This is a genomic window from Metabacillus sp. 113a, from assembly GCF_050107635.1.
In the GTDB taxonomy this organism is placed as follows: Bacteria; Bacillota; Bacilli; order Bacillales; family Bacillaceae; genus Metabacillus_B.
In genome coordinates this window covers 56,071-171,413 of record NZ_JBNILJ010000001.1, presented here as the reverse complement: position 1 = coordinate 171,413, position 115,343 = coordinate 56,071, and the positions used below count along the sequence as shown (strand labels likewise).

Genomic DNA, 115,343 nt, shown 5'->3' with positions numbered 1-115,343 from the left:
TTTTTCCCGGCACTACGGTATCCATATGAGAAGTAAAGTAAATCGGATCCGCCCCTTCTTTTGTTCCTTCAAGGGTGCAAATCAAATTTCCTGCTCCATGACCTGTCTTTCCGGCCGTATCGTCTTCCTTAACTTTCAAGCCAAGACTTGAAAATTTTTCCTTTAAAACACTGGAAATCTCTGCTTCGAATTTTGTTTCAGAATCTACTTTTACCAGTTCCAGAAATTCGTCGACGAGTCTTTGTTCGTTTACCATAAGGTTCCCTCCGTTTTCTGCTCAGTTAAAGCGGAATATTCCCATGCTTTTTATAGGGACGCGTTACATTTTTCCCTGAAAGCATATCCAGGGCCTGTATCAGTTTGATTCTTGTTTCGCGCGGATCGATGACATCATCGACCATACCCTGGCTTGCCGCTACATAAGGATTGGCAAATTTTTCGCGGTATTCTTCGATTTTCCTGGCTCTTTCCGCCTCCGGGTCATCACTGTTCTGGATATCCCTGGCGAAAATAATGTTCGCAGCCCCTTGAGGCCCCATCACAGCAATTTCTGCATTCGGCCAAGCATAGACCAGATCTGCCCCGATGGATTTGCTGTTCAGTGCGACGTAGGCTCCTCCGTAGGCTTTCCTTAAAATAACCGTTATTTTCGGAACGACCGCTTCTGAATAGGCATACAGTATTTTTGCCCCGTGGCGGATGATCCCGCCATGCTCCTGTTTTACGCCGGGGAAGAATCCCGTAACATCCTCAAAGGTAATCAGAGGGATGTTAAAGGAATCACAAAAACGGATAAACCGTGCAGCTTTGTCGGAGGAGTCGATGTCAAGCCCTCCAGCCATATATTTAGGCTGATTGCATACTAGCCCGACTGTTTTGCCTTTGATTCTTGCAAAACCGACGACCATATTTTTAGCAAACCCTTCATGAACCTCCATAAACGAATCAGGATCCATTATGGAATGAATCACCGTTCTCACATCATAGGGTCTGATCGCATCAAATGGGATCAGATCCGTCAGATCAGGGCGGTAATCGCTTCCTTCCGGTTCCTGCCCGCCAGGCGGCTTTTCCTCATTATTCTGAGGAAGATAGCTTAAAAGATGCCGTACCTTACCCAAAACGGCTTCTTCCGTTTCTCCGGAAAAGTGAGCATTTCCGCTGACTGTATTATGTACGTGCGCCCCTCCGAGATCTTCAGAGCTGATTTTTTCACCGGTTACCGTTTCGATGACCTTCGGACCTGTAATAAACATTTGGCTTGTTTTCTCGACCATAAAAACAAAGTCTGTAATCGCAGGAGAATATACAGCACCGCCGGCACAAGGTCCCAATACGACAGATATCTGCGGGATCACCCCGGAATATATGCTGTTCCTGTAGAAAATGTGTCCGTAACCATCTAAGGATACCACACCCTCCTGAATTCTCGCACCTCCGGAGTCGTTCAGGCCAATGAATGGTGTTTTATTCTGAGCTGCCAAATCCATAACAGCTGCAATTTTTTTGGCATGCATTTCCCCCAGGGCTCCTCCAAATACCGTGAAATCCTGGGAAAATAAATAAACCGGCCTTCCATGGACCTTTGCATAACCCGTCACTACGCCATCGCCCGGCCCTTTTTTCCCCTGCAGCCCAAAATCATTGCAGCGATGCTCGATAAACGCATTCAGCTCCACAAATGTGCCTTCATCCACAAAAAGATCAATTCTCTCCCTTGCCGTAAGCTTGCCTTTTTCATGCTGCTTTTCAATTTTATCGTCCCCGCCGCCTCTCTCAATTTCACGCCGGCGGTCATATAATTCGTTAATTTTGTCGTAAATATCCATACTCATCTGCGATCCATCCCCTTTTTTTCGCATAGCTCTGTCAGCGTTCCCCCGGTTGATTTAGGATGAAGAAAAGCGATATGAGCTCCTCCTGCACCGAGTCGGGGCTGATGATCAATCATGGAAACCCCCTGGTGTTTCAGTTCTTCAATCCGCTCTTCAATGCTTTCAACTTTATACGCTATATGGTGAATGCCCTCACCCCGTTTTTCCAAAAACCTTGCTACCGGGCTGTCAGCTGAAGTCGGTTCGAGCAGTTCAACCTTAATATTCCCCGCATCCAGAAAGGCCACTTTTACGAGCTGAGAAGCCACTTCCTCTTCTCCCAAAACCTTCATGCCAAGAGTTTTCGCGTAAAATGGCACAGAATCCTTGATTGATTTTACTGCAATCCCTATGTGATCTACTTTGTTCATCACGCTCCATCTCCCCCATTCTGTAAACGGATACACTCATACATTCTCCAAAATCCGCCGCAATTCCTTCTTATTCGAGTGATTCTCTTAACAGAACTGTTGATGGAACATTCTGGAAGAAGGAGTTAGAAAGCAAGGTTTATCACCAGCCGGCTGGTTTAAAAAACCTGATCAGCCACTCCTCTAATTAATTGGAATATACTTGTTCGCTAAAGGATTTCACGGTAAAATAAAACTATTGATTTTTAGGAGTGAATATATTGTCTAATAAAAAAGTACAAAAAGTCGTCGTTTACGTCATGCTCGGGGTTATGCTTTTAACTACCCTTCTTGCAGGCCTTTCATCTTTTATCGGTTTTTAAATGCTTTCCCACCCGGAGGGAGAGCCCGGCTTTGACCACCTTCAGCATATAAGCAGACCTGTGGTTACAGCCTTCTGCGTTACGACATGGTACCTTGAATTGGATGTACGGGATGCGAACAGTGTTCCGTCTCTTTTTTTTCAAATCGAACCACTCCCCTTTCAGCCAAACTCTTCTTTCTGGCCGAACCATTCTCCTTTCAAAATAAAACATGCCTTTTTCCGGCCAAATCTGCCGCTGCAATACGCAGGCGGGCGCACAAAAAAATTGCTTAGAATCTCTAAGCAATTTTTGAATGATCATTGAGTTCTTGAAGATGAAGCCGGACAGGGATCATAGTTCTGAATCCTTGGAGATGGCTCCTTTTTCCTGAGCAAGTGTCCTGAAGGAACGGTCTGAGTCGGTAATCCACAGCTTTGTTCCGATTGGAATTTGTGAAAACAGCTGTTTCACTTCTTCATTGTGCATCCTGACACATCCTTGAGTGACAAAGAAACCGATGGAGGTTTCGGCATTTGTCCCATGGATTCCATAAATCCTCCCATCTGTCCCTTTTGCGTCAAATCCAATCCAGCGCGGTCCAAGGGGATTATTCGGATCGCCGCCCGCAATGTTCTTTTTCCTGTAATAGGGGTTGACTGCCTTGACTACAATGGAAAACTCCCCCTCCGGAGTGAGCTCTGAATTTTTGCCGCTCGCTACAGAATATACCTTTTGGATGGCTCCATCATCAATAAAAGCAAGCTCGTTTGTCTGTTTGTTCATGATTAGATAAGGATCGCCGGCTATTGGATTTTGTCCAAGCGGCCAGACCGGGGAGGCCATAAGGATGGAAAGAACGATCAGCCATTTCATTTGCGGCACCTTCTTTTTCCCTTATTATGCGGAATCTGAGGGCCTTCCATCCTTACTTAATCCTTTAAAATAGCTTTTCATCACCAAATATTGCTCCAGCTCCCGAACGAGGTGAAGCAGAGCTGCCCTTGTTTCGAACTCTTCTCTTGTTTGCGGCAGCGGCATTTCCTGAAAGGTTGTTTTCATATGATGAAGCTTTCTTAAAAAGATATGGGCTGTATTTCCAGGATGAATGTGTTCTCTCAGATCTTTAATAAAGTCTGCGATCATTTCACCCTGCTCTACAGTAACGGACAGATTGGATATGAGCGGGAGGAGCCTTTCAATTAATTCAAATTGCTTTTCCCTCATTTTAAAATAGTGATAGTAAAGATTTTCATTGCGGAGAAAATGATTTTCGACGTCACGGAAGGCAAGGGTTTTTGCCTCATGAAGGAGGCGGGCGGTGTCGGTAATTTCTTTTCCGTCCCATTCATTATCCCCTTCAAGCAGATACAATTCCATTTGCCGGAAAATAGCCGCAAAACTCCCTTCAATTTTAATCTGATACTCCCCAAGCCTTCTGTCTACACTTGGCATGTATAGATTCATAATGAGAGCAACTCCGATTCCGATGGCAATAAGCGCCAGCTCATTCAGGACCAGTTCAAACGTAATATGATTGGATGCATACAAATGCAGGATGATCACCGAGCTCGTTACAATCCCTTCTTTTGCTTGCGCGAGAACGGCTGTGGGTATAAACAAGAGGAGCATCATCCCGATGACGAGCGGTGAGTAGCCAAACAGTTCAAAAAAAACAAACGAGAACAAAATGGCGATGGAGCAGGCTAAAAACCTTGCCCAAGAGCTTTGCAATGATTTTTTCTTCGTGACCTGAATACATAAAATCGCAATGATTCCTGCGGAAGGAAAGTTTTCGAGGCCGGCCATCTGGGCTATGCTGATGGCTGCCGCCGTCCCCAGTGCTGTTTTGATGGTTCTGTACCCAATTCGAAATCGATTCATTCAAAAACTCCTATTTCATTGTTCCTTTATTTTAACCTAAAAAAGAACCGGTTCAAACGGAAATGTCCTTCCCCTCAGCCAGGCTGAAAGGAATCCGCCACCGTTTGGCCAGCTCCTCGAGTCCTTTACCAGTTTATAATATTTTGCTTAAAAAGTCTTGTGCCCTTTTTGTTTTTGGCTGGGCAAAAAATTCAGCCGGCGGGGCGTCCTCTACTAGAGATCCTCCATCCAGAAACAGCACCCGGTCTGCTGCTTCTCTCGCAAATCCCATTTCATGCGTAACGATGATCATGGTCATTCCGGTATGGGCCAGATCCTTCATAACATCCAGCACTTCCTTCACCATTTCCGGATCAAGAGCTGAAGTGGGCTCGTCAAACAGCATCACATCCGGGTTCATGGCGAGAGCTCTGGCGATGGCCACCCTTTGCTTCTGGCCTCCGGAAAGCCGGCTTGGATATTCGAAAGCCTTTTCGCTTAATCCCACTTTCTTCAGCAGCTCCTGCGCTTTCTCTTCCGCCTCAGCCTTTGGTACCTTTCGAACCGTCATAGGGGCGTACATTAAGTTTTGAAGAACGGTTTTGTGCGGGAATAAATAAAAATGCTGGAATACCATACCTACGTTTTGGCGGATTGTGTTTATTTTTGCTTTTGGATCCGTTACAGTATAGCCATCAATTTCTATCTGGCCGCTGGTTGGAACCTCCAGCAGGTTTAAACATCTCAGGAAAGTTGATTTTCCTGAGCCTGACGGACCAATCACCGCCACAACCTGCCCCTTTGGTATCGAGACAGAAATGTTATGCAGAACTTCGTTTTTGCCAAAAGATTTATGCAGCATGTCCACGTTAATCACTTTGTCTCAATCTCCTTTCAACCAGCTTCCCGATTAAGGTCAATATCATCACCAGTATGTAATAGATGAGTCCGGCTATAAGGAGGGGCTCAAAAAACTTGTAGGTGTTTCCTCCTACCTGCTGGGCTCTCCTCATCACATCTCCCAATCCGATTACGGTGACAATGGCTGACTCTTTTGTAAGAGTAATAAATTCATTGACTAAAGCCGGCAGGATATTTTTAAACGCCTGCGGCAGGATGATATCTTTCATCGTCTGATTGTAGGGTACCCCAAGCGCCATAGCGGCTTCTCTTTGCCCTTTATCAACGGCCATAATCCCGGCACGAATTACTTCTGAAATATAAGCGGCCGAATTTAATGAGAATGCCGCTACAGCTGCCCAGTACTGATCAATCGGTCCTATAAACTGGGGGAGTCCGAAGTAAATAATAACGAGCTGAAGAACGAGCGGAGTCCCGCGGAATATGGACGTATAAAAATCTGCAAACCAGTTTAGAGGCTTGATGCGGCTGATTTTTAAGAGAGCGAGAATAATGGCCAATGCGAAGCCGAACAGGGCAGAGAGAGCCACTACCTTGAATGTGATGCCAAGTCCTTGAATGATAAAAGGGATGGAATCAGAAATTGCGCCAAAATCGATAACCATGCTGCAGCTCCTTTCTAAAAGTGAATAAGAAACGTTCAACCTTCATCCAGTTGAACGTTCTTCTTCCATGTTTATTTCTGATCCTGGCCGAACCATTCAACCACTAATTTTTCCAGCTCGCCGTTCTCTTTCATTTTATTTAATGCTTTATTAAATTCTTCCGTATATTCGCTGCCTTTTTGGAAGGCAATAGCAGAGCCGGCCTCTTCTTCATTCGTATCCATCGTAAAGCCTTCAAGTTCTTTATCTTTCTCAAAGAAGCCTTTTGCTACGGTATCTTCAATAATGGCGGCATCAAAACGCCCAGCTTTGATCTCCTGGATAAGCTCCGGAATCTTATTGCGGTTTTCAACCTTGATTTCCGTTTTTTCTGCAATCTTTTCCGCTTCGCCCTCCTGTATGGATCCAAGCTGCACCCCTACGGTTTTGCCTTCCAGATCCTCAATGGATTCAATTCCGCTTCCTTTCTTGGAGACAATCATATGCTTAGCTACGTAATATACATCCGTAAAATCTACATTTTTTTTGCGTTCTTCTGTAGGAGTCATACCGGCTAACACCATATCTACCTGCTTAGCCTGCAAGGCAGCGACGAGTCCGTTGAAATCCATATCCTGAATTTCCACTTTGTACCCGAGCTCATCAGCCAGAGCATTGACCAAATCCACATCAAAGCCGATGATCTCGTCGCCTTTAGCCGTATCCTTGTATTCAAACGGCGGATAATCCGCAGATGTTGCCATTTTGAGTACTTTTTCTTCTTTTCCGCCATCTCCTGATGCATTTTCTGCAGTGCCGCAGGCAGCAAGAGCAAACATCATCACCAGACCAATTACCATCATAAACCACTTTTTCATCATTTGTTTCCCCCTATAGTTTTTAAAAAATTAAAATATTCTAAATTTAATAAAATTATGTCTTAAATAGTGGAACTAATCAAGAAATTTTTAACTTATATTTATACGATATTCTGTATTTTAACACGTATACATATTTATGCAATATCTCTATTAAAAATAAATTTTATTTTTTATTTTATTATTTTCATAAAACACTATAAACCCAGCTATAGTAACATTTTAAATTAAAATGCAAAAAGAGACCTTTTTCCCAAAAGGTCTCTTCCACTTAATATTTATACAAAATCATGATTAAACTTCTTTACAGTGCTGCTCGAAAGCTTCCTGCAGTTTTGATACAACGGCCATTGGCTCATGTCCTTCAATTTCATGACGCTCGACCATAGCAACAAGCTCACCGTCCTTCAGCAAGGCAAATGACGGGGAAGATGGCGGATAGCCTGTAAAGTGCTCACGGGCTCTCGCCGTTGCTTCTTTGTCCTGGCCGGCAAAAACCGTAACAAGCCGGTCCGGCCGTTTATCATAATGGACAGAATGGGCAGCAGCAGGTCTTGCAATTCCCCCTGCACAGCCGCAAACGGAGTTAACCATCACAAGCGTGGTGCCTTCTTGTTTGAATACATCCTCTACATCTGCAGATGTCGTCAGCTCTGTATAGCCTGCAGCCGTAATTTCCTGGCGTGCCTGCCTGACCACATCGTTCATAAACAGGTTAAAATCAATGTTCATTCTAATTTCTCCTTTCCTCTGCAGCATCGGTCTGCTGGATGAAACCGTATAAGTGCGCTACTTTTTCCATTTTACCAATTGTAAGGCCGTTTCCGCAAACAGACCGTTCAGCTTTTTTTATCAAGAAATCCGGAAACGAGCTTGTGTACAATGGATGAAACGGCCGCTTTCTCCTCCATCGTGTCCTGCTCTGCCCCAGGAAGGAGCATACTTACTGCAGAATCCTGATAAAAAGCCTGAAGAAGCTCGCTTTTAATGCTTTCATGCAGCCAGTCCTTCCGCTGTGCCCGTCTGCGGGAGCCGAATATACCCGATGCTTTCGTCTCCGTCCGGAAAGTCTGAATGGAATTCCAGATTTCCTGGATTCCGGTTTCTTTTAGCGCGCTCGCAGGCATTGCTTCTGCCGTCCAGCCTTCTGTATAAGGCTTAAGAAAGTGCAGCATGGAGTTGTATTCTTGAACCGCCTTTTTGGCAAGGGGCAGATTATCCCCATCTGCCTTATTTACAACGACAAGGTCCGGGAGTTCCATAATCCCTTTTTTCATTGTCTGAAGTTCATCTCCTGCACCTGTAAGAACGAGAAGCAGAAAGAAATCCACCATGCCGCGTACGAGAAATTCCCCCTGACCCACACCCATCGTTTCTACCAGGATGACGTCAAAGCCCGCCGCTTCACAAAGCAGGATGGTTTCCCTCGTCTTCCGGCTCACCCCGCCGAGCGTCCCTCCCGATGGGGTAGGGCGGATAAAAGCATCCGGATTAATGGAGAGTCTTTCCATTCTCGTTTTATCCCCGAGGATACTCCCCTTAGAAACGTGGCTGGACGGATCGACTGCCAGGACGGCTACTTTATGCCCTTGCTGGCACAGGTACGTACCGAATGCATCAATAAACGTGCTTTTTCCGGCCCCGGGGACACCTGTGATCCCAATCCTGATGGACTCGGTCCGTTTTGCCAGTACTTTTTCAAGCAGGCTTTGAGCAGCCTCGAAATGGCGCCATGCCCCGCTCTCGACCAGCGTGATGGATTGGGCCAGAATATGGCGGTCCCCTCTCAGAAGGCCTTCTGCCAGCTGCTCTGTATTTACCGGCTCATGATTATGCTTTCTTCTTTTCATGCCTCGTCCTTCACGTCCTCATACCCAAGAACATCATAGAGCTTGTTCAGCACCTTCATGGCTGCTGCAGGAATTACCGTACCAGGTCCAAAGATTTCGGCCGCTCCATTTTCTTTTAAAAATTCATAGTCGCCAAACGGGATGACCCCCCCGATAATAACCAGAATATCTTCCCGCCCCAATTTTTTCAGCTCAGCTTTAAGCTGGGGCAATAAGGTTTTGTGACCGGCTGCAAGCGAACTCATGCCGACAACATGGACGTCATTTTCAGCTGCCTGGGCAGCTGTCTCTGCAGGTGTCTGGAAAAGCGGACCAATGTCAACATCAAAGCCTAAATCCGCAAACGCCGTAGCGATGACCTTTGCTCCCCTGTCATGTCCATCCTGGCCCATCTTGGCAATGAGGATTCTCGGTCTCCTCCCTTCAAGCTCCTGAAATTCATCCGCGGCCCTTCTGACCCCCCGGATTTCTTCGTCGTTTGAGTATTCTGAACTATACACTCCGCTCACAGATCGAATCACCGCCTGATGACGTTTTGACACACGTTCAATGGCATAGGAAATATCGCCAAGTGTTGCTCTGTTCCTCGCGGCTGCCACGGCTAGTTCGAGCAGATTGCCTTCGCCCGTCTCCGCTGCCTGCGTAAGGGCTCTAAGCGATTCCCCAGTCTTCGCATCGTCCCTATCAGCCTTCAAGCGTTCAAGGCGCAGGATTTGCTTGCTTCGGACCTCGCTGTTATCGATAGTCAGGACATCGAGTTCATCTTCCTTCTCAAGCCTGAAACGATTCACACCGACGATGGTTTCCTTCCCCGAGTCAATCCTTGCCTGTCTCCTGGCTGCAGCCTCTTCAATCCGCATCTTGGGAAGACCCGTTTCAATGGCTTTGGCCATTCCGCCAAGCTCCTCGACCTCTGTAATTAATGTCCGGGCCCGTTCGATTAGATCATGTGTCAGCGATTCGACATAATAGGAACCGCCCCAAGGATCAATCACATCGCAAATTCCGGTTTCCTCCTGAAGATAGAGCTGCGTATTCCTGGCAATCCTTGCACTGAAGTCCGTCGGAAGAGCAATGGCTTCATCCAGCGCATTCGTATGCAGCGACTGGGTATGGCCCATGGCCGCAGCATGAGCTTCCATGCAGGTTCTTGCCACATTGTTAAATGGGTCCTGCTCGGTTAGGCTCCAGCCGGATGTTTGCGAATGCGTTCTGAGTGCCAGTGATTTAGGATTTGCAGGATGGAACGGTGCAATCAGCTCCGCCCACAATTTTCTCGCCGCTCTCATTTTAGCCACTTCCATAAAATAGTTCATCCCGATGGCCCAGAAAAAGGAGAGTCTTGGAGCAAATGTGTCAATGTCCATCCCGGCCTTCAGCCCGGTCCTTACATATTCCAGCCCATCGGCGAGAGTATAGGCAAGCTCTATATCATTCGGGGCTCCCGCTTCCTGCATATGATAGCCGGATATGCTGATGCTGTTGAATTTCGGCATATGCTCAGATGTGTATTTAAAAATATCACCGATTATTCTCATCGACATTTCAGGCGGATAAATGTACGTGTTCCGTACCATATACTCTTTTAAAATATCATTTTGAATGGTTCCGGTAAGCTTATCCTTTGAAACTCCCTGCTCCTCAGCCGATACAATATAAAAGGCCATGATTGGCAGAACGGCCCCGTTCATCGTCATCGAGACACTCATCTCATCGAGCGGAATTCCATCAAACAGAATGTTCATATCCAAGATCGAATCAATGGCCACCCCGGCTTTGCCAACGTCCCCTTCTACCCGTGGGTGATCGGAATCATAGCCCCTGTGGGTTGCAAGATCGAAGGCGACAGAGAGCCCTTTTTGACCCATAGCCAAATTGCGTCTGTAAAACGCGTTGCTCTCTTCCGCCGTTGAAAAACCGGCATATTGGCGGATCGTCCATGGACGGTTAACGTACATCGCCGCATATGGACCTCTCGTAAACGGAGGCAGACCGGGAAAGGTATTTTCAGTTTGACCATCTGATTCGCTGTACCACTGCTTCAAAGTTATTTTTTCATTCGTCTCAAATACAGGCTCTGCACAGTTTCCCGACTCTGACCAATCGGTTTTTAGATGGCCGGCTTTAAGATGCACTCTTTCCATCAGCATTTCACCCCCAATGCTCTCTGCAATTCTTCTAAAAATTCGAGCCGGTTCATTCCAGAAGCCACTTCCTTCATTTTAGGAAAGGTTTCCTTCCAGTTTTCCGGTTTTTCTCCTGCAATGAATACATTGTTCCGGCAATAAAACAGAACGTGCTTAATGTCAGCCTCATTTTCAATATAGCTCCGTCCAGTTCCGCACAAGAAGACCGGTCGGCTGAAATCAAGCATATCGAGTGCCGTCACTGCCCCCCCTATTCCGCCTGAAGCAAGCAAGCCCTTAAGGAAGTCCAGACGCGGCTTGTATTCTTTCAGCGTTCCAAAAACGGCAATCTGGACAGCAGGTACCCCTCCCTCATACTCCTGGGCGGATTCTCTTAATCTTTCAAATGGAACAGCCAGTCTTTCCGGAGCAGCCCACGGGCTGTCCATATCCGGGGCGGAAAATTCGGGGTGTTGACCGTTTGCTAAAGCAGACCGCACATGGCGGAACGATTCTTTAGGCCACATACCGCGGAGTTCTTTTTTTTCCCGGGCACCTATCCGATCTTCCGGATTCGCATAATCATTAACGCCAATCATTTTTTTTCTATGCAAATGAAGGGCTTCGGCCTGGTATTGATAACTCCCGCTTATTTCAGACTGCAATTCTCCGCTCGATAAGAATGGTACGAACCCCCCTTTAGCCTCAATCTTCATAATTTTTTCCCATGCCTTTTCTGAAATTTCTTTCGTAAGGGCTTCTAAATACCATGAACCCCCACCGGGATCGCTGACTTTTTCCAGAAGACTTTCTTCACTCAGCAAGTAATGAATATTACCCGCAATCCGCTCGGACATGACAGAACCTCCGATCACCTCATCAAACGGAAGAACTGTAATCGCATCCGCATTTCCGATCACGGCCGAAAACGCTTCGGTTGTGGTACGCAGAAGATTCACATGCACATCAAGCTTTGATTTATTTAAAGACGAAGTAAGAACATGAGTATACATTTTTTGAGCTTCCCCAGTTTCTCCGAAGGCAGAAAGAATCGAACTCCAAATCAGTCTTGCTGCACGCAGCTTTGCCGTTTCCATAAAAAAATGGGAACCGGCAGAAAACTGAAAAGCTGTTTTTCCGGCAAGCAGCTGAATAGGCTTGCCGTTCTGCCTGCACCAATTCAGAAAATCAAGAGCTTTTGCAAATGTGCAGGCAAGCTCCTGAACAGCGTCTGCCCCCGCTTCATGGAGACAGCCGCTTTTAAACCAGATCGTTTTCTGATCAGGACGGGACCCGCAAGCATCCGTATAATCAGCCATCCAGTTCAATGCAGACCCGAGGCCCGGTTCATCTATGTATCCTTTCATCAATGCTTCATAAGGATCACAGCCTGCTCCCCCTTCTCCAAGTTCAGGAACCCTGCCTGAAAAAACCGTCATCCAATGGGGAGCTTCCTCAAAATCAATCATAAAATGAAGAGTATATTTTTTTATTGCATCCGCCAGTACCATCACATCCTGAGACGATGACAAGGCTTTAAAATCCGATAAATAAAAAGAATTGTGCCCCAGTCCTGCTGCCTTCTTTATTCCCAGCACCAATTCATCTAGCGTCTGGTGGTGATTCAGCGATTGAGACGCTTTCCACATCCCTCTTTGTTCAGCGGTGCCGCGTATATACGGAAAAACCCCAGGCTCTGGAACGGCAGTCGAATCTTCCTTCAAATAAAGCGGTTTCAAAATAATGTTTTCTTTTGTTTTCGTTTTAAGCGTCTCAGCCGATTCCCCTTTAAGTGCTTTTTCAACAGCATTCAGCCAGGCTTGTTCTGTACCGTTTTGATAATGAATCTGCGTTTCCTGCTTCTTATCCATCTTGTGCTTCCAACAGGAAGCCCACCCCCTAAGAATGCGTTTTCATTTTATAAGAAAAACAAAACCGTCCCTGCCTTCATTGTATTATAACTATCCACATCCAGCAATTGTCCGCCCTGGTTTCTCCGGTCTCTCCAAGTGGTATACTAACCATAATAATAAACTCTGTTTGAAAAGGACGATTGAAGATGGAAAAAGCCATGCTGATTATAAACGGCAATGCCGGACAAAAGAATATTGATAAAAACCTTCAAATGATCGTCCCCGTACTCGCTGAGGGCCATCCGCATCTTTTAATCCTTCAGACACAACGGCGTTTCGATGCAAAGAGATATTGTGAAATTTACGGGGAAGAAATGGATTTTGTTTATATATTGGGGGGAGACGGCACGGTCCACGAGTGCATCAATGGCCTTGCCAAGCTAAAGAAAAGACCGGCAGTGGGAATACTTCCCGGCGGAACGTGCAACGATTTCGCCAGAACACTCGGCATTCCGCAAAACCTGAAAGAGGCCGTCCAAGTTATTTCAAGCGGATCCAGACAGCCAATTGATGTGATTCAGACAAGTGAACATTTTCTTCTAAACTTCTGGGGAATCGGACTGGTCACCGAAACCTCTGAAAATATCGTTGATTCAGAAAAAGCAATGCTCGGTAAAATCAGCTACTTCCTAAGCGCATTCCGCACCGTACAGAAAATGGATCCATTCCCAGTCAGAATCCAGGCTGATCAGGACCACTTTGAAGGCGAAGCCGTGATGGTGCTCGTCGCAAACGGAAAATTCATCGGAACAAATGCCCTCCCTTACCCGGGGATCTCCCCTGAAGACGGGAAAGCCGATGTATTTATACTAAAAAACACCAACCTTGCAGCAATCCGGGACATGCTCACGATGAAAGACGCTTCCAAGTGGGATAACAACGAATCCGATCTTCTGCATTTTACAGGAAAAAGAATTGAAATCACAACAGAACATCCGATGAAAGCCGATACCGACGGTGAGGTATACTCCGGCACACCGGAGGAAATCACAGTATTGAAGCAGCATATTGAATTTCTGGTTCCTGAGGTGGAATAAGCGGGGCGCGATCAAACTTTAGTTTAGGAGGTTATTTTCCGTGGTTACCGTGGGGAATGCTGGTGGCTGCGGGTTGCCTGCCTCCGACCCTCACTCTGCTAAAGGATTAAAGCTCCGGCACCATCTCTCTGAACCGTTGTACCGCAAGGCTTTGAAAGAACAAGTCTCCGTACCGCTTTGCATTAAAGCAGCAGGGGCCAGGCACAGTGCCTGGCCCCACTTTCGCTGCCGTACTAAAGCTCCGGCACCTGATCCGCCAATCCTTGCTGCGCAAGGGCTGGCAGTTCCACGTCTCTGTCCCCCGCCCCTTTACAGCAGTAAAGCTCCGGCACCGTTATAACCGGAAAACCACGGTGGCTTTGGGTGGGGCATACCATGGTGCCTGCGGGTTGGCTGCCTCCGACCCTCACTCTGCTAAAGGATTAAAGCTCCGGCACCACTTTGCCTCACACCTTGGAGGTCATGGGAACGCAAGGTTGATGCTCCGTCCCCATATCAGCGAAAAACAGAGGTCGGAGGATGCCTCCGACCCCAGTTATGTCTACTGGTCTGCCTTTGTCCCCTAAGCTTATAAAGTGTTGGGAGAGTAAGGATAGGGGAATTCTGTCTCTGTCCCTCTATCCTTCACCGCAGCGGGGGACGGAGGTACAGCACAAAAGAGCAAAAGAGCACAATAGCACAAGAGCCCAAATCCACAAGTCCATACAACACCAGACTAAGCATACTGAACATACTGAGCAGACCGTATACAATACGCTCTGCTCCAGCTTTAAATCTCCTTCATGCCTTAGTAAACCGAAGTATTTTCCTTTGAAATCGTTTCAAGTATTTCTTTTACTCTTGCCAGGAAACGTCCGCAGACTAATCCATCCAGGACGCGATGGTCGAGGGAGAGACAGAGGTTGACCATGTCCCTGACAGCAATCATGCCGTTATTCATGACTACGGGACGTTTGACGATGGATTCAACCTGCAGGATGGCAGCCTGCGGGTAATTGATGATGCCCATCGATTGGACAGAGCCGAAAGAGCCGGTGTTGTTCACTGTAAAGGTGCCGCCTTTCATGTCTTCGGCACCAAGTTTGCCGGTACGGACTTTGCCAGCAAGCTGGGTGATTTCACGGGCGATGCCTTTGATTGTTTTTTCATCTGCCTGTTTGATGACAGGCACGAACAGGGCGTCGTCAGTGGCGACGGCAATCGAGATATTGATGTCTTTCTTTTGGATGATTTTATCGCCGGCCCACATGGAATTCATTTGCGGGAATTCTTTTAGGGCCTGAGAAACGGCTTTTACAAAGAAGGCGAAGAAGGTAAGGTTAAAGCCCTCTTTTTTCTTGAATTCATCTTTGATGGATCCGCGGTACTCTACGAGATTTGTGACGTCTACTTCCACCATTGTCCATGCATGCGGAGCTTCGTGCTTGCTCTTCAGCATGTTGGCTGCTATTGCTTTTCTAATGCCGGTAAGGGGGATTTCAATGTCCCCGGGAGCTGCAGACACCGGCTGAGCTGTTCCTTGCGCCTTCGGCTGTACAGACGCTTCGGCCGGACTCTTCTCTTTTTCGGTTACGGACGGTTCTGGCTGCTTGCCGGAGGCGGCCTGGGAACCGGCTTTAGGAGCTGTGCCGCTATCAATCAGCTGCTGCAGATCCTTTCTGGTGATTCTTCCTCCTGCACCGCTTCCGTTAACCTGCTCAAGGTCGATTCCATTATCCTGGGCAAGACGCAGCACGGCAGGCGAATACCGTTTCTTATTTGGCTGGGCATCGTCGCTTTCCTGAGCTTGAGCGGTCTCCTCTGGAGGCGCCTCAGCAGCAGCTGGTTCCTTGGCCGGGCTGCCTTCTACCTCAACTTTACAGATGACTTGTCCGACTTCAAGCGTATCTCCTTCAGCTGCAGTAAGCTCTTTAATTACACCTGTAAAGGATGATGGAACTTCTGCGTTTACCTTATCCGTCATTACTTCAGCGATTGGATCGTACTTGTTTACCTGATCACCAACCGAAACAAGCCATTTGCTGATTGTACCTTCTGTAACACTCTCCCCCAGCTGGGGCATGGTCATCTGTTCCATTCCCATTGTTCGGCACTCCTTTTTTTGAAAGATTGGCTTTGTAAATCCCTGCTTTTCATGGCACAAAAATTGCTCCGAGCCACCATTTCAATCCCATTCAGATTAAAATTCAGCGAGTTTTCTCATGGCCTCTTCGACTTTATCCGGGTTTACCATAAAGTATTTTTCCATTGTAGGAGCGTATGGCATTGCTGGAACGTCCGGACCTGCGAGACGCATAATTGGAGCATCCAGGTCAAACAGGCAGTTTTCCGCGATGATGGCTGAAACCTCGCTCATGATGCTTCCTTCCTTATTGTCTTCCGTCAGCAGCAGGACTTTTCCTGTCTTCGAAGCGGCTTCTATGATGGCGTCTTTATCCAGCGGATAAACTGTTCTTAGGTCAAGAATGTGTGCTGATATTCCATCCTGTGCAAGTCTTTCAGCTGCCTGAAGAGCGAAGTGGACACATAGGCCGTATGTAATGACCGTGAGATCCTCTCCCTTGCGTTTTACGTCCGCTTTGCCGATAGGGAGAACGTAATCATCTGCTGGAACTTCCCCTTTTATTAAACGGTAGGCACGTTTGTGCTCGAAGAACAGCACGGGGTCTTCATCGCGGATTGCCGCCTTCAGCAGCCCTTTTACATCGTATGGGGTAGAAGGCATGACAATTTTCAGTCCAGGGGTATTGGCAAACAGCGCTTCGACTGATTGTGAATGATAAAGGGCTCCGTGCACTCCACCGCCGTAAGGGGCGCGAATGACCATGGGACAGCTCCAGTCGCTGTTCGACCGGTAGCGGATTTTGGCTGCTTCTGAAACAATCTGATTGACAGCCGGCATAATGAAATCTGCAAACTGCATTTCAGCAATCGGCCGCATTCCATACATGGCTGCACCGATGCCAACACCGGCAATCGCAGATTCAGCGAGAGGTGTATCGATTACACGCTCTTCCCCGAATTGGTCGTACAGTCCATGGGTCGCTTTAAAAACGCCGCCTTTTTTTCCGACATCCTCCCCAAGTACAAATACTTTATCGTCACGTTCCATCTCCTCGCGGATGGCCATTGTGACAGCATCGATATAAGATATAACTGCCATTTTTTCTCCTCCTTACTCCGCGTATACGTGCTTTAATGCAGATTCAGGATCTGCATAAGGAGCATGTTCTGCGTAATCGGTCGCTTCATTTACTTCCTTCATGATTTCATCTAAGATCGATTTTTCGATTTCATCGGTCAAGATGCCGGCTTCTCTCAGGTAAGCAGCAAATTTTGCATTGGGGTCATTCTTTTTCGCTTCTGCCACTTCCTCCTGTTCCCGGTAGCTGCGGTCATCATCATCACTGGAGTGCGGAGTGAGCCTGTAGGAAATGGTTTCGATTAATGTTGGCCCTTCTCCTCGGCGTCCCCGGTCAGCCGCTTCCTTCACTGCTTTATACACTTCCAGAGGATCGTTTCCGTCAATAGTAAAGCCCGGCATGCCGTATCCGATCGCACGGTCGGAAACATTTTTGGCAGCGACCTGTTTTTCGTAAGGAACGGATATTGCGTATTTATTATTTTCACACATAAAAATGACCGGCAGTTTATGTACTCCTGCAAAGTTCGCGCCTTCGTGGAAATCCCCTTGATTTGACGATCCTTCACCAAAGGTCACAAATGTTACAAGGTCCTTTTTCTCCATTTTTCCTGCAAGGGCAATTCCCACTGCATGCGGCACCTGGGTTGTTACAGGGGATGAGCCCGTTACGATACGGTTCACCTTTTGTCCAAAGTGACCAGGCATCTGCCGTCCGCCGGAATTCGGGTCCTCTGCCTTAGCAAATCCGGATAGCATTAAATCCTTTGCCGTCATCCCAAAGGCAAGCACCACGCCCATGTCGCGGTAATAAGGGAGCGCATAATCCTTTTGGCGGTCAAGTGCAAAAGCAGCTCCGACCTGAGCCGCTTCCTGTCCCTGGCAGGAAATAACAAATGGTATTTTTCCAGAACGGTTCAAAAGCCACATCCGCTCGTCAATTTTTCTGGCCATAACCATAGTTTTATACATTTCCAGCACTTGTTCATCGGTTAAACCGAGTGCTGCATGACGATTTTCAGCCATGGAAATCCCTCCTAAATGAATGGCATCAGCCATGAATTGCTTTCCCATCTACTGCAAGCGCCGCCTCGCCAATCGCTTCTGAGAGCGTCGGGTGGGGATGGATTGTATGACCAATCTCCCAAGGGGTCGCATCAAGCACCTTGGCAAGTCCGGCTTCAGATATCATGTCTGTCACATGCGGACCGATCATATGAATGCCAAGAATATCATCTGTATCTTTGTCAGCTACGATTTTAACAAAGCCATCAGCTTCTCCGAAAACAAGTGCTTTTCCGATAGCCCGGAATGGGAATTTGCCGGTCTTGACATGAAATCCTTTATCTTTCGCTTCCTCTTCTGTATAGCCAACACTGGCCGCCTCCGGAGAGGAGTAGATACATTTGGAGACAAGGGAATAGTCAAGCGGATGTGGCTGTTCGTTAGCGATATGCTCAGCTGCTAGGATTCCCTCGTGGGAGGCAACATGAGCAAGCTGAAGCCCCCCGTTCACATCTCCAATCGCATAAATATGCGATTCCTTTGTCTGCATATAAGGATTGACTTTGATGAATCCTTTATCTAAAGCGATATCTGTATTTTCGAGCCCGATCCCTTCGACATTAGCCTGGCGTCCGACAGATACAAGCATTTTCTCTGCTTCAAAGGTCTGGCTGCTGCCGTTCATTTCGGCTTCAATGAAAACACCATTCTCTATTTTCATTGTTTCAGGCAATACTTTTGCTCCAGTGACAACCGTGATTCCTTTTTTCTTCAAAAGCCTTTGCATTTCCTTAGAGATTTCAGCATCCTCTAAAGGAAGAATCCGGTCTGCATATTCAATAACCGTAACTTTCACTCCAAAATCACAAAGCATGGAAGCCCACTCAATTCCAATGACTCCGCCTCCCACAATCACGATGGATTCTGGCAGACGTTCAAGGGTTAATGCATCATCTGAAGACAAGACCGTTTCTCCATCCAATTCGAGTCCAGGCAATGTACGCGGTCTCGAACCGGTAGCAATAATGACGTTTTTTGGGATTAGCATTTCGTTTTCGGTCCCGTCGTTCATTTCTACAGAAATCGTTCCTGGCATCGGAGAAAATATTGAAGGACCCAGGATTCGCCCAATTCCTTCATACACATCAATTTTCCCTTGTTTCATTAAGTGCTGGACGCCTTTATGGAGCTGATCCACTATTTTTTGTTTTCGTTCCTGCACTTTTAAAAAGTTCAGCTCCACACCCGCTGTTTCAACGCCGAATTCCGCAGCGTTTTTCGTCTGTGCATACACTTCGGCACTGCGGAGAAGCGCTTTACTTGGGATGCATCCTGCATGGAGACATGTGCCTCCAATCTTGCCCTTTTCAACAATTGCTGTTTTAAGTCCAAGCTGGGAAGCGCGGATGGCGGCTACATATCCGCCGGTACCGCCGCCAACAATGACTAAATCATATTCTGTGGCCATGAAAATGCTCCTTTCTGCTCGTTAAAAGATTCGCACAGTCTTTTTGTTTCCTGGATATTCTTTCGCCTGTTCTTCTTTTCTAAGGACCCTTAGAGCACCTTCGGCTAACGATTGAAGTTCATTTTCACCGGGAAACACGATGACATCCGCAATCCAATCCACATGGCTTGAGATCAGAGACGTAAACCGTTTTCCATAAGCAAGGCCGCCGGTAAGTATAATGGCGTCCACTTTTCCTTTTAACACAGCACTTGCGGATCCAATTTCCTTGCCGACCTGGTAGGCCATCGCGTCCATTACAAGTTTTGCCTTTTCATCTCCGGCTTCAACCATTTTTTCTGCTTGAATCGCGTCGCTGGTTCCCAAGTACCCGACCATACCGCCTTGTCCTACAAGCTTCTTCATGACTTCCTCACGGTAGTAGTCACCGGAGTAGCACATGGAAATCAGGTCGCCTGCCGGAACCGTTCCTGCCCGTTCGGGACTGAACGGCCCATCTCCGTGAAGCCCGTTGTTTACATCAATGACCTTCCCGTTTTTATGAACACCGACCGTGATTCCTCCGCCCATATGCGTCACGATCAGGTTTAAATCTTCATAGTTCCTTCCATACTGCGCGGCTGCTTTCCTGGCCATTGCTTTTTGATTCAGCGCATGGAAGATGCTTTTGCGTTCAATAGATGGCATTCCGGATAGTTTAGCAATCGGGGCCATTTCGTCCACCACAACAGGATCCACAATATAGGCCGGGATGTTCAGTCCGGCAGCTATTTCCCGGGCGATGATACCGCCGAGATTTGAAGCGTGCTGACCGGAGTACCCTTTTTCAAGGTCCTCCAGCATTTGGCTGTTCACCTCATACGTCCCCCCTTCAATGGGACGCAGAAGCCCTCCTCTTCCACACACAGCAGAGAGCCTGGATATGTTGATTCCTTCCTCATCCATCGCTTCCAAAACCGCATCTTTCCTGAACTGGTATTGGCTAATCACTGTTTGGAAAGAACTAAGCTCTTCTGTACTATGCCTGATGGTTTTTTCTAAAATAGGCCGATCTGAATCAAAAACACCGATTTTCGTTGATGTGGACCCCGGGTTGATAACCAAAATCCGATACTCTGTCTCCTGCAAAAGTGAATCCTCCGTTTCTAAACTGATGCGCATTTCCGGCTGCCTTTCCGTTTACCGGCGGCTTAGGATATGATGGCCGTTTTGAAGAAATTGACTTCTTGAATTTCTCATCCGCTCAATTCTTTCCTCTGCAAGACGGTCAGCTGCTTTATATGTCGGAATACTGTCACGCTTAGCAATTTCAAGGACACTCTCAATGTTGCTGTAGATTCCTTCTACTTTTTTTAGAGCACGGTCACGGTTATAGCCGTAAAGCTCGTCTGCTACGTTAATGACACCACCCGCGTTGATTACATAGTCCGGAGCGTAGATGATGCCCATCTCATGTATGGTGTCTCCATGACGGGTTTCTTTCAGCTGATTGTTTGCTGCGCCGGCAATTACACGTGCTTTCAGCTGTGGAATCGTATCATCATTAATTGTTGCTCCCAATGCACAAGGTGCATAAATATCGCAGTTTACGCTATAGATTTCATTTGGATCCACAGCTTTTGCACCAAATTCATCGACAGCTTTTTGAACCGCTTCTTTATTGATATCCGTCACAATCAGCTGTGCACCTTCTTCATGGAGGTAGCGGCAAAGGTTAAACGCTACATTGCCAATCCCCTGTACCGCGATTACTTTGCCTTCCAGCGAATCTGTTCCGAACGCTTCTTTAGCAGCTGCCTTCATGCCTCTGTATACACCGAATGCCGTTACAGGAGATGGATTGCCGGAAGAGCCGAATGCAGGGGAAATTCCGGTTACATAGCTTGTCTCCTCGTGGATGATGTCCATGTCCGCTACCGTTGTCCCCACATCTTCAGCAGTTATGTATCTTCCGTTCAAGCCTTGAATGTAGCGTCCAAATGCACGGAACATTTCTTCATTTTTGTCTTTCCGGGGATCACCGATGATTACGGTCTTCCCGCCGCCGAGGTTTAAGCCGGCCGCTGCATTCTTATACGTCATTCCCCGCGCAAGCCTCAGCGCGTCCTCTACTGCTGCTTCCTCTGATTCATAGGTCCACATACGCGTTCCGCCAAGTGCAGGTCCAAGTGTTGTATCATGTATGGCGATGATTGCCTTTAGCCCTGACTGTTGATCCTGGCAGAAAAGTACTTGCTCGTAATCATAGTGCTCCATATATTTAAAAAGTTCCATTTTGAGTTCCTCCCTGGTTTTCTTTGTTTTTTTGGCTCGGTTAAACGTAATGGCTGATGTACAAAGATGAAGAGTTTACGATTCAGACGTGCAAATCGCTGTTGCGAGGGAATACAGCTTGCTTTCAGCAGAATCTGAACGGCTTGTCAATACGATTGGAGCTTTTGCTCCGGCTATCAGGCCGCCCACCTTCCCTTGGGCAAAATAAACCAGCGATTTATAAAATACATTTCCAGCTTCCATATTTGGCATTAACAAAATGTCCGCTTTACCGGCTACCTCTCCGCTAACACCTTTATGACGGGCCGCCTCCTCTGACACAGCTACATCGAGCGCCATCGGGCCGTCAATGAGGCAATTTAGGATTTGGCCTCTTCTGTTCATCTGTGTAAGAGCGGCAGCATCCAGTGTAGCCTGCATCGAAGGATTTACCAGTTCAACTGCCGCAATCGGTACAGCTTTTGGCAGCGGAAGCCCGAGCCGGTTTGCTGTATGTACCGCATTCTGAAGGATCTGTACTTTTTGCTGCAAATCAGGATCCACGTTCATGGCGACATCCGTTAAGAATAAAAGCCGGTCACAGGCAGGAACCTCAAACACCGCCACGTGGGAAAGTACTTTTCCCGTTCTGAGACCATACTCCTTATGTAATACTTCCTTCATGAGGACGCCTGTAGGCAATCCGCCTTTCATTAACACGTCTGCTTCACCGCTGCTGACGGCTTTGACCGCAAGCTCTGCTGCCTCTTTATGCGATGAGGCATGGACAACCTTAATATGTCCCATCACAGCGTTTTTCTCCTGAAGCAAGGAGTGGATTCCTTCTTCATCCCCAAATAAAATGAATTCGGCCATGCTGAGGTTTTGGGCCATCAGGATCATGTTGATGATTTCGATATCCTCTGCAGAAGCGACGGCCACCTTTTTACCGGAAGTCCGGGCTGCATTTTCGAGAATTGTTTGTAATTTCAAGTAAGAATCACCCTCTCATGTAAATTCGCACCCAAACTATATACTGCAAGAAGCGTGCCAAACTGAAAAGGCATACAGTGGCAGGCGTTAGCCTTTTAAAAGAATGCAAAAACCTGCACTTTATGCAATTTATTGCGTGCTAATGTTTGCAATTTCGTATTTTTCCATTTTATAATACAGTGTTCTGAGAGAGATGCCTAAAGATTTTGCAGTTCGGGTCCGATTATACCCGAATTTTTGAAGAGCCGCAGTTATTACGTCTTTTTCGGTTTTTTCCACTGCTTCTGAAAGCGATGGCAGATTCTCCTCAGGATTTATTCCTATTTGATGGACAGCTTGTCTTTTGGCTACAAAATCCGGCAAATGCGAGGAATGAATGCACCTCTCTGAAGGGTGCATAAAAATCATCGCCCTCCCCAAAATATTTTCAAGCTCACGCACGTTCCCCGGCCAATCATGGCTGAAAAGGATATCCGCTGCTTCAGAAGAAATTTCTTCAATGTACTTCCCGTAATCCTGGTTGATTTTCCGGATCAAATGGGCGCTCAACGCTGGAATATCCCCTTTTCTTTGTCTAAGAGGCGGAATGGAGATCGGGTATCTGTTCAGCCGGTAATAAAGGTCTTCACGAAAAGCTCCTTCCGTCATAGCCTTTTCAATTTTCAGATTGGTTGCCGCAATAACCCTGACGTTCACCGGAATCGCTTTTGTTCCGCCAACACGGACGATTTCCTTTTCCTGAAGAACCCTTAAAAGCTTGGCCTGCATTTGCGGAGACAGCTCTCCAATTTCATCGAGAAAGATACTCCCATTATTCGCTTCCTCAAAAAACCCTTTCTTGCCGCCCCTTTTTGCCCCCGAGAAAGCCCCCTCCTCGTAGCCGAACAATTCGCTTTCCAAAAGATTCTCTGCGATGGCGGCACAATTCACACGGATGAATGTATTGTACTTTCGGTCGCTTTCATTATGTATCGCGTGGGCAAACAGCTCTTTTCCCGTACCCGATTCTCCCCTTAACAGAACTGTGGCGGGAGTTTTCGCACCAAGCTTCGCCTGCTCAATCGCAAGCTTCATTTCCTCGCTTTCGCCGATGATGTCCTGGAACGTATATTTCGCTTCAAGTGTACGGATAATCTGCCTGGCACGGTTCAATTCTGCTGTTAACGTCTTAATTTCGGAAACATCGTGAATGACTCCGACGCTCCCCTTCAGCTTCCCGTCCACTATGACAGGAGCGACATTGACAAGCACATCTTTCCGGCTGCTGCCAACCTTCATCCTCACTCCCCGGACCGGACGCCTCGTCTGCAGGACACGCAAATGCATGCTTTCCCCTTCTGAAATATCCGCGGTAGCCGGGAGACCGATGATGTCTTCTTCCCTTAACCCCGTCATTCTTGTGTAGGCAGGGTTAACAAGAATCCCCCTGCCATGTTCATCAACCACAGATATCGCTTCATCGGAGCATTGAATGATCGCTGTCAGCATCGTTTCAATTTCGCGCAGATTGGTTAGCTCCTCAGCAAGCTGAACCGCCTCTGTAATATCCTTAAACAGGGAGAGGGCCCCTCTAAGCGATCCATCTGGATTCAAAATCGGAATCCTGGTTGTGATGATTTTGAGCCCATTATCCAAAATCTGCTCCTGATTGTATTCAGGCTTTTGGCTGTAAAGGACTTCCGGAAGTCTTGAATTCGGAATGACCTCTCTTATTTTGCGGCCAAGAACATTTTTTCTCATGTTTCCTGTCACATTTTCTGCCACCCGATTAATAAAGATGATATCTTCACTTGCATCTATTACAATCATCCCGTCATTGGTGGCATCCAGGATGGTTGAATACTTATTAGTCTGTTCCTTCAGCCTGTTAATCAATTGTTCTTTTTCACTCGTAAGACTCGATATGATGAGTGCGACTGAGGATGGGACAACAATGGTGTGGCTCTTTTTTTCTTTTAGCAATGCCTCCAGAACTTCAGGTTTTCCAGTAGCTTCCATAACCACATCAATGTCATTGGTCAGAAGCATCCTCCAATCCGAATGAACAGGGATGCCCGCCTCCTTTGCGTAAAGAATGCCGGGAGCCTGGCTGTTTATGTCCGCTACTGCTGCCGTTTTCATCACTTGAGTCTCAACCAGCATTTTCAATAAGGCTGTTCCGCCCTTTCCCGCGCCGACAAGCAACACATTTTGCATACAGATCCCCTTTGATTATGAAAAATTTTTCATATCCACCTTTATTTTTTGCAAATTATTGCATTAATCAATTTTATCATAGAAATCCTGCTTGACAAATCTTTTTAAAAAGCAAAGAATAAAGCTAAATTGCGCAATTGGAAAGGGTTACAATAATGTCGAGAATAATCGCATTGATCATTGTCCTCATACCGGGAATGATGGCTGCCTATGGAATAAAACTGATTCGGGACCTTTTTTTCGGAATCCTTCAGCCGCCCATCCCTTCCCTGCTGATTCAATTTTTGATTGGTCTGACTTTGTTTATTGCAGGCCTTGGATTTACTGCAGGATTTATTTTTTACCGCGACCGCAAACACAATAAGGTGCAGAAAAGATTCAGCCGGAGGTAATGGATTCTTTTAATACAGGGAATGCGATGCGCCCACTCTGCCTGAGACAGCACGCGATTCTTCCAAAAGATAAAAGGGCTGACACCCAGGTCAGGTTTAATCTGCCTGGGTGCAGCCTTTTTTCATGTAATCGATTCTCTTATGCGGACCGCCTTTTCCGGATAATCGGTGAAAAAGGCGGATGCTCCCCATTCAAACAGCGTTCTCATTTCCTCTTCGTCATTTACGGTAAAAGGTCTGACGGCCACACTGTTTTCCCGTGCCTGATTGATTAATTCGTTTTTTACCGTTCGCATCAGCGGATGGATGGCCCTTGCACCGGCCCTCCTCGCGTAGTCATAAGGTTTATAAATACCATCTGAATACAGCAGTGCCGTTTCAATAACCGGATCCGTTTTAAGCGCCTGGACCATACTGGAATGATTGAAGGATGACAAAATAATCCGCTCGGATAACTTGTGTTCCTTTACGAGCTGGATCACAATTTCTTCAATATTTGAGTATTCAATCATGTTATTTTTAAGCTCAATGTTGATAATAAACGGCTTTTCACTTTCACAAGCCCATTTTAGTACGTCTTTTAGCAACGGTATAGGAGCCTCTTCATTAAATAACCGGCCGGCATTCAGACGAATTAACTCTTCAGCAAGATGGTCCTTTACATAACCGGTTCCATTCGTAGTCCGATTCACCGTTTCATCGTGAATGACAACCGGAATTTGATCCTTGCTTAAATGGACATCCAGCTCGATTCCGTCCGCTCCGGCATGAATGGCTTCTTTAAAAGAAATCATTGTATTTTCCGGGCTCGTTCCCGCTGCCCCTCTATGTCCGAAAATCATCGTCATGACGTCACCTGCTTTCGAATTAGTCTAATCCTTATTCTATACCACATATTCCTTAATTAAAAAACGCCGGACTTGTCCATTAAAATGAATGGACTGCCCAGCTCGTACTTCAGTTTTTCGTATAGCTTACTTTGCTTTTGTCATTCTGGAGCATGTACCCTCCACCCAGGTTCAGCAATCTTCCTTCTGTGCCGAAGACGCGGTAGCGCTGACCTTTATTCAGCATGATGGAGGGGCTGTCTTTCTTCGCATCTTAAGGTCGGTTTTTAATGTGACCATTCCTTCATAATACCGGGTACTGGAGGCCGTCTTTATATAGTAGCGTTCTTCCACTCTGTATCCTTTATTGTCTTTTCCGTACACTTTTATTAATTCTCCTCTTTTCAATGTCCGGAAAACGATCCGTTGGGAGCATACATCTTCACGTCGCCTTTTATTAGCAGTTTGCCATTGTAAATAAAAATCCTTCTTTCGACCCTCGCAAAATAAGGACCACCTGTGTTAACCCACTCTGTATTTCTTCAAATCTCAGTTATCTAAGAGGATTGAGTTTTTGGCTTCACTTCTCATTTCATTAATCAGGCTTGCGGTTTTTCGTTAGTCTGCTTGAATGAGTCGGAGTAATAGTCATAATCCATAATAAAGGTATGTATATCCGTCGTTTCCATGAGGCGCATTTTGACGATGGATTCTGCCGTTTCAGACTGGGCAGCTGCAGGAAAGGCAGAAGGGATAGCAATCGCACTTAGGACTACAGCAGAAGCGAGAGACAAGTTAAGCCAGTTTCCAGGGACTTTCGATTTTTTCATGGGTACTCTTCCGAAAAGTTTTTTATGCTGCTGACGGTGAGCCTGGTGATGTTCCCTTCTGATGCCCTTTGAATGCAAGGGCTGCTTTTTTCAGTCTCTGCTGGATCGAACGCCTGATTCTTCTGCTCATGGCCCGCACCTTCCTATGTTTGATGATTGGTGACACGTTACTCCATATACTAAATTGGAATTGTAAAGCTGTTCATCCCTTTTTGTTTATTTTTTGTAAATTATGTAAAACAGGAAGGAAGCAGCGGGTATTTTGCGGGAGAAAAAGTGGTTTTCTTAAAATTCCTTGGTCAATATTAATGAAATGCTGTCAGGTGGATAGGCTTCTGCCGGATAGAGAGAGACCTGATACACTGCTTCATCTGAGCGGGTGAGCCGAGGCTGGTGCCGGAGAAGAAACGGTCCATAAAAAAACACCCGCAGCAACGGGCGTTCTTCTCACCTATTCTAACCCTTTCAGCTGGCCATATGCTCCAAACGAAGCTTATCGGCAACCATGGCGATAAATTCGGAATTCGTCGGTTTTGCTTTTGTCATGCTGACGGTGTAGCCGAACAGCGAAGAGATGGATTCAATGTTCCCGCGGCTCCAGGCTACTTCAATCGCATGGCGGATCGCTCGCTCTACACGGCTTGCGGTCGTGTTGTACTTCTTAGCAATGTCCGGGTATAGAACCTTCGTAATGGACCCGAGCAGCTCAATGTCATTATAGACCATTGAAATAGCCTCACGCAGGTAAAGATATCCCTTAATGTGGGCAGGCACTCCAATTTCATGGATAATGCTTGTAATGTTGGCGTCAAGGTTTCTGGATTTATTTTCAGGTTTAGAGCTGAGGATGGAGTTGGATGACCTTTTCATGACCGGTGATGCATTCCCGCTGACCTGACGGATGTGGCTCGCGAGGTTTTCCATATCGAACGGCTTGAGAATAAAATAAGAGGCACCAAGATCTACAGCTTTCTTTGTTACATCTTCCTGCCCGAATGCCGTCAGCATGATAACGTTTGGCTGCTTTTCCAGGTTCAGATCTCTAAGCTTTTCCAGCACAGCAAGCCCGTCGAGATGAGGCATGATGATATCAAGCACCAATACGTCTGGTTTCTTTTCTTCCAGCATTTGCAGACATTCCTGGCCATTATACGCCACACCCTGCACTTCCATATCATTCTGGCTTGAAATGTATTCCTCAAGAAGCCCCACTAACTCACGATTATCATCTACGATACACACTTTGATTTTATTCACCAGTTTTCCTCCTCAGTCTTCAATCACCAAAATAGTGTTGGTCATGTAAAAGAAGTTTTCGACAATCGTGAATAAAACCCTCTAAATTTTTGAAAAAAATTCAAAATTTAAATATATCTCTGTTTTTCTTCATTTTACTCACAATTTCGACTATAAATGCAATTTGACATTTAAATTTTCTGACAATGATGTCGAAAAATCTTTCTATGGATATTGTAACCAATATTCAGGGATAAATAAAGGGAATTTTACATCATTGGCTAAGGTTTGTCTGAAAGAATGATTTAATAATGCGGCCCAGCGCGGATTGGGACTCATTCTTATGAGGAGAGCCGCTTTAAACAGCCTTCACTGACCCTCACTCTATAAACGACTGCTCCGGTACCTGCCCAGCTGTTCACGGTCAGGCAAGGCTTAAATGCGTCAAGTCTCTGTAACCGGCTCCTTTATAGCAGAAAAGCACCGGCACCGCTTGCTGCAAATCAAACAAAAACCGCCGGCTTAACCGGCGGTTCTTAACTCGCTGCTCTTTTCTGCTCTTTATCATACAATTCAATTCCCGCTTCGTTCAGCATCCACTCAATATGGACCCCGTAGCCTGAAGTTGGGTCATTGACAAATACGTGAGTGACGGCTCCGATGACCTTTCCATTTTGAATGATCGGGCTTCCGCTCATTCCCTGGACTATACCGCCGGTTTTATCCAGGAGCCTTTTATCTGTCACTTTAATGACGAGTCCTTTTGTTGCAGGAAATTTTTGTGGAATCGTGCTGACAATGTTCACATCAAATTCCTCTACCTTGTCATCCTCTACAACCGTTAGAATTTTTGCCGGCCCTTCTTTTACTTCATAGGACAGAGCGACAGGCAAAGGCTGGTCAGATACGCCATTCGCCATGCCCTGATTGAGCTTTCCAAAGATGCCAAACGGGCTGTTCCGTGAAATATCTCCCACAATCACCCGGTCATTTGAGAATCGTGCCAGTTTTTCTCCAGGGTTGCCGTTGCTTCCTTTTTCAATCGATGTGACCGTAGATCTCATGACTTCGCCATCATGGACGACGATTGGCTTTTTCGTATCCATATCCGATATAACGTGGCCAAGAGCCCCGTATTTTTTGGAATTCGGTTCAATAAATGTCATCGTTCCTATGCCGGCAGCCGAGTCGCGGATGTATAATCCAATCCTGTATGCCTCGTCATTAACATCTTTTAACGGATACAGCTTTGCTTTATGGGAACGGCCGTTTCTGAAAATGACAAGGTCCAGGGGCTTCCCGGTCTTTCCGGAAGATTGAATAAACGGGGTTACATCATTCATTTTTTCTATTTTCGTTCCGTCGATTTCCGTTATGATATCTCCTACTTCAATACCTGCCAGTTCTCCAGGTGACTGTTTCCCTTTTTGAGTATTAACTTGATGATGTCCGACGACCAGCACTCCAAGGGTGTTAAGCTTTACACCAATGGACTGTCCCCCCGGAATCACTTTTAAATCAGGGATCACGCGCACTTCGGTTTTTTTCAGCGGCAGTCCGCCCCATTCAAATACAACATTTGATTCCCCTGCTTTTTTACCTTCCAGGTTAATTTCAGAATCCGTTTGCTCTATACTGAATGCTTCTGTATGAGAATCAGCTGACGCTGGTATCGCTGAAGCAAGGCTTGCTGTTTGAGATTCAAAAATCGTAACGGTTTTAGGGAGCTGAATGTATTCTTTCACAGGTTTGAGAAACCCTATGCTTATCAAAGATACAAGGAGAATTACACCAATTATTTTTCTTGCTTTTTCTAATAACACACTTCCACTCTCCTCGCTCCTTACCCACACCACAGGTGGCTACACTCATTACTTTTGCCTTCATAGAGCTTGTTTATAACTTGCGAAGCGAGAAAAAATTGATTAAAACGAGGGTTTTATGGGAATTATATGGATTTTTAGAAGGAGAATAAATCGCTTAAGCTGAATGAAGGCCTCCGCGCCGATGGCAAAAAAAATGCCATGGATTAACCGGCCATGGCATTTTGAATTATTTTCGCTCTTTTAGGCAATTGCAGCAGACAGGCGGTGAGCGAGCTTCCTGCTTCGCCACTGGGGCTCTCCCCTGTCCCGCTGTACTTAGCTCAGGGTCTCATGCTTCCACTCCAACCAAAGGGCGTAAAATGTAACCAAGCCTTACTTTTTGGAGGAGCTTGCAAGGGAGAGCAGTTCTTTAGCATGCTCTTTTGTTAAGTTTGTTACCTCTACACCGGCAATCATGCGGCCGATTTCTTTAATTTTCTCCTCTTCTGTAAGCGGCTTGACGCTTGTTTTGGTCCGACCTTTCTTCGTTTCCTTGGAAATGAAGAGATGGGTATCTGCCATTGCCGCTACTTGCGGGAGATGTGTGATGCACAATACTTGGGATCCTGCGGACACGCGGTAGATTTTTTCGGCAATGGACTGGGCAACGCGTCCGCTTACTCCCGTATCCACTTCATCGAAAATGATGGACGTGACGCCTTGATGTCTGGAAAAAATGCTTTTCATCGCCAGCATAATCCGTGACAATTCACCGCCGGAGGCTGTCTTGGAGAGGGGCTTGAGCGGTTCTCCCGGATTGGTGGAGATGTAAAACTCAGTAAAGTCCGCTCCATCCAAAGTGAATTTAACGGTCTCACCATCCAGTTCGGGGTCATCCTTCCCCCCTTGTCTTCGGCTGAATATAACATCAAACGAGGACTTATCCATATACAGCTCCTTCAGTTCCCGGCGTATATCTGAAGAAAGCTTCTTAGCGGCCTGCTTCCGGACAGCGGTCAAATTCTCCGCCTCAACCTTCATATCCATGAACAATGAAGACAGTTCAGACTTCATTTTATCCACATGGCTATCCCTGTTTTGGAGCGTTTCGATTTCTTCTTCAATTTTCGCAGAATACGTCAGAATTTCCTCTACCGAGCTGCCGTATTTTCTTTTCAGGTGGCTGATTTCATTTAACCGGCCCTCTATAAAATTGAGACGCTCCGGATCGTATTCAAGTTCATCAAGATGTGAACGGAGCTGATAGGAAAGGTCCTCTAAAATATAAAAACTGTTGGACATGCTCTCAGACATATTCTTGAGATCTTCATTAATGGCTGCAACCTCTTCCAGACTGCTCATGGCAAGGCCCGTCCAATCCAATCCCTTTTGTTCCCCATTCAGCGCATTGTAGGCATTTTGCAGAGCCTCAAATATTTTTTCGAAATTGGCAATTTCACTGCGTTCTTCCTGGAGCTTAACGTCTTCATCCGGCGTCAGTCCTGCCTCCTCAATTTCATTCAGCTGAAATTGGATAAGATCAAGGCGGTGGGCAATTTCCTGTTCATTGTTGCTGAGCTGCTTGATTTTTTTCTTTAAAGCCGAATAGTTTACAAACAGCTCCCGATACGCTTCAAGTGCCGGGATGATTTTTTCGGAGCCAAACTGATCCAGGAGAGGCTGATGATGCTCTTCATTCATCAGCTCCTGATTATCATGCTGCCCGTGAATATCAATCAGCATTCTGCCTACTTCTCTTAAGATGGCTATGGTTACAAGCTTCCCATTGATCCGGCATACGCTTTTGCCGGTTGAGGAAATGTCCCGGCGCAGCACGACCATCCCATCAGAGACGTCTATTCCAAATTCAGTGCACTTCTCATAGCAGGCATGCTGATCGTTATCCAGCAGAAATAAGCCTTCCAGCTCTGCTTTGTTTTCTCCGTACCGGACAAACTCAGAGGAACCGCGTCCTCCAGCGAGCAAATGGATGGCATCAATAATAATGGATTTACCGGCTCCTGTTTCTCCGGTTAAAACGGTCAATCCTTTTTCAAAAGATATGGTGATGGACTCAATTATGGCAAAGTTTTTAATCGTCAATTCCGCTAGCAAGACAGAATTCACCTCGACTTTTTATTTGGCTCAATTGCCTTTAGATCAAGCATCATTCTATGGACAGCATGACGCAGCTCCATTTTTTCTGCTGTTAATGGTTACAGCATATCAAGGAACCGGTTGGTGATTTCTTCTGTGACTTCCGGTGACCTGCAGATGATGAGGATGGTGTCATCCCCGCAAATAGTCCCCAGAATATCATCCCAATCCAGGTTATCAATGAGGGCGCCGATCGCATTGGCATTCCCAGGCAATGTTTTTATAACAATCATGTGACCGGCGGAATTAACCTTTACGAAAGCATCGATTAGCGCACGCTTCAGCTTAGCCAGAGGATTAAAGCGCTGATCAGCAGGCAGGCTGTATTTGTAGCGGCCATCAATCATCGGCACTTTAACAAGATGCAGCTCTTTGATATCTCTTGAAACTGTGGCCTGTGTGACGTTATAGCCTGCGCTTTTCAAATGGTCCACCAGATCATCCTGAGTTTCAATCTCATCATGTGTTATGATTTCTCGGATTTTTATGTGTCTCTGCCCTTTATTCATGCGGCACCCCTTACTGTCTTTATCGCCATCTTGTGTTTATACCCTACATGTTAAATGAAAGGATAATAAAAGTACATCCTTTTGCCAAACGAAGCAGTCAGGCATGTTTCTATGTATGTTTTTTCCATTTCGGTTTTTCTTATCCGCCAGCTTGCGGCAGAATTTATGTAAAAACGGAATGAAACAACGTTTCATTCCGCTTCCGGCAAGGCCTTGGATTTTAATCCTTCATGAGCCTTTTTAACAACTTCTGCTGTCAGGACCGGAAGAATCACCTTTCCCTGATTATCATTCCCAGTCCAGCGGAGGTGCAATAGAAACTCGATGTTTCCATCTCCTCCGGTTATAGGCGAGAAAGAAAGATTCAAGCAATCGAAGCCTTCTTTTACTGCAAAATCAATCATTCCGGAAACGACCCGTTCATGCACGGCCGGGTCCCTGACGATGCCTTTTTTGCCTACCTGGTCCCTGCCGGCTTCAAATTGCGGCTTCACAAGCGCCAGGCAGTCTCCGCCAGGAACAAGAATCTTTTTTAATGCCGGCAAGATAAGCTTGAGGGAAATAAATGAAACATCAATTGTTGCAAGCTCCGGCAACCCTTCCTGAAAATCAGCCGGCTCTGAGTAGCGGAAATTTGTCCGCTCCATAACAATGACTCTTGGGTCCTGTCTCAGCTTCCAGGCAAGCTGATTATAGCCGACATCCACAGCATAGGATTTTATTGCCCCGTTTTGAAGCGCGCAATCGGTGAATCCCCCTGTGGATGATCCTATATCAATCAGAATTTTGCCCTCAGCTTCTACATCAAATTCCCTGAGGGCCTTCTCAAGCTTGAGTCCGCCACGGCTGACGTATGGAAGTACATTTCCTTTTATCGTGAGCGGCAAATCCCTATCCACTTTTTCACCGGGTTTATCCAATCTCATTTCATTGGCAAAAACAATCCCGGCCATGACCGCTCTTTTTGCTTTTTCCCTCGTCTCAATCAAGCCTTTTTCGACGAGGAGTATATCCAATCGTTCTTTTTTGCTCATTATTAGGCCCTTTTTTCTTTAAGTGGTGTAATTTTCTTAATAGCAGCAATCGTGTGCTCGGTTGTCATGCCGATTTCATTCAAGAGCTTAGATACGCTTCCGTGCTCGATAAAGCGGTCTGGAATTCCCATTCTTTCAATAACTGCATGGTGGTAATGCTGCTCATGCGCATATTCCAGCACAGCACTTCCAAATCCGCCTTGCAGAACAGCCTCTTCTATTGTAAGAATCGGAATGTCTTTTCGGAGGAGTCCGCTCAGCATATTATCATCCAGCGGCTTGATAAACCGGGCATTGACTACTTTCACTGAAATGTCTTGCTTTTCCAGAACTTCAGCAGCCTCCAGAGCCATTCCAATGGTAGTGCCGAACGTCAGGATGGCAGCATCGGTACCTTCTCTGAGAACTTCCCAGGAACCGATCGGAATCTGTTTCAATTCTTCATCCATCTTAACACCCAGACCGTTGCCGCGGGGGTAGCGCATAGCAATTGGACCATCATCATACTTCAGCGCTGTATGAACCATGTGCTGGCCTTCATTTTCATCTTTAGGCATCATGAGCACCATATTTGGCAGATGTCTCATGAAGGCGATGTCAAACACGCCCTGGTGCGTTTCTCCATCGGCACCGACCAGACCCGCCCTGTCAATTCCGAAAAAGACGTTTAAGTTCTGACGGCACACATCATGCACAACCTGATCATACGCCCGCTGCAGGAATGTAGAATAAATCGCCAGGAAAGGCTTCATGTTCTGAGTTGCAAGACCGGCAGCCATTGTCGTGGCATGCTGTTCTGCAATTCCAACATCATACATGCGTTCCGGAAATTCTTCTGCAAATCCGAGCAGCTTGGAGCCAACAGGCATAGCTGGGGTCACGGCAACGACGCGGCTGTCCTCTCTTGCGATTTTGCGGACCGTTTCACTCACAAGCCCGCTCCAGGACGGAGCAGAGATTACAGGTTTGACAAAGTCGCCTGTTTCAATTTTATAAGCAGGGGTTCCGTGCCAATTGCCCAGTTTATCGGCTTCTGCTGGTTCATAGCCTTTCCCTTTCTTCGTAATCACGTGCATGAGAACCGGACCTTTTGTTTTTTTGGCATAACGCAGATTTTCCAGCAAATCCTCATAATTATGGCCGTCGATTGGCCCAAGGTACGTAAACCCAAGCTCCTCGAAAAACACACCGGATACAAGTAAATACTTCAGGGAATCTTTAATCCGTTCAGCTGTTGAAGCAAGTGCTCCCCCAACGGCAGGAATCCGCTTAAGCAAAAGCTCAAGCTCATCTTTCGCCCATTGGTACTTGCCGGCTGTCCGCAGTCTGCCAAGTACGTTATGAAGCGCTCCAACGTTCGGGGCGATGGACATTTCATTATCATTCAGGATGACAATCATATCTTTCTGCTCATGCCCGATGTGATTTAGTGCTTCAAGCGCCATACCGCCTGTTAGTGCACCGTCCCCTATAATCGGGATGATGACATCGTCTGTCTTTTTCAGATCCCTGGCAAGCACCATTCCCATCGCTGCGGAGAGTGAAGTTGAGCTGTGCCCTGTTTCCCAGACGTCATGCTCGCTTTCGCTTCTTTTCGGAAAACCGCAAAGCCCCTGATACTGGCGCAGCGTGTCAAACTCCCCTGCACGCCCGGTTAATATTTTATGAACATAGGATTGATGGCCGACATCCCATAGAAATTTATCCTTGGGACTGTCAAACACTTTATGCAAGGCAACTGTCAGTTCTACAACCCCAAGGTTGGGACCGATATGGCCTCCTGTAGCGGCCAATTTCTCAATTAGAAATTCTCTGATCTCCCCGCTTAATTTCTCAAGCTCGTTTGTTGAAAGCTTTTTCAGGAACCTTGGATTTTTAATGGATAATAGATCCAATTGGATCACTCACTTTCGGTGGTTTCTATATGGATGCGTATTTTAATTCTTTATCCTATTTTCTCCATGTTAAACTACTTTTACCGGATTGAACATGTTTTGCAGCCATGAACCATTTTACCAATGTGCAGGCTGGAATCAATGGTTCATCCATCCAAGAGGGCTGCAGGAAAACAAAAACCGCTAGCACTATTGTGGTAACGGCTGCTGAGGATCATTATGAAGTCCCAAACAACCCGATTAGTTTAGGACATTATAGCACAAAATTTACTAGCAGGCTCATTTTCCTATTTCTCAGGAATCTCTAAGCGCGACAAGATCGGTTAGATCCTGCAGAAAAGTCCCGTGCAGATCAAGCTCCTGCAGAGCATTTTTTGCCAGAGCAATATGGCTGTCCAATTTATCCTTGGCGCCATCAAGAGTCAGCAGGGAAGGATACGTCGTCTTTTGATTTTCCGTATCAGATCCGACTGGCTTGCCTATTTTTTCCACTGTTCCTTCAATATCCAGAATATCATCTCTGATTTGAAAAGCGATGCCGATATGCTGCCCAAAACCCCGTATTTTTTCTATTTTTTCTTTGTCCGCTCTGGCGATTATGGCTCCGGCTACAAGACTGAACGTCAGCAGCTTCGCGGTTTTATGTGTATGTATGTACTCGAGCTCGCTTAAGGAAAGAGATTTTGCTTCACCTTCCATATCCGCAGCCTGTCCGCCTGCCATACCCTCGGCGCCGGACGCATGAACAAGCTCGGCTACAAGCAGGATTTTTTGTTCGGGGCTGATTGAATCCCCTGCGATTAATGCCTGAAAGCTATGGGTAAGCAGGCCGTCCCCCGCCAGTACCGCCATAGCTTCTCCAAACATTTTATGATTGGTCGGCTTTCCGCGTCTAAGGTCATCGTCGTCCATGCATGGAAGGTCATCATGGATGAGAGAATACGTATGAATCATCTCCACTGCACAGGCAGCAGGCATACCTGGATCCTCTTCTTTTCCAAACGCATGGAGAGTGGCTAACACAAGAATCGGCCGCAGCCTCTTCCCCCCCGCATTCAAGGAATAAAGCATGGACTCTTTAAGATGAGAAGGAGCTTCCAGACTTCCAATCAGAACCGGAAGCTCCTTTTCAATCCGTTCTTTTCTGCTTTTCATAAAATCCTTAAACAATTCCGGCAAGTTATTCTTCCTCCTGAATTTCGAAAGGCTCCAATTCTCCGCCTTCACGAAGGATATAATCCATCTGTTTTTCTACACGCTGAAGCTTGTCATGGCACAGCTTGGACAATTTCATTCCATCCTGAAAAAAATTGATCGCCTGCTCTAAGGGAACATCTCCCTGTTCAAGCTTTCCCACTATTTCTTCAAGCTGTTCCATCGCTTCTTCAAATGTCACTTCTTCCTGATTCCTTTGTTGGCTCATTTGTTTCCTCCACCTTCTCTATGACTTCGCAAAATAGGGTACCATCCTGAAGTCTGACCGTTACTTTTTCTCCTTCGGCTGTTCCGCTAATCGATTTAACGAGCTGATCTTCCTTATAAACGAGACTATACCCGCGCTCCATAATACTCAAGGGATTAAGAGCATTAAGTTTTTCAAGGGCATGCTGAAACTCCCGCTGTTTTTCAGTCAGGGACTGTGTCATTTCTCTCGTCAATGCTTTTACTGCCTGTTCGTGCCTCCGCATGGCAGCGGTAGCCTGGGTTTTAGGATGAACTCTCAGCAAGCGGTTTTCCTTATTCCGGAAAAGATCCTTCTTATAGGTTAAGGCCCGCAGCATTTCCCGCTGAAGGTCCTCAACTAAATCGTCAAGCTGCTGTTCTTTTTGCTCATACAGCTGCTTTGGGTAGCGGAAGGCATATGATCTTTTAAAAGCTTTCAGCCGTTCTTTGTCCCTCGTAACTCTCTCCTGCATCGCTCTCATCAGCCGGGCTTTCCGTTCCGCTGCTCTCTCCAGCAAATCGGCGAAATGGGGTACGGCGAGCTCTGCTGCGCCAGTTGGGGTAGGAGCCCTGAGGTCTGCTGCAAAGTCCGAAATGGTATAATCTGTTTCATGGCCTACAGCAGAAATGATAGGAACCTCTGAATCAAAAATGGCTCTGGCAACCACTTCTTCATTGAATGCCCATAGTTCTTCGATGGATCCGCCGCCCCGCCCTACTATAAGCGTATCGAGAACACCTAGGCGGTTTGCTTTACCGATTGAGCTAGCGACAGATTCCCCTGCACTCAGGCCCTGAACAAGGGCAGGGATAATAATGACTTTGGCGAGCGGGTACCTTCTTTTGATTGTAATGAGGATATCCCGAACAGCCGCTCCTGTAGGGGATGTCACGACTCCGATTGTTTGAGGGAAAGCCGGGATGGGCTTTTTGTATTTTTCGTCAAAAAGCCCTTCCTTTTGAAGCTTTTTCTTAAGTTCCTCATAGGTGAGATACAGGCTGCCGATTCCGTCAGGCTGCATTTCCTTCGCGTAAATCTGATACTGGCCGCTTTGTTCATAAACGCTGATTTCACCGCGGAGAAGCACCTTCATCCCATTTTCAGGACGGAATTTCAAGGCTTTATTTTGACTGGAGAACATTACTCCTAAAATACGGGATTGTTCGTCCTTCAGCGTGAAATACAAATGGCCTCTTGAATGGATCTTCACATTCGAAAGCTCGCCCTTCACCCAAATATCCCTTAAATGCGGGTCCACATCAAACTTCCGTTTAATGTACTTTGTTAAGGCTGTAACGGTTACGTGCCTGATATCACTCAAATCCGCCGCTCCTTTCTTCCGTTCCCGGAGGCATGACGGGTTACGAACGTGTATTTTTTGCTGCTTCAACTGTATTATAGGCAAGCATCGTGATGGTCATAGGACCAACTCCGCCCGGCACCGGGGTAATAAGAGACGCAACTTCCTTCGCCTCATCAAACGCTACATCACCGCATAGCTTGCCATGCTCATTCCTGTTCATACCCACATCAATTACAACCGCACCCGGTTTGATATCGTTCCCAGTTATTAAATTCGCCTTGCCCGCAGCTACTACAAGGATATCTGCCTGCTTCGTAATTGAGGACAAATCTCTTGTTCTGGAGTGGCAATAGGAAACCGTGGCATTTTCCTTCAATAAAAGCTGACCGACTGGTTTCCCGACAATGTTGCTTCTTCCAACGACTACTGCATGCTTTCCTGCAGGATCTACCCCTTTTATGCGAAGCATTTCCATAATGCCTGCAGGTGTGCATGAAAGGAAGCATTTCTGCCCTGTCAGCATTCTCCCCAAATTGACCGGGTGGAATCCATCCACATCTTTTTCTGGAGAAATCTTTTCAATGACAGCAATTTCATCAATATGCTTCGGAAGAGGAAGCTGAACAAGGATTCCATGAAAGCGGCTGTCCTCGTTGTAGCTGTCTATAACTCGCAGAAGGTCCTCTTCAGAAAGGGATTCAGGAAACTGCTCCAGCTTGAAGTCAATTCCTATTTCCTCGGAAGCCTTCCTTTTTCCCTTTATGTAGGATAGGGAGGCAGGGTTGTCCCCGACTAGAATGATTACAAGGCCAGGGGCTACTCCCTCCTCCCTCAATTGTGCCACCTCTTTTGCAAGCTGACTTCTAGTTTGCTTGGCGATCTCTGTTCCGCTGATAATGGAAGCGGTCATCGTACATTCCTCCAGACTGATTACTTAGATTCGATATCTTTTCTGATGTTAGAAAGTACTCCGTTTACAAAGCGGCTTGACTGATCATCACCGAATGCTTTAGCAAGTTCAATTGCCTCATCAATTGAGACTGAGGCCGGAATCTCTTCTTCAAATTTCATCTCATAGACAGCGAGGCGCAAAATGCCCCGATCCACATTAGCCAATCGTTCCAGCTTCCATTTAACCAAATGAGGTCTGATTAATCCGTCGATTTCCTCCAAGTGTCCGACCGTTCCCGTTACAAGATCGCGCGTGAAAGAGTTGACCTCTTCTTCATCAAATGCATGCTGCAGTGCTTCTGCCGGGTCAATCTGGCTGACGTCTATTTGAAATAATGCCTGCAAAGCTTTTTCTCGGGCTGCTCTTCTGTTCATTCTGTTTCTGCTCCTTTTACCATCCGTTTATGTACATTCAGTTATTCCATGTCCATGTCTAGCCAAATCATATCATAATTCTGAACGTGAATCACTTCCAAAATACGTACAAAAGCACAATATCCGAATAAAATCTTTTGTAATCGGTTAAACATTCGGCATTTTACCAGCTGAGGAACAATGAAGGCTGCATTCTCCATCCTCTGTTACTGCGCATAAAAAAAGGAGCCGGCCCTAAGGCCAGCCTCCCGCTGCTTTTCTTTCAGCTTACATTTCCTGATCAATTTCCACTTCAGGTGTTTTTGAGTCGAAAAGAATTCCGACAACATGGACATTGATTTCTGTAATATCAAGGGCCGTCATGGTAATCAGCGCCTGACGGATGTTGTCCTGAATAGACTGTGCAACATTCGGAATAGACACTCCAAATGCCATTGTGCAGTAGATATCGATCGAGATCCCCTCTTCAGAAAGATCCACTTTCACACCTTTGCCGTGATTTTTCTTGCCAAGGCGCTCAGCTACACCGGATGCAAAATTCCCGCGCATATTTCCAACACCTTCTACTTCAGATGCTGCAATGCCGGCAATCACTTCGATAACCTCCGGAGCAATTTCCACTTTTCCAAGGGTACTGTCTTCCTGGTTCATTTCTAACAAGCGATTTTCTTTCATTTCCCGCACCTCCATCAAATTAAGTTTCCATGACCGGATACAATTCAAGAAACTTTGTGTTAAAGTTTCCGCTTTTAAAGGTTTCATGATCGAGCAATTTCAGATGGAAGGGAATCGTTGTTGAAATCCCTTCGATGACAAATTCCGAAAGAGCGCGCTTCATTCGTGCAATTGCTTCTTCCCTTGTTTCCCCATATGTAATCAGCTTGGCAATCATAGAGTCGTAGTATGGAGGAATGGAATAGCCGGGATAAACTGCAGAGTCCACACGAACTCCAAGCCCGCCCGGAGGGAGATACATCTCAATTTTACCAGGTGAAGGCATGAAATTTTTGGCTGGATTCTCCGCATTTATGCGGCACTCGATTGACCATCCATTAAATTCAACGTCTTCCTGTTTCGTACTGAGTTTTTCTCCGGAAGCGACTTTGATCTGCTCTTTGATCAAATCCATTCCGGTCACCATCTCAGTAACTGGATGCTCTACCTGTATTCTTGTGTTCATTTCCATGAAATAATACTTTTGCTCACGGTAATCGTAAATGAACTCAACCGTGCCGGCCCCTGTATAGCGGACTGCCTCTGCCGCTCTCACCGCTGCCTGTCCCATTGCTTCACGGACTTCAGGAGTTAACGCGGGGGAAGGAGATTCCTCGACAAGCTTTTGAAGACGGCGCTGGATGGTGCAGTCCCGTTCTCCAAGGTGAATCGTATTGCCATGGGTATCGGCCATGACCTGAATTTCAACATGGCGGAAGTCTTCGATGAATTTTTCAATGTATACGCCCGGGTTTCCAAAGGCTGTTTCTGCCTCCTGCTGCGTAATCCGAATCCCTTTCTCAAGGTCCTTCTGATCTCTGGCAACACGGATTCCTTTCCCGCCTCCGCCTGCGGTGGCCTTTATAATTACGGGATACCCAATTTCCTCTGCCAGGGAAACCGCTTCTTCCGGATTTTTAATAATACCTTTAGATCCGGGAACGATTGGCACATTCGCCTCCCGCATCGTTTCTCTTGCTACATCCTTCGTTCCCATTTTGGAAATGGCTTCCGGGCTTGGGCCGACAAATGTTACATTGCACTCTCTGCAAAGCTCAGCGAAGTCGGAGTTTTCAGCGAGAAACCCGTAGCCTGGGTGAATCGCATCGGATCCGGTTAAATTGGCAACACTGATGATGTTTGTAAAATTTAAGTAACTGTCTTTTGAAGAAGTCGGTCCGATGCAATACGCTTCATCTGCCAGCTGGACATGCAGGGCATCTCTGTCTGCCTCTGAAAATACCGCAACTGTCTCAATTTCAAGCTCCTTGCACGCTCGGATAATTCTGACAGCGATTTCTCCCCGATTCGCAATGAGTAGCTTCTTAATCATAACGTTCGCTCCTTATTCAGGCTTTACGAGGAAGAGGGGCTGGCCGTACTCTACAAGCTGACCGTTTTCCGCCAGAATTTCCACGATTTCTCCTTTAGTTTCTGCTTCAATTTCGTTAAACAGCTTCATCGCTTCAACAATACATACAACTGTATCGTCTTTTACCTTGGAACCAATTTCAACATAGTTCCCTGTTTCAGGTGAAGAGGCGGCATAGAAGGTTCCGACCATCGGTGAAGTGATCTTCACGAGGCTTTCATCCTGTGCCGGCTCTCCAGCCGGTTTGCTGTCTGTCTTTGGAACTGCCTGCTCTGCTTGCTGCTGTGGTGCAGCCGGTGCAGTCTGCTGCGCCTCTGCGGGAGCTTGAGCATGACTGCTGTAAACCACTTCAGGAGCCGACTTTTTCAATAAAAGCTTGGCCCCTTCATTTTCGTATGTAAATTCGTCAATTGAAGATTGGTCGATTAGCTTGATCAGTTCCCGAATCTCCTGGATTTTCAACATAAACTGGCACCCCTTAATGGAAAGTTACGTGATGATGGCACGTGCATTATCATCTAGTACTAAAAGTAAGTCTCATAAACATCTTACGATACTATGCAAGCTTAATTCAACTATAATTGATTCGCTATACGACTTTGGAAGGATTCATAAAGGAATAACCCTGTACCTATTATAGTCGAACTTACCTGTTTTTGAAACGCTGTCATCATTTGTAATCAGGCTGTCATAATGGCTTTTGATTGGCTGGAAGAGCAAAAATGTGTAAAAACCGCAAGGATTTTCTCCTACAGCACATTTCAGCAGCATCCGTGAGCTGGCCTCCAGCTGCAGGTACACAGGGGCAGTTATCTTAAGCAGAAATATACTTATCTGATTCCAGGCCTTATAAACACGCTAATTTACACCCCTCCCGCTTTCAAACGATGCCCATATTTTCCAAAATGTATGCAGATGGTCACCCTGTCATCCCATGCAGAAAATGAAATCAGCCTGCAGCCGCTCTAATAGGCGGTTGCAGGCTGATGCGGGCTGGTAAACATTACTTGGCCGGTTCAAAGGAAACGGCTACATTTTCCATACCGGCGATTTCGCTTCTTACAAGAGCGATAATATCATTCGCATTTGCTGCACTATGCTCTTTTGCTTTAACGGTGATCAGCACTTGGTTGTCCTCTACTCTTACCAGTGCATCATCGTAATCCTCTGATTTGATCAGGGTTTCAAGAATCGCCTCCTTGCCAGCTGTATCTGAAAGCTCCTTCATTTGCTCATAGGCTTTGCTTTTCTCTTCCGCTGAAGCATCTTTACTGGACACGATTCCCTCTAATTCGCTTTTCAGCTGGCTTCGCTGATCTTCAAGCTCCATGCGCAGAGATGTAAACAGCTCATCGCTTTCAACGGTGGACACGACCGTTCCCCCCTCACCTTCTGCCGATTTTGCTTCTTCCTTCGTCTGGGCAGCTTCTTTTGATTCCTGAGCTGACGTTTCTTTCCCCTGTTCCTTTTCTTCCTGCTTTTGATCCGGGCTGACACCTGCCATATTGGTTCCGCCCTCTGGAGAGGTAATGTAGTAAACAGACAGAACTACGACTAAGCTAAGCATGGTAAGCAGCCAAACGGTTTGTTTTTTGAGCATCATATTATGAGCCCTCCTTTATTTTTTTCGGAGCTACTGCAACTTTGAAGCTTTCTACACCAAGCACCCGTGTTACAGAGTCCACGATCAGTTTTTTTATTTGAACGTTGTCCGCCCCTTTGGCTACAACGAGAACACCCCTGATAGAAGGTTTTGTATATTGAAGAACGATCGGTGTTTCTTTATCGCCCTGCTTGATGATGACGACCTGTTCATCAACCGTCCGGTCATCCACCTTGCGTTCGCCTCCGTCCCGATCGGTTTCATTGGTGACCTGGCTTTGCGAATTGCGGTTTTTTTCCAATATCTTTAAGGAGGTCGCATCTACATTCACTACAACTGATACATCATCAATCCCACTGATGGTCTCCAGGGCTTCTTTTAGCTGGTTCTCATATTCCTGTTCATATCCTGCAATCAAGTCCTTTTCAGTATCGCCGGACTGCTTGAACACTTCCTGATCTTCAGCTGTCCCGCTGCTGCCTGTAACGGCTGCAGACCGTGGGGATTCCGGTTTGGCTCCTCCACTTGTCAGATTGCTCAGAAGCATTAAGCCGATTCCCGCTGCCAGCAGGATAAGCAATGTCTTAGGGTTTAGCTTAGACTGTCCGCCGTGCTGATTGAAAAACTTCTTCACCTTTTCCATGACCGTCGTTTTGTCACTCATGAACCTGACCCTCCCCTCCTTCCGCACGGATTAGAATTTGCTTCTGATCCAACTCCCAAATTTGCGCGAGCAAAGAGGCCATACTCCGAAGCTGATGATCAGCCTCGTGCTCCCCTTCCGGAACGATTTCTTCTGATGCATCAATCTCGATGGGCTCAATGGCCTCAATGGCGTTCGCTCTTTTTTCTGAGGGGGCGCGAACCAATACTTCGACTGTGCTTACATCTTTGCTGCTTTCAATCGCTTCCTGCTCCTCAGAGACGTGAATCGCAATATCCTGTATTTCCATCTGATATTCTTTCTTCAGTTCCTCCCCGGCATCATTTTTCATTTGGACAGCCATTTGTTCTAAAATATATGCACGGTGGGAGGCTTGTATTTCTTTTTTTTGAGATTCTATCAATTTATTTGATTCTTCATCCTGCTGCCCCTGAGTCAACTGAAATTTTTCGATCAGCTCATTGATATCCACCGAAAACAGCTGGAAGACAGGGTTTAAAATGACCGCAATCAGCATTAGTCCGATGACAATCTTGGCATATTTCTGCATGGAGGAGTTCGGAAGCAGCATATCAATGACGATGGCAAGAAGAATAAACAATATGATATTCGTAATCCAGCTTGTTAAAAATGCCATATTCGCCCTCCTATCGAACCATTAAAGTTAAGTTGCCCGCAGCGATGATGACGGTCAGGCTCAGAAAAAACATGAAAGAAACGATTGCCAGAGCCGCGAAAATATAGATGACACTTTTGCTGATAATATCCAGGCATTTAATAACCGGTCCGCCGCCAACAGGCTGCAGGATCGCTGCTGCAAATTTATAGATAAACGCGAGAGAGAGCACCTTCAGAGCAGGAAAGGCCGCAATGGCGAGAAGAATGGCTACTCCTGCTATCCCTACCGTATTTTTCAGAAGAACAGACGCACTGATCACCGTATCGGTCGCATCTGTGAACATGCGCCCAAGGACCGGAATGAAATTTCCCGTTAAAAATTTGGCCGTCCGGATGGTGATGCCGTCGGTTACAGCAGCGGATGCGCCCTGAACAGATATGACACCGAGAAAAATCGTCAAAAAGGTTCCAAGGAGCCCGATCCCGGCCTGTCTCATCAGCTGAGCCAGCTGGGTGACTTTATACTGATCGGTCAGCGTGCTGACAATACTTAAAAGTGCCGATAAAAAAAGGAGCGGCAGGACAATGTTTTGAATCAGCACCCCGCTTGTGTTCATAAGGAAGAGAATCACAGGATGAAAGAAGGCGGCGGATACAAGTCCGCCGGAAGAGGCCATCAGGGCCAGGAGCAATGGAATGAGAGCCATGATAAAGTTGGTCATCGAACGGATGGCATCACTTGTATATTGGATGGCGATGTGAAAACTGTTCAGGGCAATAATGATCAGCACCATGTAAACAAGGGCATACGCGACTTTGCTGACGGTGCTTTGCTGAAAAGCGTTTTGCAGAAGCTGAAGCAGCATGCTGAAGATGGTAAGAAGTATCAGTGTACCAAGCAGTTTGCCATTTGCGAGAATTTCATGGAATAAGTATTTCAGCAGCGCCTGAAACCATTCTGTCATGGAAAAGTGCTTTTCTCCGGTCACAAAATCATATAGACTTCCTTTTTGGCTTTCAGGCAAAAACCCTCCATACTCGGTCAAGAGCTCGTCCCAAAACGATTTGACCCGCTCCAGATCCAGCCTGTCTGCTTGCTCTTTCACAACGGCTTCCGGTACGGCGGGGTGTGCGGATACAGGTGAAATCTCTCCTTCAGGTGTGCTTTCGTCCTGACTTTCAGTATAGGAACCGGACTCAGCCTGTCCAATCGCCGGCCAAAAAAGAATCAAATAAAAAACAAGTGCGGCCAGTCTGTTCATTTCCCTCCCTCATTTCGGTTAAAATTCAGGAATCATTTGAATAACGGTTTCAATAATGACGGTTAGGATTGGGATCGCCATCGTCAAAATGAGAATTTTTCCGCCAAGCTCGATTTTTGAAGCGATGGCCCCCTGTCCGGCATCTTTTGTTAATTGGCCTCCAAATTCAGCAATGTAGGCAATGCCGATGATTTTCATGATTGTTTCAACATAAATGAGATTCACATTCGCGTTGACCGCGATTTTTTCAATCATCCGGATGATTTCATACACCTGATCTACCAGATAAAGGAAGATGACACAGCCGGTAAACACAACAAGCAGGAACGCGAACGTGGGCTTTTGCTCTTTCAATACAAGCGCCAAAAACGTAGCAACGAGGCCAAGACCAACAATATGAATGATTTGGATTGTGCCCGCCTCCCTATCCCTGGAACAGAAAGACCGCTTTAATTTTCTTGAAAAGATCGTCCACAATGGAGGCAACCATAAACAAGATATAAATAAACCCAAGAAGCGTAACCCACTGTGCATATTCCTTCTTCCCCATCTGATCAAGAATGGTATGAAGGAAAGCAACCACAATCCCGATTCCGGCAATTTGAAAGATGATATTGATATCGACGCCCATTAAAAAGCTCCTTCCTTTCGCTGCTACAGCAGTACGATCACGAGCAGCAGCCCGCTTAAAAATCCGATGCTTTTGATCATCCGTTCATACCGGTTCTGCCTGTCTGCCGCCTCGGTTTCTTCCCGTTCCAAATGGACCATGGCCAATTTAATATGCTTTTGCTGGGAAATGAGATCGTGCCTGCCCAGGGTCTCCCCAAACTGCCGCATGACCTCAAGCTCGTTTTTCTGCAAGGTGCTCGAAGCGGCCAGCTGCTCAAGGCTCTCCTCCCAGGCAGCTTTTGTGTTTTTTCCGCCTCCTGAAAGGATGGAGGAGAATTGGGAAAAGAAATGGGAAAGCGGCTGTTCAAGCTGTCCTGCTAAATCCGATGCGGCTGCTTTTATTGGCTTTTGGCTGAACACGATCTCTGCCTCCAGTGATTGAAGAGCTACCTTTAACTCCCGCAGCAGCCTCGTGCGTTTCCCGAATCTGCCGGCAATCTCAAACCCAATCCAAGTTGAAGCAAACAGGATCATGACCGCTCCGATCAGCTTGACCATATCCGTTCCTCCCCGCTGACTAAATTCAGATCTGCATCCAGAATGCGCAGACTCCTGACTCCATTCTTCCGGCTCAGCTCGATAACCCTCTCAAAGACACGGTTTTCAAACAGCGGCAAAATAGATGGACGCTTCGCTGCATCCTCAGCATCGAATCCGTGGGCACTGACTATAATTCGCACGCCTGCGTGGACAGCTTCCATAATGGCCCCGCAATCCTCGCTTGAACCGATTTCATCTGCGATCATGACGTCCGGACTGAGAGACCGGATCATCATCATCATTCCTTCAGCTTTTGGACAGGAGTCCAGCACGTCCACTCTATGGCCTAACTCATGCTGCGGGATCCCGTTTACACAGCCTGCAATTTCAGATCGTTCATCTACAATTCCGACCTTCCTGCTCTTTTCACTGTCTGTCCCTGAACTGATGATTCTCGCCAAGTCCCGCAGCAAGGTCGTTTTTCCGGTTTGAGGAGGGCCAACTATAAGCGTGTTCATCCAGTATCCATTAAATAAAACAGGATGCAGCGGATCGGCTGCCCCAATCTTCTGCTTAGCAACCCTTATATTAAAAGAGGTTACATCCCGGATCATTTTCACGCGTCCTCCAGCCGTAATGACTTTTCCGGCAAGTCCGATCCGGTGTCCTCCTGAAATGGTAATGTACCCCCTTCGAAGCTCCTCTTCCAGGGTATAAATTGAGAATCCGCTTATTTCATTCAGAAGCACTTGTCCATCATCAGGACTCGCAGCATAAGGCAAGAACAGGTGACCGCCGCCTAATAGAATCTCTACTGGCCTGAAAATACGAATCCGTATTTCTTCAAGCTGGCTGCGCTCTGATTCAGAAAGCTCCTGCAAATGCCTTCTGATCGAATCAGGAAGGACCCGCATAATCTCATCCATTGAGGACTCCTCCTTATACCGCCTGTTATAAAAAATGTATGCACGCCTGTCCGCTTTATGCTACTGCTTACTTGTAAATCCCCACTAAAATAAAAACCACTCCGAGTGCAATAAACACCATCTTCCCATATGAAACATCGCCAGCAATCTGGTAAATCCCGATCGCCATCGTCCCGATAAAAATGGCCGGTCCAACAATCGCCAGGACAGAATTAATCGCAATCGCCTTTCGAACGTCATTGACCAAAAGCATACAAATGGCTGCCGTCAGCTCAATGCTTGCAGACAGCAGTCTAAGGCCGGCCATCGCAAGCACAGTCTGATCCAGTCCGCCCCACCAATTTCTCATACCCTCACCTCAAATCCGTTTTGTACAGCCTATGCGGAATGGACAAGAAATAGAAAGAAAACTCTTTAAGATCCGCTGAATATCAGGGTTGGAGATAACGGCAGCCTTATTCCCGTCAATGGTTTTATACTAAAGAGGCTGTTCGTTCAGTCCGTTTTAAAGCTCTGCGGCCGCGGGCGGGGCAGTGAAAACCCGCTTCTGATCGGCTGCGCGATCTCATCTGTCCCGCTGCTTTTCGCTCCTTCCGCCTTATAACCAATACTTTTAGATCGAAACGGTACCCACAAAGAAAACCTCCGGTATCCGGAGGCTTTGCATTCCACTATTTTCTATTGCGATTTTTTTTCACATTAAAGTCTGACTTGCTCTCATTGCCTCTCCAGGATGTATTTCAGTTTTGTTATTGGCTCACTCAGCTGTTGATTGCAGTTAGCAGACATTCGCTTATCCAAGGGCGGTGAGCCTCCCCGCCGCTTTGAGCCTTTGTGGTTCCACCTTTACCGCTTCTCTTTTTACGGAGCAGTCTCATGGCTTCCACTCCAATCAACAGCTGTTAATAAATCAGCATCATGCATGAACAAAGCCAAATAAAAAAAAAACCGGTTCACGTTTGAACCGGGTTTATCTGATTATCCATTTTTTCTGCACGCAACCGGGAGCCGCTCGGTTCTTTTCAGGATTAGCTTTTTATGTGATACCCTCCGGCCGGCTTTTCCCTGTTTCCAGGATTTAAAAAAGGTTTCAATAATTTCTTCGTCAGAATGCGGAATGGCTTCTCCCTTAACGATTTGGGCCCCATTGATGCACCCGCTTGTAAGCAGAACAATATCGTTGCTCTGACTAAGTTCTAAAGACTTTAAAACCCCATCTTTCCTCGTCAGTCCCTGATGAATGGAGGACAGGTGCGGCTTGCGAAAGCCCTTCATTACCTGGTTCACAATGATCTGCGGGTCATGTTCTCCGGGGTGGTCTACCGTAACGATGATCTCGTCCGCTTTGTTTTCAGCAACAGCCGCCATTTTGGGCATTTTTGCAAAATCCCTGATGCCGATTCCTGCAATCATGACAATTAATCGGCTGTGCGGAAGCTTCCTTACTTCTTCTAAAAGCCGGGTCAGCGCAACAGGCGTATGAGCATAGTCAAGAATGATTTTGCGGCTGCCGGGTCCATTGATGATCTGAAAACGGCCTTCAGGGCTCTCCAGACTGGAAAGCACTTTAATAATGTCCTCTATGTGGTACCCGAATAACAGAGCCGCCCCGATTGCCGACAGGACATTTGCGATGTTGTATTCTCCAAATACAGGAACTTCCACCCTGTAGTCGCTGCCTGCATAACGCAGTTCGAAGGCAGTGCCTGTATGCAAGATCTCAATATTCGATGCGTAAAGATCGGCCTGCTTGTCCTCTGACATGCTGTAGGTGAAATGCAGCCCGGAGAACGTGCCTGCGAGCTCCTTCCCCATCCCGTTGTCATCAATATTGATAACGGCATACTTAGCCTGCCTGAACAGACGCAGCTTGCATTCTTTGTAATGCTCAAATGTACCATGATATTCCAAATGTTCCTCTGAAAGATTCGTATGAATGGCTACATCAAATAAAATGTCATCTACCCGGTGCTGGTCCAGAGCGATGGATGAAACCTCCATCGCCACAGCTTCCTCTCCCAGATCAGCCAGATCCCGGAATATTCGCTGCAGATCCAGGGACTCAGGAGTGGTCGGCGTACTTTTTTTGTAGGAAAGCTTCTTTCGTGAAGACCATATGCCCGTTGTTCCGATAGATCCCGTAGACATTCCAAGCAAAGTCAGCAGCGAACGGACATATGCGGCGACTGTCGTTTTTCCGTTTGTTCCTGTAATGCCTATCGTTTTCAGTTGTTCATCTGCATGATGGTAATAGTGTTTAGAGAATTTCGCCATCGCTTCCCGTACGTTATCCACAGTGAGGAAGGTGCAGGCCGGGTATTTTACACTTAATTGCTGAAGCTGCACATAATCTGAACCGAAGACGGCAACCGTTCCTTTCTTCAATGCGTCTTCTATATATTGATGCCCGTCGTGATTTTCCCCTCTCATGCTGAAAAATACAGAGTTATCGTTTGCTTGGCGGGAATCAAACGTTAAATGATGGATTTGCTGTGAAGGCGGACCGAATATTTTTTTTACTGGGACTTCTGATAAGTGATTAAAATGAATGCGCATATATGACCTCACAGATATTTAGAGTAACTGCCAATGAAGCAATGAATGATAATGGAAAAGAACCGGTTTGAGCTGACTTTGAAGAGGAATGAGCGGCAGCAGTCATGAAAAACCAGTTGCAGCAATGCCTGTTAAAAAATCAATCGTTTAATAAATAAACCGTATTGTCTTCTTCATTTTTGGGGGTAACCACTGTTTTACACAGATGGTTTTCATATATTACCCTCTGACAGGAAGGTCGAAACAAGGGAAAATCTGGATGCATTAAAAGAGGGGAAGAGAGTGATTTTCTGCTGGTTATTCTTTTATTCGGTCTTACAGCTGCTAAACACAAAAACCCGCCGGAACGGCGGGTTTTCTGTTATTTAAGCTCTTGAGACGTAGGATGCTTCTGTTGTATTAATAATCAAAACATCCCCTTCATTGATGAAGAACGGAACGTTAACGGTCAGGCCGGTTTCAAGTGTAGCCGGCTTCGTGCCGCCTGATGCTGTATCGCCTTTAATGCCTGGCTCCGTTTCGGTAACTTTCAGCTCAACGGTGTTCGGCAGTTCCACTCCGAGTGTTTCCGTCTGGTACATCATGATTTGAACTTCCATATTTTCCTTTAGGAATTTCAATTCGTATTCGATGGATCCTCCGGGAAGCTCAATCTGCTCGTAGGATTCGTTGTCCATAAAAACATGCATATCGCCGTTTGCATAAAGGTATTGCATTCTGCGGGTATCAATTTGGGCTTTGCCCACTTTTTCACCTGCACGGAACGTTTTTTCCTGAATCGCACCTGTACGAAGGTTGCGAAGCTTGGAGCGTACAAATGCCGCTCCTTTTCCAGGTTTTACGTGCTGGAAATCAATAACGCGCCAAATGCCGTTGTCCACTTCTATTGTTAAACCTGTACGAAAATCGTTAACTGAAATCATAAATGTGTTCCTCCTAGCAATCTTTTGCTCCGGGAAGGTCCCGGATAGCTTATGTAAAAAAGCGATAGCGCCTTTTTTTACAGGATAATCAGTTCTTTTGGGGAAGAAGTCAGGGATTCATTTCCTGTTTCAGTTACCACTGTGTCATCTTCGATCCTGACGCCGCCAAGGCCTGCAATATAAATCCCTGGCTCAACGGTAACAACCATTCCAGGCTCCAAAATGGTTTCAGACCTCATGGATAAAGCCGGTCCTTCATGAACTTCCATTCCGAGGCCATGGCCTGTAGAGTGACCGAAGTATTCACCGTACCCTTTTTCCGTAATGAGATCCCTGGTCAATGCATCGGCTTCTTTGCCTGTCATTCCTGCTTTTATCCCGTTCATGCCCCGCAGCTGTGCTTCAAGGACAACGGAATAAATCTCTTTTAACTTATCGGTGGGCTCTCCGACTGCAAAGGTTCTTGTGATATCAGAGCAATACCCTTTATAATAAGCGCCAAAGTCAAGTGTCACCAAGTCACCGGACTCAATTACTTTATCACTCGCTGCTCCGTGGGGAAGCGCTGACCGGAAACCGGAGGCTACAATAATATCAAATGAAGATGAAGCCGCCCCGTTTTTTCTCATAAAAAATTCGAGTTCGTTTGACACATCGATCTCCTTTAAGCCCGGTCGGACGAAGTGAAGGATATGAGAGTATGCGGCATCTGCAATCTGCGCCGCTTCCTTTAATATCTTAATCTCTGAAGGGGACTTAATCAAGCGTAACTTTTCCACCGCTCCTGACACCGGTACCAGTTCAATTCCTGCCATTGCTTTTTTAAATCCTTCGTAAGAAGCGAAGGTCACGTGGTCCTGTTCAAACCCGAGCTTGACGATCCCCAATTTCTTCGCCTGAACAGCCGCTTCTTCGGCAATCGAACCGGTGTGCTGGATAATTTCGAAGCCCTGCGCCTGCTTAGCAGCCTGCTCGGTGTAGCGGAAATCTGTAATTAAAACAGCCTTCGATTCTGAAATGATGGCAAGCCCTGCAGATCCGGTAAAGCCTGTTGCATATTTGCGGTTGTACTCACTTGTCAGGAGCAAGCCGTCAATCCCTGAATCTTTAAATGAATGTCTTAATTTTTCAAGCATGTTCATTTCCCCCTTTTTGATTCATTAAAGCCATAAGCGCCAGTTTGTACCCGTAAAATCCAACACCCGCAATTTGTCCCGCTGCTGCCGGTGCTATTACTGAATGATGACGGAATTCTTCCCGCGCATAAACGTTTGATATATGTACTTCCATAACGGGAACAGATACTCCTGCAACCGCATCGCGAATTGCGTAGCTGTAATGGGTAAAAGCCCCTGGATTCAGGACAATTCCCTCATACTGGTCTTCCGATTCATGAATGGCATCGATTAAATCCCCTTCATGATTTGACTGGAAGCATACCACTTCTATTCCGGATTCCCCCCCAAAATGAAGCAGCTCCCGTTCCAGCTCCGTCAGCGTTTTCATACCGTAAACTCCCGGTTCCCGTTTTCCAAGGAGATTCAGATTGGGTCCATTTAAAACGAGATACCTCTTCATTCTCTCTCCCCCATCTCAGAAAAAATAAGCTCTGTTAAACGTGGCTGTGCAGCTGGCAGGCGTCCGCTTCTCCTCAGTTCCGCTCCAATCAACAGGTGCTTAAATTAACACCGAAGCCAAAAAATAAAGAAAGCTTGGAAAAACCAAGCTGCAGCAAGCCAAAATGCTATGTATCCTTCTTTATATTACCATAATCAGCTATTTTCCTCTAATGGTTTAGAGTTCTTGGACTCTGTTTCTTTTTGCACCTCGCTGTAGTCATAGGAGATTGAGTAGCCTATAAACATTCCATAAAGAATGTAGATGCAGAGCGTTGTGACGATCGTATCGGAGCTAAGCTGGGTTGCTGTCTTAAGAACCGGGAACAATGGAAGAACAAGAAAAAAGACTAACCCCCACAAGCCGATTCCAAAACCGATCCCCCCCCAGATGGAATGGATTTTCCGAAACATCAGGTAATAAATAAAAGCGATCCCGATCGAGATCACGCTCAGCAGGCAAATACTGACGATATTCCCTGCCGCGCCGTCTTTCCAGGCTCCTGCCGATATGGGCTGCAGAATCATATTGGGACTGACTTCAGCAAGCTTAAAAAATGCAGCAATAAAGCCCCCCGCTGACCATAGCAGTCCTCCTGCAAACCCCGTTGACGCCACTCTTCCTAAAATCGAAACAGCTGTTGGACCTGCTTTTCCCCCGCCGGTATTTTGACTGTTCATATGCATTCACCTCGGCATAAGTATGCCCGGTTTTGCTTCAGCCCATGACAGTCAGAATAAATGTGTAAGAAAAAAATGGACGGGTATACTATTTCTAGAAGACTGGACCCGCACATTAAAGTAAAAACAATGAAAGATCAGCCTAGTGGTTTGCCTGTTTTTTAGGTAAAATAGAATCATAACACTTTTGGCTGTTTCGCTTTTCAGAAGTGACCCTTTTAGATAGGTTGGTGTTTCATGTCTACAGAGAAAAAGCCCGCATACGGCGGGCAGGCAGTGGTTGAAGGTGTGATGTTCGGCGGGAAGCATCACTACGTTACAGCCATTCGGAGGAAGGATCAGTCCATCGAGTTTTTCCATTTACCAAGAAAGACCCATCCCACACTTGCAAAACTAAAAAAGATCCCATTTATCAGGGGCATTGTAGCTATATTGGAAGCAAGTGCAAACGGAACGAAGCATTTGAATTTTTCAACTGAACGGTTTGATGTAGCTCCGGAAGATGACGGAAAAGCAGCTGAGGAGAGAAAAGAGTCAAAGCTGTCCATGATTCTCGGGGTCGCGGCAGTCGGAATCCTGTCGTTCCTGTTCGGAAAGTTCATTTTCACTCTAGTTCCGGTTTTCCTTGCAGAATCGACACGCTTTATTTTCAGCAGCGATTTTTCCCAAATCATGGCTGAAGGAGCTTTCAAGCTGATTCTGCTGCTCGCATACATCTATTTTATTTCGCTTACACCTTTGATCAAACGAGTGTTTCAGTATCATGGAGCTGAACATAAAGTCATTAACTGCTACGAGAACGAATTGCCGCTGACGGTCGAAAACGTTCAAAAGCAATCGAGGCTTCATTACCGCTGCGGAAGCAGTTTCATCCTGTTTACCGTCATCGTCGGGGTTTTCGTTTATCTGCTTGTTCCGACCGATCCATTGTGGGTCAGGGTCGCTAACCGGATTGCGTTGATTCCAGTTGTGCTGGGCATTTCATTTGAGGTTCTGCAGCTGACGAACTCGCTTCGAAACGTTCCGGTTTTAAAAGCCCTCGGTCTTCCCGGTTTGTGGCTGCAGCTGTTAACGACAAAAGAACCTGACAATCAGCAGGTTGAAGTAGCGATTACAAGCTTTGAGGAATTGCTGAAAATGGAGAAAGAAACCCAGCTTTCAAACGAACAAATCGTTTAGCACTCTTTTTACTAACCTGGGAGGTGGATTCATGAAACGCGGATCAAACTGGTTTTTTCTGGCTATTGTCGGTCTTGCAGGATTGTACTTGATTACGGCATTAATCACGGACCCGGCCGGCTTGCTCAGGCAGGCGGCGATAATCGCAATCACCATCGCCATTGTTTATCTTGTGTTCCGTTATTTTATGAAAAAGAGAATGGGAGCTGAGCATTCATCGTATTCAAAAGCGGTAAAGCAGCAAAAACGGCCTGCGCGTGAAAAGACTTATTCCGCATCCCCTTCCAAGACGGTAACACCGATTAAAAAGTATACGAAAAGCAAACCGCTGAAAAAGAAAAGCAAGAGCTCAAGCCACCTGACAGTGATTGAAGGAAAAAAAGGGAAAAAGAAAAACAGGGCCCTTTATTAATAGGCCCATGTTCGGAGGAAAAGCTCCGTTTGACTTCTGCCTAGCTCAATGAGAGCTAGCTTTTTTTCTTCTGTCAGATCAAACTCTGTACTTAAAATGTGATCTACCGGGAGAAAAATGATATTCCGCTCATGCCTCCGTGAAATATGACGGGCATCATGAGCATCCTTCATGGTTTCAAACAATGCTCCGTAAAGCTCAAACGCATTGGTAATTTTATTTTTGGGCCGTTCCTGTTCGTTCGGAGTCAGCCGGATGCCGAGGACCGGCCTTTTGCGAAATTGTTCCTCTCCAAAGAGCCAAATAGGAAAATTGCTTAGCACCCCGCCGTCCACAACAACACAATTCCCCTGCCGTGATGTCAGCTTTACCGGTTCAAAAAAGTAGGGCAGGCTGCAGCTCATGCGCACCGCACGCGCAACTGAAAAGTTTTCAGGATTGATTCCGTAGTAGGGCAGATCGTCCGGCAGCACGGCAATCTTCCCGTTGGTCAGGTCCGACGCAACAACCCTCAAAGCCCCAGGCTGGAAATCACCGAAAGTCGAAATTCCCTTCGCTTTTAAATTTGAGGCAATCCAATTTTCAAGCTTATCCCCTTTATACAAACCAAGCCTCCAGTAAATGGAGATCCACTTTAAGAACCGGAGAGGAAAAAAAGAAATCCGCTCATCCATAAAATCCTTTAAATTTACATCCTCAAGCAAGCGGATGATTTCTTCACTTTTATATCCTGCTGCGATATAAGCCGCTACGATGGATCCCGCACTCGTTCCTGCGAGACTCGTAAACTCAAGACCCTTTTTCTCAATAGCCTGGTAAGCCCCGGCCATTGCAAGGCCTTTTATTCCTCCACCGGAAAAAACACCATCTATATACACAGGATTCCCCCTCTGTCCGCTGTTATGTTTATTCTACTTCACCAGGCTGGCGGTTTAGAACTGGCGGAAAGAATGTGGGGCGCGTGCAGGAGAGCGATTCAGGAAACGGGGTCTTCAAAGAAGGGAATGAAAGAGCAGGCTTGGCAGGCTGCTAAACTAAGAAGGGTCCTGCTCACTGCGTTTCCGGACGGTTTTTAAATCCTCGGCCCTTTTAGGGTCCTCCTCAAAGTACTGGACAAGGTCTCCAATCCGGTCAATTGCATTCCAGCTCAGATGATGTTCAATACCTTCCACATCATCATAAATGATTTCTTCATCGACTCCGATCATTCTCATGAATTGCTCAAGCAATTCGTGACGGAAAACGAGACGCTTGCCGATTTTTTTCCCCTTTAGAGTCAGAATGAGACCTCTATATTTTTCATACACTAAATATTCGTCTTTATCCAGTTTCTGCACCATTTTCGTCACAGAGGAGGGATGGACACCAAGTGCTTCTGCTATGTCTGAGACTCTGGCATATCCTTTTTCTTCTATAAGATTGTAAATTTGTTCAATGTAATCTTCCATGCTGGGTGTTGGCATAATTCAAAGTCCCTCCATTGCTTGCTAACCGTACCTATCATATTTAATGAAATCATAACAAGTGTACACTTTTTTTCATGTGGTGACAAGGAAACTTCGCGGTGTGTAAGGCTTTTGGAGGGGGGCACAGTGATGTGAATCACTCTGGGCAGCCGGCAAAGGCGGTACGGTTTACGGTTAGGCAGACCTTCCATAATTTCCATTTTATTGAAAAAATCCGCTCAACTTCATAAAAAAACCAGGCTGCCTGATTTCGCAGCCTGGCATAAACATTTATAATCCGCACTTCAACTGAGCGCCGCAGCTTGTACATGTGTTGCAGCCGCCCAGATCTTCCACCGTGCCTTCACGGCAGACCGGACATTTGTTGCCTACTTCATTCCCAATCGTTACATCAGTAGACTGAAGAGCATTGATGGTATCAACAAGAACGACTTTGCCTTTTTCCTTTGGCGCTTCATCTGTTTCCTCATCAAATGTGTTTTCTTCCGCTTTAAGGGTCAGCACCTGAGTGTCACGGCTTCCATCCACGTAAACTGTGCCGCCTTTTGCACCGCCCTTATAAAGGCGCTCATACACACCCTGAACCTGCTCAACCGAATAGCCTTTTGGAGCATTGACCGTTTTGCTGATGGAGCTGTCGATCCAGCGCTGAATGACACACTGTGCATCCGCATGTGCTTCAGGAGAAAGTTCCATCGCGGAAATAAACCAGTGCGGCAGATTGTGAGGATCTGCTTCAGGATGGCGGTCTAAATATTCCTGAACAATGTCTGCTTTCACTTCAATAAACTTACCTAATCTTCCGCTTCGGAAATAAGAGAAGGAAAAGTATGGTTCAAGACCGGTCGAAACCCCTGCCATCGTACCGGTTGACCCCGTCGGAGCCACAGTCAGCAGGTGAGAGTTGCGGATTCCATATTTCACGATTTCCTCACGCAGACCGTCAGGCATTTTCTTCATGTAGCCGGTTCTCGTAAAACGTTCACGGAGCTCAACCGTTTCAGCCTCTCTTGAACCGGTCAGGAATGGGAAGCTTCCTTTTTCTTTCGCAAGCTCCACAGATGCCTGGTAAGCTGTTACTGCAATCGTTTCAAATACTTTGTCAGTCAGCTCATTGCCCTCTTCTGTTCCATACTCAGTCTCACAGTATATGAGCAAATCGTGAAGACCCATGACACCCAGTCCAACACGGCGTTCACCGAGCGCCTGTTTCTTATTTTCTTCAAGGAAATAAGGGGTCGCGTCGATGACGTTATCCTGCATCCGTACACCCGTCTCCACCGTTTTGCGGAGCTTATCAAAATTAACCGTTTTTGTTTCTTTGTCCGCCATTTCAGCCAGGTTTACAGCGGCAAGATTGCATACAGAGAATGGCGCCAGAGGCTGCTCTCCGCATGGGTTCGTCGCTACAACCTTCTGGCCATAGGCCTGTGCGTTGGTCATGTCATTCGCGTTATCGATGAAGAAAATTCCGGGCTCTGCAGAGTAGGTTGCACAGATATTTACAAGGTTCCAGAGCTCTTTCGCTTTGATCTTGCGGTACGTGCGGACTTTGAAGCCTTTAGCTTCCCATTCGCGGACGTCTCCGGATTTGTGCCACTCTTCATTATAGGCCTTCATTTCTTCTTTACTGTAGCTCTCAACATCAGGGAATCTCAAGGAGTAGTCCATGTCCTGTTCTACAGCGTTCATGAAGTCATTCGTCAGGCAAATTGAGATGTTTGCTCCAGTAAGAAACTCAGAGTTGTGTACGCTGTAATGCCCGCCGGTTTTAAGCTTTAATTCGGCATCCTTCATAACTTTATCAGAGAAACCGCCATTGCCGGGAATGGCTTTGTAGTTAACGATGCCCTGGTACATATCCTGCTCAGCCTGGGTGAAAGGAGTAAATTTCAGCTTCTCCTTCGCTGCCCGTTTGATGGACTCATCCTTTGTGTTTTCAATCAGAAAACGAAGTATGCGCGGATTCTGCATCTTGGAGATGATGAATTCCACAATATCCGGATGCCAGTCGGCAAGCATAATCATTTGTGCTCCCAAATTGTTACTCCGCTTTTAAAAGCGGGGCCGGGTCATTTCTGCCAGGCTCTCATGCTTTCACATGAGATCAGACTATATCATCTAAGAAGGAATCCTTCCATGTCTCGCGCCCCGCAGCACCGTCTCCGGCTGCTGCGGTTTACTTCTTCCGTTCGTATTAAAGAAAAAATTCAGGAAGTTTCAATAGTCGTTGAACGTTCATCTTCGTTTCCAAAGATGCTTCGCTGCTGATTTTCCATTGTCGTATCCCAATCATTTTCAAGCGTTCACGTTTGCCGTTGCCGGCTGCGTTGTAGCTGATTGAGCTTTAGGAGGTTCCAGCAATTCGCGAGATTACGTCGCCGAGTTTGTTAACGACGTGACCCACCCTGCTCTACAAGATGCGTCAATTTGGCAATGTCATCGAGCCATGAAACCGAACCAGAGGATTTACCGTTTACTCCCCGGGCTAGGGTGTTTCTCGGACGAAGAGTAGACCCGTTCGTTCCGACTCCCCCTCCGCGGCTCATGATCTCCATTACTTGTTTGCGGTGCTCAGAAATGCCTTCACGGGAATCCTGGACAAATGGCATTACATAGCAGTTAAAGTACGTTACGTCAGTGCCTGCTCCCGCTCCGTATAAAACGCGGCCTGCAGGAACAAAATTCATGGTCACCAGCTCGTGGTAAAACCTTTCAAACCATTCCTGGCGTTTTTCTTCCGTTTGCTCCACGGAAGCAAGGCCTGTCGCATTCCGTTTAGCGATTTGCTCGTAATATACTTCAAGAGGCTTTTCAATTACGTCAAGAGAACGGACAATCAATCCGCTTTCCACTTCTTCCGGATGATCTAATGAATGCCGGTATTCTTCATCCACAAGAACCGTGGCAGTTTTGGCCGGCCAATCAAGTTCTACGATGTAGCCGAGTCCCCGGGCAGGAAATTTAGGATCCTCTTTAATGGTCAGGACGACAAAGTCACCTTTTGCCAAAGTCACTTTTTCAGTATCCTTAAACGTATATCTGTCCAGCATGACGAGGCGGGAAACTCCTTTATGCGTAATGTGCATATCCTCTGTCACCGGATGGACCTGCGGAAACAAGGAAATATCCTTATTCAGCTTGTCGGCATCCACACTCATCTTCTCCTTTAATGAAACGGGCATTCTAACAACTCCTCATTCTTAGTACTTAGTAAAAATATCATAGATCCTACCAAAGAATCAACATATAGTGCATACATTATTAAGAACAATACTAGATATTGATTATAGCTGGCTTTTTCCCCATTTTGTCAAATTGAAAACTAAATAAAAAAAGGAGCAAATCAGAGCAAACAGAAGCTAGTCTGCTATCATCTCTTTAAATTAAACCATTTTGTCGTTTGCAAAACCCCAAGGTATTTTACCTTCTGATAAAATAAGGAAAAGCTAGCATTTTTTTCTTATATGCTTAAAAAATTTAACCTGCAATCATTATAGAACACTTGTTCTATCTTAACCAGACGTAATATCTTCCAAAATGAAAAAGCGGCTGGAACGCCGCTTTTTGCATGCTTACCTTCTGTAATTCCAATCATCGCTTTCATATTTCCTTTTGGCCAGATCCCTGACATAGGCTTCTTCCGGTTCGGACAATTCATACGGTTCAAGCTCAATATCCAGACCGGCTTCAAAGCCCTTCTTGAATGCGGTTCGTGCCTCCGTCACCGTCACAGGCTGAGCTCTTAGTGTATTGGCCGCTACGGCCTTGCTGCTGAAGCTTCTCCGCATCCGCTCCTTAACCCGCTCACTCGGATACTTGAACAAATCAAACAGCTTATCCTCATCCAAGTCCAAAAGAATGGATCCATGCTGAAGGATAACCCCTTTTTGGCGGGTCTGTGCACTTCCTGCTACTTTACGTCCCTCTACAACAAGCTCGTACCAGGACGGGGCATCGAAGCAAACAGAGGATCGCGGATTTTTAAGGCCCTCTTTTTCTTCCTCCGTCCTTGGTACCGCAAAATAGGCATCCAGCCCAAGGTTCCGGAAGCCTTCCAATATCCCCTCTGAAATAACCCTGTATGCCTCCGTAACCGAATGAGGCATTTCCGGATGCTCTTCCGTTACAATGACGCTGTATGTAAGTTCCTGGTCGTGAAGGACCCCTCTGCCTCCCGTAGGCCGTCTTACAAATCCCAGACCGTAGCGCGCAACCGCTTCAAAATCAATTTCTTTCTCTGCTTTTTGAAAATATCCGATCGACAGAGTCGCCGGATTCCATCCGTAAAAACGAATGACCGGAGGAATTTTCCCTTCACTGTGCCAATCAAGCAGCGCCTCATCCAACGCCATATTGAATGAAGGCGAGCAGCTGCCCGAATCTATAAATCTCCATTTTTCTTTGGTCATGTACTTCCCTCTTTCAGCCATTTAATCATTGCCTCAAAAGATTCTTTTTAAGTCTATCAAATCAAAGCCCGATTGAAAACAAATCCGGCCTTTTTTGAAGTGACATTTAAGACAGCCTCTTATATAATTAAAAGTATCGTTTAAAGAATCATTTTCTTTAAGAAAGAAGGAGTCGAGTTTCATTGGAATGGATTATACTGATTGTGCTTCTGGCAGGAGTCGCAGCCTATGGGTTATTCACCTTTTTTTATCAGCGAAAAATTCTTAAATCTCTTTCGGAAGAAGAATTCCGTGCAGGCTACCGCAAAGCGCAGCTGATTGATGTAAGAGAGCCGAAGGAGTTTGAAGGCGGCCACATCTGGGGAGCACGAAATATTCCCCTTTCACAAATGCGCCACCGCCATAAAGAGATCCGTGCAGACCAGCCGGTTTATCTATATTGCCAAAATACGTCCAGAAGCGGCCGCGCTGCCCAGCAGCTGAAGAAAAAAGGCCACACGGAGCTTTACACGCTAAAAGGCGGATTCCGTACATGGACTGGAAAAATTAAAAAGAAATAACTCACAGGGGCTGGCGCCGGAAATGGTGCCAGCCCCTTATTCGATTCCTTTTGTATCGGGTTTCTGGGGGAGTGGGCGGGGGTGGGTGGTGGGTGCTTTGCCCGGGTTTGGACCTTATACCTGAAACTGATTTTACGGGAGGTGCCTCCGTTCCTTGCTTCGATGCACGGTGATAGCGGTGGCACCGCTTTACCTGAGCGGGGGCTTGCCTCCGACCCCCGCTCTGGTAAAGCATTAAACCTCCGTCCCCATTGTGATCAAAACCTTGCAGCACAAGGAATGGCGAAGTCTCAGCTCCGACCCCGAACAAACCGAAAAATGGGGTCGGAGGCTGCCTCCGTCCCCGATTATGTCACCTGGTCTTCCTCTGTCCCCGTAGCATCAAAAGCGCTGGCGGAGTAAGAAGGAGAGCTTTCGGCCTCTGTCCCTTTGTGCTGTGACGCAACGGGGGCCGGAGGAATCACACGCAGCCTTGTACAGGTCCTAATGCCAGAGGCAGCTGGCGCTCAATCGGAACAATGAAATTTAGCAATTTTTGTCGAAAAGTCGATATCTTCGATCAATCGGCTGATAAACGAAATTTTCGGTCGATATAGGATAAGATACGGTCGATTTACAAAAAGTAAGGTCGATATAATAAAATTTCGGTCGATATCCATATCATTCCCGTCCCGGAAACGCTTAAATCTATAAGAAACAGTCTTCTATTCCGCTGCAATTCATTCTGACGGGCCCCCCGAGAGGAAATCGTGTACCAAAAAGACGTGAAAACCAATAAAACGACCTTTATCCAGACTTCATCTATTAAATGAACAGCAAAGGTCAGCCTTTTCCTGTTTCCTCCCCTGCCCTGCCTCCACATTGCACACCTACCAGTTTTCTGCCTCTCTCAAAAGGGTAAAATTCCAGAAAAGGAGGCATCCGCTATGGCTTTTGATTACGACATGGATTTTGAGCACACCGATTTTAGAAAGAATCCGGAAAAATACCGGGTCGGCCGAGGCGAGCAGGGCGTCCTGATGGTCGAACCGTATAAAAGTGAGATTCTTCCGCATTGGCGCTTTAAAACCCCTGAGATTGCCAAGGAATCATCGGAGAAAATTTATGAGCTTTATCTTCAATACAAAAAGAAGGGCGATTTCCCCGGGATGGACATGGCCCGGAAATTCCTCCAGATGGGCTATACACGCTCCCGGAGATACGCAAATTATAAAGGCGGCCGGAAGTATGATAAGGACGGGAACATACACGATCGGAAAATTGACGAGACGAAGGCTGAGTCTGCCGCCATCTTTGAAAAAAAGTGGAAGCAGGTGCGAGCCGATGAAGAGTACCTTAAAATGAAAAAAGAGCATCAGGAGAAGTTTGGCTGAACTCCTGATGCTCCTTTTTTATACCGTCAATCTGGAACGGTTTCTTTTTTTTCGTATTTAAGGACGGGCTTTCTCGCTGCAAGCGTCTCGTCCAGTCTCTTAATTACGGTTGTGTGAGGGGCTTCCTGCACCAATTCGGGATTTTCTTCTGCTTCCTTTGCAATTTGAATCATCGCATCAATAAACGCATCCAGCGTTTCCTTTGATTCCGTTTCGGTCGGCTCAATCATGATGCATTCTTCTACATTCAAAGGGAAATAGATGGTCGGCGGATGGTAGCCGAAATCCAGCAGCCGTTTGGCTATATCCAGAGTACGTACTCCAAGCTTCTTCTGGCGCTTTCCTGACAGTACAAATTCATGCTTGCAGTGCTTGTCAAAGGGCAAGTCGAAGTGTGGAGCCAGCCTTCTCATCATGTAGTTGGCATTTAAAACCGCATACTCTGTCACTGCCTTTAATCCGTCGGGTCCCATTGTTCGGATATACGTATAGGCGCGGACATTGATGCCGAAGTTTCCATAGAACGGTTTTACCCGGCCAATCGATTCAGGCCGGCTGTAATCGAAATGAAAGGCCCCATCTTTTTTTACAAGCACCGGTTTAGGAAGAAATCGGATTAAATCCTGCTTTACTCCTACCGGTCCTGATCCCGGACCTCCGCCCCCATGAGGGCCGGTAAAGGTTTTATGAAGGTTCAAATGGACGACATCAAAGCCCATATCCCCTGGTCTTGCCTTGCTTAACACGGCGTTCAGGTTCGCCCCGTCGTAGTAAAGCTTTCCGCCTGCCGAATGGACAATCCCGGCCATTTCCTGAATGTTTTCTTCAAACAGCCCGAGTGTATTCGGGTTTGTCAGCATTAACGCAGCGGTGTCATCTCCCACTACTCTTCGCAAATCTTCAAGATCCACTAAGCCCGTTTCATCGGACTTGACGGTTACCGTTTCAAACCCGGCGACTGTGGCAGATGCGGGATTCGTCCCATGAGCAGAGTCAGGAACAATCACTTTCGTCCGGTTATGGTCCCCATTCGCTTCATGGTAGGCGCGGATCATCATCAGACCCGTCCATTCTCCATGAGCCCCGGCAGCAGGCTGAAGTGTTACTTCATCCATTCCGGTGATTTCTTTAAGATGCTCCTGCAAGTCATACAGCAGCTCCATCGCACCCTGCACCGTTCCCTCTTCCTGAAGCGGGTGGATATGGGCGAAACCAGCCATTCTGGCGACGTTCTCATTAATTTTAGGATTGTATTTCATCGTGCAGGATCCGAGCGGATAGAAGCCTGAGTCCACTCCATGGTTCCGTTTCGATAATGCGGTGTAATGGCGCATGATATCAAGCTCTGACACTTCAGGCAGCTCAGGCTCTGTTTGCCTGATATACTCACCCGGAAGCAGTTCGCTCAGATCCTCTGCAGGAATGTCCATTTCCGGAAGACTGTATCCGACTCTTCCGGACTTGCTTAGTTCAAAAATGAGTGCTTGATCCTGTTTATTCATGGCGATCCCCCAATTCCTTTACGAGCTGGTCGATTTCAGTCTTTGTTCTAAGCTCTGTAACCGCAACAAGCATGTGCCCCTCCAGGCTTGGATTTGTTAATCCCAAGTCATAGCCTCCGATGATCCCTGACTGAATCAGGTGGGCGTTGGCCTCTTTAACAGGGATATCCAGTTTGACCGCAAATTCATTAAAAATGGCCCCTTCAAACGGAAGTGTAAATCCGGCCTCTTTAAACCGTCTTTTTGCATAATTCGCTTTCTGCAAATTCTGAACGGCCATTTCACGCACGCCTTTTTTCCCAAGCGCTGTCATCGCGACAGAGGCTGCAAGGGCGTTTAACGCCTGATTGGAGCAAATGTTGGATGTCGCTTTATCGCGGCGGATGTGCTGTTCGCGCGCCTGCAATGTGAGAACGAATCCACGCTGTCCTTCTTCATCTACTGTCTGCCCGACAAGCCTTCCCGGCACCTTGCGCATCAGCTTATTCTTTACGGCAAAATATCCGCAATGCGGTCCCCCAAAGGCAGATGGGATTCCAAATACTTGGGCATCTCCTACCACGATGTCCGCGCCTAGCTCGCCGGGAGGAGTCAGAACTCCCAAAGCAAGAGGGTTGGAAGAAACGATCATCATGCTCTTTCCTTGATGGGCAATCTGCTCGAGATCTTTCAAAGGTTCAATTTGACCGTAGAAGTTCGGATATTGAAAGAGCACCGCTGCCACATCCTCACCCATTTGTTTCTCAAGCTCGGATGCGTCTGTTACGCCTGCAGGAGCAGGAATTTCAACGACTTCAATATATTGTCCCTTCGCATAGGTGCGGAGAACATCCTTTGATTCCGGGTTTACGGCTTCTGATACGAGAATTTTCTTCTTTTTCGTCTGTCCTGCGGCGAGCATGGCGGCTTCTGCCAGCGCGGTCCCTCCGTCATACATAGAGGAATTGGCCACATCCATCCCGGTAAGCTCACAGATCATCGTTTGGTATTCAAAGATTGCCTGAAGCTCTCCCTGGGATATTTCAGGCTGATACGGAGTGTAGGCCGTATAAAACTCCGAACGCGAAATGACATGATCCACGACAATTGGCATGTAATGGTCATAGACACCTGCACCTAAGAAGGAAGCGTTTTGGCGGAGGTCTTTATTTTTATCAGCAAGTCCGCTCAGCTCCCTAAGAAGCTCGGTTTCGGACTTTGCAGGCTTGATCGCATACTCCCGGCTGAAACGGACCTGTTCCGGGATATCTTCGAACAGTTCATCAATCGTCTGGACGCCAATAGCACCCAGCATCTCTTTCTCATCTTGTAACGTCATCGGCAAATAACGGTGCTTCATAGCATGATCCCCTCTCTTTATCCTCTAGGACGCTTATAAAATGGTGTAGAAACAACTTTTGCTCTCAGGTGCCTGCCGCGGATTTCCACTTCTACTTCTGTTTCAAGTCCGGTGAACTCAGCTTTAAGAAGGGCAAGGCCTACATTCTTCTTTAAGGTAGGAGACTGGGTGCCGGTCGTAACTTCCCCGATCCTTTCTCCATTTTTGAAAACAGGGTATCCATGCCTCGGGATGCCTTTATCCAGCATTTCAAGCCCTGCCATTTTTCTTGGCGCCCCATTCTCCTTTTGGTTTTTCAGCACTTCCTTGCCGAAAAAATCCGCTTCCTTGCCCGGTTTAACGGCAAAGCCAATTCCAGCCTCAATCGGAGTGATATCCTTTGAAAGCTCCTGGCCGTACAGTGGCAGATTGGATTCAAACCGAAGGGTGTCCCTTGCACCGAGTCCGCATGGAAGTACTCCGTCCTCTTTCCCTGCTTTAAGAATTGCTGACCATAAAACGGGGGCATCCTCTGACCTGCAGTAGAGCTCAAAGCCATCCTCGCCAGTGTAGCCGGTTCTTGATACGAGGGCATTAACCCCGGCAACCGGAACATCCTCTCTGAATTTAAAAAACTTGATATCCCTTAATTTTTCTTCTGTTAAAGTCTGCAGCACCTGTTCGGCAAGCGGTCCCTGTAAAGCAAGCAGAGCGGTGGCATCGGAAAGATTTACAAGCTCTACATCCCCTGATTGGTGCTGCAGCATCCACTCAAGATCCTTCTCGATATTGGATGCATTGATGACGGCCAAATAATCATCTTCTGCTTTTTTGTATACAAGCAAATCATCCACTGTCCCGCCGTTTTCATAGCACATTGCGGTATACTGTGCTCCGCCCGGTTTTAAGGCAGAGACATCGTTGGTCATTAATTTTTGCAGAAAGGCAAGGCTGTCCTTTCCTTTAATGGATACTTCGCCCATGTGAGAAACATCAAACAGCCCCGCTTTCGTCCTGACCGCCTGATGCTCCTCTTTAATAGAAGAAAACTGAACGGGCAGCTCCCAGCCTCCGAAATCAATCGTTTTTCCTCCGGACTCTTTATACCATTCAAATAAAGGTGTTCTTTTCAGCTGTGTCAATGCATTCCCTCCCCTGTGATGAAAAACGGCAAAAAAGGACAGACCTCTCCTGAAATGATTCAGAAGGGCTCTGTCCTTGGCACCTGAAAGTTTACCCTGATCGGCAGGGCTTTCCCCTTTGGCGGTTTACGGGCTGTAAACTCTCTCCAGAGCTGCGTCAAATAAGAGTCTTTTTGCCTGAGAGATTCACAGTTGTTTGCTCCTTCGGCGCCGCACACGGCACTGGCCGCTGCGGTCTCTCCCCTTATTCTCATCCGCACATATTAATCCAAATAATGGGCAAGCTAGTAGTCAGCATAGTATGGCTGCTCGTTTGCACGGACATGGACATCGGAGCAGACAACGGATTAACAGAAAATGAAGCATTTTGTAAACTTTCTAACTACTTAACATCCTACCATCATCTTAAAAGGAGAGCAATCTAATTTTTTCTGAATGTTCCAGTTATAAAACATTAAATCATTCGGTTATAACCCGTTTCTTGTGATTAAACTATCTATAAACCATGAAAATGTCACAAAAAGTGAACATTAATGAAAGCTGGTGAGAATATGATGAGAAGGTTTTCAACCTTCAATGTGCCAATCCATTACGACAGCGGCTGGCAGGAGGAAATGATGGATCGGATGGAGTCGGACGGGCCGTGGGCCAACTGGGAGCTTTTTAAGCTATCCTCCGAAATCCAGCAGCATACCGCCGTCCCGGATTTCGAGGGACTGCAGGCCCCGAAGCATCTTCCTGACTTCCAGCCGCTGCCCCACCAGCTGGAAGTGGCCAAGACAGTCGTCGAAAAGATGAACGGCAAAGCCATTCTGGCAGATGAAGTAGGCCTCGGCAAAACCATTGAAGCCGGTCTGATATTAAAAGAGTACATGATCAGGGGACTCGTCAAAAAAGTACTGATCCTTGTCCCTGCCTCCCTCGTGTCACAATGGGCCAGGGAATTGAACCAGAAGTTCTACATTCCGGCCATCGAACAAAAGAAGAGCTATGTATGGGAGCAGTGTGATGTTGTCGTCTCTTCCATCGACACAGCGAAGCGCAGCCCGCATCGTGAGATCGTTTTAAGCCAGCTGTATGACCTGGTGATTATCGATGAAGCTCATAAACTGAAAAACAGCAAAACCAAAAACTATGACTTCGTCCTGAATTTAAAGAAGAAATATTGTCTTTTGCTGACAGCTACCCCAATCCAAAACCGGATTGAGGAAATTTTCAACCTGGTTTCTCTTTTAAAACCCGGTCATCTCGGAAATGAAGCCTATTTTACGGAAGTCTTTTCAGCTAAAAACCGGTCTGTCGAGCATCATGAGCATCTTAAGGAGCTTATAAACAAGGTTATGCTGCGCAACAGGCGCGGTGATACAGGGATTGACTGGCCGAAGCGGATTGTCGAAACCATCTCCATACAGTTTTCAGAAACAGAACAGCAGCTGTATGATCAGCTATCATCCGTTAAAACCGCTATGGCAGGAGCCGTCAACACGTTTTCGATCATGACACTTCAGCGCGAGGCCTGCAGCAGCCGGGAAGCCGTTTATATGACCCTGAAAAAAATGCTCGAGCGCCGCGAAGATGAAGGGTCTCCTATACCTGCCCCGATGATCCACGATCTTCTTCAAGCGGTGGATGCGGTATCTAAAAACAGCAAAGCTGAAAAAGTTCTGGAGCTCATCCAGCAAATCAATGATAAGGTTATTATCTTTACAGAGTACAGAGCAACTCAATTGTACCTTCAATGGTTTTTAAAGCAGCATGGCATTTCCTCTGTTCCATTCAGAGGGGGGTTTAAGCGGGGGAAAAAAGATTGGATGAAGGACCTGTTCAGAGGAAATATTCAAGTTTTGATTGCAACGGAAGCAGGCGGCGAAGGAATCAATCTGCAGTTTTGCAACCAGATCATTAATTATGACCTGCCATGGAACCCGATGAGACTTGAACAGCGGATCGGCCGTATTCACCGGCTCGGCCAGGAACGGGATGTTCATATATACAACCTGTCTACCAAAAACACCGTGGAAGAGCATATTCTAAAGCTGCTGTATGAAAAGATTGATTTGTTTGAAAAGGTTATAGGACAGCTGGATGAAATTCTGGCTAAATTGGAAATCACAAATTTTGAAGAACACCTTCAGGATATCCTCTTTCACTCATCAACGGAAGGCGAGATGAAAATCAAAATGGAAAACCTGACCTCAATCCTTGATTTCGGCAAGCAGGAAACAGAGGAACAAAAAGCATCCGGCGGTATTTAAAAAGGAGGGAACTGCATGAACCAGCAGCAAATTTATGGATTGCTAGAGAGATTTTTCAAAGCGAATTATTGTGACGTCTCCGGTAATGGTGCCGGGTCTCTGGCCATTCAGCTGACACCGGACATGGATAAAGAGCTGATGAACCGCCCTTTTTACTGGCATTACCTGGAGAAAACCGGCGGAGAGCCCAACCCGATGAAACTTCATTTGCTCACAGACCGGGACGCTGAAACGGAAAGTGAAAAACCTGAATTTATTCACTTCGGCTCTCCAAGGCTGCATCAGATTTTTCGTTCTGCACAAAAGCTCGGCTCTTTCGCTCGTATGTATGAAAAATCGGCTGCAATCCAAGGCCAGCAGCCTCTTCATCCGTGGCTTGGGATAAATATTACAGTCTCTTATCAATGTGACATGAAAAAGGACGTTGTCTATTCCATCGGGCTGCACTTAATCAGCGGAACCATGGTGGAGGGTTTTCAGGACCGGCTGAACGAGCTCGTTCTGACACCGACCATCCCCGATTTCAGCTTCACCCTCTCCCCTCTGATCCTGCCTAAAAGCGGGATGCAAAGGATCAGGACACATATAGAGCAAAGAATTTCAGAGGATGACCATACATGGGCAGAAGAAGCGAAGCAGCGCTGGAATGCTGATTTAATGCTCCTGCACCATTTTTATGAGGACATGGAGGAAAAGCCGGAAGTGTACGAGCTGGAGAAAGGTGCGTTGAAAGACTTATATGAACCAAGAATACATATTTCTGTCAATAACGGGGGTATTTTTTACCTGAACGAAAAAACAATTTTTTAATAATATCGGCTGAAAAAACAAGAATATTAAATTATTTTTCAATTTCGACAGCTTTCGGCAACTTTTTTCCATCCTGCTATTTATAATCATAGTACAAAGGTTACCTTCCCAGCCATGGACCAAAGTATTAGCTCAGACGGAATGATAGCTTTCACCAGTCAGACAAAGGCAAACCTGCTGAAAGGCAGCGACGCAAAATCACGGGTCTAAGGTTGCCGGAGGCAATGATGATCGCCGGATTGCCTGAAATACATACGTATTTTAGGAGGAAAAGGGATGGAAAATGTTATGGTCAAAGAAGAAATGGATTTGGACTTGGAATGGAAGGATTTAATCAAAGCAGCATTGGAAATGGGACTAAGCAAAGAAGACATCCGCACCTTCCTTCAAACGAATCAGGATGAAAGAAACAGCTGACAGTTTGTCGAAAAAATTTTGTCGATTTTGTTCGATTTACCGAAGAAAACCCTTCGTTATATGCTATAATGACTAAGGGAAGGTGATGTTATGATCGGAGAACGCATTCGCAAATACCGCAAAGAAAAAAACCTATCACTATCTGAACTAGCAGACCGAGCAGGCGTTGCAAAATCTTATCTGAGTTCGATCGAACGTAATCTCCAATCCAATCCATCGGTACAATTTTTGGAGAAGGTTTCAGCTGTGCTTGGTATTTCTGTAAACACCCTGTTGAACGGAAATACGGACGATGCATATGCGAGCCAGCTTGATCAGGACTGGGCATCACTTGTTAAAGAAGCTATGCAATCAGGAGTTACAAAAGATCAGTTTCGTGAATTTCTGGAATTTAATAAATGGCGGATTAATCAGCCAAAAAAATAAACGGTCAGGACACTTGTCCAGGCCGTTTATTTTATGTACTGTCTGATTTTTGCTGGTGAAGTTCTTCAATTTTCAGGATTGCCTGCCAAATGGTTGATATCGAATAAATAATCAAAAGAATCCCCGGTATGATCGCAAGGAGGGCTCTCCCCTCTTTTGACCGTACATAGCTGCTGATGTATCCTGCATAAGGAATGGTCGACCCCGTGTATTCAGCCACTACATTTTGCGCCAGAACCGGGTCTGAGTCCTCAGATTGATTGTGATCCCCTTTGGTTCGGTACACAGCTTGACCGCCGCTCATTGTTTTTCCGGTAATTCTATGGGTTGCCAGATCCTTTTCATTCATCCAGTATGTGATGACATTCCCCACTTCAAAGCGATTCATATCACCGCCCGTTTTCACCGCGATGACAGACCCTGTTTGAATTCCCGGTTCCATCGATCCTGAAAGAACAGTTTTCAGCTGATATCCAAAAACTTCAGGCTCCCCTCCCGATGCTTTCGATGAAAAAACGGCTATCGCAAGTCCGGCAATGATTAGAAACAGCAGCATGGAAAATGCCCGGCCGGCAAGCTTCATCGAATGGCCTCTTCTTCATCCTCTGCCTGTTCTTCTAGAAGTATATCTCTGTTATCTTCATGTTCCGGACTTTCGGTTGTACCCTTTTCGCCCTTTGGCTGCAATGTTTTAGCCATTTCTTCTTGTTTCTCCTGTGTCTCAGGATCTTCAGACTTTGCCCGCTGGTCATCCTGCGGCTCAGGATTTACTCGCTTTGCTTTCTTTTCATCCTGCGCCTCTGGATTTACTCGCATTGCTTTCTTTTCATCTTTCGTCTCAGGCTTTGCTTCTTGTTCATCCTCAATTTCCGGATTCCCGCATGCAGCTGCCGTTATTTTCCCGCTGCTCGTCCAAACCGTTTTATCTTCTTCTCCCTCATAGCCAGGGCGCTGGGCAATTTTTGCGTAATAGGTGCCTGGCTCCTCTGTGCTAACCATAATTTGCGCGGACCTGTCTTCTCCGATTTCCTCCAACGAACCTTCCTCGATCACTTCGTCATTCAGGTAGATGCGGTAATCAGTGCCGCCAGTCATGGCAAACCCGTTATTTTTTACGGAGAAAATCACTTGCTTTGTTTCGCATACCAAATTCTCTGTCTGTTCATAGCGGAGCTTGCTGCCATCCCACCATGATCCCATTTGAATTCCGATCGTCTGCTGACTGTCCTTGCTGAAGTAGGCCTGGACAGGGGATGAAAAGACGCCTGCTGCAAGAAAAGCGGCGCATACGAATCCGGCCGTTTTTACAGCGCCCCTCTTTTTCTTGTGTTCTTTGTCCACCGGTATCACCTTCCATGTAGGTTAAGTGCTTCCTCTGTCCGCTAATCAAAAACAGAACGGGAGAGGGGCTGCCTCATCCCGCTTATGTAAAATCGTCCTGAATCCATTCAGCGCTTATAGCTCTTGTCCTTTTCCCTGCCGGCCGTCAAATGTCCATTTAAGCTGAAGAGAATCGCCTTGGAACTGATTTTGATCCTCATCATTATCAACGAATTCAAACTGGACGAACAAGTCATCGGTCGTTCCTGCTTTCAGTCCTTTTTTCTTTTCAAAAAGAGGTGTGAAAACATTGCTGGAAACAGCGTTAGGATCCATTTCCTTTAATTCTTCCAAGGTTGTGCTGTAAATGACATCATTCAGCTTGTCTGCATTATAAAGGAAGTTTACCTTAATATGGCTGCCTAGGTCCTCCGTGTTAGCTTCTTCGCCTTCTTTGTTCACAACTGTATAATCTGTAGTCAAAAGTACCTTCTTAATGTCGACCGTTCCATCGTTTTGCAGCTTGAATGTACGGGTTACATAATCTCCCGGAGCCATGTCCTTCACATTCACAACTTCAGTCGGAACCGCATTTAAGTCAAGTGTGCCGGCAGCAAATGAGCTCGTTGCCTCTGCTCTGTCATTGAAATAAGCATATGTACCCCCGCCGACCAACGATAGTCCCAATGCTGCTGAAGCAATACCTAACCCTAATTTCGTCTTGATCCCCATTTTACATTCCTCCTGTTTCCTGTGTATGTGATCTCTTATACCTAAGCCCTGTCACGCCTTCGTCCATTCTTTTGGACCAAACATGAAACCAGCCTTTGCAAAGAGGCTCAACCGGTGGTGCAGCTTTTAATTTTCACCTATTTTGTTTAAATATTCCGACAAATATTACTGCGAGGAATTCATCTCATCTGTTATGACAAATTATTTATGATTTGGGATAAAATTCTTCCTTCTTTCCTCCTTAAGTGTAGCAGTCGCCTAAATTCGGCAAAAGGTTCTTTATACCAATAAATCACCTCATCCATTTGTATGATTTTTGAAGTCCCCGGTTTAATGAAAAGCATGAAATCAATGTTTTCCACTGAAATTTTTACCCCATGAACCAATGGGTCCGGTTCTTTCGGCATTGAAATGGAATGAATCTACTAAATAAAAAGAACCCGGATTCTTTTCCAGGTTCTTCTTTATGCATATAGAGAAATGACAGGCTGATCTGAGTCAGATTGTGCGTATTTTTCTTTAACCGGTGCGATTTTACGCTGGCCGCTTACTTTCAGAACCCGCTGGAAGGTAAGATCATTCGAACAGGAAGGGCATATCCATTCCCCGCCGCTGTAGCTGCTGTAAGAAGACTTGGCACAGCGGGGGCACACTTTTTTAAACATTTCCATCTCTCCTAAACTGTGACATGAAGAATCCAAGTAGAATGAAGGACCAGTACAAAGGAATAGAGGATACACGCTCCGTACGTAACCCCCTTTAGGAGGGTCGTCGTTTTAATTGGGAGGAGAAAGACCATGAAAAAGAGGAGAAAGGAAAACAGAAGCTTGACCCCTATAAAAGCGGCCGGACTCCATTCATACAGCCCTCTCATGATAGGATTGGCTTCCTGGATAAAGCCCAGCTCCAGCCCGGCTAAAGTGATGAAAAGATCTGCGGCATTGACAACAGCCAGATAAATGAAAGCAACCTTCAATGGGAGCAGCTCCTTCTGAAAGGCATATTAGTTATGCTGAAGCTTATGCATTCTTAGGTTCCTCAAGCCTTGCCACAGCTTTCCATATAGTTAATATGGAGTACCCGATCAGCAGCAATCCGGGAACAATGAACAAGAGTGCGTTTCCTTCTTTAGACTTAGCATATTCAATTAAATAGCCGATATACGGAACTGTGAAACCTGTATAAGAGGCTGAAACATTTTCTGAGAGCACCGGTGATGAATCCGCTGATTGGTTATTGTCCCCCTTCGTTGTATACATCACATGCTCTCCGCTCGTTTTCCGTTCGATCACGCGGTGGGTAACAAGAGTCTGTTCATCCATCTTAAATGTAATCACATCTCCCTGCTCAAACCGTGTCATATCGCCGCCTGGCTGAACCGCAATAACCGATCCTGTCTGAATTCCCGGCTCCATCGAACCGGACAAAACGGTTTTAAATTGATATCCGAAAATTTCAGGATCCCCTCCTGAAACATTTGTTGAAACCACTAACAGAATCATGCCTGTAAGCAAAAGAAACAGAAAGGCGGACATAAGCTGGCTAACGATTCGTTTCACTGCTTTCATCTGCAATCTCTCCTTCGTGATCCGTGATTACTTCAGATTCAGAACGGGCAGCAGGTTCTCGTCCAGCGGATAAATCTGCAGAAGCTGGCTCATGCGTCTGCTTCAATCCCGACTCATCGTCGAATGGCTCCGTACCTTCTTCCGCTGTCACAGAACATCCTTTTACTTCTACTGGATGGCTGCTTATAGAGGCAGTCTCTTTGTCATTGCCTCCGTAGCCCGGCCGTTGATCCACTTCGAATCTGTATGTGCCGGCCTCACCCGCTTTGATTGAAAGAGGAGCCGTTTCTCCCGTTTTTACTGCCGGAAGGTTTCCATCCTCAATCATTTTTTCGTTCTTATATATTCTGTAGGACGTACCATCAAGCATCGTAAATCCCTTATTTTGGATAAGCGCCTTAATCTCAGCAGGCTCTCCGCAAACCGTTAACGCATCATTTACCGGAATGTCCATAAAGCTTAATTCACTTTTATCCCACCAGGAACCCATCTTGATTTGAATGGACTGCTCATTCCCGTCAGTAAAGTAAGCACTTGTTGGGGAGGTTATGTAAGTGAGGAATAATATCAGAAAATAGGCAATGAACGAGCATTTTAACAGATGATTCACCTTTCGCCGAATGGTCTCCAGCCCCTGTTCTTCTATGGGAATAATTGAAGAAAGGAGAACAGGAAGATCCTGCCCTCCTATCCCTGCTTGTTACAGTTCTTCACCTTTACCGTGCTGTGCTTCAAACGTCCATTTAAGCTCCAGCGCATCACCCTGGAATTCATTTTGGTCTTTGTCGTTCTCCACAAACTCAAATTGAACGAAAAGGTCGTCTGTCGTTCCGGCAGCCAGGCCTTTCTTTTCCATCATTGGAGTAAAGACGTTTTGATCGATAGCATTTGGATCCATTTTTTTCAGTTCACTCAGCGTTGTGCTGTAGATGACATCATTTAGCTTGTCTGCATTATAAAGGAAGTTAACTTGGATGTGCTTGCCAAGGTCCTGAACGTTCGGATCAGCACCGTCCTTATTCATGACCGTATAATCTGTCATCAAGAAGACTTTTTTGATATCCAATGTCCCTTTGTTTTCAAGCTTAAATGCTCTGGTGGCCCAGTCACCGGGCTTCATGTTCTCCAGTTCAATAACCATTTCCTCAGGGCCCACAGCCAAATCTAAAGTCCCTGCTGCAAACGTGCCTTTAGCATCTGCTTTATCACTGAAGTAAGCATATGTACCGCCGCCAACCAATGTCAGACCAAGTGCTGCAGAAGCAAGACCCAATCCCAATTTCTTCTTCATGCTCATTGTAAAGTCCCCCTAAAAATTGATTTATATTGAACTTCCAATACTTCAGGAAGAGTCAATCACTGCCAGTCTATCTTTCTCCCGCGCCTGCTGAACAGCAGCCTAAAGGAGATGTAAAGCAAAGCGGTGCCAGGTAGAATCATCAGAAAGATGCCGGCTGCCCTGGATTGAATGGCTGCGAACAAAAAGCCTGCATAGGGGATCGTGATTCCTGTGTACACCCCTGAAATGTCTTGAGCAAGCACCGGTTCACGGTCCGCACCATCGTTGGCATCCCCTTTTGTAACATAGGAATCTCCCTCAAGCACCTTATCAATGCGATGAGTAATGAGGATTTCTTCCTTCGTTCTAAAGGTAATGACTTCCCCTTTATTAAATGTTTCTTCCCGATCCGGTTTTCTGATTAAAATCATGGATCCTGTCTGAAAAACGGGTTCCATCGAACCAGATAAAACATTCTTTAGCTGAAAAGGAAGGAATTGGTGCGTGTTCCCAAGAAGTAATAAGTAAAACACAATGCCTAATACGAATGTGAATCTTACAGCATAAAAAATGACTCTTTTTTTCATTCTGGCAGCACACCACTGTTCTTAATTAAGAATTTCTTACTATGATTATATCTTATGGCCTATTTAAAAGAAAAATCTCGAAAAATGCCATTTAATTCATTTTAACGAACGTTTTCGTTCGTTTTCTCGAATATCCTCTCTTTTTCTAACAATTTCTTAATTTTATTAAGAACAATTTGTTTTATATAATGAACGAAAGCGTTGCATTTATTGTTAAGAAGGAGTTCATTATATGGAAGCTGTCGGAAAAAGAATTCGCGAAATCAGGCGTCAAAAAGGCTATTCACTCAGTGAGCTTGCCGAACAGGCAGGTGTATCAAAATCGTATTTAAGCTACATAGAACGAAATGTTCAAAAGAACCCCAGTCTTCAGTTTTTAACCAAAATATCGGACACGCTGGATGTCGAAGTAAATGAACTGCTGGGGGACCCTGAGCCAAAGGGCCAGCTCGATGAAGAATGGAAGGCATTGATTGAGAGAGCCATTAATGAAGGCATGAGCAAGGAAGAGTTTGAAACGTTCAGAAATTATGTCAGATTCAATAAATGGAAAGAATCCAAGGGGGAAAAAAATGATGACTGAACAAAGACTTGTTTCAGAAAAAGAATGGGTTGAACTGTTAACGGAAGCCAAAAACTTGGGACTGACACCCGAGGAAGTACGAAGCTTCCTATTCAGCAAAGAACCAGCAGCAGCACATTAAACGATTCGTTCTCTTTTGGAAGCAGGTGGTATTATGGTAAAAATCCTGGCTGCGGCCATCCCGGTCCTGTACATTGCCGTGATATGGATTCAATCCAGCTATTCAACGGAAGCCATCAATCTTTTTCTTACAAAAGGGATTGACCGGGTGGCCGTGATTGAAGAACCGGCATTGCCTATTATTCTATTAGGCACCCTCTTTGAACTGCTTCATCTAATTGAATTCGGGATCTTGTTCTTTCTGTCCGTTCTTGCCCTGCAGGCTTTCGGCCTCTCCTCTAAAAGGGCAATCCCGATCGCCCTCTTCATTGCCGCCGGCTACAGCGTCATTGACGAGTGGCACCAATACTTTACAGCAGGCCGTTCCGCCTCATGGACAGATCTTCTGAAGGACTGGGCCGGCATTGTCATCGTCTGGTTACTCATGATCCGGCATGAGCGGAAGAAAAGACAGAGAAGAAGGGCTGAATGGAATACAAGGCTCAGGAAAAGGGCATAGCAAAAACAGCCGGTACCGCTAAACGAAATGCGGCACCGGCTGTTTGCTGTCTGTATATCTTTAATCATTCTTAACGGCTAACCTGAACCGCCTCTACCTGATTCCCAAGCAGCCGCCCAAACTGGCCCGAACGCTGGCTGGCGAGCTCCTGAAAGCCACCAGCCTGCACAATCCGCCCTTCCTCCAATACAATCACCTGATCCGCGTTCCGGATCGTAGAAAGCCTATGCGCAATGACAATAATCGTCATCTTTCCCTTCAGACCCTCCAGAGCCTCCTGAATCTTTCTCTCATTTTCGCTGTCTAAAGCACTCGTAGCCTCATCCAGCACCAAAATTGAAGGCTTCCGCAAGATTGCCCTGGCAAGCACCAGTCTCTGCCGTTCCCCGCCTGACAGCCGGACGCCCCGGTCTCCAATAGGCGTATCGAGACCATCAGGAAGCCTGCGGACGAATTCGGCAGCGGAGGAGAATTCCAGGGCTTGCCAGATCTCTTTTTCAGAAGCATGGTTTTCAATCATCAGAAGATTATCCCTTATGCTCCCATTAAAAAGAAAAGGATCCTGTGATACATAACTTATAGATTTCCTTAAAGAATACAAATTATCATCTGTAATTGGTGATTCATCAACGTATATTTTGCCATTAGTCGGCTTATTAAGGCCCATAATTAAATCTACTAAAGTACTCTTTCCAGCTCCTGAACGCCCGACTATAGCTGTTGTTCTATTTGTAGATATTTCTAAATTGATATTAGTTAGTGTCCACTTTTCCTGATTATCACTATATTTAAAATCTACTTCTTCACAAGCAATACCATCTGCAAGCAGAAGAGGTTCACCTTGCATTTTATTATTTTTTTCCCCCTCCTTTGAAGCATCAGATTCTTCTTGCAGTTTAATTAGGGACTGAAGAGCAGGCAAAGTTGATGCAATTTGTTCAGCATTCGATTGTATACTTGTGAATCTTGGCCATAGTCTTGTAAATATGAGTATAATCAATAATAATTGTGCAGACTGAGCCTGAAACAAAGTAATGGATATATAAATCAATAGAGCAATAATAACTGCTGAAGACACTTTATAGAATAGCTGGGACCTGTTTCTAAGATGTACAATTGCTAACTGTTCTTTTTCTACTGTGTTACACCAATGCTGCAGCCATGTAATTCTGGAATTTTCTAAAGTATTCGTTTTAATATCTTTCATTCCATTAAAGTGGTCTGTGATCCCCCCTAAATAACTCCTTGCTACTTCTGATGTTTGGTTTCCAATTTCTTTGGATTTCTTAATAAAATGCCTTGAACATAGTGCAAGCATCACTCCAGATAATAGAACGAATAAAGTAATCTGCGGGGATAGCCAAAATGCAATAGCAATTTGTATAAAAGTAAATACAATAGAAGTTGATAATTGGAGAAAAAGCTGAGTTCCAGCAACTACTCTGCTTAACTCATCAGTTAGAGCGTTAACAAAATCAGATTTTCTTCTCTTAATGAAAAAACTCCAGTTTGCATACGTTAATTTCGAAAAAATTTCTAAACGCAAGTGATTTGTAAACCTTACTAAAATTTTCGTATTACGGAGAGCTAATTTTTGATGAAGTAAGGTTTGAAAAACTACTATACCTAAATAAATGGATAAAATAACCGGGAGAAGAAATAAATCGGGGATACTTGAAAATAACTTAACAATTCCAGAGAAATGACTGCTGTTAGATGAGTCATCCAAAATTCCGCTAATATTAAGCATAGGAATAAGCATTAGTATACCGATTCCTTCAAGCAGACTTACAAGACCCATAGCAAAAAAATTCACATAAAGGATTCTACCTGAGAACTTATGCAGTTTTTTTGCAAAAAAAATTAGTGACTCCATCGATCACGTCCCCCAATTATTATAAATAGCTTTTGATTTTCTCCAAGTCCAAAGGAAAGGACGCAGAGGCACATACAGAAAATGGAGATTTTTCGGCAGCGGCATTGTCTCAGAATCAACTGGATACGGATGAAGCAAGCTCAGAGCAAACAAGCATTTCTGTTTAGCTGACATTAGGTCAAATAGATGTCTTTGATGATATTTAGATACATGTATAGGCACAGGTTCAGTATGTAAATTGATCATCTCTTCAAGGTAAAAAATTGCTTTATGAGCAAGCTGATTAGCTCGTTTTCTTTGAAATAACGGCTCCATATCACTGGATATAGGAGTCTTAAATAAACGATTTGTTAAAATCAATGCTTGACCTCCAATATCTAAATAACCATAGGACCTTAGCACCTTCATAACTTTGTTCCAGTCCAAATCCTGCTGAACTAACTGATGGATATCCATTACCCATCGTATTCTAGACCATCCATGCCTTGCTCCATGGGTTACTAGGAAAAAAAACAAATCTTCTTTACTCAGGTAAAAAATAGGTGATTGCGAAAAAGTGCTTACTCTCCTCCGTTCCCATAATTCTTTAAAAGCAGGCTGTTTTGCAGGCCCAGGGTTCAGTCTCCAGTGAATCTCTACCTTCATCTTTGTTTCCGGATGATTAAAAGTCACGTGGTGGTGTCTCCATTTCCAGTCATTAAGAACAGATGAAAAATAGTCATCTTTTATGTAACCCTTTACTTTCATCATCTGTTCAACCTTATTTAGGTCTTTTATAGAGACAAGTACGTCAATATCACTTGAAGTTCTAAGTGATAAGCTTCCATACAATTCTGCCCCTAATATAGGACCTTTTAAGAATAAAGCAGGGATACTATGTTGATTAAAAAGGGTTCCTAACTTACCCATTTCACCACTCAAAGAAAGCATATTCATTGTGTTTATTTTTACATATTGGGATAATAGAGCCATTGTCTGTTGAGGGATAAAACCCCATTTTTCTTCCTTGATTTTTAAAAAAAGACTTGGAAATAAACGGTGATGAATAGACATTTCAACAAATTCATTCCAGTTGACATTTTTGAAAAAATCTTGATTGTTTTTATTCAGATTTTCTGATTTTTTACATGATAACATTTCCAATATTAAGATCAGTTCGTCTGGTACTTTCCTTAAGCATAGTTGATAAGATACCATGGTATAAATCTCCTTAAATGTTCACGAAATGTTTTTTTTAGCAAATGTGCTTACAACCGTATAATCCTGCATTTCTGCTGCGCCAGATATATAATAGGGGCCGCTCCTCAGCCATGCATGGGCAATCATTTTACCATTCGTACTTCTTGCTGAACCTAAGTATAGAGTACTTTCTATATTTCTTCTTTCAAGCATTTTCATCCCTGCTATCGCTTTTACCAAACACTTACTTTCCCAAAAAGTGTATTTACTCATTACGTGAATAGCTATAGCAATTTCTTTTAATTGCTTTCTATTTTGTGTCATAAGTTCTGTAGATGTTTCCTGCATATGATACCCTAATAAATGCTTAATTTTATAAAAAGGGAAAGCTTTTAGTATTCTGGCCCACCCAAGAAATAGGAAGGCTTCTATATACAGACTCAACGTTTTATGGTCCAAAGAGATGAATGTTTTGAATTTTTTTAACGCTCCCACTCTCACATTCCTCATTTTATCTTTTAATTATGTTTATTAAGTAATTCTTCTGAATCAAGCATGGTTAAGAATCTAATGACTTCGTCTTCACATACATCTCTACTCACCTCAAATTTTTCTATGAGGATGTCGATTAAATTAGAGACGCGAATGGGATCCTTTAATTCCCCCCAGATTTCACCACCTATGGAACCTAAATTATAATATTTCCCCTTGTCAACATTAAACAACACTTTTTCGCCAGCCATGTCACTGGTAACGTTCCCTTCTCTTTGGGAAACAGTAGAATAAACGGTGATTTCTTCACACTTAATCACAAACATTCTCCTTTCCTATGATGTTTAATATATTCATAGCCAATTCTGGTGCAGTATATCGAGAAATGGGCCTATTCAAAGAATACACTCCAACTTGATTCAAAATAGCAGCAGAGTATGAAAAATGCCAGCTAGTTAAATTTAATGAGGGAATTAAAAAGTTGCGGTAGGTATGGTTAAGCAGAACTTTGAACCTATTAAATCCTTCCATGCTTTCAATACTCAGATGGTTATCTGTTTTTACAAGTTCAATAATTCCACCTAATGGCAACGGCTGAGTAATAAAATTAGATGAAACTGGCACACTGAATTTATCCGTTCGTCCAAAAATTGATTTGTACTCTTCCTTTTTCATTCCAAAATAATTAAGGCTCTCCTGCCAAAGCTTTTGCTGAGGATAGGATGGGGTCACATACGGATAACCATTCTGCATTGTTATTGGAATGACATCATCACTTAGAAGTTTATATCCTGATTTTAAAAAATAAGAAGCTAAAGTAGATTTTCCCGCGCCGGACTCACCAACAATGCAATAGGCTTTCCCCTCAATTTCAATGGCGCTTCCATGAAGAGGAAGGATTTTTTTTTGCATTAGTATTACACCCATGCATGTACCAAGAACAAAAAGCCTAATCATATCAAAATCTGTTTCCCTGATTGGAGAATATTGAATTTCATGCCCATTTAAAATTCCAAATATAGCTAGGTCGGGAATTTTAAAGTAAACATCCTTGTTATCAAAAGTAAAACCAAACTCATTATCAGAGAGTTCTCTCCAAAGATAAGTCAAGTCTTTTTCATATATATTTATATCGATTGGTAAATTCCGATTTGCTGAGGAAGAAAGTTCTGGCAGTAATAGGTCACTCTGTATAGTAAAACCAAAGCCTGTATATATAAGCTTTTCTTTGACTTTAAGCATCTCTCTTCACTCCATGAAGTAGCCCTACCCTATAGGATAGGGCTCAATAAAATGTGTACTAAGTATCCTCTATCATTCAAAAAACATATGGAGTGATATTAGCTGAAAGTCAATTTTCCTTTTGGAGTATTAGGGTCAAATGCAGCATCTGTAAAATCACCATCTCTTCCAAGAAGAGTTTCGTTTACATCCAAAACTTCTAAAGTTGGTTTTTCCCATACCTTTTTCATATTTTCACCTCCCTTCAATTGAATTTTTTTAAAAACCTATATAAAATAACCGTTCTTACAAGAATCTTAAAATAAGGGTTGATGGCATGGTGTGATTCGACCCCTTGATCCATAATGGAGAGAGCATTCATAATCGTATCCCTATTTAAGTAATACATAACCTGATCATCTTTAACTAAATGATCCAATTCATGTCTAAACTCATTCCACTGAGGAATCATTCTATAAACCCAATCTGCACCTTGCACACCAAAGGTACGTTGATTCAACCTTACTTCATCTGGCAAATAATTCTTTGTTGCTCTTCTTATCAATGCACGGTCTAGACCATTTTGCACATATTGACTATTGGGAACAGATAGGCAGAAACGAATTACACGAAGGTCATTAGTTGGATCACGTTTCCACAAAGAATATTTCAGCGATAGTTTCGTTGATAGAGTGTTGCTGGCATTCCAATGGAAACCATCTTCAAAATGTTTAATTCTTTCTTCTTCTAAGGAAGAATTCAGATACCAGCCTCTATGATTTATTCCTTGCTTTGCAAGTTTTTGATTTACCATTATTTCCTCTGCAAAACTTTCATTGATTATTGACGGCATTCTGTTCTCTGTTTTTCTAATGAACATACCAGGAAAAGCAATTTTTGCAATGTCAGGCAATTGACCCAGTCTGGCTCCACCTGTATTACGACTGTATTGATTCAGTTCCTTATACAACTTCACCCATTTTAATTTCTTTAATAGTTCTGAATAATAATGAACAGCGGAGCCCCATGAGATAGAAAAATTTCCTCTATCCCCATTTAAAAGTACACCTGCGCCTTCTGAATGAGCTGCTTCAAAAAGTCCTTTAAGCCAAAATGAATTTTCAAAAAATTTATAGGGCATCTCCATTATGCTTAAGAAGTCATCTATTTCATCATAAGAATTTTTTTTATCAAAGCTTAATAAATGAGCATGAATACCATTAACATGCTGAACGGTTTTTTTAATCAAAGGTGTCTCATTTGTTAGCAAATGCGTAGCGGTAAAATCTTCAAAATCGTTGGGAGGAATATAGCTAAAAGTATGCAGGATCTCCCTTTTTTCTTTTAATGAATTGACTGCATAGCTTACGACAGAGCCTGAGTCTAATCCTCCACTTAACTGCGCACCAATTTTCTTATAGGTTCTTAGTCTAGCAGTTACTGCCTGTTGAAATTCACTTTGAAAGGCTTCTACATATTCTGAATCATTTTTGAATTTAAATGGATGAATATTGCTGAAAGAGTGGTACCTACGGATTGTGATTTTATCGTTTTTTAAAGTTAGGCTATGAGCCGGGGGAATTTGGTATATATCCATATAAGGAGTAATGGCAGGGTCCACGCTATCCATCATTCCTGACACAGCTAAGTAATCGGCTAGCCAACATTTATTCAGCTTTTTATCAATAAAGGATAGAGAAAGCAATGGTTTAATGGTTGTACTAAAAGCAAAGTTGGATCCTGATTTACTATAATAGAGTGTCCTGGACCCAGAAAAATCTCTAGCTCCAAAAAGGAGATTTTGTTTTTCGTCCCAGATCATAAAGGCGAAATCACCAATTAAATATTTGGGTGATTCTTGACCCCATTTTAGATAAGCCAGCATAATCAATTGACTGTCCGTGATGTTTTTTTGGTCTCTCAAGGGAACTTGCAGGTGTTCGAATAATTCAAGGCGGTTATCTATAATGGCATCTGCTGTGATTGCAATTTGCCTTTGCGGATCATAAAATGGCAACTTCTCTCCTAGAGATTCTTTTGTAATCCATTGTGAATGGCAGCCAAGATAAATATGATTTTTATGAAAGCAGCCTATGTGATTTACAGGAAACTCAGCAAGTGAATCCATAATATTTGTTCTATTTCGAATAGAAACATCATTCTGGTTAAATTGTAAGATCCCTGTAATAGCGCTCATGTTTCCTCCATCGTATATTCTTTATAAAGAACGAAAAGATTAAAAAAAGAGGCAATTATTATCACAATTACTTTCTTTATAAAGAACATTATATAGGTGTAGATTACCATTTATCTATTAACCTGTCAATTCCAAACAGTACTGTAGACTTATAATATTCTTTTTTTAACAAAATCCTTCAAATACTTATATATTGTGCAATTTAGCTTGAAATCAATCCAAACGGCTTAAACACTGCAAGAGCTCCTACATACTCCCAGGTAATACTGCCGTCCTGAGCAGTGCCATTAGTGTTAGATGGTGCAGATGCCCCACTGGATCCCGCAGCTATACATCTGTATACTTTTCCGTTTGCATTGACTAAGCTATTAATGGTATAGGATTTATTTGGACTCCATGGATTTTTGTTTGCAATTCCAGAAGCAACGCAAATCCAGCCAACATATCCCCCCGCTACCGGGGTGACATTATAGATTATTTGTCCAACCATATATGTGCCAGTACTAGGTTCTGAATCTGCTGCTGCAGGGAGAGGAATATTACCCACTATATTTTTTTCTAATTGTAAATCTAAATTCTTCGTAAAAACAATTTCAGAATTTATACTATTATTGTTTTGTGCAACAATTATTGTTCTAGGTTTTGGAAGGGATGAGCCGGATTTTCTATAAGCACTCTCAATCGTGATCGTCCCTTTGGTACTAATACCAATATCATTTTTGGTTACAATTGTATTATTAGAAAGAACTAAATAGTTTTCAGCAAAAACCCTTAACGAGTGCATCGCACCTAGAGAAACATTTTTTCCTACAACTCTAAGATTATTATCTGTAACTTCGAGTCTGGGGATATAAAGAAACGCAACTCCAGGTCCTCGAGCTTCATGAACAGCAGTTCCGTATGAAGCGTCCCAGATGATCGTATTGTTACTAAATTTATGTGTAACATACCCTGTTTCTTCAGCTAATATCTCACTGCCGTAGATATCGCCTCCATCAAACCTGAATGACTGGTTCCTAAAGGTTGAGTTTTGAACCCTCATTGATCTAGATGCCATCATACGGCTATAGTTCACTTTGTTTCCGCTGTGAATAAATTCACAGTCTTCAACAATTAGGTTTTTTGCACCTACATAATGTCCGCCGCTTGTCTCATTTGTTAGAAATTTAACATTTTTAAACAAAGCGCTTTCTGTTTGATTGTAACTAGCCGTAACGAGGCCTCCGGCTCTTCTTACATCAAATAATGAATCATAAATCTCAATATTCTTGCTGGCAAAGCGAAGTCCCGCATCTTTATCTGGGTCATCAAAAGTCAATTTACAATTATATATTTTCAAGGTTTCACCAAAGAGGTTTAAGCTGCTTTTTGTAAAAACACAGTTTTCTAACGTCGTATTTCCGGCATTAATTGAACAGGAGGCGTCAAAAATAGAATCATTTCTAAATGTAACAAATGTTCCATCTGCCTCATTACCGCTCGTAATTGACCTGCCTGTAATCGGACCATAATATATATTATTATGCGATAAATAATCATCTCCACTGCCGCTTAAATTAACGGCACCCTTAAATTTATTATTTTCGAGATACACTCCTCTGGTACTGATACAAATAAACGCTCCAGCTCGATTATCGTAGAAGTTACAATTTTTCACGGTGATTTTTTGATTCGTCATATATCCATCTTCTATGTCGATACCATAGCCTGGATTACACCCTTGAGAGTTGCTCATAGGGTTACTGTTGTTATATAATTCACACCTGTCATATGTGATAAATCTGCCCCCATTAACAGACGCACCAAGCCTTCTATTTCTATGGGCTTTACAATTTATATAAGTGATATACTGAGGTATTCTGGCACATAGTACGTAATGCAAATTTCCATTCATTAAGTCGAAATTTTGCAAGTAGGAAAATCTCACTTTTGCAGTACCCTCAGGTAAAGAAGATAGATAGATCAATTCATACGTTCTGGTATTTCTAAATCCTAAATAAGAACCATCTGATTTATAGAAATGCACCTTTATTACTGTTTTGTTTAAGTTACTTCCGGTACCATATCCACCATACCCATCACCCGAGTAATAAAAGTATCCAACTGATTTTACTGTAGATCCCGTCACGTCAAAGAATCTTGAGACTGTAGTATAATTGGACTTTGAAACATCTATATTACCTTGCGCATTAATATCCCCTTTAGCGAAATGTGCTGGGTGCTGGATACCGCCTATTGCTGAAAAGTCCATAGCTGTGGTAAAACCATCTCCAGTGCATTCACTTACCTCACAGTTATTCAAAACAATGTTGTAACAGGAATTTTTACACTCTATGCCATGTCCCCATTCATGTGTACCACCGCTAGAATAGTCGTGAGTCTCCCTATCTCCAATTACAGTAGCACCTTCTATAGTAACGTTTTTGACATTATTACACGAGAGAACAGTGTAGCCTGTAAAGTTGTTTGATTCTTTTACAAATACACAATCATAAAGCTTGTACGTTGTATTGCTATTTAAATTTACTGATGCATTTTTATCTATAAGATATCTGCCCTTTGGTAAAACAACCAAGTTATAATCATTTTCCCTTGCCCATAAAAACGCTTGGTTAATCCCAAGAGTAGTGTTTGCTGCATCTGTTTCATTATCTTTAATTCCCCACCGCTCCAGTTCAACAGTGTAAGAGAAATCACTCATTCCATTCACCTGCAGCTGCTTTGGTGTTCTCATGTGTTATAAATAAACCAACTCTTAATTCACGAATACATTTCATATCTATATATATTCCTCCACTTCTTCTTCTTAGAGGTAATATATTCATATGTACTCTTTTCGTGTGGGTTTATAATTAGATCTGAACTTTTTAACTTGCTGCGGGGTTTAAATAAATTCTTATAACCTGCCGAACATTCAACCCATTAATTTATGATTTCAACCAATTAATTTACCTTCTTTTAAATTAGACTCTATACTCTTTTTCATGATCATTCTATCTACCATTTTTCCTATTGGATAAAATATAAAGTTGATCAAATAAGAAGAAAGGAGACAGAGGGCGATTAGCCAAATGAAAACCAATATCCAATATCTTGGAGCAAATGTAAGCTCCGGGAAAATGGACATATAAAAGAACATATGGGTTAGCCATATGTTCGTAGAATGATCACCAAAAAAGAGTAACACCTTTTTTACTGTTTTTCCTTTACTCATGAGATTAAACAAGCAGACAAAAGCAATGGCAGTCAGAGGGGCAACAATCATAGACTCATACACAGAATGTAATACCAACAATCCAAATATGGCGCAGCCACTTATTAAATTGCGATAAGGGTTGGCAGAGAACTTTCTTGATATTTTTGAATTAACTTTTTCCTTTGCAAATATACAACCAACAATAAATGGAAAAAGAGAAGTACCCACTAAAACTAGAGAATTAATTAAAGAGGTATAAAAGGCTTGATCCAGATCTATAATTTCCTTAATACGCTGGATATAACTTATTAAATAAATAACTACCGAAACAACTAATACATTTCTGGTACTATGAGCTTTCACTTTCTTTACAATATATGGGGTTAATAGGATGAGTATTATATAAGTTTGCAAAAACCACCATGCTCCATTATATGAGTTGGACAGCACGAAAAAGTTAAGAAGAAAGCTGCCAAGTCCACCTTGAAACGCCCCTGATTTTCCGGCCAGGAACCCAATTAACATAAATAATAGCAGAATTATCCAGAAATTGATAAGTAGTTTTAAGATTCTTATGGAGTTTTTTTTCAAAAATGTGTGTTTATGATATGAAATATAGAGACCGTAACCACTTGCAAAACAATATATTGGAACACATGCATCCCCAAATAAACCAATATAATAGGCTAGTGGAATTCCATTAAAAGAAACCAAGGTTTCATATAATCCATTTACATCTTTTCTGCAAAATAAATGAAGGAGCAGCATAAATAAAATGGCTACTCCTTTTAACATTTTCATATTATTTTTTGAAATTTCCATTAGATTCTTCCTAACTCCAATAGCATTTGCTTGGGTCTTTGCTTTAAATATGCTTTTTTTCCAAATTGATATAAATATTTTTCATCATTATTTTTAATCGCTTGTAAGTATTCGTTAGAAAAATATTTTTTTGCGCCCTCGTTGTTGATAGCCTCGGTAATACAAGCATTGGATAAGTAAGTCTTTATTAAATCTCTTTTTTCAATTCCGTTGTATTCACTATAAAACAAGTTGGAAAGACAGGTTTTGAAAGTATTTAACAACATGATGCTGATTCCGTTTAACATGTTTTGTTTAGTATTATAATAATACTTATTAATAACTCCTTGTTGGATTAGGTATCCATTTACAATATCATCGAAAAAATACGGCATATATTTACTTGTAGTTCCACCAGCTCTATAAAAATATAAAGCTTTATTTATTACTTTTATTTTGTTAGCTTTAAGGAATATTTCCAAATTATAATAAAGATCTTCTCCAAAAAATTTAATAGCATCAAGATACTTCCCTGAACTTACAAGTAGCTCTCTTTTATATAACTTAGCACATAATGATGAAGGGAAAGGATGGCCATGAAAATATGCTACAATTAACTCGTTTCTAATTCCTTCTTTATTATAGACTTTAACCCCATTAAAATAAGTACTTTTATTCTCTTTCTTTATCGATAATTTATCCCCAATTACTTTATACATATTACACACTGTAACATCTGAATTACTTTCGTAAGCTTCTTTATATAACAATTCTATTGTCTTGGTATCAATCCAATCATCAGCGTCAACAAACATAATATATTTAGATTTAGCTAGTTCCACACCTTTTCTTCTGGTTGCAATACAACCTTCATTTTCCTTATTTATTACTTTTATTCTAGTATCGATTTTCTCATACCTTTTACATATTTCTAAACTGTTATCAGTAGATCCATCATTTAACAAAATTAATTCGAAGTCTTTAAAGGTTTGATTAACAATAGAATCAATACATTTATTTAGTCTTTTCTTGGCATTATAAATAGGAACTATCACACTTACTTTCTTCAAAATATCACTTCTTCCATTAGTGATTTACAAACTCAAATAAAATTAATTTAGATTAAAATTGGATACTATCTTAGTCAAAACTTGTTTAGGTTTTCGTCTCTTATACGTCTTTTCACCCAAAAGATAGAGATACTGAATATCTTTGTTCCTTATAGCATTTAAATAATCAGGAGAAAGACATCTAATAACTCCCTCATTGTCTAAGCACTCAATAATACTTTCTTTAACCACATTATTTAATATCTTTTCTTTTATTTCAGATTCACTAAACTTCCCCATAAACAAATTAAGCAATCCACTTCTAAACATGTTTAGTAATACTATACTAATTCCATTGATCTCATTCTGTCGGGTCTGTGTATAATACTTATTTATAATTTCTTTTTGAATTTCGTAGCCATTAATAACATCTTCAAAAAAATAAGGCATAAATTTATGGCTGCCTCCACCATATCTATAATAATAAAATGGTTTATTAATGACTTTGACTTTATTAGTTTTTAAGAGCATTTCAAGGTTATAAAAAAGGTCTTCCCCTAAAAATCGTATTCTGTCTAAATAATTACCACTATTCACAAGAAGTTCTCTTTTGTATAATTTCCCCCAGAGCGACGAGGGGAAGGGATGTCCATGAAAATATGCTGTAGCTAACATCTTAACTTCTTCATGATAATATGTTTTTTCCCTTTCAAAATATACACTCTTATTTAGCTGTTTAATAAACCCATACACTCTGTACATATTACATACGATTATCTCAGCTTTACAGTCCATTAATTCATTATAAAGAACCTCTATCATCTTACTACTAATCCAATCATCTGCATCAACAAACATAATATATGGGCCACTTGAAGCTTCTATGCCCTTCTTTCTAGTAGCAGAATGCCCCTCATTTTTCTTGTCTATCAGTATTATTCTTTTGTCATTTTCTGTATATTTCTGACAGATTTCCAAACTATTATCAGTAGAACCATCGTTTACTAGTACTAATTCTAATTCTTTGAAAGATTGATTAATTATAGATTTTATACACTTATGGAGTTTTTCTCCTGCATTGTATATGGGGACAACCACACTTACTTTGCTCATATATTTTACAAATCCTTTCAGATTCAAGAATATTATCAATTGCTAACAAACCAAAGGAGTTAATTTAATGTTTACATTACTAATTGTTTTCGTTTATTTTCAATGTTAACAAGCTGCCCCTTACTAAGTTTAAAAACAATATCACAATTTTCTATCGTGCTAAGCCTATGAGCTATCATGATTAACGTTTTCTCACCTTTTAATCCATTAATAGACTTCATGATTTCTTTTTCTGTTTCATTATCTAATGCTGAAGTTGCCTCATCCATAAATAGTATCTCTGGATCATGGTATAGGGCTCTAGCGATACCTATACGTTGACGCTGTCCTCCTGAGAGCCTTACACCTCGTTCACCTACAGCCGTCTCTAACTGATTAGGTAATGATTTAACAAATTCTGTTAGTTGAGCTTGTTTTAACGCTCTCCAAACTTCTTTATCATCAATAAGATGACTATCTACTCCAAAAGCTATGTTATTACGAATAGAATCATCTGATAAATAAATAGATTGAGGAATGTAGCCAATTTTTTTTTGCCATGTTGATTTTATAGTAAATAAATTTTCTCCATCCACTAAAACATTTCCTTTTTCTGGTTTCAACAACCCAAGTATAATATCCACTACGGTAGTCTTTCCTGCCCCCGATTCTCCTATAAATGCAACAGAGTGTTTAATTGGAATAGTTAATGAAATGTTTTTTAATGAATAGTCTATTTGATTTGGATAGCGAAATGAAACATCATTTAATTCGATTGAATCTAATAACCGGTTTTCTCCACTATTTACATCAAATATACTATCCTCAATAGTATTTGATGTTGCTTCTTCTCTATTATTAAACAAGTCTTCGTAAACTACTGATAAAGCAGGCTGATTATACTTAATAGATGTAATTAAACCTACTACTCGGGTAATAGAGGGCATTAATCGAAAAGCAGCCATAGCAAAAAGTGCCATTGTAGAAATCAACTGGTTAGTATTCAAACCTTGGAAAACGATTATTAATATTGTAATTAGTACTATTGAAATTAGAAGCGTCTCTATAAAAAGTCTTGGTACATGATCTAATATCCTCATGTATCGGCTATTATTCGCATTAATTTGGCTTTGAGTAGTGTATGCATTAATAAAATATTTCTCTTTTCCAGATACTTTTACTTCTTTAGCTGCTCCTAGCCCCTGATTCACCCATTTGATCATCATAGCAAATACCTTTTGTTGCTCTAACCCTAATATACTAATTTTCTTCCGAAATAATTTAAAAAATAAAAAAACGCTTCCCCCTAGTAGAATAGAAGCTGTAATTGTTGCTATTGGAGTTGTTATAAGGAGTAATGTTAAAATACATACAATAACTAAAAGTTCTGTAATTAACTGAAACCCTGATATAAGAATTCCTTGAAACACTCTAGGTACCTCACTATTAACATTTCGAAGAAGATCGGCGGTATTTCGCTGCAAATGAAATGTATATGGTTTTGTTAAATATTCTTTAAACAATCTTCTAGATAGTTTAACTTGGTGATTAAGTATTACTTTCAATTGTATATAATTAAAAAAAAGCAGGTACACATTTTTAAATAAAAATACTGCAAACAATACTATTACTGAAAAAGTAATGAACGCTACCAATGAATTGAAGTTTAAAATCTCATAAATGTACTTTAAGACGCCTTCCTCTTGTATTATATTGGGGTTTGTTACTATTCCCACGAAGGGGACAATTAAACCTATTCCTATAGTTTCAAAGAAAGCTGCAAAAATCATCATAATAAATAAAAGCAAGAATTTTTTCTTCTCTTTTTTATTGAAAAGTCTAAATAATTTATATATATCATCCTTCAATTTAGCCACTCCTCTTCTTTTATCCTAGCCGAGATACCCCTCCATTTTCCTTATGCACTACAATAACTCGGCTGTCAGCTTTAGCGTATAGTTCACAAATTTCTCCGCAATTATCGGGTGAACCATCATTAACTATTCAAAATTTGTAAAAGTTTGCGCAAGGATCGAATCAATACATTCATTTAAAAATTTTTCAGTTTTATAAATCGGGACAATTATACTTATTTCGGGAGTCATCATAGCCCCTCCAAATTTTCTTTATTGTTTTAATACCTTTAACAAATTTTCTACATTAGTTTTATTACTTAAGTCATTTTGTTTTAAGTTACACTGCAATTGTTGTTTAAATGAAGTGTTTTTTAATAATAAGGATATTTGTTCAAATATTTGACGATTGTCAAAATCTACAATGATCCCAGTTTCACCATCTATAATCTGTTCTCTCGCACCTACAAAATCAGTTGTAATGATAGGTTTATTAAATGCTCTGGCTTCGGCTAGAGTTATACAATATCCCTCATGTCTTGATGGCTGAACATAAATATCACACTGCTTCATATAGGGATAAGGATTATTTAGATTACCTAATAAAATAAGGTGTTCTTCTAGTTGGTTCTTCTTAATGAGATTCTCCAGCTCTGCTCGGCCTTCACCTTCACCGATACAGTACCATCTAATCTTAAATCCCGCTAAAGTCAATAGCTTTAAAATACTAGGTATTAAATCTTGACCCTTTTGGGATGTTAACCTACCTACTGTAAGGATTTTAGTACCGTTAAATCTATCTTCAAATCCTTTTTCCATTGATAGCTTATCCATTTTTATACAATCAATTATATTGTAGAAAACTGCCGTTCTTTTTTTAAGATCGGGATACATATCAGTAAACTTATCCATAGCGTATTTAGAAACACAAAATACTTTATCAAATTTGGAGTAGTATTCTTTATATGGTTGAAGCTCACGTTCATATTGAGTAACATCGCTATGGATCCAGGCAACTTTCTTGTTGGCAATAATATTATCTATTACATAAACTACTGGAAAAGACGCTGGAGTATGAAAAGCAATTGCCATGTCGTACCTTTCTTTACCTTTCGGTAACATTTTAGAATGGTAAAATTCTTGTTCAAACACCGTTTTTGCTTTTCTAGCTAGGAGGCTATAGTAACCAGTTTTAAAAGCAGCGGCAAATTTGCCTTTTTTGAAATCATTAATTACCCTTTCTCGCGTAGATTGTTCATCACCAAAAAGGCATTTCACTTTAACGTAATCTGGAAGATCATCAACAAGCTCTCCTCCATTTGCCATAACTAAAATTGTGATATCAAATTCATCTTTAGGTATTGTTTCGAGCATAGAAATTAGTGCTTTTTCTATTCCTCCCATTACCATTTGTCTAGTAACAAATATAATTTTTTTCATGCCATACCTCTAACCGATTTGACTTTGAAAATCCATTATTCTATTCACTTCAAAAGAAGGATCAATTATTTCTTCAGATAGTTTCCTTGAAAATGCTTCTCGTAATCTATGATTATTTAATAAATTTACTACAGCTTTGAATATATCGTTTTCGTTACAGCTTACTATCAGACCAGTTTCTCCGTTTTTTAACTGTTCACTTGCACCAGTAAAATTTGTAGTAATAATCGGTTTAGCCAGACATTTTGCTTCAGCGAGTGTAATACAATATCCTTCATGTCTCGATGGCTGAACATAAATGTCACACTGTGCTATATAAGGATAAGGATTAGGATCTGAGCCAAGAAATATAAAACTCTCATTTAAATTAAACTCTTTTACCATTCTTTCATATCTATTCCTTGAATTCCCATCCCCCACACAATACCATCTAACCTTATACCCTTGATTAATTAACATTGCTAGCACTTTTATAGCGAGATCTTGTCCTTTTTCATTCGTTAATCTACCAACGGTTAAGATTCTTATTCCGTTAAAATTATCGCTAAAACCTATACCTTTTCTAGCCTGATGATGAATCAGGTCACTAGACACTAAATTAGTAAACACTTCGGTTTTATCCTTTATAGCAGGAACTCTATCAACAAGCTTCTCTTTGCCTTCTTTAGATACAACAAATATTTTTTCGTATTTTCTATATACCTTAGATGCAAAATACCTATCGAAGCCTACTTTAGTTACATCAAAATGAATCCATTGGATTTTCTTATCTGCCTTTATTTTATTAATGACAAAATAGCTTATAAAATCCATAGGGCCTGCATAAGCTACTGCCAAGTCATATTCACCTTCGTATGATTGAAAATTTCTCATAGCGTATTTAAAAAAGATGCCTCGATCTTTTCTGATCTTCGATAATAAATGGATAAATAAAATACTAGAAGCAGCAAATATATTGCCTTTTTTAAAGTAATTTATAGAAGTTAATTGGGGTGGTTGATTTATTAGGTCTTTAATATCTTTATATTTCTTTAAATACATCTTACTAACATGCCCAGGAACTGAATCTAAGAATCCACCATACTCTTCTAACATTAAGATCGTTATCTCAAATTTATCTTTCGGGATTTCTGAAATCATGTTCAACAATGCTTTTTCGGTTCCACCTATATTTAAATTAATGATCATGAAAATAATTTTTTTTTTCATATCGCTCCCCTATTGCTAATTTCAAATTTTAAAAACTCACTTAGCTTTTCGAATTGGGCAGCTGCTTCAAAGGCTACGTTTGTAATGTCAGCTTTATTATTAAGAGCCTTGAGGATTATCTTTTCATTGAACTGAATGTGGAGATTTTCCATAGTTACCAAGATGTCAGCTAATTGAATGTCTTCCAGCATATGAGTAGTTTTGTGGCTGTATATAATAGGCATCACTCCTGATTCAAAGATTATTGCTAAGATGTTCGCATGAAATCTTGCTGCCACAAACAATTTAAAAGAAGCTATTATATTAATAGCTTCTTTTAAATTTCCCTTATAGCTATATTTAATTGTATTCTTTAGCGCCTCTGGGGAAAGAGTTGAAATAATAGAATCGGTGACTTGCAAATCCCCTTCATCTTCACAAAAAGACATTAAGCAACATTCGTACCCTTTACTAGTAAGTAATTCAATGGCATTAACTGTACTTCTTAAATAATCATTATAATACTCTGACAAACCTTGTTTATGTTTCACATCAATAATTGAAAATCCCACTCTATCTTTTATGGTGATTTCCTTATACTCCTTAATATCCATCTGAAACACAATATCCGGTGCATGTCTAATTTGCGGAAGATCTTTGAATAACTCATATGAAGCTGTATCACGAAAACAAACATCCGCACACATTTCAAACAATTCTTTGTAGTCTGATAAGAAACCCTTAGTTTGATAAGGACCAAAATTTGCACCAAGAATAAAAACCGGCTTGTTTCTTTTCTTAAATTCTTTTACTAATTTCAATCTATCAGCATACAAATTGGAATGGTAATCTTCCTCTCTGAAAATAGATCCTCCAATAAATAGTAATGCATCATGTTCTTCTGCTACGGCATGGAAATTTGTAATAGAGTCTGATAACTTGAGACGTTGACCGATTTTATTCACCAGACTATATTTTCTTCGTTTAACATTGGTATATTGGGAGATAAAATCATCATAATTATTCCCCAAGTGGTTTACAGTAAATTGGGCAGCAGGATATTTTTTGGCTAAAATGTCTAGGAATAAATCATCCCCTAAGTTGAATTTCAAATAAATATCAACAAATATTTTTTTCATTCAGCATCCCCACTTATGCTTTTTCTAGAATATTATAAAACCTTTGCAATTGATTTAAGGAATTATATGGTTGAATCGAATCTAATTCTTTCATTATGTCTCTCTTAAAACTATGGTCTTCTAAAAACCTTTTTACACCCTCGTATATACTCTCTATGTTGTGTTCTACAATTAATCCAGTTTTGTTGTGTTCAATTATCTCTTTTGCGGTATCAAAATTGGTACAGACTATTGGTCGCTTTAATATTTTTGCTTCACAAACCGTAAGCCCAAAACCTTCTTTACTAGATGTTTGAACATATATGTCGCAGTTTTTCATATATACATAAGGATTAATTTTTTTTCCAAGCAAGACAAAATGTGCATTTAAGTTATAATCATCTATCATTCTCTGGATTGCATCTTTCTCGGAGCCTTCTCCTATTACAAACCATTTAAATTTGTAACCTGCGCTTTTTAATAATCTGGCAACCTCTACAGCTTTATCATAGGATTTAGCACTCACTAATCTGCCAACTGTTAAAATATTTACAAAAGAATCCTCAAACTCCACTATATTCTGTTCATCTGCCAGCTTACTAATGAATTCAGGATTTATTATGTCAAATATCAAATCAATTTTTTTCTTATACTCATCTCTAATTTTTGATATTGATTGTTTTGTATGATAAGAAACGGTAATGATTTTGTCCATGTGTTTGTAAGAGTCATAATCAACATTTTTATCGTACTGTGTATTAACATAATCTGTATTGATCCATGCTAATTTTTTTAATGCATTTACTTTATGAGCTACATAATATGTTGGCATCCCCTGACTGTAAGCAATGGCAGCATCATAATGTGTAATAATTGGTTTTAATATGCTCTTAATACTTCTGTATACAACTTGTTCACTGTGGTGAGACTTTCTTTTGAAATTATTTAATCTTATAAAAAGTGAAGTCTTTATTCGAAAGTTGTAATACTTTAGTTTTTTCCCAATAGGAAATCTAGTCCCATCTAAAAATAAAAAATATTCGGGTGGGGAAAGTATATTTACATACTCAGGTACATGTTTTTCAAGATCACCACCCCTTTTAAATAAGAGTAGGTCTATTTCATACTTTGACGGATCGATCATGTTTAATAATGATACTAAGCTTTTTTCTGCTCCTCCAATATTTAATGAATCAATAACAAATAATAGCTTTTTCATAGGCCCACGTTCTTTCTTTTCTTAAAATTTCTATTTATATTTTTAATTACATTTATAAACATTCCATATTGAATACTACTTTTTATATGCCTATTCCTTAAAAAGAAGATGTACGGCTTGTATATCCAATTCTGTGCTTCAAATTTATCTTGATACTTTTTGATGTAAGGGATAGACAATATGTAATCAATATCGTTAATTGCCTGTTTCATTCCGTGATCCTTTATTTTCATACTTAACATTTCTACATTACTTACAATAATGTTTTGAATTCTATTTCCTATTATCTGATTAATTTCTTGATTACCTAAATTTACAGATAAAAATATTTGTTCAAGGTGCTTGCATACAGCGATGAAATTTTCTAAATACTTTGTAGAAATATTCGAACTGATACTATCCTGATTAAGCCTATTGTAATGATATAAATTCTCGTTTATTGCTGTAAAAGAACTACTGCAACGAACTACATATTGTAATACAAAAACCAAGTCCTCTGACATAAAAATATCCTTATCCATTTTAATACCATATTTAACGATTATTTCTCTTCTGAAAATTTTCCCCCAGAGTACCCCACCAGTTCTCTTGCATACCATATCAATTATTTCATGAGTAGAAACACTGCTTTCAAACTCAAAATCAGTGCAATTTATAACCCCATACTCTGATATATCCACATACCCACAGCAAACTAGATCTGATCCGGTTTTAATCATTCTTGTTAGCAATAACTCTACATAACGCTTGTCAACTGTATCATCTGAATCAACAAATACTAGATAGTCCCCTGTAGAAAGGGATATTCCTCTATTACGGGCTTCCGATGGACCGCTATTGGTCTGTTCATAGTAAATAATCCGAATATCCATCTCTTTAAAATGTTTGACTACCTGCCCGCTACCATCCGTTGACCCATCATTAATGATAATGATCTCTATGTTTTTGTAAATTTGGTTAATGATACTCTCTAAACATTTAGATAAGTATTTTTCACAATTATAAACAGGCACAATAACACTTACTTTTGGAAGCATTTTGACCTCCAGGTAATTTGATTTTCAAAGTTAAATGAAACTTACACTTTTATTTAAACAGCCATTTAAACTTTCAACAACTCTTCCTTGATCCTCAATTGTTAATCCAGAACCAGATGGCAAACAAATTCCCTTATTGAACTTACATTCAGCAACACAATCATATGTACGTTGCTGAAAGAACCGGTATTTTTCAAAAAGCGGCTGTAAATGAAGAGGCTTCCATACCGGTCTTACTTCAATATTATTATTTGCAAGTTCCGCCAAGACGTTTGAAACACTGAGGCCCAGGCTTTTAGTATCGATATTAATAACAGTTAACCAGCGGTTTGTCATGGTCTGTTCTAATTCGGGGATAAAAGAAATCTCCTTAATGTGCTCCAATTCTTTCTTATATGTCTCGTGTATCCTTCTTCTTGCCTCTACTCTATCTTCCAAAACTTCCAGCTGAGCCCGTCCTAATCCAGCTAAAATATTACTCATCCTGTAATTGAATCCTAATGAACTATGCTGATAGTGAATGGCTGGATCTTTTGCCTGGCTTGCTAAAAACCTGGCCTTCTCAATTGCTTCCTCATCATCCGATACGAGCATTCCCCCGCCTGAGGTGGTGATGATTTTGTTTCCGTTAAAGGAGTAGATTCCGAAGTACCCGAACGTGCCGCTCGCTTTCCCTTTGTAGGTAGAGCCAAGAGATTCCGCTGCGTCCTCAATCATGGGCACATCATAAAGGTTGCATAGTGCGAGGAGCTCGTCCATTTTTGCACTTTGGCCATACAGGTTGACGACAATGACGGCTTTGGGCAGCTTTCCGGCATCTGCTGCATCTTTAAGTGCCATCTCCAGAGCCTGTGGAGACATGTTCCATGTTTCCGGTTCTGAATCGATGAATACCGGTTCGGCTCCCTGATATAAGATTGGATTTGCAGTGGCTACAAATGTAAGGGTGGAACAAAATACCGTGGCTCCTCTTTCGACTCCTAATAAAATAAGAGCCAGATGAATGGCTGCAGTTCCGGAACTGACGGCTGCGGCTGCTCTGACTCCTACTTTTTCAGCCAGCTCTCTTTCAAATGCGTCCACGTTCGGACCTAAAGGAGCGATCCAGTTGGTTTCGAATGCTTCGTTAATATAATGCATTTCTTTCCCGCTCATGTGCGGCGGGGACAAGTAAATACGTTTTTGCTGAACGGCCTGCTTCATGCTTCTCGCCTCCTTATCTTATGATTTTTCTTAATTTTTGCAGGAACTCCGGCTGCTAGGCAGTGGGAAGGGATATCTCCTATGACGGCTGCTCCGGCTCCGATCACCGTCCAGACTCCGATTTCTTTTCCTGGAATTACAGTGGCTGAAGCACCGATGTGTACGCCTGTTCCGATCTTGACACTTCCTGTTAATGTGGAATTTGGGGAAATGTGGACAAAATCGTGAAGCAGGCTGTCATGTTCAATAATGGATCCCGTATTCAGAATACAGTGAGACCCGACCCTGGCATCCGCATTAATGACACTGTTAGGCATCACAGCTGTTCCAAAGCCGATGGACGCCGATTGGCTGATGATTGCGCTTGGATGGATCAGGGTCGCATATTGATGATCGGCCAGCCTTAGCTTCTGGTACACTCTTTGCCGGGCTGAATTATCCCCGATCGCGATGAAAAATTTCGTTTCCTGCTGGGTAAATTCATTAACAATGGCCGATGGCCCATGAACGATGTTCTCTATCATCTTAATTTCCGTTACACAATCATCCAGGATCGCGATCACTTCGTATTGATCACTCAAGCTTGCCATCTCCTGAATGACCTTGCTGTGTCCACCATTACCGATAATCACGAGTGGAACCATATCAATTCAGTCCAGTGCCTTTAAATTTTTCAGCGGTTGCAAAGCCTGCCTGCTGTACGTCATCTGATTTGATGGCTTTCACGAACGTTACGAACAGAATTTTGACATCCAATAAAAAGCTTTGATTCTCCACGTACCAGACATCCAGCTGGAATTTCTTTTCCCACGTGATCGCATTCCGGCCATTTATCTGAGCCCAGCCTGTTACTCCCGGCTTTACTTCATGCCGTCTTGCCTGTTCCTTGGAGTAAAGTGGCAAATACTCCATTAGCAGAGGCCTGGGACCAACAAGACTGAGATCACCTTTCATGACATTGAATAACTGAGGCAGCTCATCCAAGCTGAATTTCCTGAGGATCTTTCCGAATGAGGTCAGCCGCTGTTCATCTGAAAGCAAAAAACCATTTTTATCGGTTTCATCCGTCATCGAACGAAACTTCATCAATAAAAATGGCTTTTCGTGAAGACCGGGTCTGGTCTGTTTAAACAAAATCGGGCTTCCTAGTTTTGCTTTAATGAATAGAGCCAGGATGCTCATCGGGATACACAATAATAAGATTAGGAATAGTGCAGTTAGCAGATCAAATGACCGTTTTGCCACATCTTCACTCCTTATTTTGCAGCGCTGATAATTTGCCTCTTAATTTCTCTAATTAATTCTACTGTATGGATTTCTTCTCTTTTTTCAGCGATTTGATAAGCGCTCAATAAGATCTTTTTTAGTTGTTCCTGTGTCAAAGTTTATCTCACCTTTACTTTTCTTAAGAGAATGCGTGTGATTTATAGCCGGAAGGATTTTTTACTTGCCAGTTCCAGGCATCCCGGCACATTTGGCTTATTCCTCTAGTCGCGTACCAGTTTAACTCGCTATTGGCTTTACTGGAATCTGCATAGCATTCCGCAATATCACCCTGCCTCCGGCTCATCACCTTATATGGAATGCCTACTTGGTTGACCTTTTCAAACGCGCGGACCATCTGGAGAACAGAATAGCCAATGCCGGTTCCAAGGTTATAGGCATCGGTTCCGGTGGAGTACAAATTTTTCTCCAGTGCTTTTACATGACCGTTTGCCAGGTCCATGACATGGATATAGTCCCTCACCCCTGTGCCATCTGCCGTCGGATAATCATCACCGAATATGTGCAGACAGCTGCGGGACCCGATTGCCACTTGAGCAATAAACGGGAACAGGTTATTTGGAATCCCATTCGGATCTTCTCCGATCAGTCCGCTTTCATGGGCTCCGACTGGATTAAAGTATCGAAGGATGGAAATGCTCCACTCCGGATCAGCATGATATAAGTCTTTCAGCATCTCTTCAATCATCAGCTTTGTCCGCCCGTAAGGATTTGTTGCTGTTAATGCAAAGTGCTCCTGGATCGGTACGGAGTGAGGATCTCCGTATACTGTTGCAGATGAACTGAAAACCAGATTTTTCACGTTGTGCTGTTTCATTACCTCCAGAAGATTCACAGTTCCAGCTATATTATTCCGATAATATTTAAGAGGCTCAGCAACCGATTCTCCAACTGCCTTTAATCCGCCAAAGTGGATAACGGCCTCAATTTGATTCTCTTCAAAAATGGCGTTCAGGCCCTCACCATCCAGTAAATCCGTATCATAAAAAGCGGGTCTTTTTCCAGTAATCTCATAGATTCGATCTATGGATTCAATATGACTGTTGCTGAGATTGTCCGCAATTACGATGTCGTAATTCGCTTCCTGAAGCTCTACGCAGGTGTGGCTGCCGATATATCCTGCTCCGCCCGTCAGTAAAATCATGTTTATTCCTCCTGTTAGCTCTCTATGAGTTCGTAAAGCTTATTCAGTTCAGCCTTACTTTCGTAAGAAACCGCTTCAAGATTGGATATCAACTGCTTCCTCAATTCTTGATTATCCATCATCTGCTGGATGCCTATCGCAATTCCCTCTGGACCGGTTGGTGTAATCTTTCCGTCGAAGCCATCATTCACCTGACTTTTGGCAGTTGGAAAGTTTGTTATGACGATAGGTTTCCTTAAAATCTGAGCTTCTTTAACGGTTACGGCCTTCCCTTCATAGCGCGAAGGCTGCACATAGATGTCACAGGCTTTTATGTATGGGTAGGGATTCACTTTTTTCCCTAATAAAAAAAACCGATCTTCTAATTCGAGATCAGCAATCAGCACCTTCAGCTCATTTTCAAGCGGGCCATATCCAACAATATGCCACTCTAAATCATACCCTTGATCAATTAGCAACCGGCATGCGCGTGCCGCATCGTCAAAGCCTTTCGCATGTGTAAGACGCCCTACAGAAACCAAAATTGTCCTTCCGTTTCGTCGTTGAATTTCAGGGGGGACCATTAAATCCGCCTGCTCCCTGACAAAAGAAGGAGAGAGGATATTTTCAATGACAGCGGTCCTTTCCTTTAAAAGTGGAAACTCACCAGTAAACGTTCTGGAACATTCATCGGATACCGCAACAATATGGTCAAGCTTCTTCCAGACACGTTCATCTGCTTTTTTATTAACATGAATGTTGGAATAATCTGTATGAATCCACCCAATTTTCTTCTTCGCTTTTACTTTAGTTCCAATGAAATGGTGAGGCCATAAAAAGCTGATGGCTGCATCGTATTCTTTTTCTATTTTTGGCAGAATAGGTGTGGTGAAGTCCCAGCCGTATTGGATGGTTAAGTAGCCGGGTTCCGGGATGTTTTTTAGTTTTCCTTCTATGGAACTGGTATACTTGGCTAATACTCTTCCAACTCCGATGGGATATTGTCTTCCCTTAACTACCTCTCCAATGGATTTTCGGAAGGTTGTATAGGCAGGAATCTCCGGCAATACGTTCGGTCCTTTAGGAATGAAGGACATAAATTCTCCCTCCTGTTTAAAGAGGAGAAGGTCGACATCATAACGGCTGTAATCAATCGAATTAAGAAGACCAATTAAGCTTCTTTCTACCCCTCCAATGGCTAGATCAAAGGAGGAAATCAGTATGTGTTTTTTCATTTCGTTCCTCCGCCGGAAGGACTGATTGCATTTCTTACGGCAGCAATTGCTTTCGGTCCAATTAATTTACTGGCCGCTCTCTTAACTGAGCTTTTAAACCTAGTGCTCGCAGGCAGCCATGTTTGAGCATAGTGATGAATTGTGTAGCTCTCTTCATTTATAAAGCTTTCGCCATTTATATAATCGTATGGGCTGAAGTATGTGCGTGGAAATACTTCAACTCCATTATTCAACACCTGGTACTGTCCATTTTGGATAAGACCAAACTGTAAGCACTGACTAGTCATAAGACTGGTGTTTGTTTTCATATTCAAGGAACCATCTTTATTTGTGAAATGCTTATTTTCATAATAGCTAAGGAAATATTTAATCAAATCATGTCCTTTAGCAAAACCCAGCGTTCCTGACTGGAGAAACGTATCATCCTCAAATCCTGTAAATGCATTTTTTTCTAAAAGCGGATCAAGTGGCTTAAGAACTTCTACGTCTGTATCCATGTAGATCCCTCCTTCTTCCAAGAGGGCCGTTAATCTGACATAATCACTGACAAATGCATATTTTTTAGCCTCATAAGCTTCCCTAACAAACGGATGAGAGGAAACATCAAATTTCCTTTCATTCCATTCTATAAACGTATAACCAGTCAGGTGCTTCTGCCAGCTTTCCATGCATTTTTTTACCATTCTAGGTTTTTCTCCATATCCGAACCAGCAATAATGAACCGTTCGCGGGATTCTTTGATCATCAGTCATATGCTTTCCTCCCTCCTCTTTGCTATAAGTTAAAGTAGTTGCTTTTATAAACCATATTTAAAGACAAGACATGTTCATAGTAAAAATAAATAAAGTAGCAAATGATAATAGAGTAATACACTAGTTTTTCATCCTTAGGCCTGAATATCTTTACAATCCAAGAAATAAGAATCAGCTCATACAACCCAAAATATATAGAAAATCTCGCAAATATCCAGTTCTGGGTGGATATGAGCATAAAAACCAACCCTAAGATGGACATATTGACAACCACATCACTGTATGGGAACATCTCCCGAAGTTTTTCTCTTCCAAAGTATGCAAGAATGACTGGCGCTGCATGAACGATAACCCTTAAGAAGCTGGCCCCGCCTTCGGAGAAAGATTGATATCCGGAATACTGAGTGTTTTCAATGGCTGCAAAAAGGATGGCAGAGAATTGGCCATATCCAATTACGGCTAGCGCAGCAAGCATCAATAGGATATACGTTTCTTTCGTCCATGCTCTGCGATTCACTAGAAAGTAAATTGGGAGCATAATGAGTGCGGACTGATGGATGGTTGAAGCAAAAAGAATCGTTATAAAGAATAAAAACCACTTTCTTTTAAAAAGAAACGTGGTAGCGGCAAAAATGATGGCTGCGGCCAGGAACTGGCGCAGCCCATTCATGGACACAAGATACATCCCTGAGGTAATGAATACAAATAGGCTTAGTTCAATCATTCTGGAATATTGATAAAGAACGAGAACGATCAATAGATTCGTAATGAGTGCAGTAGTAAAAATTAAAATTTGTGGATCCTTAGAGAAACTTTGCAACATCATCTGCATCATTCCGAATCCGATATCTTTATCGCTTAGTATTTTGTCCCAGGTCATATCTGTCTGAAAGCTGTGCATATAAAAGAAGGTATCTCCAATATTTGTTCTTAAACCAGATACTGCAACAAGCACCATTGAGGTAAAGATAATTAATAGTTTGTTGGCTCTAATTTCGCTGTAGCTATTCAAATCCGGTACTGAAAAATAGCGCGAAAAAAAGGAAAGCAATGAAACTAAAACAAGGTTTAGGTAGAGAATTGCCATGATCTTTTCCTTTCAATTGTTTACCTGATTTTTTCCCAGCATATTCTTCCTATTGCGAAATTGAATATAAAAATAGAGTGCAATTCCCATAGGTGTAACCAGCAAGGCTTCGATTCTGTGAGGCGTTTTAAATAAAAAAAGATACTCTTTTAAGAGTAAGCTGCCCGAAACGTAATGCATTGATTCTCTAAGCCGCTTAGGAAAGGACGGTGCGTATTTCATCGCAACTTTCCTATAATGAAGAAAACCATTTGGATTATTTTTGTACTGCTTAAGCATATTTAAGCTTGAGCCATCTTCGCGATATTCCACATGACATAAAACCTCATTTAAAACCAGGAGAGGATATTCCTGTTCTATTAAGATGTACTTGATATTCAATGGACAATATTTTTCACCTTTAAACAGAGGGTACGGGGGAACACTTTTTATCAGGTCGGTTCTGTAAACCAGCTTTTTATCCCCTCTGACTTTGTGAAGAACATACAGATCAGTCAGTGCAGTTTCTGTAATATGTTCCGGTATGCTTGTTCCAATAATTTCACCAGAGGGACTGGCATCCAGCCCTATTATCCCCGCATACTTTTGGCTTCCTTTGTTTTTCCAAAAGCTTACGATCTTGTCCACCGCGTCCTTTGCCAAATAGTCATCTGAATCAATACACACATTTAATTCTGTATCAATATTTTCATATGCTGTATTATGAGCACCGTGCATCCCTTGATTTTTCTGCCAAATGTATCTGATCGTAATCACATTTTCTTCTATCCATGAATCCACCAGTTCTTTCGTCCGGTCTGTGGAACCATCATCAATTATCAGCCAATCGAAATCCTTATTGCTTTGTCTCTTTAAGCTTTCATAGCATTGACCAAGACAGTAAGCTCTATTGTATGTTGGTGTAAATACCGTTAACGTTTTCAAACCATCACCTCACTGCCCCCAAGTAAAACCCCTGGGCCCATTCAGACGTATTCCGTATATCATAGCCATTTAAAATGAGTGTATTTTGCGGTATGTTTCTTTCCCTTTTTTGAAGTAAGACCTGTGCAACCTTAGACGCCCATTCCTCTTTTTGATTTAGCGGGAGATACGTCATCAAGTTTACGCCCATATCTGCTTCATTCGTGATAGTATCTGATACGATACAGGGAAGACCCGCTCCCTGGGCTTCCACCAGAGTGACAGGCAAACCTTCGTGCAAAGACGGAAAGGCGAAAAGATCAAACGCCTGCAGCAGGTGAGGGATATCCGGCCGGACTCCTAAAAAACTTACTTTGTCTGCTAGTTGCAGGCTGTTCACTCTTTGCTCCATCCTAGTTCTTAATGGCCCGTCCCCTGCCAGCACGAGATGTAGGTCTGTATAGTTTTTGCAGCATTCATGAAAAATTTCTAAAAGAAATTCGTGATTTTTTTGAGGATTAAACCTCCCCACATGCCCGATAACATATTTATTCGTCAAGCCAAGTTCCACTCTAAGGCGGTTCCGTATAGATGGAGAATGCCTGAATTGGTCGGAATCAATGCCATTCTTCATCAAGATTTTGTTCCTCTCTGTGTTTCCGTACAGCCATTGGGCAGCTAATTCTGAACAAGAGAACAAATGGGTGGACGAGGGATGAATGAGTCTTCCAGCCAGGTCCTTATACATTTTCGCCAGGAAATTCCCTTCGCTCTCGGTGTTGTGGCTGTGCGCAATCCTAACCGGAATGTTATGCTTTTTAGCTGAACGGAGAACAAATCCACTCATTTTATCCATGTGGGAATGGACAATTTTATATTGCCTGTTTTTACTAAAAAAAGCGTCCAGGCTTCGGATATAGCGGAAATGTCCCCCATCTGTAATGTATGGAATGCGGTGGATGGTGCCACCCAGCTCCTTGATCTCTTCGTCAAAAACGCCTTCCTTGCAAGTCAGGAAATCAAATTGAACCTTTGAACGGTCCATATTCCGGTAAAGATTCATTATAAGGGTTTCAGCTCCACCACGGTTCATGTTAACGACCGAGTGAAGAACTCTCACGGGCTTGGACATGCGGCACCTCCTTTTGATCCATGTATTTTACATACACCGTACTTTTTTGCTTTAGCACCATTTGCTCGCTGTATTTGCTTACAATTTTTTCGCGGCTTGATCTTCCCAGGAGCTGACGCTGGCCTGAGGAATAAGTGACAAGCAACAGCATCCTCCCCGCCATATCCTCCACATCCCCCGGTTTCACGAGCCAGCCGTTCTCGCCGGGGACGACCAGTTCCCTGTGGCCTCTGTTTTCGGTGGCAAGGACCGGCAGCCCGCATGCCATGGCTTCCATGATGTTGACGGGAAGGCCTTCCCGGTAGCTGGATCCTGCTGCGGCGTCGCATAGGGGGAGGAGGTCGGCGATATCTGTCCTAAATCCGAGAAACTGGATGAGGTGATCTGCCTCAAGTTCTTTGGCGAGCATCCTGCATGACTCAAGAAGCTTGCCTTCACCGGCAAGAAGCAGCCTGATGCGGGGCACTTGATTTTTAATAGCCGCAACCGCCCGGATCAGCTGCTCCTGATTTTTATTTTGGTTAAACTCAGCTGCGTAAAACAGCAGAAAGTGATCTGACTGGTATCCCATCAGTTTTCTTTTTTTCTCTCTTAAACTGGAATCCATTGGCTTGAATTGTTCTGTGTTGACTCCGACTCCGTGGACGTGTTCAATTCTTGATGCTTTAAATGGATGCCGCTTCGCCAGGCGGTAATCTTCCTCGTTTATCGTAATCAGACAGTCCGTAGCCAAGCTCAGTGCCAGTTCAGCCGGATAATACAGCAGCCAGCACGAAAGGGAGGCTCCTTTGCAGAAATGGAAGCCGTGAGCAGTATAAATGACTTTGGTTCCTTTTTTACGCGCCTTTAAAGCAGCCAGTCTTGCTAGCACGCCTCCCATCGGGGTGTGGCAGTGGATCATATCGTAGGCATGTTCATCCATGATCGCTTTTAGCTCTTTTAGGGCCATCCAATTCTGCGATTTAAAAGGGGAACGCTGAATAGGGATATTGAATTTAAGATCGGTATAGGGAAGCTCCAAGTCCCCTTGAGCTGCTATATGAACTTCCCATCCCTGTTCCTTGAACCATTTCATGATTGGTAAATGAAAAGCCTTAAAATGGTAGTCAACTGTTGCCGCTAGCAGCACTTTTTTCTTCATGGACATGGCTCCCATACAAAAAAACGCCAGGGCGGCGTTTCCTTAGTATTATTTAATACGTTTAACCAGGAACGGAAAGAAGCTCTTTGACGGCAGGTTTCCGGTTGGCAAGCTCCAGAAGCCTTTCTCTTAAGGGCTCTGCTTCCAGCTCCGGAAAGGACTGAAGCAGCTCTTCGATTTCGTCCATCAGCAGCTCTGCTTTTCTGCCGATGTAAATTTTCGGATAGATTTGCTCTTCGTGCACTTCCTCTTCCTGAAGCAGCTCCTCGAACAGCTTTTCACCAGGGCGAATTCCGGAAAATTCAATCCCGATCTCGTCGACGGAATTTCCGGATAAAACGATTAAATTTTTGGCCAGATCAACAATCTTAACGGGCTCTCCCATATCGAGAACAAAAATTTCTCCGCCCTGGGCCAGAGCTCCTGCCTGGATGACGAGTCTTGACGCTTCGGGAATGGTCATAAAATAGCGGATCATATCCGGATGGGTAACGGTGACCGGACCTCCGTTCTGAATTTGCTTTTTAAATAAAGGGATGACACTTCCCCTGCTGCCAAGAACGTTGCCGAACCGGACGGCAACAAAGCGGGTATCGCTCATCGAGTCCATATCCTGAATAATCATTTCGGCCAGCCTTTTTGTAGCCCCCATAACGCTCGTTGGATTAACCGCCTTGTCAGTCGAAACCATGACAAAGGTTTCGACTCCGTTCCAGCTTGCCGCCAGGGCTGCATTCCGGGTGCCGATCAGATTGTTTTTTACCGCTTCTTCCGGGTTTCGTTCCATTAACGGGACATGCTTATGGGCTGCAGCATGATATACGACATGGGGCAAATGCTTTGCCATCACCGCGTTCATTTTTTCTGCGTCCTGCAGTTCGGCTATTTCTGTAACAAATTGGATGCCTGATCCCCTGAATGTCCCCTTTAGTTCCATCTCGATCGAATAGATGCTGTTTTCACCGTGGCCGAGCAGAATCAGCTTGGCCGGAGTAAACTTGGATATCTGCCTGCAGATCTCAGAGCCGATGGAGCCGCCTGCACCGGTAACCAGGACGGTCCGGCCCGTAACGTACTCCGATATGCTTTCTATATCCAGCTGGATCTGCTCGCGTCCGAGCAAGTCCTCCACCTGAACGTCCCGGAACTGGCTGACGGACACTTTCCCGGTTACCAGGTCCTCAAGCATTGGCAGGATTTTGGTTTTGGCGTTCGTTTTGGCGCACTCCTGAAAGATCCGGTTTAATTCTTTTTTCTTCAGAGAAGGGATCGCGATGATGATGTTATCAACCTTTAGATTTTCTACAGCGAGGGCAATTTGAGGCACGCCTCCAACAACCGGAAGGCCCATTATATCCAGGCTTTGCTTTCTCTTGCTGTCATCAATGAAGGCAATTGGCTTCAATTCCGATTCATGGTTGTTTTTCAGCTGCCTGGCCACCATCGTACCAGCTGCCCCGGCTCCAATGATCAGCGTCCGTTTTTTATCCTGCGTCCTGCTGAAAAGCGAGTCTCTGTAGACCCTCCAGCAAAAACGGGAGCCGCCGATAAAAAACATATGCAGCAGCCAGGTTACAGCAAGAAGCCTAAAATATACATCATGAAACGCAATTCCCTGAACAATTCCCGCTGTAAAAATCGAGAGCGTGACCGCTTTTGCAATCATGATCAGCTCACTGATGCTGGCGTACTCCCACGCCTTTTTATAAAGCTTGTACATGTAAGAAAATATATGATGGCAAACAAGAAGTGTCAGCGAGCTGATGAATACAGGGACGGTTAAGACATGAATATCTGCGGATACAACGAATCGGCTGATATAGACGGCGGTCAGTACAATGATTGAGTCAATCAGGATCAGTAAGGCCAGTCTTGTCCGAAATGCCAAAAAGTTCACCCCTTTATTTAAATGGTATTTGAAGTTCTTAGCCTTAAACTCCTAAGCAGAAATTCACCGCTAAACCCTTCAATAGTAAAAATGGGGCATTTAACCCCCCCTCACATCACACTTACGACGACTGGCGTCTAAGGTTGTATAAACCCGCAGCGTAACCGAGTGCCTCCGTGGATAACGGCGAGGAGACATGCCCGCATTTTGTTCTTTTTAAAGAACAAAATAAGTATATAAAGGTAAAGGAATCGATTTCATCAGGACTTACTCTGTCTCATTTAAAATGACCCCGAGCAGCTGGGTATCGAAGGATTCAAGCTTCTTTTTTGCTTCTTTCAGCTTGGATTGAGCGGTTTTCCCCGCCCGGGTGACGAGAATCAGGCCTCCGCATTGATTGGCCATGATTTTAACATCTGCTGTCTCAAGCATTGGCGGTGCATCTATCACAATGCAATCGTATTCTTTACAGGCATAGTGGAGAACGTTTTTTAATGCACTGGAAGCAAGAAGTTCTGAATGATTCATCTGAATGCTCCCGGATGTCAGGATATCAAGCCGTCTGATTTCAGTCTTTCCTGCTGCTTCCTCAAGCCGTATATAGCCTTTCAGAACATCGCTGAAGCCGATTGAATTATCAATTTTAAAGGTTGTATGAAGACTTGCCTTCCTTGAGTCCCCGTCGATGAGCAAAACTCTTTTGCCTTGCTGAGCGAAAGAAACAGCGAGGTTGACACTTGCAGTGGACTTCCCTTCATTATAGCCGGGAGATGTGATAATAAAAGATTTAAGCTGGGCGCTTTCCGGAGCAAGCTGGAGGTTTGTCCGGATGGATCGGTATTGGTCGGCCACTTTTGACATTGGGTTAAAAAAGGAAGCGAGCCGGCGTTTGTCTGCCTTTTCCATCTTTCTTTTACTTGTAGGAAACAACCGATTCACCCCTTACAGAAATTTTAAGCCTTTTGTCCTTTAAAATCGGTGAGGTTTTGCGGGTCATTTTTGATACGCTTCCAAGAACCGGCAGGCTGGTCAGCTTTTCTGCCTCTTCCTCCGTCCGGACGGAGTCATCCAGTGAATCCAGCAGGAAAATCATTCCCAGCGAAAGCACGATTCCGGCAATCAATCCGATAAGCATTCTTTTCACCGGGCTTTCTTTATAGGGCTCTGCGTTCTCCTTTGCTTCTGTCAAAATTTTTGTCTGGCTGAAATTCAGGAGCTTCGGCAGCTCTTCGCGGTAATGCTTCATCGTTGAGTTCGCGATTTTAGCAGCCATTACCGGGTTTGGATCGGTCACGGTAATCTCGACAATTTGAGATTCTCCGACCGGCATCACGGAGATCTGGGAGGCAACCGCCTGAGGAGAACGGTTGAGGTTCAGCTCTTCTGTGACTTTAGACATAATGACTGGCTCCCGGATTACTTCTGTCAGCGTATTAAAAAATTTTGTGTCATCACGGATTAAAATCCGGGCAGATGCATCATAGACCGGTGTCGTAAAATAGGTGCTATACCCCCAGCCTGCAGCTGTCAGCAGCAAAGCAAACGTAATCATTATCCAGATGCGGCGTTTTATTAACGTGAATAGATTTTTTATATCAATTTCTTTCTCCACTTTCGTCATCCTCCCTGTTTTCAATAGAGAACGAACGGACTAAAAAAATATCCCCTGTTCGTATACTATTAGTCTAGTTCTTTATACAGAACGTGTCAACAATTGAACGGATAATTTGCGGAAAATTTACATTATATTTATCTATATTGGTAATACAAACCTCATTTTGTTCTTCATAAAGAAAATTTACTACTTTTAACCTATAAAATCAACCTTGAATTAGTCAAAATTAGTCAATTTGTTTAAAATAATAGAAAAAGACCTGACAAAGGTCAGATCTTTCTCTTGCGTTTTGCCTTTCTTTTCTTGACCCACAGCATAATGGATATCGGAAGAACACCAAACCATTTAAACCAGAATGGCGTGCGTGTTTCCTTTTTGATTTCCTTTTCCTGCTGGCGCTGTTCTTTTGGCGTATCCATGTATTTAACGACCTGCTGAGTTACGTATTTGATGTAGTCATTGGAAGACATCTGTATTCCTCCTGTCCTAGCAGACAGTATGGACAAAAGCGGTCATTTATAATCTTGCTGCAATGTCTGCTGCTATTTCTTTCGGATTTTTCCCCGTTGTCTCAATCACGATGGCTCCCTCCTCATAGGCGGACATTCTGCTCTCAAAGAGCTGATATATTTGTTCTTTCGTTTTTTCTTTAAGCAGAGGGCGGGTTGTATCTTCCTTCAGCCTTTCATATAGCGCATTAAATTCGCAGCTGAGATAAAAAATCCTGCCCTTCTGCTTTAGAAGTTCCCGGTTTTCTTCTTTCATCACAATCCCGCCTCCTGTCGTAATGACAGCCGGTCCTTCAGGGAGTTCCCGCAGCATTGCTGTTTCCTTTCTCCTGAATTCTTCTTCTCCAAATTGATCAAAGATCTCATTCATGCTCATTCCGAGCTTTTGCTCAAGAAGCACATCCGTATCATAAACAGGCACCGATAGCCTATTCCCAAGTGCCTTGCCTGCTGTAGTTTTTCCCGCTCCCATAAATCCAGTCAGTATAATTCGCTCCATGCATAATCACTCCGTTTTTTCGATGGTTTCTATGATACATCGAAGCGTCGGATGAGTCTACCATTCCTGCCAATTGTACATTTTCTTCTCATGAATGCTCCATTCATAAGAAGCGTGATAGGAGGTCTGTTCACCTAATGAAAAAACAAGAGAAATTTGCAGGCGGTCCTCTGCAGCCTTGACCAATGAGATCTGGATTGTCCCCTCTTTGTCCTTTACGTCCATCTCTCCTGTCCATTGCTCGGCTGCTTTTTTAGAGGAGATTGCAGCACCGGCATAGGTCAGATGCTGCAGCCTGTAAAACTTCCTTGTATCCTCATAGTATTTTGTTTCCAGCAGCAGCATTTGGGTGATGTGAATCGAGGTCATAAAGAACAACAGAACCATCAAAACTGTAAATGGATAAATGAACCCTGTTTCTGTCTTACATGACTTCATTGTATATAGACCTGACTGTCAGGCTGCGAAGCGTTCCGTTTAAGCTTTTAACAACGATGACCATGTGGTTATCCTTCACCTCGAATTGAACATGCTGAACCTTCTGCAGCACCATTTCATTTCCGCTTTTATTAATCTGCCGCCGGATATAATTTTGATACCTCTGGTAGGTTACAGATTGCCCAAGGCTGTTCTTGAAAGAGAGAGTTTCCCCCGTTACGGCAGGATCAACAGCCGATTTCAGCTCCAGCATGGCCTGTTCGCTGAAAAATTCCCATTCTAAATCATTTAATTCCCTATAGCCTTCGACAGATTGATAAAAAAAGAGTAGCAGCGGAAACAGCGAGGAGACAATCAAGGTAAAAACGGAGAGGGAGAACAGCATATTCAGAAGGGAAAAACCTGATGAATTAGTGTATCTGCATACAAAACTCTTGTTCTTTTTGTCTGGCATCCTTCCAGTGTATACAGGAATGCCCGTCACTTGAAATAATCGTATAGGGACCGCTCCCCTCTTCATCGTTTTTTTTGAAGGCTCCAGTCATCCGCTCCGCTGTATGGCTTTGCAGAACTCTATAGGCATCTGTTTCAAGGGAAATGTTTTCTCTTTCCTGCAGCATGCCGACAACACCTGGCAGCAAGGTTAGCACTGCCATGCACCAGATGGAAAAGGAGGCAATGGACTCAAGCAGTGAGAAGCCATTAGATTTTTTTAACAAGAAATCTCCCCTTTCCTAAATAAAACGTGACGAGATAAGCCTGCTGGCGGATGACCACCCTGAGTGTTCCGCTTGCAGAAATGTTTCCATTAGCAAGAAAGGTCAATCTCCGGTCCAGCGTACCCGGCAGTATCGTGATTCCTTCAGGAAGGCTGCGTGAAACCAGCAGTTCATTTGCATTATGGCGGCCCAATTTGATTGAATAGGACGTGCCGTCTTCATTGTAAGTAAATAAATAAGGCAGACGTTCCATGATGGCATGCTGCTGAGCATAAAGGATGTCTTTCTGGAATTGCTCAAAGAAGTGCTGTTCCGTCAATTTTTCGTGTGCAGGCTGCAGCGGGATAAGGACCGTCAGCGAAAGCACGGAGAATATGGAGAGCACGAGGAGGGACTCAATCAGAGTAAACCCATTAGTCTGCCGCTTCAACCACATAGCCGCCGGCATCCAGGGTTATGGTACTTCCATCCGGACATGTATTGCCGTTGATGTATTTACCGCTTATAAGATTGTCGATTGTAGGCACTGCGTTTTCATTCATTCGGTAGGCTTCAGCTTGTGCAGAGATCATATTGCGAAGACCGCTGCAGCCTTTCTCCTGGATATTGCTGCTGTGATTGGCAATGTTGGGGATTGTGACAAGCAGCAGGACTGTGATTACAAGGAGCACAATCAGCATTTCGATCAAAGTAAACCCATTATCATTCTTCATTTTACCGCCTCCTAGATTTGGTCGATCATTTGGTACATGGGGAGTATCATGGATAAATACACGAGAAGGACAATCAGGCCGACGCTTGTGAATACGGCTGGCTGAATAAAGGCTGCTGCGGAAGACAGTTTCTCCTCAAGTCTTTGCAGTGTGTATTGGCTGTAAGTATAAAACTCTCTGTGCAGCATGCCATTCCTTTGTCCGTATGCAGCAATTTCAGCAAGCTGAGGGTCATAGTGGGGCTGCGCAAACAACTCTTCAAAGCGATCCCCTTTTTTAAGCCGGTTAATCATTGTGTTTGCTTCTTCGCTGAAAAACGGGTAAAGACTCTGCTCCCTGAACGTTACCAGGCACTCATAGTAAGACAGCCCGGCCTTTAGAAGGTTGCTAAGCTGCAGACTGATGTAATAGCTGTTAAACAGCTTAACCCATTCTTTTACAAGCGGAATACTCATTAGCATGTTCATCTGCTGCGCCGGAGGTTTTCGCCTGTATGACAAAAAATAAAAGGAACCCGCTAAAAG

118 protein-coding genes, 3 pseudogenes and 2 riboswitches (2 of these 123 only partly in view) are annotated in these 115,343 nt (G+C 43.7%); of the genes and pseudogenes, 14 read left to right on the top strand and 107 right to left on the bottom strand.

The genetic code is table 11. The features are described 5' to 3' along the window. The 3 genes in view from ACQCVE_RS00905 to mce are tightly spaced (at most 25 nt apart) and all read right to left on the bottom strand, a layout consistent with a single transcriptional unit that may run on beyond the window. A protein-coding gene (locus tag ACQCVE_RS00905; RefSeq protein ID WP_426843870.1) for a tripeptidase T crosses the window boundary here: on the bottom strand, positions 1-256 show its beginning. The gene continues 863 nt to the left of window position 1, outside the view; the window shows 256 of its 1,119 coding nt (coding positions 1-256); its start codon is at positions 254-256; its stop codon lies off the left edge, out of view. 25 nt (positions 257-281) lie between these two features. After that, the gene (locus tag ACQCVE_RS00900; protein ID WP_426844239.1) at positions 282-1,829 is read right to left on the bottom strand and encodes an acyl-CoA carboxylase subunit beta; all 1,548 of its coding nucleotides are present in this window, start codon (positions 1,827-1,829) and stop codon (positions 282-284) included. A 2-nt stretch (positions 1,830-1,831) separates the two neighbouring features. Continuing rightward, a complete protein-coding gene (gene mce, locus ACQCVE_RS00895) occupies positions 1,832-2,245 on the bottom strand; it encodes a methylmalonyl-CoA epimerase (protein WP_426843869.1) in 414 nt (137 codons plus the stop codon). Between the two features lie 260 nt (positions 2,246-2,505). Between mce and prli42 the strand changes: the two genes are divergently transcribed. Continuing rightward, the gene (gene prli42 / locus ACQCVE_RS00890; protein ID WP_426843868.1) at positions 2,506-2,607 is read left to right on the top strand and encodes a stressosome-associated protein Prli42; all 102 of its coding nucleotides are present in this window, start codon (positions 2,506-2,508) and stop codon (positions 2,605-2,607) included. A gap of 333 nt (positions 2,608-2,940) precedes the next feature. Here prli42 and ACQCVE_RS00885 read toward each other — a convergent pair whose 3' ends face one another. The 9 genes from ACQCVE_RS00885 to ACQCVE_RS00845 all read right to left on the bottom strand — a co-directional run bounded on the left by ACQCVE_RS00885 (position 2,941) and on the right by ACQCVE_RS00845 (position 12,679). Then, a complete protein-coding gene (locus tag ACQCVE_RS00885) occupies positions 2,941-3,462 on the bottom strand; it encodes a L,D-transpeptidase (RefSeq protein WP_426843867.1) in 522 nt (173 codons plus the stop codon). A 24-nt stretch (positions 3,463-3,486) separates the two neighbouring features. Further along, a complete protein-coding gene (locus ACQCVE_RS00880; RefSeq protein WP_426843866.1) occupies positions 3,487-4,470 on the bottom strand; it encodes an aromatic acid exporter family protein in 984 nt (327 codons plus the stop codon). A 133-nt stretch (positions 4,471-4,603) separates the two neighbouring features. After that, entirely contained in the window at positions 4,604-5,326 is a 723-nt protein-coding gene (locus ACQCVE_RS00875; RefSeq protein WP_426861294.1) for an amino acid ABC transporter ATP-binding protein, read from the bottom strand. Beyond that, on the bottom strand, positions 5,319-5,975 hold the full coding sequence (locus tag ACQCVE_RS00870) for an amino acid ABC transporter permease (RefSeq protein WP_426843864.1): 657 nt from the start codon (positions 5,973-5,975) through the stop codon (positions 5,319-5,321). Before ACQCVE_RS00870 ends, ACQCVE_RS00875 begins: the two co-directional genes overlap by 8 nt. A gap of 71 nt (positions 5,976-6,046) precedes the next feature. After that, complete coding sequence (locus tag ACQCVE_RS00865) at positions 6,047-6,832, bottom strand: transporter substrate-binding domain-containing protein (RefSeq protein WP_426844238.1); 786 nt, start codon at positions 6,830-6,832, stop codon at positions 6,047-6,049. Positions 6,833-7,126: 294 nt separating this feature from the next. Continuing rightward, positions 7,127-7,564 carry a BrxA/BrxB family bacilliredoxin gene (locus ACQCVE_RS00860; protein ID WP_426843863.1) on the bottom strand — a complete coding sequence of 146 codons (438 nt, stop codon included), beginning with the start codon at positions 7,562-7,564 and terminating at the stop codon, positions 7,127-7,129. A gap of 107 nt (positions 7,565-7,671) precedes the next feature. Then, complete coding sequence (gene meaB, locus ACQCVE_RS00855) at positions 7,672-8,682, bottom strand: methylmalonyl Co-A mutase-associated GTPase MeaB (protein WP_426843862.1); 1,011 nt, start codon at positions 8,680-8,682, stop codon at positions 7,672-7,674. After that, the gene (gene scpA, locus ACQCVE_RS00850) at positions 8,679-10,826 is read right to left on the bottom strand and encodes a methylmalonyl-CoA mutase (protein WP_426861292.1); all 2,148 of its coding nucleotides are present in this window, start codon (positions 10,824-10,826) and stop codon (positions 8,679-8,681) included. Before scpA ends, meaB begins: the two co-directional genes overlap by 4 nt. Beyond that, positions 10,826-12,679 carry a methylmalonyl-CoA mutase family protein gene (locus tag ACQCVE_RS00845; RefSeq protein ID WP_426861290.1) on the bottom strand — a complete coding sequence of 618 codons (1,854 nt, stop codon included), beginning with the start codon at positions 12,677-12,679 and terminating at the stop codon, positions 10,826-10,828. The genes scpA and ACQCVE_RS00845 overlap by 1 nt, the downstream gene beginning before the upstream one ends. A 182-nt stretch (positions 12,680-12,861) precedes the next feature. Between ACQCVE_RS00845 and ACQCVE_RS00840 the strand changes: the two genes are divergently transcribed. Continuing rightward, entirely contained in the window at positions 12,862-13,758 is an 897-nt protein-coding gene (locus tag ACQCVE_RS00840) for a YegS/Rv2252/BmrU family lipid kinase (protein WP_426843859.1), read from the top strand. Positions 13,759-14,545: 787 nt separating this feature from the next. Here ACQCVE_RS00840 and ACQCVE_RS00835 read toward each other — a convergent pair. The 8 genes from ACQCVE_RS00835 to ACQCVE_RS00800 form a co-directional block, all read right to left on the bottom strand. Beyond that, the gene (locus ACQCVE_RS00835; protein ID WP_426861288.1) at positions 14,546-15,841 is read right to left on the bottom strand and encodes a dihydrolipoamide acetyltransferase family protein; all 1,296 of its coding nucleotides are present in this window, start codon (positions 15,839-15,841) and stop codon (positions 14,546-14,548) included. A gap of 96 nt (positions 15,842-15,937) precedes the next feature. Further along, positions 15,938-16,921 (bottom strand): alpha-ketoacid dehydrogenase subunit beta, encoded by a 984-nt coding sequence (locus ACQCVE_RS00830; RefSeq protein WP_426843858.1) that lies wholly within the window; start codon positions 16,919-16,921, stop codon positions 15,938-15,940. Positions 16,922-16,933: 12 nt separating this feature from the next. Further along, positions 16,934-17,926 (bottom strand): thiamine pyrophosphate-dependent dehydrogenase E1 component subunit alpha, encoded by a 993-nt coding sequence (locus tag ACQCVE_RS00825; protein WP_426843857.1) that lies wholly within the window; start codon positions 17,924-17,926, stop codon positions 16,934-16,936. Positions 17,927-17,951: 25 nt separating this feature from the next. Then, positions 17,952-19,373: a dihydrolipoyl dehydrogenase gene (gene lpdA / locus ACQCVE_RS00820; protein ID WP_426843856.1), complete on the bottom strand. Its 1,422-nt coding sequence runs from the start codon at positions 19,371-19,373 to the stop codon at positions 17,952-17,954. Between the two features lie 21 nt (positions 19,374-19,394). Beyond that, a complete protein-coding gene (gene buk / locus ACQCVE_RS00815; protein ID WP_426843855.1) occupies positions 19,395-20,534 on the bottom strand; it encodes a butyrate kinase in 1,140 nt (379 codons plus the stop codon). An 18-nt stretch (positions 20,535-20,552) separates the two neighbouring features. Then, complete coding sequence (gene bcd, locus ACQCVE_RS00810) at positions 20,553-21,647, bottom strand: branched-chain amino acid dehydrogenase (protein WP_426843854.1); 1,095 nt, start codon at positions 21,645-21,647, stop codon at positions 20,553-20,555. A gap of 75 nt (positions 21,648-21,722) precedes the next feature. Next, a complete protein-coding gene (gene yqiS, locus ACQCVE_RS00805; RefSeq protein ID WP_426861286.1) occupies positions 21,723-22,619 on the bottom strand; it encodes a phosphate butyryltransferase in 897 nt (298 codons plus the stop codon). Positions 22,620-22,748: 129 nt separating this feature from the next. Then, positions 22,749-24,815: a sigma 54-interacting transcriptional regulator gene (locus ACQCVE_RS00800; protein ID WP_426861284.1), complete on the bottom strand. Its 2,067-nt coding sequence runs from the start codon at positions 24,813-24,815 to the stop codon at positions 22,749-22,751. 155 nt (positions 24,816-24,970) lie between these two features. On the opposite strand from ACQCVE_RS00800, the gene ACQCVE_RS00795 reads away from it, so the two are divergent. Further along, positions 24,971-25,207, top strand: coding sequence for a DUF2627 domain-containing protein (locus tag ACQCVE_RS00795; RefSeq protein WP_426861283.1), 237 nt, complete (start codon positions 24,971-24,973; stop codon positions 25,205-25,207). A gap of 122 nt (positions 25,208-25,329) precedes the next feature. Here ACQCVE_RS00795 and ACQCVE_RS00790 read toward each other — a convergent pair whose 3' ends face one another. The 30 genes from ACQCVE_RS00790 to ACQCVE_RS00645 all read right to left on the bottom strand — a co-directional run bounded on the left by ACQCVE_RS00790 (position 25,330) and on the right by ACQCVE_RS00645 (position 53,660). Next, positions 25,330-26,055, bottom strand: a complete 726-nt coding sequence (locus ACQCVE_RS00790) for a glycerophosphodiester phosphodiesterase (protein ID WP_426861281.1) — start codon at positions 26,053-26,055, stop codon at positions 25,330-25,332. Between the two features lie 578 nt (positions 26,056-26,633). Continuing rightward, on the bottom strand, positions 26,634-26,864 hold the full coding sequence (locus ACQCVE_RS00785; RefSeq protein ID WP_426861279.1) for a hypothetical protein: 231 nt from the start codon (positions 26,862-26,864) through the stop codon (positions 26,634-26,636). Between the two features lie 465 nt (positions 26,865-27,329). Beyond that, entirely contained in the window at positions 27,330-28,121 is a 792-nt protein-coding gene (spo0A, locus tag ACQCVE_RS00780; RefSeq protein WP_426843847.1) for a sporulation transcription factor Spo0A, read from the bottom strand. A 515-nt stretch (positions 28,122-28,636) separates the two neighbouring features. Beyond that, positions 28,637-29,923, bottom strand: coding sequence for a SpoIVB peptidase (spoIVB, locus tag ACQCVE_RS00775; RefSeq protein ID WP_426861277.1), 1,287 nt, complete (start codon positions 29,921-29,923; stop codon positions 28,637-28,639). A 375-nt stretch (positions 29,924-30,298) separates the two neighbouring features. After that, on the bottom strand, positions 30,299-32,020 hold the full coding sequence (recN, locus tag ACQCVE_RS00770) for a DNA repair protein RecN (protein WP_426843844.1): 1,722 nt from the start codon (positions 32,018-32,020) through the stop codon (positions 30,299-30,301). A 101-nt stretch (positions 32,021-32,121) separates the two neighbouring features. Next, positions 32,122-32,571, bottom strand: a complete 450-nt coding sequence (gene ahrC, locus ACQCVE_RS00765; RefSeq protein ID WP_426861275.1) for a transcriptional regulator AhrC/ArgR — start codon at positions 32,569-32,571, stop codon at positions 32,122-32,124. A gap of 191 nt (positions 32,572-32,762) precedes the next feature. Then, positions 32,763-33,608, bottom strand: coding sequence for a TlyA family RNA methyltransferase (locus ACQCVE_RS00760; protein ID WP_426844237.1), 846 nt, complete (start codon positions 33,606-33,608; stop codon positions 32,763-32,765). Continuing rightward, complete coding sequence (gene dxs, locus ACQCVE_RS00755; protein WP_426843842.1) at positions 33,608-35,500, bottom strand: 1-deoxy-D-xylulose-5-phosphate synthase; 1,893 nt, start codon at positions 35,498-35,500, stop codon at positions 33,608-33,610. The genes ACQCVE_RS00760 and dxs overlap by 1 nt, the downstream gene beginning before the upstream one ends. A gap of 294 nt (positions 35,501-35,794) precedes the next feature. After that, positions 35,795-36,655 carry a polyprenyl synthetase family protein gene (locus ACQCVE_RS00750; RefSeq protein ID WP_426861752.1) on the bottom strand — a complete coding sequence of 287 codons (861 nt, stop codon included), beginning with the start codon at positions 36,653-36,655 and terminating at the stop codon, positions 35,795-35,797. Positions 36,656-36,680: 25 nt separating this feature from the next. Then, the gene (locus tag ACQCVE_RS00745; protein ID WP_426843841.1) at positions 36,681-36,923 is read right to left on the bottom strand and encodes an exodeoxyribonuclease VII small subunit; all 243 of its coding nucleotides are present in this window, start codon (positions 36,921-36,923) and stop codon (positions 36,681-36,683) included. After that, the gene (gene xseA / locus ACQCVE_RS00740; protein WP_426861274.1) at positions 36,886-38,265 is read right to left on the bottom strand and encodes an exodeoxyribonuclease VII large subunit; all 1,380 of its coding nucleotides are present in this window, start codon (positions 38,263-38,265) and stop codon (positions 36,886-36,888) included. Before xseA ends, ACQCVE_RS00745 begins: the two co-directional genes overlap by 38 nt. 40 nt (positions 38,266-38,305) lie before the next feature. Beyond that, a complete protein-coding gene (gene folD, locus ACQCVE_RS00735) occupies positions 38,306-39,157 on the bottom strand; it encodes a bifunctional methylenetetrahydrofolate dehydrogenase/methenyltetrahydrofolate cyclohydrolase FolD (RefSeq protein ID WP_426861272.1) in 852 nt (283 codons plus the stop codon). Between the two features lie 20 nt (positions 39,158-39,177). Beyond that, on the bottom strand, positions 39,178-39,573 hold the full coding sequence (gene nusB / locus ACQCVE_RS00730) for a transcription antitermination factor NusB (protein ID WP_426843838.1): 396 nt from the start codon (positions 39,571-39,573) through the stop codon (positions 39,178-39,180). A 267-nt stretch (positions 39,574-39,840) separates the two neighbouring features. Beyond that, positions 39,841-40,248 (bottom strand): Asp23/Gls24 family envelope stress response protein, encoded by a 408-nt coding sequence (locus tag ACQCVE_RS00725; protein WP_426843837.1) that lies wholly within the window; start codon positions 40,246-40,248, stop codon positions 39,841-39,843. A gap of 19 nt (positions 40,249-40,267) precedes the next feature. Next, positions 40,268-41,620, bottom strand: a complete 1,353-nt coding sequence (gene accC / locus ACQCVE_RS00720; protein ID WP_426861270.1) for an acetyl-CoA carboxylase biotin carboxylase subunit — start codon at positions 41,618-41,620, stop codon at positions 40,268-40,270. Between the two features lie 12 nt (positions 41,621-41,632). Beyond that, positions 41,633-42,124: an acetyl-CoA carboxylase biotin carboxyl carrier protein gene (accB, locus tag ACQCVE_RS00715; RefSeq protein ID WP_426843834.1), complete on the bottom strand. Its 492-nt coding sequence runs from the start codon at positions 42,122-42,124 to the stop codon at positions 41,633-41,635. 538 nt (positions 42,125-42,662) lie between these two features. Continuing rightward, on the bottom strand, positions 42,663-43,259 hold the full coding sequence (locus tag ACQCVE_RS00710) for a SpoIIIAH-like family protein (RefSeq protein ID WP_426844235.1): 597 nt from the start codon (positions 43,257-43,259) through the stop codon (positions 42,663-42,665). A 4-nt stretch (positions 43,260-43,263) separates the two neighbouring features. Beyond that, positions 43,264-43,926, bottom strand: coding sequence for a stage III sporulation protein AG (gene spoIIIAG, locus ACQCVE_RS00705; protein ID WP_426843833.1), 663 nt, complete (start codon positions 43,924-43,926; stop codon positions 43,264-43,266). Next, positions 43,919-44,563, bottom strand: a complete 645-nt coding sequence (spoIIIAF, locus tag ACQCVE_RS00700) for a stage III sporulation protein AF (RefSeq protein ID WP_426843832.1) — start codon at positions 44,561-44,563, stop codon at positions 43,919-43,921. The genes spoIIIAG and spoIIIAF overlap by 8 nt, the downstream gene beginning before the upstream one ends. Positions 44,564-44,573: 10 nt before the next feature. Further along, entirely contained in the window at positions 44,574-45,806 is a 1,233-nt protein-coding gene (gene spoIIIAE, locus ACQCVE_RS00695; RefSeq protein WP_426843831.1) for a stage III sporulation protein AE, read from the bottom strand. 18 nt (positions 45,807-45,824) lie between these two features. After that, positions 45,825-46,217 (bottom strand): stage III sporulation protein AD, encoded by a 393-nt coding sequence (gene spoIIIAD / locus ACQCVE_RS00690; RefSeq protein ID WP_426861750.1) that lies wholly within the window; start codon positions 46,215-46,217, stop codon positions 45,825-45,827. A 13-nt stretch (positions 46,218-46,230) separates the two neighbouring features. Then, the gene (spoIIIAC, locus tag ACQCVE_RS00685) at positions 46,231-46,437 is read right to left on the bottom strand and encodes a stage III sporulation protein AC (RefSeq protein ID WP_035404031.1); all 207 of its coding nucleotides are present in this window, start codon (positions 46,435-46,437) and stop codon (positions 46,231-46,233) included. Positions 46,438-46,460: 23 nt separating this feature from the next. Then, the gene (gene spoIIIAB / locus ACQCVE_RS00680) at positions 46,461-46,976 is read right to left on the bottom strand and encodes a stage III sporulation protein SpoIIIAB (protein ID WP_426843830.1); all 516 of its coding nucleotides are present in this window, start codon (positions 46,974-46,976) and stop codon (positions 46,461-46,463) included. Beyond that, positions 46,964-47,884 carry a stage III sporulation protein AA gene (gene spoIIIAA, locus ACQCVE_RS00675; protein WP_426843829.1) on the bottom strand — a complete coding sequence of 307 codons (921 nt, stop codon included), beginning with the start codon at positions 47,882-47,884 and terminating at the stop codon, positions 46,964-46,966. The genes spoIIIAB and spoIIIAA overlap by 13 nt, the downstream gene beginning before the upstream one ends. A gap of 67 nt (positions 47,885-47,951) precedes the next feature. Next, positions 47,952-48,233: a YqhV family protein gene (locus tag ACQCVE_RS00670; protein WP_426843828.1), complete on the bottom strand. Its 282-nt coding sequence runs from the start codon at positions 48,231-48,233 to the stop codon at positions 47,952-47,954. Between the two features lie 629 nt (positions 48,234-48,862). Further along, positions 48,863-50,440 (bottom strand): UDP-N-acetylmuramoyl-L-alanyl-D-glutamate--2,6-diaminopimelate ligase, encoded by a 1,578-nt coding sequence (locus ACQCVE_RS00665; protein ID WP_426861268.1) that lies wholly within the window; start codon positions 50,438-50,440, stop codon positions 48,863-48,865. A 365-nt stretch (positions 50,441-50,805) separates the two neighbouring features. After that, positions 50,806-51,363: an elongation factor P gene (gene efp / locus ACQCVE_RS00660; protein WP_426843826.1), complete on the bottom strand. Its 558-nt coding sequence runs from the start codon at positions 51,361-51,363 to the stop codon at positions 50,806-50,808. 77 nt (positions 51,364-51,440) lie between these two features. Then, a complete protein-coding gene (locus ACQCVE_RS00655) occupies positions 51,441-52,505 on the bottom strand; it encodes a M24 family metallopeptidase (protein ID WP_426861267.1) in 1,065 nt (354 codons plus the stop codon). Then, positions 52,492-52,941 (bottom strand): type II 3-dehydroquinate dehydratase, encoded by a 450-nt coding sequence (gene aroQ / locus ACQCVE_RS00650; protein ID WP_426861265.1) that lies wholly within the window; start codon positions 52,939-52,941, stop codon positions 52,492-52,494. Before aroQ ends, ACQCVE_RS00655 begins: the two co-directional genes overlap by 14 nt. Positions 52,942-53,135: 194 nt before the next feature. Then, the gene (locus tag ACQCVE_RS00645; protein WP_426861263.1) at positions 53,136-53,660 is read right to left on the bottom strand and encodes a YqhR family membrane protein; all 525 of its coding nucleotides are present in this window, start codon (positions 53,658-53,660) and stop codon (positions 53,136-53,138) included. A 237-nt stretch (positions 53,661-53,897) separates the two neighbouring features. Between ACQCVE_RS00645 and ACQCVE_RS00640 the strand changes: the two genes are divergently transcribed. Both ACQCVE_RS00640 and ACQCVE_RS00635 read left to right on the top strand, forming a co-directional pair. Continuing rightward, entirely contained in the window at positions 53,898-54,839 is a 942-nt protein-coding gene (locus ACQCVE_RS00640; protein ID WP_426861261.1) for a DUF1385 domain-containing protein, read from the top strand. 31 nt (positions 54,840-54,870) lie between these two features. Beyond that, on the top strand, positions 54,871-55,251 hold the full coding sequence (locus tag ACQCVE_RS00635; protein WP_426861259.1) for an SA1362 family protein: 381 nt from the start codon (positions 54,871-54,873) through the stop codon (positions 55,249-55,251). Here the strand turns inward: ACQCVE_RS00635 and ACQCVE_RS00630 are convergent. The 5 genes and pseudogenes from ACQCVE_RS00630 to ACQCVE_RS00610 form a co-directional block, all read right to left on the bottom strand. Continuing rightward, on the bottom strand, positions 55,248-56,129 hold the full coding sequence (locus ACQCVE_RS00630; RefSeq protein WP_426861257.1) for a patatin-like phospholipase family protein: 882 nt from the start codon (positions 56,127-56,129) through the stop codon (positions 55,248-55,250). The genes ACQCVE_RS00635 and ACQCVE_RS00630 overlap by 4 nt on opposite strands. 156 nt (positions 56,130-56,285) lie before the next feature. Next, the gene (gene mntR / locus ACQCVE_RS00625; protein WP_426861255.1) at positions 56,286-56,714 is read right to left on the bottom strand and encodes a transcriptional regulator MntR; all 429 of its coding nucleotides are present in this window, start codon (positions 56,712-56,714) and stop codon (positions 56,286-56,288) included. 273 nt (positions 56,715-56,987) lie between these two features. Further along, positions 56,988-58,754: pseudogene (locus ACQCVE_RS00620) on the bottom strand (vitamin B12-dependent ribonucleotide reductase); the annotation flags it as partial. A gap of 356 nt (positions 58,755-59,110) precedes the next feature. Next, a pseudogene (locus ACQCVE_RS00615) lies at positions 59,111-59,902 on the bottom strand (ribonucleotide reductase N-terminal alpha domain-containing protein); the annotation flags it as partial. 390 nt (positions 59,903-60,292) lie between these two features. Further along, complete coding sequence (locus ACQCVE_RS00610) at positions 60,293-61,129, bottom strand: lipoate--protein ligase family protein (protein WP_426861253.1); 837 nt, start codon at positions 61,127-61,129, stop codon at positions 60,293-60,295. 191 nt (positions 61,130-61,320) lie between these two features. Between ACQCVE_RS00610 and ACQCVE_RS00605 the strand changes: the two genes are divergently transcribed. Both ACQCVE_RS00605 and ACQCVE_RS00600 read left to right on the top strand, forming a co-directional pair. Continuing rightward, positions 61,321-61,689 carry a rhodanese-like domain-containing protein gene (locus ACQCVE_RS00605; protein WP_426845816.1) on the top strand — a complete coding sequence of 123 codons (369 nt, stop codon included), beginning with the start codon at positions 61,321-61,323 and terminating at the stop codon, positions 61,687-61,689. 926 nt (positions 61,690-62,615) lie between these two features. Further along, complete coding sequence (locus tag ACQCVE_RS00600; protein ID WP_426845798.1) at positions 62,616-63,062, top strand: DUF4385 domain-containing protein; 447 nt, start codon at positions 62,616-62,618, stop codon at positions 63,060-63,062. A gap of 26 nt (positions 63,063-63,088) precedes the next feature. Here the strand turns inward: ACQCVE_RS00600 and gcvPB are convergent, their stop codons facing one another. Genes gcvPB through gcvT form a run of 3 tightly spaced genes read right to left on the bottom strand, consistent with a single transcriptional unit; the run spans position 63,089 to position 67,024 of the window. Further along, complete coding sequence (gcvPB, locus tag ACQCVE_RS00595; RefSeq protein WP_426845796.1) at positions 63,089-64,564, bottom strand: aminomethyl-transferring glycine dehydrogenase subunit GcvPB; 1,476 nt, start codon at positions 64,562-64,564, stop codon at positions 63,089-63,091. Next, on the bottom strand, positions 64,557-65,903 hold the full coding sequence (gene gcvPA / locus ACQCVE_RS00590; RefSeq protein WP_426861251.1) for an aminomethyl-transferring glycine dehydrogenase subunit GcvPA: 1,347 nt from the start codon (positions 65,901-65,903) through the stop codon (positions 64,557-64,559). The genes gcvPB and gcvPA overlap by 8 nt, the downstream gene beginning before the upstream one ends. Before the next feature lie 17 nt (positions 65,904-65,920). Further along, complete coding sequence (gene gcvT, locus ACQCVE_RS00585) at positions 65,921-67,024, bottom strand: glycine cleavage system aminomethyltransferase GcvT (RefSeq protein WP_426861249.1); 1,104 nt, start codon at positions 67,022-67,024, stop codon at positions 65,921-65,923. A 155-nt stretch (positions 67,025-67,179) separates the two neighbouring features. Next, positions 67,180-67,278: riboswitch (glycine riboswitch) on the bottom strand. Between the two features lie 279 nt (positions 67,279-67,557). On the opposite strand from gcvT, the gene ACQCVE_RS00580 reads away from it, so the two are divergent. The 4 genes from ACQCVE_RS00580 to ACQCVE_RS00565 all read left to right on the top strand — a co-directional run bounded on the left by ACQCVE_RS00580 (position 67,558) and on the right by ACQCVE_RS00565 (position 70,932). Then, a complete protein-coding gene (locus ACQCVE_RS00580; RefSeq protein ID WP_426861248.1) occupies positions 67,558-69,279 on the top strand; it encodes a DEAD/DEAH box helicase in 1,722 nt (573 codons plus the stop codon). 15 nt (positions 69,280-69,294) lie between these two features. Beyond that, a complete protein-coding gene (locus tag ACQCVE_RS00575) occupies positions 69,295-70,089 on the top strand; it encodes a YqhG family protein (protein ID WP_426845790.1) in 795 nt (264 codons plus the stop codon). Positions 70,090-70,246: 157 nt separating this feature from the next. Continuing rightward, a riboswitch (cyclic di-GMP riboswitch) is annotated at positions 70,247-70,336 on the top strand. A 29-nt stretch (positions 70,337-70,365) separates the two neighbouring features. Beyond that, on the top strand, positions 70,366-70,506 hold the full coding sequence (locus ACQCVE_RS00570) for an anti-repressor SinI family protein (protein ID WP_426845788.1): 141 nt from the start codon (positions 70,366-70,368) through the stop codon (positions 70,504-70,506). A 90-nt stretch (positions 70,507-70,596) separates the two neighbouring features. After that, entirely contained in the window at positions 70,597-70,932 is a 336-nt protein-coding gene (locus ACQCVE_RS00565) for a helix-turn-helix domain-containing protein (RefSeq protein ID WP_426845786.1), read from the top strand. 31 nt (positions 70,933-70,963) lie between these two features. On the opposite strand, the gene sipW (ACQCVE_RS00560) is transcribed toward ACQCVE_RS00565, so the two are convergent. The 9 genes from sipW (ACQCVE_RS00560) to ACQCVE_RS00520 form a co-directional block, all read right to left on the bottom strand. Then, positions 70,964-71,515: a signal peptidase I SipW gene (gene sipW / locus ACQCVE_RS00560; RefSeq protein WP_426845784.1), complete on the bottom strand. Its 552-nt coding sequence runs from the start codon at positions 71,513-71,515 to the stop codon at positions 70,964-70,966. Next, positions 71,512-72,273: a hypothetical protein gene (locus tag ACQCVE_RS00555; protein ID WP_426861246.1), complete on the bottom strand. Its 762-nt coding sequence runs from the start codon at positions 72,271-72,273 to the stop codon at positions 71,512-71,514. Before ACQCVE_RS00555 ends, sipW (ACQCVE_RS00560) begins: the two co-directional genes overlap by 4 nt. Before the next feature lie 114 nt (positions 72,274-72,387). Next, positions 72,388-72,984 (bottom strand): TasA family protein, encoded by a 597-nt coding sequence (locus tag ACQCVE_RS00550; RefSeq protein ID WP_426845780.1) that lies wholly within the window; start codon positions 72,982-72,984, stop codon positions 72,388-72,390. Between the two features lie 464 nt (positions 72,985-73,448). Then, positions 73,449-73,649 carry a hypothetical protein gene (locus tag ACQCVE_RS00545; RefSeq protein ID WP_426861244.1) on the bottom strand — a complete coding sequence of 67 codons (201 nt, stop codon included), beginning with the start codon at positions 73,647-73,649 and terminating at the stop codon, positions 73,449-73,451. Positions 73,650-73,660: 11 nt separating this feature from the next. Next, positions 73,661-73,960 (bottom strand): DUF5658 family protein, encoded by a 300-nt coding sequence (locus ACQCVE_RS00540; protein ID WP_426845776.1) that lies wholly within the window; start codon positions 73,958-73,960, stop codon positions 73,661-73,663. 43 nt (positions 73,961-74,003) lie between these two features. Beyond that, entirely contained in the window at positions 74,004-74,552 is a 549-nt protein-coding gene (sipW, locus tag ACQCVE_RS00535) for a signal peptidase I SipW (RefSeq protein WP_426845774.1), read from the bottom strand. After that, positions 74,527-75,162, bottom strand: a complete 636-nt coding sequence (gene tapA, locus ACQCVE_RS00530; RefSeq protein WP_426861242.1) for an amyloid fiber anchoring/assembly protein TapA — start codon at positions 75,160-75,162, stop codon at positions 74,527-74,529. Before tapA ends, sipW (ACQCVE_RS00535) begins: the two co-directional genes overlap by 26 nt. 90 nt (positions 75,163-75,252) lie before the next feature. Beyond that, positions 75,253-75,849, bottom strand: coding sequence for a TasA family protein (locus ACQCVE_RS00525; protein ID WP_426861240.1), 597 nt, complete (start codon positions 75,847-75,849; stop codon positions 75,253-75,255). 59 nt (positions 75,850-75,908) lie between these two features. Then, positions 75,909-76,418, bottom strand: coding sequence for a signal peptidase I (locus tag ACQCVE_RS00520; RefSeq protein ID WP_426845769.1), 510 nt, complete (start codon positions 76,416-76,418; stop codon positions 75,909-75,911). 232 nt (positions 76,419-76,650) lie between these two features. Between ACQCVE_RS00520 and ACQCVE_RS00515 the strand changes: the two genes are divergently transcribed. Genes ACQCVE_RS00515 through ACQCVE_RS00505 form a run of 3 tightly spaced genes read left to right on the top strand, consistent with a single transcriptional unit; the run spans position 76,651 to position 77,620 of the window. Then, positions 76,651-77,001 carry a helix-turn-helix domain-containing protein gene (locus ACQCVE_RS00515; RefSeq protein WP_426845767.1) on the top strand — a complete coding sequence of 117 codons (351 nt, stop codon included), beginning with the start codon at positions 76,651-76,653 and terminating at the stop codon, positions 76,999-77,001. Beyond that, positions 76,991-77,122 carry an anti-repressor SinI family protein gene (locus ACQCVE_RS00510; protein WP_426845765.1) on the top strand — a complete coding sequence of 44 codons (132 nt, stop codon included), beginning with the start codon at positions 76,991-76,993 and terminating at the stop codon, positions 77,120-77,122. The genes ACQCVE_RS00515 and ACQCVE_RS00510 overlap by 11 nt, the downstream gene beginning before the upstream one ends. Before the next feature lie 33 nt (positions 77,123-77,155). After that, positions 77,156-77,620, top strand: a complete 465-nt coding sequence (locus ACQCVE_RS00505) for a VanZ family protein (protein WP_426861238.1) — start codon at positions 77,156-77,158, stop codon at positions 77,618-77,620. Positions 77,621-77,690: 70 nt separating this feature from the next. On the opposite strand, the gene ACQCVE_RS00500 is transcribed toward ACQCVE_RS00505, so the two are convergent. From ACQCVE_RS00500 to comGB, 40 genes and pseudogenes are all read right to left on the bottom strand, one after another. Continuing rightward, on the bottom strand, positions 77,691-79,496 hold the full coding sequence (locus ACQCVE_RS00500; RefSeq protein ID WP_426861236.1) for an ABC transporter ATP-binding protein: 1,806 nt from the start codon (positions 79,494-79,496) through the stop codon (positions 77,691-77,693). Positions 79,497-79,499: 3 nt separating this feature from the next. Continuing rightward, positions 79,500-80,693: a nucleotidyltransferase domain-containing protein gene (locus ACQCVE_RS00495; protein ID WP_426861233.1), complete on the bottom strand. Its 1,194-nt coding sequence runs from the start codon at positions 80,691-80,693 to the stop codon at positions 79,500-79,502. Between the two features lie 21 nt (positions 80,694-80,714). Further along, complete coding sequence (locus ACQCVE_RS00490) at positions 80,715-81,170, bottom strand: lasso peptide biosynthesis B2 protein (protein WP_426845757.1); 456 nt, start codon at positions 81,168-81,170, stop codon at positions 80,715-80,717. Positions 81,171-81,193: 23 nt separating this feature from the next. Next, positions 81,194-81,487 (bottom strand): lasso peptide biosynthesis PqqD family chaperone, encoded by a 294-nt coding sequence (locus ACQCVE_RS00485; protein WP_426861231.1) that lies wholly within the window; start codon positions 81,485-81,487, stop codon positions 81,194-81,196. Next, complete coding sequence (locus ACQCVE_RS00480) at positions 81,480-82,409, bottom strand: aldolase (protein WP_426845754.1); 930 nt, start codon at positions 82,407-82,409, stop codon at positions 81,480-81,482. Before ACQCVE_RS00480 ends, ACQCVE_RS00485 begins: the two co-directional genes overlap by 8 nt. A gap of 98 nt (positions 82,410-82,507) precedes the next feature. Further along, a complete protein-coding gene (locus ACQCVE_RS00475) occupies positions 82,508-82,639 on the bottom strand; it encodes a paeninodin family lasso peptide (RefSeq protein ID WP_426845752.1) in 132 nt (43 codons plus the stop codon). 14 nt (positions 82,640-82,653) lie between these two features. After that, positions 82,654-84,585 (bottom strand): asparagine synthase-related protein, encoded by a 1,932-nt coding sequence (locus ACQCVE_RS00470; RefSeq protein WP_426845751.1) that lies wholly within the window; start codon positions 84,583-84,585, stop codon positions 82,654-82,656. Positions 84,586-84,787: 202 nt separating this feature from the next. Then, positions 84,788-87,286, bottom strand: a complete 2,499-nt coding sequence (locus ACQCVE_RS00465; RefSeq protein ID WP_426861229.1) for a right-handed parallel beta-helix repeat-containing protein — start codon at positions 87,284-87,286, stop codon at positions 84,788-84,790. Positions 87,287-87,520: 234 nt separating this feature from the next. Then, positions 87,521-88,603, bottom strand: coding sequence for an acyltransferase family protein (locus ACQCVE_RS00460; RefSeq protein WP_426845747.1), 1,083 nt, complete (start codon positions 88,601-88,603; stop codon positions 87,521-87,523). Continuing rightward, a complete protein-coding gene (locus tag ACQCVE_RS00455; RefSeq protein WP_426845745.1) occupies positions 88,603-89,652 on the bottom strand; it encodes a glycosyltransferase family 2 protein in 1,050 nt (349 codons plus the stop codon). Before ACQCVE_RS00455 ends, ACQCVE_RS00460 begins: the two co-directional genes overlap by 1 nt. Positions 89,653-89,694: 42 nt before the next feature. Continuing rightward, positions 89,695-90,744, bottom strand: a complete 1,050-nt coding sequence (locus ACQCVE_RS00450; RefSeq protein WP_426845743.1) for a glycosyltransferase family 2 protein — start codon at positions 90,742-90,744, stop codon at positions 89,695-89,697. Between the two features lie 71 nt (positions 90,745-90,815). Continuing rightward, positions 90,816-92,600 (bottom strand): ABC transporter ATP-binding protein, encoded by a 1,785-nt coding sequence (locus ACQCVE_RS00445; RefSeq protein WP_426845741.1) that lies wholly within the window; start codon positions 92,598-92,600, stop codon positions 90,816-90,818. A gap of 22 nt (positions 92,601-92,622) precedes the next feature. Continuing rightward, positions 92,623-92,828 (bottom strand): annotated as a pseudogene (locus tag ACQCVE_RS00440) (glycosyltransferase family 2 protein); the annotation flags it as partial. A gap of 21 nt (positions 92,829-92,849) precedes the next feature. Continuing rightward, positions 92,850-94,016: a glycosyltransferase gene (locus ACQCVE_RS00435; RefSeq protein WP_426861227.1), complete on the bottom strand. Its 1,167-nt coding sequence runs from the start codon at positions 94,014-94,016 to the stop codon at positions 92,850-92,852. Between the two features lie 9 nt (positions 94,017-94,025). Further along, positions 94,026-95,225: a glycosyltransferase gene (locus ACQCVE_RS00430; protein WP_426845737.1), complete on the bottom strand. Its 1,200-nt coding sequence runs from the start codon at positions 95,223-95,225 to the stop codon at positions 94,026-94,028. Then, positions 95,222-96,343, bottom strand: a complete 1,122-nt coding sequence (locus ACQCVE_RS00425) for a polysaccharide pyruvyl transferase family protein (protein ID WP_426845735.1) — start codon at positions 96,341-96,343, stop codon at positions 95,222-95,224. The genes ACQCVE_RS00430 and ACQCVE_RS00425 overlap by 4 nt, the downstream gene beginning before the upstream one ends. Before the next feature lie 13 nt (positions 96,344-96,356). Further along, complete coding sequence (locus tag ACQCVE_RS00420; protein ID WP_426845733.1) at positions 96,357-97,541, bottom strand: glycosyltransferase; 1,185 nt, start codon at positions 97,539-97,541, stop codon at positions 96,357-96,359. Continuing rightward, a complete protein-coding gene (locus ACQCVE_RS00415; protein ID WP_426845731.1) occupies positions 97,538-98,578 on the bottom strand; it encodes a glycosyltransferase family 2 protein in 1,041 nt (346 codons plus the stop codon). The genes ACQCVE_RS00420 and ACQCVE_RS00415 overlap by 4 nt, the downstream gene beginning before the upstream one ends. 30 nt (positions 98,579-98,608) lie before the next feature. Further along, positions 98,609-99,781 carry a DegT/DnrJ/EryC1/StrS family aminotransferase gene (locus tag ACQCVE_RS00410; RefSeq protein ID WP_426845729.1) on the bottom strand — a complete coding sequence of 391 codons (1,173 nt, stop codon included), beginning with the start codon at positions 99,779-99,781 and terminating at the stop codon, positions 98,609-98,611. Next, complete coding sequence (locus ACQCVE_RS00405) at positions 99,778-100,425, bottom strand: acetyltransferase (RefSeq protein ID WP_426845727.1); 648 nt, start codon at positions 100,423-100,425, stop codon at positions 99,778-99,780. The genes ACQCVE_RS00410 and ACQCVE_RS00405 overlap by 4 nt, the downstream gene beginning before the upstream one ends. A gap of 1 nt (position 100,426) precedes the next feature. Then, positions 100,427-101,026: a sugar transferase gene (locus ACQCVE_RS00400; RefSeq protein ID WP_426845725.1), complete on the bottom strand. Its 600-nt coding sequence runs from the start codon at positions 101,024-101,026 to the stop codon at positions 100,427-100,429. An 11-nt stretch (positions 101,027-101,037) separates the two neighbouring features. After that, complete coding sequence (locus ACQCVE_RS00395; protein WP_426845723.1) at positions 101,038-101,163, bottom strand: hypothetical protein; 126 nt, start codon at positions 101,161-101,163, stop codon at positions 101,038-101,040. 23 nt (positions 101,164-101,186) lie between these two features. Further along, the gene (gene galE / locus ACQCVE_RS00390) at positions 101,187-102,209 is read right to left on the bottom strand and encodes a UDP-glucose 4-epimerase GalE (RefSeq protein ID WP_426861225.1); all 1,023 of its coding nucleotides are present in this window, start codon (positions 102,207-102,209) and stop codon (positions 101,187-101,189) included. A gap of 14 nt (positions 102,210-102,223) precedes the next feature. Beyond that, positions 102,224-103,423 carry a glycosyltransferase gene (locus ACQCVE_RS00385; RefSeq protein ID WP_426845720.1) on the bottom strand — a complete coding sequence of 400 codons (1,200 nt, stop codon included), beginning with the start codon at positions 103,421-103,423 and terminating at the stop codon, positions 102,224-102,226. Then, positions 103,420-104,223, bottom strand: a complete 804-nt coding sequence (locus tag ACQCVE_RS00380) for a glycosyltransferase family 32 protein (protein WP_426845813.1) — start codon at positions 104,221-104,223, stop codon at positions 103,420-103,422. Before ACQCVE_RS00380 ends, ACQCVE_RS00385 begins: the two co-directional genes overlap by 4 nt. Then, on the bottom strand, positions 104,198-105,262 hold the full coding sequence (locus tag ACQCVE_RS00375; RefSeq protein WP_426845718.1) for an EpsG family protein: 1,065 nt from the start codon (positions 105,260-105,262) through the stop codon (positions 104,198-104,200). The genes ACQCVE_RS00380 and ACQCVE_RS00375 overlap by 26 nt, the downstream gene beginning before the upstream one ends. Before the next feature lie 12 nt (positions 105,263-105,274). Further along, positions 105,275-106,186: a glycosyltransferase family 2 protein gene (locus tag ACQCVE_RS00370; RefSeq protein ID WP_426845716.1), complete on the bottom strand. Its 912-nt coding sequence runs from the start codon at positions 106,184-106,186 to the stop codon at positions 105,275-105,277. Positions 106,187-106,190: 4 nt separating this feature from the next. Next, positions 106,191-107,297: a glycosyltransferase family 1 protein gene (locus tag ACQCVE_RS00365; protein ID WP_426845714.1), complete on the bottom strand. Its 1,107-nt coding sequence runs from the start codon at positions 107,295-107,297 to the stop codon at positions 106,191-106,193. Then, the gene (locus tag ACQCVE_RS00360) at positions 107,260-108,438 is read right to left on the bottom strand and encodes a glycosyltransferase family 4 protein (RefSeq protein WP_426861224.1); all 1,179 of its coding nucleotides are present in this window, start codon (positions 108,436-108,438) and stop codon (positions 107,260-107,262) included. The genes ACQCVE_RS00365 and ACQCVE_RS00360 overlap by 38 nt, the downstream gene beginning before the upstream one ends. Positions 108,439-108,499: 61 nt before the next feature. After that, positions 108,500-110,326 (bottom strand): polysaccharide biosynthesis protein, encoded by a 1,827-nt coding sequence (locus ACQCVE_RS00355; protein WP_426845710.1) that lies wholly within the window; start codon positions 110,324-110,326, stop codon positions 108,500-108,502. Positions 110,327-110,593: 267 nt separating this feature from the next. Next, the gene (locus ACQCVE_RS00350; RefSeq protein ID WP_426861222.1) at positions 110,594-111,256 is read right to left on the bottom strand and encodes a CpsD/CapB family tyrosine-protein kinase; all 663 of its coding nucleotides are present in this window, start codon (positions 111,254-111,256) and stop codon (positions 110,594-110,596) included. Next, a complete protein-coding gene (locus ACQCVE_RS00345; RefSeq protein WP_426861220.1) occupies positions 111,240-111,938 on the bottom strand; it encodes a YveK family protein in 699 nt (232 codons plus the stop codon). Before ACQCVE_RS00345 ends, ACQCVE_RS00350 begins: the two co-directional genes overlap by 17 nt. A 272-nt stretch (positions 111,939-112,210) precedes the next feature. Then, positions 112,211-112,411, bottom strand: a complete 201-nt coding sequence (locus tag ACQCVE_RS00340) for a YqzE family protein (RefSeq protein WP_426861218.1) — start codon at positions 112,409-112,411, stop codon at positions 112,211-112,213. 46 nt (positions 112,412-112,457) lie between these two features. Next, the gene (locus ACQCVE_RS00335) at positions 112,458-112,949 is read right to left on the bottom strand and encodes a shikimate kinase (protein ID WP_426861216.1); all 492 of its coding nucleotides are present in this window, start codon (positions 112,947-112,949) and stop codon (positions 112,458-112,460) included. 57 nt (positions 112,950-113,006) lie between these two features. After that, positions 113,007-113,387, bottom strand: coding sequence for a hypothetical protein (locus ACQCVE_RS00330; RefSeq protein WP_426845700.1), 381 nt, complete (start codon positions 113,385-113,387; stop codon positions 113,007-113,009). After that, positions 113,374-113,841 carry a competence type IV pilus minor pilin ComGF gene (gene comGF / locus ACQCVE_RS00325; RefSeq protein WP_426845698.1) on the bottom strand — a complete coding sequence of 156 codons (468 nt, stop codon included), beginning with the start codon at positions 113,839-113,841 and terminating at the stop codon, positions 113,374-113,376. Before comGF ends, ACQCVE_RS00330 begins: the two co-directional genes overlap by 14 nt. After that, positions 113,798-114,106, bottom strand: a complete 309-nt coding sequence (locus ACQCVE_RS00320; protein ID WP_426845696.1) for a hypothetical protein — start codon at positions 114,104-114,106, stop codon at positions 113,798-113,800. Before ACQCVE_RS00320 ends, comGF begins: the two co-directional genes overlap by 44 nt. Beyond that, a complete protein-coding gene (gene comGD / locus ACQCVE_RS00315) occupies positions 114,090-114,542 on the bottom strand; it encodes a competence type IV pilus minor pilin ComGD (RefSeq protein WP_426845694.1) in 453 nt (150 codons plus the stop codon). Before comGD ends, ACQCVE_RS00320 begins: the two co-directional genes overlap by 17 nt. Further along, the gene (comGC, locus tag ACQCVE_RS00310; protein WP_426845692.1) at positions 114,520-114,819 is read right to left on the bottom strand and encodes a competence type IV pilus major pilin ComGC; all 300 of its coding nucleotides are present in this window, start codon (positions 114,817-114,819) and stop codon (positions 114,520-114,522) included. The genes comGD and comGC overlap by 23 nt, the downstream gene beginning before the upstream one ends. Before the next feature lie 11 nt (positions 114,820-114,830). Next, positions 114,831-115,343: the end of a competence type IV pilus assembly protein ComGB gene (comGB, locus tag ACQCVE_RS00305; protein WP_426861214.1), read on the bottom strand. 513 nt of this gene lie beyond the right edge of the window; the window shows 513 of its 1,026 coding nt (coding positions 514-1,026); its start codon lies beyond the right edge, outside the window; its stop codon occupies positions 114,831-114,833.

Excerpts from the sequence above, each read along its gene's own strand:
- ACQCVE_RS00515 (WP_426845767.1), top strand. The coding sequence starts at position 76,651 with ATGGAAGCTGTCGGAAAAAGAATTCGCGAAATCAGGCGTCAAAAAGGC.
- ACQCVE_RS00465 (WP_426861229.1), bottom strand. The coding sequence starts at position 87,286 with ATGAGTGATTTCTCTTACACTGTTGAACTGGAGCGGTGGGGAATTAAA.
- nusB (WP_426843838.1), bottom strand. The coding sequence starts at position 39,573 with ATGAACAGAAGAGCAGCCCGAGAAAAAGCTTTGCAGGCATTATTTCAA.
- ACQCVE_RS00885 (WP_426843867.1), bottom strand. The coding sequence starts at position 3,462 with ATGAAATGGCTGATCGTTCTTTCCATCCTTATGGCCTCCCCGGTCTGG.
- ACQCVE_RS00330 (WP_426845700.1), bottom strand. The coding sequence starts at position 113,387 with ATGAAGTCATGTAAGACAGAAACAGGGTTCATTTATCCATTTACAGTT.
- spoIIIAB (WP_426843830.1), bottom strand. The coding sequence starts at position 46,976 with ATGGTCAAGCTGATCGGAGCGGTCATGATCCTGTTTGCTTCAACTTGG.
- ACQCVE_RS00880 (WP_426843866.1), bottom strand. The coding sequence starts at position 4,470 with ATGAATCGATTTCGAATTGGGTACAGAACCATCAAAACAGCACTGGGG.
- spoIIIAC (WP_035404031.1), bottom strand. The coding sequence starts at position 46,437 with ATGGGCGTCGATATCAATATCATCTTTCAAATTGCCGGAATCGGGATT.
- gcvPB (WP_426845796.1), bottom strand. The coding sequence starts at position 64,564 with ATGAATAAACAGGATCAAGCACTCATTTTTGAACTAAGCAAGTCCGGA.
- ACQCVE_RS00565 (WP_426845786.1), top strand. The coding sequence starts at position 70,597 with ATGATCGGAGAACGCATTCGCAAATACCGCAAAGAAAAAAACCTATCA.
- ACQCVE_RS00575 (WP_426845790.1), top strand. The coding sequence starts at position 69,295 with ATGAACCAGCAGCAAATTTATGGATTGCTAGAGAGATTTTTCAAAGCG.
- ACQCVE_RS00645 (WP_426861263.1), bottom strand. The coding sequence starts at position 53,660 with ATGAACAGTCAAAATACCGGCGGGGGAAAAGCAGGTCCAACAGCTGTT.
- ACQCVE_RS00550 (WP_426845780.1), bottom strand. The coding sequence starts at position 72,984 with ATGGGGATCAAGACGAAATTAGGGTTAGGTATTGCTTCAGCAGCATTG.
- ACQCVE_RS00635 (WP_426861259.1), top strand. The coding sequence starts at position 54,871 with ATGAAACGCGGATCAAACTGGTTTTTTCTGGCTATTGTCGGTCTTGCA.
- folD (WP_426861272.1), bottom strand. The coding sequence starts at position 39,157 with ATGACCGCTTCCATTATCAGCGGAACAGAGATCGCCAAGCAAACTAGA.
- ACQCVE_RS00475 (WP_426845752.1), bottom strand. The coding sequence starts at position 82,639 with ATGAAAAAGGTATGGGAAAAACCAACTTTAGAAGTTTTGGATGTAAAC.
- ACQCVE_RS00470 (WP_426845751.1), bottom strand. The coding sequence starts at position 84,585 with ATGAGCGCTATTACAGGGATCTTACAATTTAACCAGAATGATGTTTCT.
- ACQCVE_RS00845 (WP_426861290.1), bottom strand. The coding sequence starts at position 12,679 with ATGGATAAGAAGCAGGAAACGCAGATTCATTATCAAAACGGTACAGAA.
- ACQCVE_RS00335 (WP_426861216.1), bottom strand. The coding sequence starts at position 112,949 with ATGGAGCGAATTATACTGACTGGATTTATGGGAGCGGGAAAAACTACA.
- ACQCVE_RS00790 (WP_426861281.1), bottom strand. The coding sequence starts at position 26,055 with ATGACGATGATTTTCGGACATAGAGGGGCAGCGGGAACGAGCCCGGAA.
- sipW (WP_426845784.1), bottom strand. The coding sequence starts at position 71,515 with ATGAAGCTTGCCGGCCGGGCATTTTCCATGCTGCTGTTTCTAATCATT.
- ACQCVE_RS00425 (WP_426845735.1), bottom strand. The coding sequence starts at position 96,343 with ATGAAAAAAATATTTGTTGATATTTATTTGAAATTCAACTTAGGGGAT.
- ACQCVE_RS00545 (WP_426861244.1), bottom strand. The coding sequence starts at position 73,649 with ATGTTTAAAAAAGTGTGCCCCCGCTGTGCCAAGTCTTCTTACAGCAGC.
- ACQCVE_RS00750 (WP_426861752.1), bottom strand. The coding sequence starts at position 36,655 with ATGAAAAGCAGAAAAGAACGGATTGAAAAGGAGCTTCCGGTTCTGATT.
- ahrC (WP_426861275.1), bottom strand. The coding sequence starts at position 32,571 with ATGAATAAAGGGCAGAGACACATAAAAATCCGAGAAATCATAACACAT.
- ACQCVE_RS00525 (WP_426861240.1), bottom strand. The coding sequence starts at position 75,849 with ATGAGCATGAAGAAGAAATTGGGATTGGGTCTTGCTTCTGCAGCACTT.
- ACQCVE_RS00640 (WP_426861261.1), top strand. The coding sequence starts at position 53,898 with ATGTCTACAGAGAAAAAGCCCGCATACGGCGGGCAGGCAGTGGTTGAA.
- ACQCVE_RS00460 (WP_426845747.1), bottom strand. The coding sequence starts at position 88,603 with ATGGAAATTTCAAAAAATAATATGAAAATGTTAAAAGGAGTAGCCATT.
- gcvPA (WP_426861251.1), bottom strand. The coding sequence starts at position 65,903 with ATGAAGCACCGTTATTTGCCGATGACGTTACAAGATGAGAAAGAGATG.
- ACQCVE_RS00385 (WP_426845720.1), bottom strand. The coding sequence starts at position 103,423 with ATGAAAAAACACATACTGATTTCCTCCTTTGATCTAGCCATTGGAGGG.
- spoIIIAE (WP_426843831.1), bottom strand. The coding sequence starts at position 45,806 with ATGAACAGACTGGCCGCACTTGTTTTTTATTTGATTCTTTTTTGGCCG.
- ACQCVE_RS00410 (WP_426845729.1), bottom strand. The coding sequence starts at position 99,781 with ATGAAGCAGGCCGTTCAGCAAAAACGTATTTACTTGTCCCCGCCGCAC.
- spoIIIAA (WP_426843829.1), bottom strand. The coding sequence starts at position 47,884 with ATGGATGAGATTATGCGGGTCCTTCCTGATTCGATCAGAAGGCATTTG.
- mntR (WP_426861255.1), bottom strand. The coding sequence starts at position 56,714 with ATGCCAACACCCAGCATGGAAGATTACATTGAACAAATTTACAATCTT.
- ACQCVE_RS00610 (WP_426861253.1), bottom strand. The coding sequence starts at position 61,129 with ATGACCAAAGAAAAATGGAGATTTATAGATTCGGGCAGCTGCTCGCCT.
- ACQCVE_RS00510 (WP_426845765.1), top strand. The coding sequence starts at position 76,991 with ATGATGACTGAACAAAGACTTGTTTCAGAAAAAGAATGGGTTGAACTG.
- ACQCVE_RS00430 (WP_426845737.1), bottom strand. The coding sequence starts at position 95,225 with ATGAAAAAAAAAATTATTTTCATGATCATTAATTTAAATATAGGTGGA.
- ACQCVE_RS00745 (WP_426843841.1), bottom strand. The coding sequence starts at position 36,923 with ATGAGCCAACAAAGGAATCAGGAAGAAGTGACATTTGAAGAAGCGATG.
- ACQCVE_RS00500 (WP_426861236.1), bottom strand. The coding sequence starts at position 79,496 with ATGGAGTCACTAATTTTTTTTGCAAAAAAACTGCATAAGTTCTCAGGT.
- ACQCVE_RS00580 (WP_426861248.1), top strand. The coding sequence starts at position 67,558 with ATGAAAGCTGGTGAGAATATGATGAGAAGGTTTTCAACCTTCAATGTG.
- comGF (WP_426845698.1), bottom strand. The coding sequence starts at position 113,841 with ATGCCAGACAAAAAGAACAAGAGTTTTGTATGCAGATACACTAATTCA.
- meaB (WP_426843862.1), bottom strand. The coding sequence starts at position 8,682 with ATGAAAAGAAGAAAGCATAATCATGAGCCGGTAAATACAGAGCAGCTG.
- buk (WP_426843855.1), bottom strand. The coding sequence starts at position 20,534 with ATGCGCATCAGTTTAGAAACGGAGGATTCACTTTTGCAGGAGACAGAG.
- comGC (WP_426845692.1), bottom strand. The coding sequence starts at position 114,819 with ATGAAGAATGATAATGGGTTTACTTTGATCGAAATGCTGATTGTGCTC.
- ACQCVE_RS00795 (WP_426861283.1), top strand. The coding sequence starts at position 24,971 with ATGTCGAGAATAATCGCATTGATCATTGTCCTCATACCGGGAATGATG.
- ACQCVE_RS00710 (WP_426844235.1), bottom strand. The coding sequence starts at position 43,259 with ATGCTCAAAAAACAAACCGTTTGGCTGCTTACCATGCTTAGCTTAGTC.
- ACQCVE_RS00360 (WP_426861224.1), bottom strand. The coding sequence starts at position 108,438 with ATGAAGAAAAAAGTGCTGCTAGCGGCAACAGTTGACTACCATTTTAAG.
- ACQCVE_RS00420 (WP_426845733.1), bottom strand. The coding sequence starts at position 97,541 with ATGAAAAAGCTATTATTTGTTATTGATTCATTAAATATTGGAGGAGCA.
- spoIIIAF (WP_426843832.1), bottom strand. The coding sequence starts at position 44,563 with ATGGCATTTTTAACAAGCTGGATTACGAATATCATATTGTTTATTCTT.
- ACQCVE_RS00870 (WP_426843864.1), bottom strand. The coding sequence starts at position 5,975 with ATGGTTATCGATTTTGGCGCAATTTCTGATTCCATCCCTTTTATCATT.
- galE (WP_426861225.1), bottom strand. The coding sequence starts at position 102,209 with ATGATTTTACTGACGGGCGGAGCAGGATATATCGGCAGCCACACCTGC.
- ACQCVE_RS00835 (WP_426861288.1), bottom strand. The coding sequence starts at position 15,841 with ATGGGAATGGAACAGATGACCATGCCCCAGCTGGGGGAGAGTGTTACA.
- ACQCVE_RS00480 (WP_426845754.1), bottom strand. The coding sequence starts at position 82,409 with ATGCTTAAAGTCAAAGAAAAGCTTATATATACAGGCTTTGGTTTTACT.
- ACQCVE_RS00670 (WP_426843828.1), bottom strand. The coding sequence starts at position 48,233 with ATGAGAAATTGGTGGGGCGGACTGGATCAGACTGTGCTTGCGATGGCC.
- lpdA (WP_426843856.1), bottom strand. The coding sequence starts at position 19,373 with ATGGCCACAGAATATGATTTAGTCATTGTTGGCGGCGGTACCGGCGGA.
- ACQCVE_RS00405 (WP_426845727.1), bottom strand. The coding sequence starts at position 100,425 with ATGGTTCCACTCGTGATTATCGGTAATGGTGGACACAGCAAGGTCATT.
- sipW (WP_426845774.1), bottom strand. The coding sequence starts at position 74,552 with ATGAAAGCAGTGAAACGAATCGTTAGCCAGCTTATGTCCGCCTTTCTG.
- mce (WP_426843869.1), bottom strand. The coding sequence starts at position 2,245 with ATGAACAAAGTAGATCACATAGGGATTGCAGTAAAATCAATCAAGGAT.
- ACQCVE_RS00340 (WP_426861218.1), bottom strand. The coding sequence starts at position 112,411 with ATGTCTTCCAATGACTACATCAAATACGTAACTCAGCAGGTCGTTAAA.
- ACQCVE_RS00655 (WP_426861267.1), bottom strand. The coding sequence starts at position 52,505 with ATGAACATGCTTGAAAAATTAAGACATTCATTTAAAGATTCAGGGATT.
- ACQCVE_RS00505 (WP_426861238.1), top strand. The coding sequence starts at position 77,156 with ATGGTAAAAATCCTGGCTGCGGCCATCCCGGTCCTGTACATTGCCGTG.
- accB (WP_426843834.1), bottom strand. The coding sequence starts at position 42,124 with ATGTTGAAAATCCAGGAGATTCGGGAACTGATCAAGCTAATCGACCAA.
- ACQCVE_RS00415 (WP_426845731.1), bottom strand. The coding sequence starts at position 98,578 with ATGCTTCCAAAAGTAAGTGTTATTGTGCCTGTTTATAATTGTGAAAAA.
- ACQCVE_RS00865 (WP_426844238.1), bottom strand. The coding sequence starts at position 6,832 with ATGAAAAAGTGGTTTATGATGGTAATTGGTCTGGTGATGATGTTTGCT.
- ACQCVE_RS00365 (WP_426845714.1), bottom strand. The coding sequence starts at position 107,297 with ATGTCCAAGCCCGTGAGAGTTCTTCACTCGGTCGTTAACATGAACCGT.
- ACQCVE_RS00665 (WP_426861268.1), bottom strand. The coding sequence starts at position 50,440 with ATGCGCATTCATTTTAATCACTTATCAGAAGTCCCAGTAAAAAAAATA.
- ACQCVE_RS00825 (WP_426843857.1), bottom strand. The coding sequence starts at position 17,926 with ATGGCTGAAAATCGTCATGCAGCACTCGGTTTAACCGATGAACAAGTG.
- ACQCVE_RS00495 (WP_426861233.1), bottom strand. The coding sequence starts at position 80,693 with ATGGTATCTTATCAACTATGCTTAAGGAAAGTACCAGACGAACTGATC.
- spoIIIAG (WP_426843833.1), bottom strand. The coding sequence starts at position 43,926 with ATGAGTGACAAAACGACGGTCATGGAAAAGGTGAAGAAGTTTTTCAAT.
- ACQCVE_RS00800 (WP_426861284.1), bottom strand. The coding sequence starts at position 24,815 with ATGCAAAATGTGTTGCTTGTCGGCGCGGGAAAGGGCGGAACAGCCTTA.
- ACQCVE_RS00725 (WP_426843837.1), bottom strand. The coding sequence starts at position 40,248 with ATGAAAGAAAATCGCTTGTTAGAAATGAACCAGGAAGACAGTACCCTT.
- ACQCVE_RS00600 (WP_426845798.1), top strand. The coding sequence starts at position 62,616 with ATGGCTTTTGATTACGACATGGATTTTGAGCACACCGATTTTAGAAAG.
- efp (WP_426843826.1), bottom strand. The coding sequence starts at position 51,363 with ATGATTTCAGTTAACGATTTTCGTACAGGTTTAACAATAGAAGTGGAC.
- comGD (WP_426845694.1), bottom strand. The coding sequence starts at position 114,542 with ATGTGGTTGAAGCGGCAGACTAATGGGTTTACTCTGATTGAGTCCCTC.
- bcd (WP_426843854.1), bottom strand. The coding sequence starts at position 21,647 with ATGGAACTTTTTAAATATATGGAGCACTATGATTACGAGCAAGTACTT.
- ACQCVE_RS00830 (WP_426843858.1), bottom strand. The coding sequence starts at position 16,921 with ATGGCAGTTATATCTTATATCGATGCTGTCACAATGGCCATCCGCGAG.
- ACQCVE_RS00900 (WP_426844239.1), bottom strand. The coding sequence starts at position 1,829 with ATGGATATTTACGACAAAATTAACGAATTATATGACCGCCGGCGTGAA.
- ACQCVE_RS00450 (WP_426845743.1), bottom strand. The coding sequence starts at position 90,744 with ATGAGCAAAGTAAGTGTGGTTGTCCCCATATACAATGCAGGAGAAAAA.
- ACQCVE_RS00520 (WP_426845769.1), bottom strand. The coding sequence starts at position 76,418 with ATGAAAAAAAGAGTCATTTTTTATGCTGTAAGATTCACATTCGTATTA.
- ACQCVE_RS00435 (WP_426861227.1), bottom strand. The coding sequence starts at position 94,016 with ATGAAAAAAATTATATTTGTTACTAGACAAATGGTAATGGGAGGAATA.
- aroQ (WP_426861265.1), bottom strand. The coding sequence starts at position 52,941 with ATGAAGAGGTATCTCGTTTTAAATGGACCCAATCTGAATCTCCTTGGA.
- ACQCVE_RS00570 (WP_426845788.1), top strand. The coding sequence starts at position 70,366 with ATGGAAAATGTTATGGTCAAAGAAGAAATGGATTTGGACTTGGAATGG.
- accC (WP_426861270.1), bottom strand. The coding sequence starts at position 41,620 with ATGATTAAGAAGCTACTCATTGCGAATCGGGGAGAAATCGCTGTCAGA.
- scpA (WP_426861292.1), bottom strand. The coding sequence starts at position 10,826 with ATGGAAAGAGTGCATCTTAAAGCCGGCCATCTAAAAACCGATTGGTCA.
- ACQCVE_RS00860 (WP_426843863.1), bottom strand. The coding sequence starts at position 7,564 with ATGAACATTGATTTTAACCTGTTTATGAACGATGTGGTCAGGCAGGCA.
- ACQCVE_RS00785 (WP_426861279.1), bottom strand. The coding sequence starts at position 26,864 with ATGAAAAAATCGAAAGTCCCTGGAAACTGGCTTAACTTGTCTCTCGCT.
- ACQCVE_RS00375 (WP_426845718.1), bottom strand. The coding sequence starts at position 105,262 with ATGGCAATTCTCTACCTAAACCTTGTTTTAGTTTCATTGCTTTCCTTT.